The organism is Streptomyces sp. NPDC002602 (genome assembly GCF_042889445.1).
In the GTDB taxonomy this organism is placed as follows: Bacteria; Actinomycetota; Actinomycetes; order Streptomycetales; family Streptomycetaceae; genus Streptomyces.
The window spans coordinates 112,302-208,679 of the sequence record NZ_JBIAQX010000015.1 but is presented as its reverse complement, the minus strand read 5'-3'; the positions used below and the strand labels follow the sequence as shown (position 1 = coordinate 208,679).

The 96,378-nt window shown below is 71.7% G+C and carries 94 protein-coding genes, 1 tRNA gene and 3 pseudogenes (1 of these 98 cut by a window edge); 50 read left to right on the top strand and 48 right to left on the bottom strand.

Translation table 11 applies throughout. The annotated features are described in order from the left end of the window. Positions 1-165: 165 nt before the first annotated feature. Complete coding sequence (locus ACFYW3_RS30715) at positions 166-735, top strand: GNAT family N-acetyltransferase (RefSeq protein WP_389387968.1); 570 nt, start codon at positions 166-168, stop codon at positions 733-735. On the opposite strand, the gene ACFYW3_RS30710 is transcribed toward ACFYW3_RS30715, so the two are convergent. The 6 genes from ACFYW3_RS30710 to ACFYW3_RS30685 form a co-directional block, all read right to left on the bottom strand. After that, positions 732-2,264 carry a type VI secretion protein gene (locus ACFYW3_RS30710; protein WP_389387967.1) on the bottom strand — a complete coding sequence of 511 codons (1,533 nt, stop codon included), beginning with the start codon at positions 2,262-2,264 and terminating at the stop codon, positions 732-734. The genes ACFYW3_RS30715 and ACFYW3_RS30710 overlap by 4 nt on opposite strands. Before the next feature lie 2 nt (positions 2,265-2,266). Then, positions 2,267-3,682, bottom strand: coding sequence for an ATP-binding protein (locus tag ACFYW3_RS30705; protein WP_351753410.1), 1,416 nt, complete (start codon positions 3,680-3,682; stop codon positions 2,267-2,269). Positions 3,683-3,701: 19 nt separating this feature from the next. Then, positions 3,702-5,264 carry an SCO6880 family protein gene (locus ACFYW3_RS30700; RefSeq protein WP_389387966.1) on the bottom strand — a complete coding sequence of 521 codons (1,563 nt, stop codon included), beginning with the start codon at positions 5,262-5,264 and terminating at the stop codon, positions 3,702-3,704. Beyond that, positions 5,261-6,565, bottom strand: a complete 1,305-nt coding sequence (locus tag ACFYW3_RS30695; RefSeq protein ID WP_389387965.1) for a hypothetical protein — start codon at positions 6,563-6,565, stop codon at positions 5,261-5,263. Before ACFYW3_RS30695 ends, ACFYW3_RS30700 begins: the two co-directional genes overlap by 4 nt. Then, positions 6,555-7,385, bottom strand: coding sequence for a hypothetical protein (locus tag ACFYW3_RS30690; protein ID WP_389387964.1), 831 nt, complete (start codon positions 7,383-7,385; stop codon positions 6,555-6,557). Before ACFYW3_RS30690 ends, ACFYW3_RS30695 begins: the two co-directional genes overlap by 11 nt. Before the next feature lie 102 nt (positions 7,386-7,487). Beyond that, positions 7,488-7,796, bottom strand: coding sequence for a hypothetical protein (locus ACFYW3_RS30685; RefSeq protein ID WP_053676383.1), 309 nt, complete (start codon positions 7,794-7,796; stop codon positions 7,488-7,490). Positions 7,797-8,177: 381 nt separating this feature from the next. On the opposite strand from ACFYW3_RS30685, the gene ACFYW3_RS30680 reads away from it, so the two are divergent. Together ACFYW3_RS30680 and ACFYW3_RS30675 are read left to right on the top strand one after the other, a co-directional pair. After that, on the top strand, positions 8,178-8,798 hold the full coding sequence (locus ACFYW3_RS30680; RefSeq protein ID WP_389387963.1) for a hypothetical protein: 621 nt from the start codon (positions 8,178-8,180) through the stop codon (positions 8,796-8,798). A gap of 117 nt (positions 8,799-8,915) precedes the next feature. Further along, a complete protein-coding gene (locus tag ACFYW3_RS30675; protein WP_389387962.1) occupies positions 8,916-9,755 on the top strand; it encodes an alpha/beta fold hydrolase in 840 nt (279 codons plus the stop codon). 269 nt (positions 9,756-10,024) lie between these two features. Here ACFYW3_RS30675 and ACFYW3_RS30670 read toward each other — a convergent pair whose 3' ends face one another. Beyond that, on the bottom strand, positions 10,025-10,846 hold the full coding sequence (locus tag ACFYW3_RS30670) for a pentapeptide repeat-containing protein (RefSeq protein ID WP_389387961.1): 822 nt from the start codon (positions 10,844-10,846) through the stop codon (positions 10,025-10,027). A gap of 4 nt (positions 10,847-10,850) precedes the next feature. After that, positions 10,851-11,381: a GNAT family N-acetyltransferase gene (locus tag ACFYW3_RS30665; protein WP_389387960.1), complete on the bottom strand. Its 531-nt coding sequence runs from the start codon at positions 11,379-11,381 to the stop codon at positions 10,851-10,853. Positions 11,382-11,555: 174 nt separating this feature from the next. Between ACFYW3_RS30665 and ACFYW3_RS30660 the strand changes: the two genes are divergently transcribed. From ACFYW3_RS30660 to ACFYW3_RS30645, 4 genes are all read left to right on the top strand, one after another. Next, the gene (locus ACFYW3_RS30660) at positions 11,556-12,347 is read left to right on the top strand and encodes a thioesterase family protein (RefSeq protein WP_351753428.1); all 792 of its coding nucleotides are present in this window, start codon (positions 11,556-11,558) and stop codon (positions 12,345-12,347) included. Positions 12,348-12,397: 50 nt separating this feature from the next. Next, the gene (locus tag ACFYW3_RS30655; protein WP_389387959.1) at positions 12,398-14,137 is read left to right on the top strand and encodes a protein kinase; all 1,740 of its coding nucleotides are present in this window, start codon (positions 12,398-12,400) and stop codon (positions 14,135-14,137) included. A 76-nt stretch (positions 14,138-14,213) separates the two neighbouring features. Next, positions 14,214-15,224 (top strand): bifunctional lytic transglycosylase/C40 family peptidase, encoded by a 1,011-nt coding sequence (locus tag ACFYW3_RS30650; protein ID WP_351753576.1) that lies wholly within the window; start codon positions 14,214-14,216, stop codon positions 15,222-15,224. Between the two features lie 197 nt (positions 15,225-15,421). Further along, complete coding sequence (locus tag ACFYW3_RS30645; protein ID WP_351753433.1) at positions 15,422-16,132, top strand: phosphatase PAP2 family protein; 711 nt, start codon at positions 15,422-15,424, stop codon at positions 16,130-16,132. 147 nt (positions 16,133-16,279) lie between these two features. Here the strand turns inward: ACFYW3_RS30645 and ACFYW3_RS30640 are convergent, their stop codons facing one another. Together ACFYW3_RS30640 and ACFYW3_RS30635 are read right to left on the bottom strand one after the other, a co-directional pair. Then, positions 16,280-16,513 carry a hypothetical protein gene (locus tag ACFYW3_RS30640; RefSeq protein ID WP_351753436.1) on the bottom strand — a complete coding sequence of 78 codons (234 nt, stop codon included), beginning with the start codon at positions 16,511-16,513 and terminating at the stop codon, positions 16,280-16,282. Between the two features lie 119 nt (positions 16,514-16,632). Continuing rightward, complete coding sequence (locus tag ACFYW3_RS30635; RefSeq protein ID WP_267802991.1) at positions 16,633-16,779, bottom strand: hypothetical protein; 147 nt, start codon at positions 16,777-16,779, stop codon at positions 16,633-16,635. A 228-nt stretch (positions 16,780-17,007) separates the two neighbouring features. Here ACFYW3_RS30635 and ACFYW3_RS30630 point away from each other — a divergent pair, with 228 nt between their 5' ends. Together ACFYW3_RS30630 and ACFYW3_RS30625 are read left to right on the top strand one after the other, a co-directional pair. Continuing rightward, the gene (locus ACFYW3_RS30630) at positions 17,008-17,841 is read left to right on the top strand and encodes a hypothetical protein (protein ID WP_389387958.1); all 834 of its coding nucleotides are present in this window, start codon (positions 17,008-17,010) and stop codon (positions 17,839-17,841) included. Between the two features lie 146 nt (positions 17,842-17,987). Continuing rightward, positions 17,988-18,143: a hypothetical protein gene (locus ACFYW3_RS30625; protein ID WP_199826421.1), complete on the top strand. Its 156-nt coding sequence runs from the start codon at positions 17,988-17,990 to the stop codon at positions 18,141-18,143. 88 nt (positions 18,144-18,231) lie between these two features. Here the strand turns inward: ACFYW3_RS30625 and ACFYW3_RS30620 are convergent, their stop codons facing one another. Then, entirely contained in the window at positions 18,232-18,579 is a 348-nt protein-coding gene (locus tag ACFYW3_RS30620; RefSeq protein ID WP_351386378.1) for a metal-sensitive transcriptional regulator, read from the bottom strand. Positions 18,580-18,774: 195 nt separating this feature from the next. On the opposite strand from ACFYW3_RS30620, the gene ACFYW3_RS30615 reads away from it, so the two are divergent. Both ACFYW3_RS30615 and ACFYW3_RS30610 read left to right on the top strand, forming a co-directional pair. After that, positions 18,775-19,395 carry a DUF47 domain-containing protein gene (locus tag ACFYW3_RS30615; protein WP_053675393.1) on the top strand — a complete coding sequence of 207 codons (621 nt, stop codon included), beginning with the start codon at positions 18,775-18,777 and terminating at the stop codon, positions 19,393-19,395. Between the two features lie 5 nt (positions 19,396-19,400). Continuing rightward, positions 19,401-20,402 (top strand): inorganic phosphate transporter, encoded by a 1,002-nt coding sequence (locus ACFYW3_RS30610; RefSeq protein WP_351386381.1) that lies wholly within the window; start codon positions 19,401-19,403, stop codon positions 20,400-20,402. A 163-nt stretch (positions 20,403-20,565) separates the two neighbouring features. Here the strand turns inward: ACFYW3_RS30610 and pstB are convergent, their stop codons facing one another. The 7 genes from pstB to mshD all read right to left on the bottom strand — a co-directional run bounded on the left by pstB (position 20,566) and on the right by mshD (position 29,751). Then, entirely contained in the window at positions 20,566-21,342 is a 777-nt protein-coding gene (gene pstB, locus ACFYW3_RS30605) for a phosphate ABC transporter ATP-binding protein PstB (protein ID WP_266575201.1), read from the bottom strand. A gap of 29 nt (positions 21,343-21,371) precedes the next feature. Continuing rightward, the gene (gene pstA / locus ACFYW3_RS30600; protein WP_351753442.1) at positions 21,372-22,454 is read right to left on the bottom strand and encodes a phosphate ABC transporter permease PstA; all 1,083 of its coding nucleotides are present in this window, start codon (positions 22,452-22,454) and stop codon (positions 21,372-21,374) included. Further along, positions 22,454-23,443 (bottom strand): phosphate ABC transporter permease subunit PstC, encoded by a 990-nt coding sequence (pstC, locus tag ACFYW3_RS30595; protein ID WP_351753445.1) that lies wholly within the window; start codon positions 23,441-23,443, stop codon positions 22,454-22,456. Before pstC ends, pstA begins: the two co-directional genes overlap by 1 nt. Positions 23,444-23,566: 123 nt before the next feature. Further along, positions 23,567-24,706 carry a phosphate ABC transporter substrate-binding protein PstS gene (gene pstS, locus ACFYW3_RS30590; protein WP_351753447.1) on the bottom strand — a complete coding sequence of 380 codons (1,140 nt, stop codon included), beginning with the start codon at positions 24,704-24,706 and terminating at the stop codon, positions 23,567-23,569. Between the two features lie 712 nt (positions 24,707-25,418). After that, positions 25,419-26,363 (bottom strand): CHAD domain-containing protein, encoded by a 945-nt coding sequence (locus ACFYW3_RS30585; protein WP_351753449.1) that lies wholly within the window; start codon positions 26,361-26,363, stop codon positions 25,419-25,421. Next, on the bottom strand, positions 26,344-28,593 hold the full coding sequence (locus tag ACFYW3_RS30580) for an RNA degradosome polyphosphate kinase (protein WP_053680766.1): 2,250 nt from the start codon (positions 28,591-28,593) through the stop codon (positions 26,344-26,346). Before ACFYW3_RS30580 ends, ACFYW3_RS30585 begins: the two co-directional genes overlap by 20 nt. Positions 28,594-28,821: 228 nt before the next feature. Further along, on the bottom strand, positions 28,822-29,751 hold the full coding sequence (gene mshD, locus ACFYW3_RS30575) for a mycothiol synthase (protein WP_053680768.1): 930 nt from the start codon (positions 29,749-29,751) through the stop codon (positions 28,822-28,824). A 118-nt stretch (positions 29,752-29,869) separates the two neighbouring features. On the opposite strand from mshD, the gene ACFYW3_RS30570 reads away from it, so the two are divergent. Continuing rightward, the gene (locus ACFYW3_RS30570; RefSeq protein ID WP_351753452.1) at positions 29,870-31,687 is read left to right on the top strand and encodes a bifunctional metallophosphatase/5'-nucleotidase; all 1,818 of its coding nucleotides are present in this window, start codon (positions 29,870-29,872) and stop codon (positions 31,685-31,687) included. 103 nt (positions 31,688-31,790) lie between these two features. Here the strand turns inward: ACFYW3_RS30570 and ACFYW3_RS30565 are convergent, their stop codons facing one another. Next, positions 31,791-32,573 (bottom strand): alpha/beta hydrolase, encoded by a 783-nt coding sequence (locus ACFYW3_RS30565; RefSeq protein WP_351753455.1) that lies wholly within the window; start codon positions 32,571-32,573, stop codon positions 31,791-31,793. Between the two features lie 164 nt (positions 32,574-32,737). On the opposite strand from ACFYW3_RS30565, the gene ACFYW3_RS30560 reads away from it, so the two are divergent. Both ACFYW3_RS30560 and ACFYW3_RS30555 read left to right on the top strand, forming a co-directional pair. Further along, positions 32,738-33,307, top strand: coding sequence for a helix-turn-helix domain-containing protein (locus ACFYW3_RS30560; protein WP_351753457.1), 570 nt, complete (start codon positions 32,738-32,740; stop codon positions 33,305-33,307). A gap of 77 nt (positions 33,308-33,384) precedes the next feature. Continuing rightward, positions 33,385-34,263, top strand: a complete 879-nt coding sequence (locus ACFYW3_RS30555; RefSeq protein WP_389387957.1) for a phosphatidylinositol-specific phospholipase C — start codon at positions 33,385-33,387, stop codon at positions 34,261-34,263. Here ACFYW3_RS30555 and ACFYW3_RS30550 read toward each other — a convergent pair. The 5 genes from ACFYW3_RS30550 to ACFYW3_RS30530 form a co-directional block, all read right to left on the bottom strand. After that, on the bottom strand, positions 34,243-35,715 hold the full coding sequence (locus ACFYW3_RS30550) for a sensor histidine kinase (protein WP_389387956.1): 1,473 nt from the start codon (positions 35,713-35,715) through the stop codon (positions 34,243-34,245). The genes ACFYW3_RS30555 and ACFYW3_RS30550 overlap by 21 nt on opposite strands. Next, positions 35,712-36,458 (bottom strand): response regulator transcription factor, encoded by a 747-nt coding sequence (locus ACFYW3_RS30545; RefSeq protein WP_351753465.1) that lies wholly within the window; start codon positions 36,456-36,458, stop codon positions 35,712-35,714. The genes ACFYW3_RS30550 and ACFYW3_RS30545 overlap by 4 nt, the downstream gene beginning before the upstream one ends. A gap of 50 nt (positions 36,459-36,508) precedes the next feature. Next, positions 36,509-37,723: a S1C family serine protease gene (locus tag ACFYW3_RS30540; RefSeq protein WP_389387955.1), complete on the bottom strand. Its 1,215-nt coding sequence runs from the start codon at positions 37,721-37,723 to the stop codon at positions 36,509-36,511. 137 nt (positions 37,724-37,860) lie between these two features. Then, complete coding sequence (locus ACFYW3_RS30535; RefSeq protein ID WP_267801251.1) at positions 37,861-38,883, bottom strand: LacI family DNA-binding transcriptional regulator; 1,023 nt, start codon at positions 38,881-38,883, stop codon at positions 37,861-37,863. Between the two features lie 24 nt (positions 38,884-38,907). Further along, complete coding sequence (locus ACFYW3_RS30530) at positions 38,908-39,711, bottom strand: winged-helix domain-containing protein (RefSeq protein ID WP_389387954.1); 804 nt, start codon at positions 39,709-39,711, stop codon at positions 38,908-38,910. 469 nt (positions 39,712-40,180) lie between these two features. Here ACFYW3_RS30530 and ACFYW3_RS30525 point away from each other — a divergent pair, with 469 nt between their 5' ends. From ACFYW3_RS30525 to ACFYW3_RS30480, 10 genes are all read left to right on the top strand, one after another. After that, the gene (locus ACFYW3_RS30525) at positions 40,181-40,435 is read left to right on the top strand and encodes a MoaD/ThiS family protein (RefSeq protein WP_351753473.1); all 255 of its coding nucleotides are present in this window, start codon (positions 40,181-40,183) and stop codon (positions 40,433-40,435) included. Positions 40,436-40,445: 10 nt separating this feature from the next. Beyond that, entirely contained in the window at positions 40,446-42,113 is a 1,668-nt protein-coding gene (locus tag ACFYW3_RS30520; protein ID WP_389387953.1) for a hypothetical protein, read from the top strand. Between the two features lie 80 nt (positions 42,114-42,193). Further along, on the top strand, positions 42,194-42,910 hold the full coding sequence (locus tag ACFYW3_RS30515; RefSeq protein WP_351753479.1) for a DUF2993 domain-containing protein: 717 nt from the start codon (positions 42,194-42,196) through the stop codon (positions 42,908-42,910). A 155-nt stretch (positions 42,911-43,065) separates the two neighbouring features. Beyond that, positions 43,066-43,152, top strand: a complete 87-nt coding sequence (locus tag ACFYW3_RS30510) for an Ms5788A family Cys-rich leader peptide (protein ID WP_389387974.1) — start codon at positions 43,066-43,068, stop codon at positions 43,150-43,152. Between the two features lie 190 nt (positions 43,153-43,342). Next, positions 43,343-44,188 carry a sulfurtransferase gene (locus ACFYW3_RS30505; protein ID WP_351753482.1) on the top strand — a complete coding sequence of 282 codons (846 nt, stop codon included), beginning with the start codon at positions 43,343-43,345 and terminating at the stop codon, positions 44,186-44,188. Between the two features lie 82 nt (positions 44,189-44,270). Continuing rightward, the gene (locus ACFYW3_RS30500; protein ID WP_053680793.1) at positions 44,271-44,561 is read left to right on the top strand and encodes a DUF1416 domain-containing protein; all 291 of its coding nucleotides are present in this window, start codon (positions 44,271-44,273) and stop codon (positions 44,559-44,561) included. A gap of 125 nt (positions 44,562-44,686) precedes the next feature. Next, entirely contained in the window at positions 44,687-44,950 is a 264-nt protein-coding gene (locus tag ACFYW3_RS30495; protein ID WP_267801255.1) for a DUF3099 domain-containing protein, read from the top strand. 322 nt (positions 44,951-45,272) lie between these two features. Further along, complete coding sequence (locus tag ACFYW3_RS30490) at positions 45,273-45,845, top strand: FABP family protein (RefSeq protein WP_351381517.1); 573 nt, start codon at positions 45,273-45,275, stop codon at positions 45,843-45,845. Positions 45,846-45,924: 79 nt separating this feature from the next. After that, positions 45,925-46,392, top strand: coding sequence for a transcriptional repressor (locus ACFYW3_RS30485; RefSeq protein ID WP_351753486.1), 468 nt, complete (start codon positions 45,925-45,927; stop codon positions 46,390-46,392). A 55-nt stretch (positions 46,393-46,447) separates the two neighbouring features. Next, entirely contained in the window at positions 46,448-47,416 is a 969-nt protein-coding gene (locus ACFYW3_RS30480) for a YgfZ/GcvT domain-containing protein (protein ID WP_389387952.1), read from the top strand. A gap of 58 nt (positions 47,417-47,474) precedes the next feature. Here the strand turns inward: ACFYW3_RS30480 and dtd are convergent, their stop codons facing one another. Continuing rightward, a complete protein-coding gene (dtd, locus tag ACFYW3_RS30475) occupies positions 47,475-47,900 on the bottom strand; it encodes a D-aminoacyl-tRNA deacylase (RefSeq protein WP_053680800.1) in 426 nt (141 codons plus the stop codon). Between the two features lie 132 nt (positions 47,901-48,032). On the opposite strand from dtd, the gene ACFYW3_RS30470 reads away from it, so the two are divergent. From ACFYW3_RS30470 to ACFYW3_RS30440, 7 genes are all read left to right on the top strand, one after another. Next, positions 48,033-48,653, top strand: a complete 621-nt coding sequence (locus tag ACFYW3_RS30470) for an AmfC protein (RefSeq protein ID WP_351753490.1) — start codon at positions 48,033-48,035, stop codon at positions 48,651-48,653. 132 nt (positions 48,654-48,785) lie between these two features. Then, positions 48,786-50,030: a GNAT family N-acetyltransferase gene (locus tag ACFYW3_RS30465; RefSeq protein WP_389387951.1), complete on the top strand. Its 1,245-nt coding sequence runs from the start codon at positions 48,786-48,788 to the stop codon at positions 50,028-50,030. Between the two features lie 147 nt (positions 50,031-50,177). Beyond that, positions 50,178-50,969, top strand: a complete 792-nt coding sequence (locus ACFYW3_RS30460; protein ID WP_389387950.1) for a putative protein N(5)-glutamine methyltransferase — start codon at positions 50,178-50,180, stop codon at positions 50,967-50,969. Between the two features lie 66 nt (positions 50,970-51,035). Then, a complete protein-coding gene (sigJ, locus tag ACFYW3_RS30455) occupies positions 51,036-51,920 on the top strand; it encodes an RNA polymerase sigma factor SigJ (RefSeq protein WP_389387949.1) in 885 nt (294 codons plus the stop codon). Between the two features lie 123 nt (positions 51,921-52,043). After that, entirely contained in the window at positions 52,044-52,460 is a 417-nt protein-coding gene (locus ACFYW3_RS30450; RefSeq protein ID WP_351753500.1) for a helix-turn-helix transcriptional regulator, read from the top strand. Positions 52,461-52,477: 17 nt separating this feature from the next. Further along, positions 52,478-53,092 carry a hypothetical protein gene (locus tag ACFYW3_RS30445; protein ID WP_389387948.1) on the top strand — a complete coding sequence of 205 codons (615 nt, stop codon included), beginning with the start codon at positions 52,478-52,480 and terminating at the stop codon, positions 53,090-53,092. Positions 53,093-53,233: 141 nt separating this feature from the next. Next, on the top strand, positions 53,234-53,572 hold the full coding sequence (locus ACFYW3_RS30440; RefSeq protein ID WP_351753505.1) for a DUF2516 family protein: 339 nt from the start codon (positions 53,234-53,236) through the stop codon (positions 53,570-53,572). Between the two features lie 76 nt (positions 53,573-53,648). Here ACFYW3_RS30440 and ACFYW3_RS30435 read toward each other — a convergent pair whose 3' ends face one another. The 3 genes from ACFYW3_RS30435 to ACFYW3_RS30425 all read right to left on the bottom strand — a co-directional run bounded on the left by ACFYW3_RS30435 (position 53,649) and on the right by ACFYW3_RS30425 (position 57,548). After that, positions 53,649-54,938: a PP2C family protein-serine/threonine phosphatase gene (locus tag ACFYW3_RS30435; RefSeq protein ID WP_389387947.1), complete on the bottom strand. Its 1,290-nt coding sequence runs from the start codon at positions 54,936-54,938 to the stop codon at positions 53,649-53,651. A 485-nt stretch (positions 54,939-55,423) separates the two neighbouring features. Next, positions 55,424-56,524, bottom strand: a complete 1,101-nt coding sequence (locus ACFYW3_RS30430; protein ID WP_351753510.1) for an NlpC/P60 family protein — start codon at positions 56,522-56,524, stop codon at positions 55,424-55,426. Between the two features lie 211 nt (positions 56,525-56,735). Then, entirely contained in the window at positions 56,736-57,548 is an 813-nt protein-coding gene (locus ACFYW3_RS30425; RefSeq protein WP_351753513.1) for a class I SAM-dependent methyltransferase, read from the bottom strand. Between the two features lie 209 nt (positions 57,549-57,757). Between ACFYW3_RS30425 and mshA the strand changes: the two genes are divergently transcribed. Both mshA and ACFYW3_RS30415 read left to right on the top strand, forming a co-directional pair. Further along, positions 57,758-59,140, top strand: a complete 1,383-nt coding sequence (mshA, locus tag ACFYW3_RS30420; protein ID WP_266948911.1) for a D-inositol-3-phosphate glycosyltransferase — start codon at positions 57,758-57,760, stop codon at positions 59,138-59,140. Next, positions 59,133-59,624, top strand: coding sequence for a YbjN domain-containing protein (locus ACFYW3_RS30415; RefSeq protein ID WP_389387946.1), 492 nt, complete (start codon positions 59,133-59,135; stop codon positions 59,622-59,624). The genes mshA and ACFYW3_RS30415 overlap by 8 nt, the downstream gene beginning before the upstream one ends. 106 nt (positions 59,625-59,730) lie before the next feature. On the opposite strand, the gene ACFYW3_RS30410 is transcribed toward ACFYW3_RS30415, so the two are convergent. Then, on the bottom strand, positions 59,731-61,071 hold the full coding sequence (locus ACFYW3_RS30410) for an MFS transporter (protein WP_351753518.1): 1,341 nt from the start codon (positions 61,069-61,071) through the stop codon (positions 59,731-59,733). 252 nt (positions 61,072-61,323) lie between these two features. Here ACFYW3_RS30410 and ACFYW3_RS30405 point away from each other — a divergent pair, with 252 nt between their 5' ends. Then, positions 61,324-62,082 carry a phosphoglyceromutase gene (locus ACFYW3_RS30405; RefSeq protein ID WP_351753521.1) on the top strand — a complete coding sequence of 253 codons (759 nt, stop codon included), beginning with the start codon at positions 61,324-61,326 and terminating at the stop codon, positions 62,080-62,082. A gap of 681 nt (positions 62,083-62,763) precedes the next feature. On the opposite strand, the pseudogene ACFYW3_RS30400 reads toward ACFYW3_RS30405, so the two are convergent. The 5 genes and pseudogenes from ACFYW3_RS30400 to phoU all read right to left on the bottom strand — a co-directional run. Beyond that, positions 62,764-63,481 (bottom strand): annotated as a pseudogene (locus ACFYW3_RS30400) (tyrosine-type recombinase/integrase); the annotation flags it as partial. Positions 63,482-63,660: 179 nt separating this feature from the next. After that, a complete protein-coding gene (locus tag ACFYW3_RS30395) occupies positions 63,661-63,858 on the bottom strand; it encodes a hypothetical protein (protein WP_389387945.1) in 198 nt (65 codons plus the stop codon). A gap of 80 nt (positions 63,859-63,938) precedes the next feature. Beyond that, positions 63,939-64,232: a hypothetical protein gene (locus tag ACFYW3_RS30390; protein WP_389387944.1), complete on the bottom strand. Its 294-nt coding sequence runs from the start codon at positions 64,230-64,232 to the stop codon at positions 63,939-63,941. A 142-nt stretch (positions 64,233-64,374) separates the two neighbouring features. Beyond that, positions 64,375-64,524 carry a hypothetical protein gene (locus tag ACFYW3_RS30385; protein ID WP_199826583.1) on the bottom strand — a complete coding sequence of 50 codons (150 nt, stop codon included), beginning with the start codon at positions 64,522-64,524 and terminating at the stop codon, positions 64,375-64,377. 247 nt (positions 64,525-64,771) lie between these two features. Beyond that, positions 64,772-65,449: a phosphate signaling complex protein PhoU gene (phoU, locus tag ACFYW3_RS30380; protein WP_053680829.1), complete on the bottom strand. Its 678-nt coding sequence runs from the start codon at positions 65,447-65,449 to the stop codon at positions 64,772-64,774. Between the two features lie 239 nt (positions 65,450-65,688). Here phoU and ACFYW3_RS30375 point away from each other — a divergent pair, with 239 nt between their 5' ends. Both ACFYW3_RS30375 and ACFYW3_RS30370 read left to right on the top strand, forming a co-directional pair. Then, on the top strand, positions 65,689-66,927 hold the full coding sequence (locus ACFYW3_RS30375) for a cell wall metabolism sensor histidine kinase WalK (RefSeq protein ID WP_053680830.1): 1,239 nt from the start codon (positions 65,689-65,691) through the stop codon (positions 66,925-66,927). Beyond that, the gene (locus ACFYW3_RS30370) at positions 66,924-67,604 is read left to right on the top strand and encodes a response regulator transcription factor (RefSeq protein WP_030009598.1); all 681 of its coding nucleotides are present in this window, start codon (positions 66,924-66,926) and stop codon (positions 67,602-67,604) included. Before ACFYW3_RS30375 ends, ACFYW3_RS30370 begins: the two co-directional genes overlap by 4 nt. Before the next feature lie 133 nt (positions 67,605-67,737). Here the strand turns inward: ACFYW3_RS30370 and ACFYW3_RS30365 are convergent, their stop codons facing one another. After that, entirely contained in the window at positions 67,738-68,415 is a 678-nt protein-coding gene (locus ACFYW3_RS30365) for a DUF461 domain-containing protein (RefSeq protein WP_389387943.1), read from the bottom strand. A gap of 614 nt (positions 68,416-69,029) precedes the next feature. Between ACFYW3_RS30365 and ACFYW3_RS30360 the strand changes: the two genes are divergently transcribed. From ACFYW3_RS30360 to ACFYW3_RS30335, 6 genes are all read left to right on the top strand, one after another. After that, entirely contained in the window at positions 69,030-69,512 is a 483-nt protein-coding gene (locus tag ACFYW3_RS30360) for a CarD family transcriptional regulator (protein ID WP_003953493.1), read from the top strand. 375 nt (positions 69,513-69,887) lie between these two features. Continuing rightward, positions 69,888-70,634 carry a 2-C-methyl-D-erythritol 4-phosphate cytidylyltransferase gene (ispD, locus tag ACFYW3_RS30355; RefSeq protein ID WP_351753532.1) on the top strand — a complete coding sequence of 249 codons (747 nt, stop codon included), beginning with the start codon at positions 69,888-69,890 and terminating at the stop codon, positions 70,632-70,634. Continuing rightward, complete coding sequence (ispF, locus tag ACFYW3_RS30350) at positions 70,624-71,136, top strand: 2-C-methyl-D-erythritol 2,4-cyclodiphosphate synthase (protein WP_329443523.1); 513 nt, start codon at positions 70,624-70,626, stop codon at positions 71,134-71,136. Before ispD ends, ispF begins: the two co-directional genes overlap by 11 nt. A 91-nt stretch (positions 71,137-71,227) precedes the next feature. Beyond that, positions 71,228-72,628 carry a cysteine--tRNA ligase gene (gene cysS / locus ACFYW3_RS30345; RefSeq protein ID WP_351753534.1) on the top strand — a complete coding sequence of 467 codons (1,401 nt, stop codon included), beginning with the start codon at positions 71,228-71,230 and terminating at the stop codon, positions 72,626-72,628. A 109-nt stretch (positions 72,629-72,737) separates the two neighbouring features. Next, complete coding sequence (gene rlmB, locus ACFYW3_RS30340) at positions 72,738-73,709, top strand: 23S rRNA (guanosine(2251)-2'-O)-methyltransferase RlmB (RefSeq protein ID WP_351753537.1); 972 nt, start codon at positions 72,738-72,740, stop codon at positions 73,707-73,709. Between the two features lie 493 nt (positions 73,710-74,202). Beyond that, positions 74,203-75,780, top strand: coding sequence for a DoxX family membrane protein (locus ACFYW3_RS30335; RefSeq protein ID WP_389387942.1), 1,578 nt, complete (start codon positions 74,203-74,205; stop codon positions 75,778-75,780). A gap of 134 nt (positions 75,781-75,914) precedes the next feature. Here ACFYW3_RS30335 and ACFYW3_RS30330 read toward each other — a convergent pair whose 3' ends face one another. The 4 genes from ACFYW3_RS30330 to ACFYW3_RS30315 form a co-directional block, all read right to left on the bottom strand. Continuing rightward, positions 75,915-76,685 (bottom strand): NDP-sugar synthase, encoded by a 771-nt coding sequence (locus tag ACFYW3_RS30330; protein WP_389387941.1) that lies wholly within the window; start codon positions 76,683-76,685, stop codon positions 75,915-75,917. A 52-nt stretch (positions 76,686-76,737) separates the two neighbouring features. Next, positions 76,738-77,151 (bottom strand): hypothetical protein, encoded by a 414-nt coding sequence (locus tag ACFYW3_RS30325; RefSeq protein ID WP_351381448.1) that lies wholly within the window; start codon positions 77,149-77,151, stop codon positions 76,738-76,740. A gap of 292 nt (positions 77,152-77,443) precedes the next feature. Further along, positions 77,444-78,532: a sn-glycerol-3-phosphate ABC transporter ATP-binding protein UgpC gene (locus tag ACFYW3_RS30320; RefSeq protein WP_351753545.1), complete on the bottom strand. Its 1,089-nt coding sequence runs from the start codon at positions 78,530-78,532 to the stop codon at positions 77,444-77,446. Between the two features lie 346 nt (positions 78,533-78,878). Next, entirely contained in the window at positions 78,879-80,276 is a 1,398-nt protein-coding gene (locus tag ACFYW3_RS30315) for an RNA-guided endonuclease InsQ/TnpB family protein (RefSeq protein WP_389387940.1), read from the bottom strand. Between the two features lie 161 nt (positions 80,277-80,437). Between ACFYW3_RS30315 and ACFYW3_RS30310 the strand changes: the two genes are divergently transcribed. Next, positions 80,438-80,513, top strand: a tRNA-Thr gene (locus tag ACFYW3_RS30310). Between the two features lie 94 nt (positions 80,514-80,607). On the opposite strand, the gene ACFYW3_RS30305 is transcribed toward ACFYW3_RS30310, so the two are convergent. Further along, the gene (locus ACFYW3_RS30305) at positions 80,608-81,996 is read right to left on the bottom strand and encodes an NAD(P)/FAD-dependent oxidoreductase (RefSeq protein WP_389387939.1); all 1,389 of its coding nucleotides are present in this window, start codon (positions 81,994-81,996) and stop codon (positions 80,608-80,610) included. Positions 81,997-82,132: 136 nt separating this feature from the next. Then, the gene (locus ACFYW3_RS30300; RefSeq protein WP_389387938.1) at positions 82,133-82,855 is read right to left on the bottom strand and encodes a methyltransferase domain-containing protein; all 723 of its coding nucleotides are present in this window, start codon (positions 82,853-82,855) and stop codon (positions 82,133-82,135) included. Between the two features lie 116 nt (positions 82,856-82,971). On the opposite strand from ACFYW3_RS30300, the gene ACFYW3_RS30295 reads away from it, so the two are divergent. Continuing rightward, positions 82,972-83,868: an aminoglycoside phosphotransferase family protein gene (locus ACFYW3_RS30295; RefSeq protein WP_389387937.1), complete on the top strand. Its 897-nt coding sequence runs from the start codon at positions 82,972-82,974 to the stop codon at positions 83,866-83,868. 89 nt (positions 83,869-83,957) lie between these two features. Here the strand turns inward: ACFYW3_RS30295 and ACFYW3_RS30290 are convergent, their stop codons facing one another. Further along, positions 83,958-84,950, bottom strand: a complete 993-nt coding sequence (locus ACFYW3_RS30290; protein ID WP_351753581.1) for a zinc-binding dehydrogenase — start codon at positions 84,948-84,950, stop codon at positions 83,958-83,960. Between the two features lie 258 nt (positions 84,951-85,208). Between ACFYW3_RS30290 and ACFYW3_RS30285 the strand changes: the two genes are divergently transcribed. Then, entirely contained in the window at positions 85,209-85,883 is a 675-nt protein-coding gene (locus ACFYW3_RS30285; protein WP_389387936.1) for a pentapeptide repeat-containing protein, read from the top strand. A 117-nt stretch (positions 85,884-86,000) separates the two neighbouring features. On the opposite strand, the gene ACFYW3_RS30280 is transcribed toward ACFYW3_RS30285, so the two are convergent. From ACFYW3_RS30280 to ACFYW3_RS30270, 3 genes are all read right to left on the bottom strand, one after another. Further along, complete coding sequence (locus ACFYW3_RS30280; RefSeq protein ID WP_053678538.1) at positions 86,001-86,504, bottom strand: hypothetical protein; 504 nt, start codon at positions 86,502-86,504, stop codon at positions 86,001-86,003. Between the two features lie 749 nt (positions 86,505-87,253). Further along, positions 87,254-87,874: a response regulator transcription factor gene (locus ACFYW3_RS30275; protein WP_053681157.1), complete on the bottom strand. Its 621-nt coding sequence runs from the start codon at positions 87,872-87,874 to the stop codon at positions 87,254-87,256. After that, a complete protein-coding gene (locus tag ACFYW3_RS30270) occupies positions 87,871-89,058 on the bottom strand; it encodes a sensor histidine kinase (RefSeq protein ID WP_389387973.1) in 1,188 nt (395 codons plus the stop codon). Before ACFYW3_RS30270 ends, ACFYW3_RS30275 begins: the two co-directional genes overlap by 4 nt. A 318-nt stretch (positions 89,059-89,376) precedes the next feature. Between ACFYW3_RS30270 and ACFYW3_RS30265 the strand changes: the two genes are divergently transcribed. Then, the gene (locus ACFYW3_RS30265; RefSeq protein WP_351753559.1) at positions 89,377-89,937 is read left to right on the top strand and encodes a heme-binding protein; all 561 of its coding nucleotides are present in this window, start codon (positions 89,377-89,379) and stop codon (positions 89,935-89,937) included. A gap of 92 nt (positions 89,938-90,029) precedes the next feature. After that, positions 90,030-91,450, top strand: a pseudogene (locus tag ACFYW3_RS30260) (M1 family metallopeptidase). Positions 91,451-91,690: 240 nt separating this feature from the next. Here the strand turns inward: ACFYW3_RS30260 and ACFYW3_RS30255 are convergent. Beyond that, positions 91,691-91,780, bottom strand: a pseudogene (locus ACFYW3_RS30255) (GNAT family N-acetyltransferase); the annotation flags it as partial. A 384-nt stretch (positions 91,781-92,164) separates the two neighbouring features. Further along, the gene (locus ACFYW3_RS30250) at positions 92,165-92,740 is read right to left on the bottom strand and encodes a TerD family protein (protein ID WP_053681146.1); all 576 of its coding nucleotides are present in this window, start codon (positions 92,738-92,740) and stop codon (positions 92,165-92,167) included. Positions 92,741-92,894: 154 nt separating this feature from the next. Between ACFYW3_RS30250 and arfB the strand changes: the two genes are divergently transcribed. Beyond that, positions 92,895-93,320, top strand: a complete 426-nt coding sequence (arfB, locus tag ACFYW3_RS30245) for an alternative ribosome rescue aminoacyl-tRNA hydrolase ArfB (protein WP_351753568.1) — start codon at positions 92,895-92,897, stop codon at positions 93,318-93,320. Positions 93,321-93,445: 125 nt separating this feature from the next. Here the strand turns inward: arfB and ACFYW3_RS30240 are convergent, their stop codons facing one another. Further along, the gene (locus tag ACFYW3_RS30240; protein WP_351381420.1) at positions 93,446-94,015 is read right to left on the bottom strand and encodes a flavin reductase family protein; all 570 of its coding nucleotides are present in this window, start codon (positions 94,013-94,015) and stop codon (positions 93,446-93,448) included. Positions 94,016-94,329: 314 nt separating this feature from the next. Here ACFYW3_RS30240 and cdgB point away from each other — a divergent pair, with 314 nt between their 5' ends. Further along, positions 94,330-96,039, top strand: a complete 1,710-nt coding sequence (cdgB, locus tag ACFYW3_RS30235) for a diguanylate cyclase CdgB (protein WP_389387935.1) — start codon at positions 94,330-94,332, stop codon at positions 96,037-96,039. A 68-nt stretch (positions 96,040-96,107) separates the two neighbouring features. After that, positions 96,108-96,378, top strand: partial view of a CBM35 domain-containing protein gene (locus tag ACFYW3_RS30230; protein ID WP_389387934.1) — the start only. Its footprint extends 800 nt past the window's final position; only the first 271 of its 1,071 coding nucleotides appear in the window; it begins with the start codon at positions 96,108-96,110; its stop codon lies off the right edge, out of view.

Sequence of the window (96,378 nt, the reverse complement as noted above, 5' to 3'; positions counted from 1 at the left end):
CCCTGTGGGAGAGTAGGACGCCGCCGAACAATCATTGTGGGAAAGCCCCGCACCCTCTGGGTGCGGGGCTTTTCTGCGTTCCAGACCCTTTTCAGTGGCCTTTTCGGCCCCGGTCCTTCGAATTTCGGGTGCACGGCGCAACGACGTCGTGCTTTGATCCGCACCATGAATCAGCATGCGGTACGACCGGTGGCTGCCGGCGAGTGGGAGAAGGCCAAGGAGCTGCGGCTCAGTGCGTTGCGGGATCCGGCCGCTCCGGTGGCCTTCCTGGAGAACATCGTGGAGGCCGAGGCCCAGCCCGATGAGTTCTGGCAGGGACGGACCGCGGGGGCTTCGAGCGGGCGGGCGGCCCGCCAGTTCGTCGCCGAGGCTCCCGGCGGGGCCTGGGACGGGTCAGTGACCGTGCGGGTCGAGGAAGGCGGCACCATCGACTTCTTCGGTGAGGTCGTGGAGAAGTCCCAGGGGCACCTGGTGGGGGTGTTCGTACGGCCCGAACAGCGGGGGACCGGACTGACCGAGGCGCTGTTCGCGGCCGCGCTGGAATGGGCCTGGTCGCTGGACGGGCCGGCGCTGGGGCGGGTACGTCTCTTCGTTCACGAGGACAACGCGCGGGCCGAGGCCTTCTACCGGCGGTTCGGATTCGTGGCGAGCGGCCGAATCGTGGTCGGCACACCCTCGGACGCGGAAGCCCGGGAGCTGGAGTACGTAATGGAACGCCCCGAGGCAGGTCGCTAGAAAGCGGAGACGGCCTGCGGCCAGCGGGAACGGGCCTGTTCGCGGCTGCGACAGAGCGCGAGCAGCGGCAGGGCGTCGTCCTGGAGGAGCTCCGGGAGCTGCGGGATGGGGGCGACGGCCGCCACGTCCTCCAGGACCAGCGTCAGTGGTGGGTCGAGCCGACCGTGGGATGACCGTGCGGCCATGCGACGGCCGTGCTCGACCACGCTGGAGGCGAGTGCGGTCAGCAAGGGCATTGCACCCGGGTGGCTGCGAGGGTCCTCCAGGGACTCGCCCACCAGATAGAGGGTGCCCCCTTCGGTCAGGAACGAAGCCAGCGTGAGGGAATCCGTTCGGTTCGGGTTGCAGGCCTCGCGGATGTGGATCGAACTCAGGCAGGACAGGGCCCGGGCGGTGAGGTGCTGGGCCAGTTCGCGGCGCTCGGGGTACGCGGTGAGGGCGCTTTCGAGTTCGCCGGCCGCGCCGGGGGCCGCCTGCGGGTGCGTACGGAGGATGCGGACGGGGTCCTGGGCGTTGGTGCCCTGGGCCCAGCGGTGCAACTGCTTGAACGGGCGGTTGTCGAGGGCCGCGGCCTGGAGCCAACTGCGCAGGAGCGTTTCCGCCGTGTCGGCGACCGCGGCGTCCATGCGGGCCTGGGGGCGTACGGGCGCCAAGAGGGCCACGGACCGGGCGGCGGCGAGGTCGCGGTCCGCGCAGCCCTCCGCGGGGTTCCAGTGCATGCGGGCCGGGGTGTCGCAGAGGTGCGAAGGGTCGTACAGGAGGACCGGGCCGAGTTTGGCGCGGGCGTCCTTGGTCTCCGACCAGAGCGCGGGGGCGGACGTGACGACGAGGACCGCGCCTTCCGCCGCCGCGATGTGGCGGGCGGCGGTGGCATGGCGTTCCGCGGGGGCGGCGTAACCGAGGCGGGCCGGAGCCTGCGCGGACGTCGGTACGGGGGCCGGGGCGGGCGCTGGTGCGGGGATCTGTGTCGGGGCGTGGCCGAACCCGTGGCGGTGGACCTCGTCGACCGGCGCGGGACGGTCCGCCGTGCGGAGGGTGCCCTGGGGGGTGGTTCCGGTGCTCGCGGCCTCGAACGCGGCCGGAGGCCGGGCGGTTGGCGGGGCCGGTTGGCTGGGGATCGGCCGGGGCGGCGGCTCCTCGTCGAGCCGACCGGGGTGTTTGAGGAAGGCGCGGCGGGCCTTGGTGCGGGCGATGACGCCCATCGTGAAGATGGTCAGGACCAGCAGGATCAGGAGCTGGCCGATGAACAGGCCCCAGAACAGGCCCCAGCCGGAGAGGGCCGTCGGGTCGGTCTCGGGCCAGGCTCCGGGGAGGTCGTGGGGTTCCGTTATCAGGGCGCGGACCGCGTCCGGGGTGCGGGTGAACGTGACGGTGTCCGGCCAGGTGCCCTTGGCGAAGAGTGCCGAGAGGCCGGTGGCCGACCAGACGAGGACGGCGACGCCGAGCAGGAACGCCAGAAGGCCGACGAGGGCCCCGTCGGGGATGCCCCCGGCCCGCGCGGGGGGATCCGTACGTCTGGGGTCGGACATGGTCAGGCCACCGTGGTCGTGGAGCCGGGGCCGTTGTGGTGGCGTTCGATGAGCAGGGCTCGCTCCTCCGCCTCCAGTTCGGCGGCCAGCAGATCGTCGGGGAGTCGGTGTTGCGCCGAGGATTCGGTCATGGCGCGGTCGGTGTAGACGAGCGGGCGTTCGGCCTCGGTGATCAGGTGTTTGACGACCTGGACGTTGCCGTTGACGTCCCAGACCGCGATGCCCGGGGTGAGGGTGGGGATGATCTCCACGGCCCAGCGGGGCAGGCCGAGTACCCGGCCCGTGGCGCGGGCCTCGTCGGCTTTCTGGGCGTAGATCGTTCTGGTGGAGGCCATCTTGAGGATGGCCGCGGCTTCGCGGGCGGCGGCGCCGTCGACGACGTCGGAGAGGTGGTGGACGACGGCGACGAAGGACAGGCCGAGGCGCCGGCCGAACTTCAACAGGCGCTGGAACAGTTGGGCGACGAAGGGGCTGTTGATGATGTGCCAGGCTTCCTCGACGAGGAAGATGCGCTTCTTGCGGTCCGGGCGGATCCAGGTGTGTTCCAGCCAGACGCCGACGATCGCCATGAGGATCGGCATCGCGATGGAGTTGCGGTCGATGTGGGACAGGTCGAAGACGATCAGTGGCGCGTCGAGGTCGATGCCGACGGTGGTGGGGCCGTCGAACATGCCGCGGAGGTCGCCGTCGACGAGACGGTCGATGACCAGGGCGACATCGAGTCCCCAGGCGCGGACATCGTCTATGTCGACGTTCATGGCCTGGGCGGACTCGGGCTCGGGGTGGCGCAGTTGTTCCACGATGTCGGTGAGGACGGGCTGGCGGTCGCGGATCGTGTCGACGACGTAGGCGTGCGCGACCTTGAGGGCGAAGCCGGAGCGTTCGTCGAGGCCGTGGCCCATGGCGACTTCGATGATGGTCCGGAGCAGCGCGAGCTGACCGGTCGTGGTGATCGCCGGGTCGAGGGGGTTGAGGCGGATCCCGTCGTCGTTCGCGGCGATGGGATCCAGGCGGATGGGGGTTATTCCCAACTGTTGGGCGATGAGGTTCCACTCGCCGACGCCGTCCTCGCCTTGGGCGTCGAGGACGACGACCTGGCGGTCCTTGAAGCGGAGTTGCCGCAGGACGTACGTCTTCTCCAGAGCGGACTTCCCGTTGCCGGACTCGCCGAGGACCAGCCAGTGGGGGGCGGGGAGCTGCTGTCCGTACAGCTGGAAGGGGTCGTAGATGTACCCCTTGCCGCTGTAGACCTCGCGGCCGATGATGACGCCGGAGTCGCCGAGGCCGGGGGCGGCGGTCGGCAGGTAGACGGCCTGGGCCTGTCCGGTGGAGGTGCGGACGGGCAGGCGGGTGGTCTCCACCTTGCCGAACAGGAAGCTGGTGAAGGCGTCCGTCAGAGCGGACATGGGATCTCGCATGGGCGGCACTTCCCTCCGGCTAGCGTCGGATGCCGGTGGCGAACGGCAGGGTGTTGACGAAGGCGCGGTGGTGCTCGCGGTCGCACCACTCCAGCTTCAGGTAGGACTTGCCCGCCGAGGCGCGGATGGTGCGCTTGTCGCGGGCGAGGGCCTCGGGCGAACGCGAGGACACCGTGATGTACCCGACGAGGTTGACTCCCGCCGCACCACTGGCGAGATCTTCACCCCTCTGGTCGAGCCGGCCGTGGGCGGCGATGTCGCGCGGGTCGACCGTGCGGTTCATCTTCGCGGCGCGGCTGGCGTCGGCCTCGTCGTTGGTCTTCTCCGTCAGCATGCGTTCGATGGCGACCTCGGTGGGTTCGAGGTCCATGGTGACGGCGACGGTGCGGATGACGTCCGGGGTGTGGACGAGGAGCGGGGCGAGGAAGTTGACGCCGACGGGGGTCATCGGCCACTCCTTCACCCAGGCGGTGGCGTGGCACCAGGGGGCGCGGGTGGAGGACTCGCGGGTCTTGGCCTGGAGGTAGGTGGGTTCGACCGCGTCGAGTTCGGCGGGCCAGGCGTTGCGTTTCGTCATGGCCTGGATGTGGTCGATGGGGTGGTCCGGGTCGTACATGGAGTGCACGAGGGAGGACAGTCGGCCCTGGCCGAGCGGTTGGCGTACGCGGATGTCGGCCTCGGCGAGGCGGGCGCAGATGTCGGTGAGCTCGCGGGCCATGACGATGGCGAGGCCGGCGTCGCGGTCGAGCTTGCGGCCCTTGTGGGGGGTCGAGGCGCGGGCGATGGTGTGGGCCTCGGCTGCGAGTTCGCGCGAGTAGTGCATGCAGGCGACGAGGTAGGCGCGGTGCTGCTCGGAGGAGGTGGACACCATCGACTGGAGCTGGTCGTAGGACTCGCGGAGCCAGCCGGGGGCGGTGGTGTCCCCGCGTTGGGCGACGTCCTTGGCGTGGGCGTCGGGGTCGGCGGGGAGGGTGCGGGCGAGCATCTGGAGGCGGGTGACGAAGCCGTCGCCGTTCGCCACGTGCTTGAGGAGGGTGCCGAAGCGGTCGACTAGGGCTTCCTGGTCCTCGCTGTCGCGCAGGCCGACGCCGGGGCCCTCGATCTCGATGGCGGCGGTCACGGTTCTGCGGTCGGCGTGCAGGAGGACGGCGATCTCGTCGGGGCCGAAGGGCGCGGCGAGCCAGCTGATGCGGCCGATGCCGGGGGGCGGGCCGACCTCGACCTCACGGCCGTCGGAGCCGCGCATGCCGGCTTCCATGGTGCCGGAGCGGTAGATGGTGCCGCGGCGCAGGGTGCGCTTGTAGCTGCGCCTGATCTCGAACCAGCGGTAGAAGGTGCGGCCCTTGTACGGGACGTACACGGCGGCGAGGGCGAGCATGGGGAAGCCGGCGAGGCTCACGATGCGCAGGGTGAGGTCGGGGACGAGTAGTCCGCTCATCATGCCGAGGAACGCGCCGGCGATGATCAGGGCGATCTCGCCGGTTTCGCGGTTCTTGCCGACGATCGCGTTCGGCCGGGCGCGGCCGATGAGATACGTGCGACGGGGCGCGATCGGGTGTAGCTGGTGGGACTGGGTCGTCAACGCCCGTCACCTCCTGTGTTCCTCGTGCTCGAGCCGGTGCGGGGCGGGGGTGTGGCGGAGGGGACAGATCCGCCGCCGGACCCGCCGCCGGAGCCTCGGCTGCTGTGCGCGGCCATGCCTCCGGAGATCTGGTTGGCGTCGCCGCCGCCTCCGCCACTCGCGCGGTGGGCGCCGCCGCCGCGGCTGCTGTGGGTTTTGATGCCCTGGGAGACGAGGGAGGCAGGGGAGCTGATGACGGCTGCGGCCTGGGCGCCGTCGGTGGCTTTGCTGCGGTTGGAACGGGCGGAGGCGATCTCGTCGCCGAAGCCGGGGACGAAGCGGTAGATCATCGCGGAGGCGAAGATCGCCAGGAGGATGATCGCGAGTCCGGAGACGACGGCGGAGAAGGCGTTGGGGCCCTTCTCGCCCGCGAGGGCGCCGGCGAGGCCGAGGACGATCACGATGACCGGCTTCACGAGGATGACGGCGATCATGATGCCGGCCCAGCGGCGGACGTGGCCCCACATGTTGCGGTCGACGAGTCCGGCGTAGACGACCGTGCCGAGGAGGGCGCCGACGTAGAGCAGGGCGGCGCGGATGACGAGCTCCAGCCACAGGATCCCGGCGGCCAGGACGGTCACGAGGGCGACGACGATCAGCATGATCGGGCCGCCGCCGATGTCGTCGCCCTTCTTGAGGGCCTCGGAGAACGAGCCGAAGAAGACGTCGGTCTGACCGCCGGTGGCGGCGGCGATGACCTCGGTGACGCCGTCGGTCGCGGAGACGACGGTGTAGAGGATCAGGGGGGTGAAGGCGGAGGCGAGGACGGTCAGCCAGAGGAAGCCGATGGCCTCGGACATGGCGGTGGTGAGGGGGACGCCGCGGATGGCGCGCTTGGCGACGGCGAGGAGCCACAGGACGAGGGTGAGGATGGTGCTCGCGGCGAAGACGACGGCGTACTGCTGGAGGAAGGCGGGGTTGGTGAAGTCGACGGTGGCCGTGGACTTGATCGCCTCGCTGAGCTTGCCGACGATCCAGGCGGCGGCGTCGGCGCAGCCGCGGGCCAGGGAGGCCAGGGGGTTCAGGGCGTCGGTGGGGTTGGCGTTGAGGCCGGTACCGGCGTTGCTCCCGGTGGCCGCCCCCTCGCCCTTCTCGCAGTAGTCCTTGGCCGAGCCGAACAGGAGGCGGCAGTCCTCCTTGCCCCCCTGGCCGGACGGCGTCGGGGTCGGCGTGGGCGCGGCGTAGGCGCGGGAAGCCAGGGATACGACGGCCAGGTGGACGGCGGCAACGACGACCACTCGGAGCCGGTTGCTAGCGGGCATAGGTGAACCCTCCGAACTCCTTGGTTGCCTTGCTGATGTCATCGGATGAGGAGGCGGCCATGTCGCCCGGGACCGGAGCGGGCCCATCCTGCTGGGATTCGCTGACGACTCTCCAGCTCTCCCCCACCCAGCTCAGTTCGAAGGTCCAGGTCTCCCATGTCGTGCGGACCGGATCGGTGGACTTGGGGCCGGACATGCCGACCAGGCCCGTGTACCAGACCGCGATCTTCGCGGAGGTCGGGCTGTAGCTCTCGACTCTGGTGCCGACCGGGATGGTGCGGGTGACGAAGGTGCTGCCCGGCGGCGGGTCGCCGTTCGCATCCAGACCGAGCCGCGCGAACAACTCTGGTGTATAGGCCTTGTCCTGTGGGCCCTTGAGCCGGGCTCCTGCCTCCGGGGTGTAGATACCGTCAACAAGGGCGTGTCGGCTGTCCTTCTTGAGCATCCCGTCGGAGCCCAGGGCCACCGCGTAGTTCGCGGCCGCCGATTGGGCGCCCTGTTCGTCATGGGCGAAGCCCTTGGGGATGCCGTTGGACTTGCCGGTGACCGGTTGGGTGCCGGTGGGGCTGGTGGCGGCGTCGGTCGGGGGTTTGTCCGACGCGGTGTTCGTGGGGGAGTCCGGGGACTGGTTCGCGAACGCGATGGCGGCGATCAGGAGGACCACCACGCCGACCGCGGTGATGAGGCCGCGGGAGGGGCGGGGGGTGCGGCGGGGGTTGCCGTAGGGGTCGGAGGGGGAGTCCGGGAGGCGGGTGCGGGTCTGGCCCGTGCCGCCCACTTCGCCGTGGCCGCCGCCGCCGTAGTGGTCGTCATTGCTCATTCCGTGTCCGTCCCCTCCGCCTCGTACGACGGTAGCGCTCGTTCCCGCGTGGATGCGGTGTGGTGATTCGCCATCAGGTACGACGGCCGGCGGGCGGCACGGCTAGACGGCCATTCCGTAGACGATCGTGAAGAGGGTGCCCAGGGATCCGATGATGAAGACGCCCGTGAGGCCGGCCACGATCAGGCCCTTGCCCTGTTCCGCGCTGAAGGTGTCGCGCAGTGCGGTCGCTCCGATGCGCTGCTTGGCGGCGCCCCAGATGGCGATGCCGAGGCAGAGGAGGATCGCGATGGCCATGACCACTTCGATCATGACCTTCGCTTCGTTGCCGAGACTGCCGAACGGCCCCCAGTTCGGGGCGATTCCGCCGATGATGGTGGTGATGTCGCCCTTTTCGGCTGCCAGGATCATGTAACTCACCGCCCCTGTATGGGTAGTTCCGGTAGCCCGTGCCCGACGGCATGGGTCACGCACTATCTTCCCTGATGAAACCGCCGCCGTCGCCGACTTGGCGGCTCTCTTTACCCGGGCCCGCGGTCTGTGCCTCGCCGGAACGCTCTGACCAGGTCACTCTGTGTATCACGGGGGTTGACGTCGGGCAATGATTGTCGTCTCGCCGTGCCGGCGGGAGGTCTCCGGGTCGGGTGAGGGGCGGCCGTTCGGCTCAATGGGGCGGCGTGTCGTTGGGCCGTACCGCTGACACATGTCCGACATTCCGTCAGTCGTTCCATGTGCGCGCCGGGTTGCGCGGGATGCTCCACCCCGTTCGGTTGGACGACGCAAGGAGCAGGGATGGGTTCCGCAGTGAAGTCGGGTCGGCGCGTGTGGCTGGCCGGCGGTGTCGCAGTGCCGCTGGTGTTCGCGCTGTCGGGGGTTTCGGCTCCGGCGATGGCCGCCGCGCACGGGTCGACCGCCGTGGTGGGGGCGCCCACGGCCGGTGAGGGTTGCTCGAAGTTGAAGGCCAGGGTGCTGAAGTCCGCCGCGTCCGGGCCGTCGGGCGGTTGTACGGGGCCTCGGGGGCCGAAGGGGCCCAAGGGTGACCGCGGGCCGAAGGGTGATCGGGGTCCCAAGGGTGATCGGGGTCCGGCTCAGCCCTGTGTGGGTGTCGACACGGCCCAGGGGCGGTTCGGCCTGGAGTTCAGCGCCGTGGTGAGCCGGGGCAAGGCGTTCCTGGGGCACCGGACGACGAGCACGGTCCTGGAGAACGGGCCGTACGTCTGGAAGGACCTCTCCACCGGCGCGAACCCGGGCTTCCCGCGCAACGCGTGCGGCGTGTCCCTGAACATCCTGGAAGTGACCGCGCAGGTCAAGGTGCTGACCACCGACGGGAACGTGTTCGAGAACTCCTGCACCTATGTGGCGACCGGTGTGCTCACCTGCCCGAGCGGTTGGACGCCGCTCATCAGGCCCTGATTCGGGGACGTCCGTCGTCGGTGCCGCGGTGCGGGGCACGAGCCGGATCGCGGCTCCGGCGCGGGTGGTGTGGTGGAGGCCGGCCTCGTTGTCAGTGGGGTGCGTCAGGCTGGTGACATGACGACTCCCTGGACTCTCGCGGACCTTGAGGCGGCCATCCGCGCGGGATGGTCGGCCGAGACCTGTTCGCCCGACGACGTGGAGCGGGCGCCCTGGACGGCCGGGAATCCGGCCTGGGGTCACTGTGACATCACGGCTCTGGTCGTCCAGGATCTGGTGGGCGGGGAGCTGATGGTGGGGGAGGTCTGGTCGGGCGGGCGGCAACAGGGTTTCCACTGTTGGAACGTGTTGCCCGGGGGGATGAGCGTCGATCTGACGCGGGAGCAGTTCCGTCTCGGGCAGACGGTCACGCGGGGGCGGCCGATGGGGAAGCGGCCGAGCGGGCGGTTGCCGAGGCGCTGGGAGGAGTACCGGCTGCTGCGGCGGCGGGTGATCGACAGACTGGGCCCGCTGCCGGGGGTGGTGCGGCTGGCGGACGGGCGCGGGCTCGCGTACACGGATTTCGGGGGCGCGGGGGCGCCGCTGCTGGTGTTGTACGGGGACCCTCGGGGCGGGGGGTCGCAGGACGGGTGGTCCTTCGAGTCGCCGGCGCGGGACGCGGGGCCGGGGTGGCATGTCATCGCGCTCGATCTGGCGGGGTACGGGGCGGCGGATGTGGTCGAGGGGGTGCCGTGCGACGGGTACGTGAGGGACGCGGCCGGCGTGTTGGAGGGGCTGGGGTTGGGGCCGGCGGTGGTGTGGGGGCGGGGCTCGGGCGAGGACGTCGCGTACGGGCTCGCGGCGCGTCGGCCGGACCTGGTGCGGGCGGTGGTGGAGTTGCCGAGGGGGCATCGGGCGCGGGCGGAGGACCCGGAGGGGTTCGGCGCGGCCGTGCGGGAGTTCCTGGCGGGGGTGTGAGCACGGGGGCGTGAGCACGGAGGTGTGAGCACGGGGGCGGGGGTGTGGCGGTGGGATCGGGCCGGGTGTGACTCCCACGTGCTCCCGTGCGCCCCTGCGGCCCCGGGCGTGTCCCGGATCGGGCGCCGGAAGGGCTCCGGCCTACCGGCAGGGCTCCGGCGGGTCTCCGTGTGTGCCGGGCGGGGCTCGGGGCCGGGGAGTCCCGGCGTGCGGGTCAGGCCCAGTGTGCCGGGCGGGGCACCGGAGCCCTTACACCCCCGGCGTGTGGGTCAGGCCCAGTGGGAGGGGCGGGTGAGCGTAGGGGGGATGCGGGTGGCGGGGGAGCCGTGGGCCGCGTTCAGTTGGGGCTGGGTGAGGAAGAGGGCCTCGCGGAGGTCGGCGTCGCGCAGGTTGGTGTCGCGGAGGTCCGCGCCGATCAGGTCGGCCTTGCGGAGGTCGGCTCCGGACAGGTCGGCGGCGATCAGGTACGCGCCGCGGAAGGTGGCGCCTCGCAGGTCCGCGCTGCGGAGGCGGGCGCCCATGAGGTCGGCGCCTCGGTGGTTCTTCCTGCGGGCGGGGGAGGTGGCGCGGACGAGTTCGCTGGTCTTCAGGAGAAGGGTGTTGATCTCCTGGCGGAGGGCGCCGACGTCGAAGGGGATCAGGGTGGCGGCGTCCGCCCCGGTGGCAGCCGTGGTCGTGGCGAGTGCCTGCCGCAGGTCGGCGTGGATCGGTGCGGCCGCCGGCAGGGTGAGGGCCTCGGTGAGGTAGGCGAGCAGCTCGTGGAGTTGCCGCATCACGGGGAAGACGTCGAACATCTGGCGTGCCGTGCCCGGGTGCTCGCGCCAGTCCCGGCCGCCGAAGGTGACCTGGGATACCTGTTGGCCCGCGCCGAAGCAGTCGAAGACGGTGCACCCCGGGAAGCCCTTGTCGCGCAGCCGGGTGTGGATGCCGCAGCGGAAGTCCTCCCTGAGGTTCTTGCAGGGGGTTCCGGCGGCCTTGTTCACCGCGAAGTCGGTGGACTTGGCGAAGGGCAGGGCGACGCAGCAGAGGGCGAAGCAGTTCGCGCAGTCGGCGCGCAGGGCGGGGGTGGGGGGCGCAGGCGTGGTGGACACCCTTTCATTGTGACCGGTGGGGGGAGTCCAGCCTCATCTGGAGGGCGGTCCACCAGACGCCGTCCACCCGCTCGACGTCCTTGAGGACCTCCACGGTGCGGAAGCCGAGCTTCTCGTAGAGGCGGACGGCCGGGGTGTTGTGCGCGAACACGCCCAGGTCGAGGCTGTGCAGCCGCAGGTCGGTGAAGGCGCGGGACAGGGTTTCGGTGAGCAGGCTCTCGCCGAGGCCCCGGCCGCGGGCCCGCGGGGCGATCAGGACGCGGCCGAGGCGGGCGCGGTCGGGGGCGTCGTCGTGGCGGCGCAGGGAGACGTGGCCGACGGGCTCGGCGGCCTCGGGGCCGTGGGACGGTACGGCGGTCCAGGTGTGGCGGCCGGGTTCGACGGCGTAGGCGGCGAGCTGGGTCTGGTCCAGGGGCCAGGTGAAGGAGGGGCCGGCCCAGGTGGTGAGGTCGGCCGCGGTGGTGATCCAGTCGAGCAGGGGTGCCGCGTCGGTGGTGGGGTGGAAGGGGCGCAGGGCGAGAGCGGTGGTGGCCATGGGGCAAGTATGCGTATTTCGGGCGGTCTTGACCGAAGTCGGGGGTGGGGTCGGTGTCGCGTCCGAGGGGCGGTTGGCCTGCGCGTCGCATGCCCGTCACGTGCCCGTCGTGTGCGCGGCGGGGCCGGCGAGGGGGCTGGTGTGCGGGGTTACCTGTCGGTAGCGTGCGGGGGCATGAGCGCTGCTGAGGCCTTCTTCGAGCGGGTCGACACGGGACGTTTCCTGGCCACCGAGTACACGCGCGGGCCGTGGGACCCGGGCTCGCAGCACGCCGGCCCGCCGGCGGCGCTGCTCGGGCGGGCCGTCGAGGAGCGGGCGGGCGGCCGCACGGACCTGCGGATCGCCCGGATCACGTACGAGATCCTGCGCCCGGTGCCGATCGGCCCGCTGGAGATCACCACGACCGTGCTGCGGTCCGGCCGCAGTACCGAGTTGGTCGAGGCGACTCTCGCGCCGGCGGGGGCCGCGCCGGTGATGCTCGCGCGGGCGTTGCGGATCAGGGTGGCGGAGGAGGCCGTGCCGGCGGTGGTGCCGGGGCCGCAGGTGCCTCCCCCGGGCGAGGTGGGGCAGACGCCGTTCTTCCCCGTGCCGTGGGAGATCGGGTATCACACGGCGATGGAGACCCGGTTCACCGAAGGCGCCTTCGTGGAGTCGGGGCCCGGGACGTGCTGGATGCGGATGAGGGTGCCGTTGATCGCAGGGGAGGAGACGGCTCCGTTGGACCGGGTGTTGATCGCTGCCGACTCCGGCAACGGCATCAGTTCCGTCATGGACTTCGAGCGGTTCGTCTTCGTCAACGGCGATCTCACCGTCCACCTGCACCGCCATCCGGTGGGCGAATGGGTCTGCGTGGAGGCGCGGACCAGCGTGGACGGCGCCGGGATCGGGCTCGCTGACTCCCGGCTGCACGATGAGAAGGGGCCGATCGGGCGGGGCGCGCAGAGCCTCTTCGTCGCCCCGCGGTAGCCGTCAACCCCCTTGCCGCGCAAGGCAGTACGTATGGCAGGCTCAGCCGGATGGAGCCGCTCACAGAGGCCGACCCCGAACGGATCGGTCTGCACGTGCTGGTGGCCCGGCTGGGGGCCGGGGGGATGGGGCGGGTGTACCTGGGGCGTTCGCCCGGGGGCCGGCTGGTGGCCGTCAAGGTGGTGCGGGAGGAGATCGTCGGGCATCCCGAGGCGCTGGCCAGGTTTCGCCGCGAGGTGGAGACCGTACGGGCCGTGCGGTCGGCATACACCGCGAATCTGATTGACGCCTCGCTGGAGGCGGCGCCGTACTGGTTGGCGACCGAGTACGTGGCGGGTCCGACGCTCGCCGACGCCGTGCGCGGGCGTGGCGCGCTGCCGCCGGAGACCTGTCGGGGGCTCGGGGCGGCGCTGGCGGAGGGCCTGGCGAGCGTGCACACGTACGGGGTCACGCACCGGGACCTGAAGCCGCAGAACGTGATCCTGGCGGCGCAGGGGCCCCAGCTGATCGACTTCGGGATCGCCCACGGCGTGGGATCGACCCCGTTGACCGAGACGGGGCACACGCCGGGCACGCCGGGGTTCACTGCGCCCGAGGTGCTGGTGGGCGGGGTCGCGGGGGCGGCGGCGGACGTGTTCGCCCTGGGTGCGACGCTGGCGTACGCGGCCACCGGGAGACCGCCGTTCGGGGGCGGGGCGGCGGCGAGCGTGGGCTTCCGGTCGGTGTACGAGGGGATCGATCTGGCCGGGGTCGAGCCGGGGTTGGCGGCGCTGATCGAGGACTGCGTGGCCAAGGACCCGGCGGACCGGCCGGAACCGGCGGAGCTGATCCGGCGCTGCGGGGTGCGGGGCGCGCTGGTGGAGGACCCGGTGTACGCGGAGCTGGCGGCGCCGCCGGGGCGCGCGACCGGCGCGAAGGTTGTGGCGGATGTGGCGGATGCGGCGCCCGGGGCCGGATCCCCGACTCGGCCGCCCGGGGCCGGATCCCCGACCCGGCGCCTGGACGACACCACCCCGCCCGCCGGGGCCACGGACCGGACCGCCGCCACGCCACGGACCGGCGCCGACGCCGGGGTCGCCCTGCCGCCCGCCGGGGTCGCCACGCCGTACGAGGGTTCCGTGCCCCGATCCGGCCGACGGGGCCGGGTCCGGGCGGCCGCGGGGGGCGTCCTGCTCGCGGCGGTGTCGGTGCTGCTCTGGCAGTTCCCGTTCGGGGAGGGTCGGGGCGGGAGTGGCGCCCGGACGTCCGGGCGCGAGACCCCGGCCGCTCCCGCGTCCGGCTCCCCGGCCTCGGGCCCGGTGAAGCCCGGCAAGGGGGGCGGTTGGGCCGGTGAGGACTTCCGGTGGAAGCTGTCCACCGATGCGGAGATGGCCCGCTACGGGGCGGGCGACTGTGACGAGCACGCGGAACTCCGGCCGCCGGGCCGGGGCATGGAGACCTCGACGGTCTCCTCCAACACCAACGGGGTCCCGGGCGACACGGCCAGGGTGAAGTTCCGTCCGCAGCGCGGCGCCGAGCCGGGTACACGCCCCCCGCCCTATCCCGTGGTGATCGCGGTGAAACCACCGCACGCGCCCAAGAAGGGGCAGACGGGTTTCCTGAGCGCCCCCGTGGACCTGTACGCCGGCTGGGACTCCGGCGATTACGGCGAGTTGACCTATCCGGACGACTTTCCGGGGGCTGTGCCCCTGAGCGCCGACAAGGGGGACTGGACGGTGGTGTTCTACCGCGTCGAGGATGGGGCCAAGCGGTATACGCCCATCGCGTGCAACGGCTTCCGAGTGGGCTAGCGGAAACGGCGACACGGGCCGAATTCGCTCGAAAGTGGTGGCAATGGGGGAGTGTTGACGGGTGCGCAGATTCTGGATGGCAGGCGGGATCGGGATCGGGCTGGCCCTGAGCTTCCTCGTGTTGCTCGTCGTGGGGACGTACTCGGCGGCGGCCGGCCTGGCGGGAGCGGGCGCCGGCGGCCGTGCGCTGGGGCTCGCGAAGGGGGCGGTGCCCGGCAAGTACCAGGCGCTGGTGCAGAAATGGGGCACGCTCTGCCCGGCGATCAGCCCGGCGTTGCTCGCGGCCCAGTTGTACTCGGAGAGCGGCTGGAACCCGAGTGCCGTCAGTCCGGCGGACGCGCGGGGGATCGCGCAGTTCATCCCGGGCACCTGGGCGGGCCACGGGGTCGACGGCGACGGTGACGGGGACCGGGACATCTGGGATCCCAACGACGCCATTCCGTCGGCCGCTTCGTACGACTGCGAGTTGGCCAAGGACGTGGTGCGGGTGCCCGGTGACGCGACGGGCAACATGCTCGCCGCCTACAACGCGGGGGCGTACGCGGTCATCAAGTACCAGGGGGTGCCTCCGTACAAGGAGACCCAGGGGTACGTAAAGACGATTACCACCCTGGCGAAGAGCTTCGAGCGTCCCGTCGGGAGGGTGGCTCCGTCCCAGCAGGCCGCGGGGGCCATCTACTTCGCGCAGAAGCAACTGGGCACCCCCTACTTGTGGGGCGGCAACGGGACGCCCGACCAGAACGGGCGGTTCGACTGCTCGGGGTTGACGAAGGCGGCGTACGAGACGGTGGGCATCGAGCTCCCGCGCGTCGCCAACGACCAGTACAACGCCGGTCCCCATCCTTCGCGCGATGAACTCCTCCCCGGTGACCTGGTCTTCTTCTCCGATGACCTGACGAACTCCCGGGACATTCGACATGTCGGGCTGTACGTCGGCGGCGGCTACATGATCAACGCTCCGTTCACCGGCGCGGTGATCCGCTTCGACAAGATCGACACCCCGGACTACTTCGGTGCGACGCGGGTGACCAAGGACGGTGCGGAGGCTCTTCCAGAGCGTGCCGCGGCTGCCGGGACGGCCTCGTGACGCTCTGTTAAGTCAAGGCCCTGAGCTGCGACGATGAGTCACTCTTGGGTAACGTTGGAGTGATCATTCGGTGGAGAGTGGAACGGCCCGGCCAGAACGGGCGTTCCATGGGCACGAGGGCTGATCGACCGGGGGTTGAAGGGGCGCGCATCGCGCGCGCCCGCAGAGGACCTAGGCAAGCAAGGGGCCGCATCGCCATGGCTGGACTCGCGACCGGTGGGCCGAATGTGGACGTCAGCCTGCTGTACGAGATCAACGGCCTGGCCCGGCACGCGCCGGACGGCATCGACCGGGCGGTGGGCCTCGTCGGCGAGTACGGACTTCCGCTCGCGATGGTGCTGCTGGTCCTGTGGTGTTGGCGCGGCGCGCGCAGACAGGACGAGGCGGCGGCCGTCGACTCCTTCGTCGCGTTGGTGTGGGCGCCGTTGGCGGCCGGCATCGCGCTGCTGCTGAACGTGCCGCTGCGGGAGTTCGTCGGGCGGCCGAGGCCGTTCCTCCAGCACGAGGGGCTGGAGGTGTTGGGCTCCGGTTCGGGACCGGCCGCGCGGCTCGGGGGCGCGGAGTTCTCGTTCGTGAGCGACCACGCCACCCTGGCGATGGCGATGGCGGTGGGGCTCTTCATCGCCCACCGCAGGATCGGCTACGTCGGGATCGGGGTGGCGCTCCTCGAAGGCCTCTGCCGGGTGTACACCGGCGTCCACTACCCGACCGACGTCATCGGGGGGTTCGCGCTCGGCACCGCGGTCGTACTGCTGCTCGCGCCGGCCGCGGCGGCGCTGCTGACGCCGGTGGTGCGAGCCGTGGTCCGTTGGCCGCGGGCGCGATGGCTGGTCCGGGCCGGGGAAGGGGTCGTGGCCCGGCCCGTGGAACTGGCGCCGAGGACGCACGAGAGCGACCTCGCGGCGTAACGCGTCCAGCTCGGGAGCCCGTACGGGTTCCGCCGACCGCCCACCCTCAGACGTGGCCGTCCCACAGGGCGAGGAGCACGGCCGCCAGCAGACAGAGCACGGACGCGCCGAAGCAGAGCCGGACCGCCTTCGGGCGGGGGCGCGGGCTCACGGATCGCCGCTCTCGGCGCCCCGGTCCTCCTCCGCCTCGTCCCTGCGGTAGCGCGAGCGCAGCCACAGGCCCGTGGCCACGGCCGCCGCCGTGGTGACCCCGACGGCCAACGCCACGTCGGCCGGCCCGTCCGCCGACCCCACCGGCCGGGCCCAGGCCGCGGCCGGGGAGAGGGTGCTGAGCAGCAGGGCCCAGAGGAGGGCCGCGAGGCGGGGTGCGGGTCCTGGCATGAGTCCAGGGCATCCGGTCGCGGACCGCTCGGCCAGCCGGGCCGTCCGAACGGGCGACACGCCCGGTCGCAGGGTGCGCGTGTCGGCTCGCCCGTCGGGTGGCGGGTGCCGGTGTCGGTCTACCCCGCCGTGTGGCGGGTGGCGTCCTTGCGGGCCAGGTCCCGGGAGCGGCGGGCCGGTCCGGTCCAGCCGCAGGTGCAGACGGCCAGGCAGAACGAGCCGCGTTCGGTCGTGTCGGTGGTGTGGCCGGTCGGGGGCTGTCGCACGGGCTCCTCGGGGTGACGAGGCTGCGGCACTGCGGCGAGCGGGGTGATCGGAGTCGCTTGGGTGTGCGGGTCCACTCCTCCACGGTACCGGGCGCGGTCGACCCGCGGCACCGGGCCGGCGTCCCCGCGGCACCGGGCCGGCCCGTGACGGGAAACCCCGGACCTCGTTAAGCGGAGCGGGTGGGGGCCTCGGGCAAACAGCTGTCACGCGTTGGGGGTTGGCAGGCGATGGTGGTGCACCAACACATGCGCAGACGAGGACGTGCCGGTGAGGCGGCGCTCGCCGTCGCGGTGGCCGTGACCGTGGCCGCGACGAGCGGATGCGGAACCTCCGCCGGCGGTGACGACCGGCCCCCCGAGGACCCGGCCGCGGCGGTGCGCGGCGCCGCCGATGTGCTGGACGCGACCGGCAGCGCGCGGGCCCGTACGGCGATGGAGATGGCCACCGGCGGGACCAGGGTCACGATCCGGGGCGAGGGCGGTGTCGACTTCAAGAGCCGGATGGGCCAGCTCCTGGTGATGCTCCCGGCCGACGCGGCGGGCAAGGCCGAACACCGGCCCATCACCGAACTCCTCGTCCCGGGCGCCCTCTACATGAAGAACCGGGGCGCGGGTGTCCCCGACGACAAGTGGGTCCGCGTCGACACGACGACCCTCGCCGACGGGAACCTCGTCACGGGCGGGGCCACCGACCCGCTCGCCGCGGTCGAGCTGCTGCGGGGCGCGCGGGACGTGACGTACGTGGGGAAGACCGAGGTGGCGGGGGCCAAGGTGCGGCACTACCGGGGGACCACGGACATCGGGCGGGCCGCGCGGAGCGCCTCGCCGGGGGTCAGGGGGGCGCTGGAAGCGGCGGCGAAGGGGTTCGGCACGGACACCGTGCCGTTCGACGCCTACCTGGACGAGGAAGGCCGGCTGCGGAAGGTCCGGCACCGTTTCAGCTACGTCAACAATGGCGTGATCGATGTCTCCTCGACGACGCTGCTCTACGGGTTCGGTACTCCGGTGACCGTCGTACTGCCCGCAAGCCGGGACATTTTCGCCGGGAAGATCGCCGGATAGTCGGATCTCGTGGTCCAGACCACGCGAGCGGGCCATGGCCCGGTATCCGGAAATGGTCCATCCGTGTCATGCGCGCGGCGGCGTGCGCTCCCTACGCTGGTAAGCCGAGCGCCGACGGGCGATGGCGGCAGAGAGAGGTGGCGCGCGTGACTCCCGCAGGCGGTACGACGGTGCAGGACCACGTGGCGCTCGCCGAGATCGAACTGTGCGGCGAGCTGATCATCGCGGCCTCGGCGGCGGCCGAGGAGCGGCTGAGCCAGGATCGGATCGACGAGGTTCTGCTGGGCATCGGATACCCGTGACGAACCGGCCCGCAAACCCGCGGCGGTCACCGATCGTCGGGGGTGGACGGCGCGGGGGCCGGGTCGCCGCGGCCCCCGGGGTCCGGGATCAGGTGCGCAGCAGGCGGGCGATGGCCTTCGTGGCTTCCTCGACCTTGGCGTCGATCTCCGCGCCGCCCTTGACGGCGGCGTCCGCGACGCAGTGCCGCAGGTGCTCCTCCAGCAGTTGGAGCGCGAAGGACTGGAGGGCCTTCGTGCTCGCCGAGACCTGCGTGAGTATGTCGATGCAGTAGACGTCCTCGTCGACGAGGCGCTGTAGACCGCGGATCTGGCCCTCGATCCGGCGCAGTCGCTTGAGGTGCTCGTCCTTCTGGTGGTGATAGCCGTGCACCGCCGCGACCGGGACCGCGTCGGCGCCGGCTTCCGGTCCGGAGCCCTCCGCCTCGATGGTCGTCATGCGTCCTCCCGTGGTCCGGAACGAGGGATGTATACCCCTCATGGGTATAGGATACCGGGCCCCGACCGTACGGGCGGGGGCCCGTGGTGGCCCACTCTGCCTGATGGAGCACACTGGGGAACGGCCGGTTAGCCGTGGCCGGGGGATGCGCCTAGCATCAGCCTGACCGAACCCAATGCACCCCGAGGACCTCACGTGCGATTTCGTCTGACCCCCAGGGAGACGAGCTTCTACGACATGTTCGCCGCATCCGCGGACAACATCGTCACGGGCTCGAAGCTCCTGATGGAACTGCTCGGAGCGGACTCCTCCGCCCGAGCCGAGATCGCGGAGCGGATGCGGGCAGCGGAGCACGCGGGGGATGACGCCACCCACGCGATCTTCCACCAGCTGAACTCCTCCTTCATCACGCCGTTCGACCGCGAGGACATCTACAACCTGGCCTCCTGCCTCGACGACATCATGGACTTCATGGAGGAGGCGGTCGACCTGGTGGTCCTCTACAACGTGGAGGAACTCCCCAAGGGCGTCGAACAGCAGATCGAGGTACTGGCCAGGGCGGCCGAACTGACCGCCGAGGCCATGCCGCACCTGCGCACCATGGACAACCTGACCGAGTACTGGATCGAGGTCAACCGCCTGGAGAACCAGGCCGACCAGATCCACCGCAAGCTGCTCGCGCAACTCTTCAACGGCAAGTACGACGCCATGGAGGTGCTGAAGCTCAAGCAGATCGTCGACGTCCTCGAAGAGGCCGCCGACGCGTTCGAGCACGTCGCGAACACGGTGGAGACCATCGCGGTCAAGGAGTCCTGAACCTCGTGGACACCTTTGCTCTGATCGTGACCATCGGTGTCGCGCTCGGCTTCACCTATACCAACGGTTTCCACGACTCGGCGAACGCCATCGCGACCTCGGTCTCGACGCGCGCGCTGACGCCGCGTGCCGCGCTCGCGATGGCCGCGGTGATGAACCTCGCCGGTGCCTTCCTGGGCAGCGGCGTGGCCAAGACGGTCAGCGAGGGGCTGATCGAGACGCCCCACGGCACCCGGGGGATGTGGATCCTCTTCTCGGCGCTGGTCGGCGCGATCGTCTGGAACCTGATCACCTGGTACTTCGGACTGCCCTCGTCGTCCTCGCACGCGCTGTTCGGCGGCATGGTCGGCGCGGCGCTGGCCGGTGGCACGGAGGTCATCTGGACCGGCGTGGTCGACAAGGTCGTCATCCCGATGTTCGTCTCGCCGGTGGTGGGTCTGGTCATCGGTTACCTGGTGATGGTCGCCATCCTGTGGATGTTCCGCCGCGCCAACCCGCACAAGGCCAAGCGCGGTTTCCGCATAGCCCAGACCGTCTCCGCGGCGGGCATGGCCCTCGGCCACGGTCTTCAGGACGCCCAGAAGACCATGGGCATCGTGATGATGGCCCTGGTCATCGCCGATGTGCAGGGAGCGGGCGACGCCATCCCGGTCTGGGTCAAGCTCGTGTGTGCCGTGATGCTGTCGCTCGGTACGTACGCGGGTGGCTGGCGCATCATGCGCACCCTCGGCCGCAAGATCATCGAGCTGGACCCGCCGCAGGGCTTCGCGGCCGAGACCACCGGCGCCTCGATCATGTTCGGCTCGGCGTACCTCTTCCACGCGCCGATCTCCACCACCCACGTGATCACCTCGGCGATCATGGGCGTGGGCGCCACGAAGCGGGTGAACGCGGTCCGCTGGGGCGTCGCCAAGAACATCATCCTCGGCTGGTTCATCACCATGCCGGCGGCCGCGCTCGTCGCCGCGGTGAGCTTCTGGATCGTGAACCTGGCCTTCGTGAACTAGCCGTCGGAAAGCGTGGTGGTCGTCACGACGACCGCGCACCGGGCACGACACGAAAGCGGGCCGGCTCCCCCCACCCAGGGGGAGCCGGCCCTTTTCCTTTCGCCTCACGGTGGCACCGCCATGCAGCACCGCGGGACGTTTCGGTACATCCGGGGGTCGGGGCTCAGCCGAAGCGACCCGAGATGTAGTCCTCGGTCGCCTGGACGGACGGGTTGGAGAAGATCCGGTCCGTGTCGTCGATCTCGACGAGCTTGCCGGGCTGGCCGACGGCGGCGAGGTTGAAGAACGCGGTGCGGTCCGAGACGCGGGCCGCCTGCTGCATGTTGTGCGTCACGATGACGATCGTGAAGCGCTCCTTGAGCTCCCCGATCAGGTCCTCGATCGCGAGGGTGGAGATCGGGTCGAGCGCGGAGCAGGGCTCGTCCATCAGCAGGACCTGGGGCTCGACCGCGATGGCGCGGGCGATGCACAGGCGCTGCTGCTGGCCGCCGGAGAGACCGGAGCCGGGCTTGTTCAGGCGGTCCTTGACCTCGTTCCAGAGGTTGGCGCCCTGGAGGGACTTCTCGACTATGTCCGTCAGCTCGGACTTCTTGAACGAGCCGTTCAGGCGCAGGCCCGCCGCCACGTTGTCGAAGATCGACATGGTGGGGAAGGGGTTCGGGCGCTGGAAGACCATGCCGACCGTGCGGCGGACCGCGACCGGGTCCACGCCGGCGCCGTACAGGTTCTCGTCGTCCAGGAGGACCTTGCCCTCGACGCGGCCGCCGGGGGTGACCTCGTGCATGCGGTTGAGGGTGCGCAGGAAGGTGGACTTGCCGCAGCCGGAGGGGCCGATGAAGGCCGTCACGGAGCGGGGTTCCACGGTCATCGAGATGTCGTCGATGGCCTTGTGGGTGCCGTAGAAGGCGGAGAGGCCGCTGACGTCGATTCGCTTGGCCATGAGGGGTCACATCGCTTTCATGAGTCGCGTCAGCGACCGGTCTTCGGGGCCTTCCAGCGGGCGATGCCGCGGGCCACCAGATTGAGGATCATGACGAAGGCGATCAGGACGAGCGCCGCCGCCCATGCCCGGTCGTAGGAGGCTTCACTGCCGACCTTGTACTGCTCCCAGATGTAGAGGGGGAGCGAGGACTGGGCGCCTTCGAAGGGGTTGCCGTTGATGAGCTGCGAGCCGAAGACCAGCAGCATGATCGGCGCGGTCTCGCCGGCGATGCGGGCGACGGCCAGCATCACACCGGTGGAGATGCCGCCGATCGCGGTGGGGAGCACGACCTTGAGGATCATGCGCCACTTCGGCACGCCGAGGGCCAGGGCGGCCTCGCGCAGCTCGTTCGGTACGAGCTTGAGCATCTCCTCGGTGGAGCGGACCACCACGGGCATCATCAGGATCGACAGGGCCATCGCGCCGGCGAAGCCGGAGGGACCGAAGCCCAGCATCAGGTTCCAGGTCGTCAGGATGAACAGGCCCGCGACGATGGAGGGGATGCCGGTCATCACGTCGACGAAGAAGGTGACCGACCGGGCGAGCGGGCCCCGGCCGTACTCGACGAGGTAGACGGCGGTCAGCAGGCCGATGGGCGCGGCGATCGCGGTGGCCAGGGCGACCTGTTCGATGGTGCCGAGCAGGGCGTGGTAGACGCCGCCGCCGGGCTCGAAGCTGGTCACGCCGTTCATGGAGTGGCCGAGGAAGTCCCCGCTGAGGACCTTCATGCCGCGGCTGATCGTGGTCCACAGCAGCGAGAGCAGCGGGATGACCGCGAGGACGAAGCAGACCCAGACGACGGAGGTCGCGACCCGGTCCTTGGCCTGGCGGCGGTTCTCGATCACCGAGCTGGCGACGTACGTGACGGTGACGAAGAGCAGCGCGGCGAGCAGACCCCACTGGATCTTGCTGTCGAGGCCGAAGGCGAGGCCGATGCCGCTGCCGAGGAGGATCGAGAGGACGGCGATGCCGGCCGGTGCCCAGCGGGGCAGGCCACCGCGGGTCAGGGTGGCGGGGGCGACGGACTTGCGGGCCCGGGTGGGCCGCTGGTCCTGGAGGGTGTGGCTCATCAGGCGTTCGCCCCCGAGAAGTCCTTGCGGCGGGCGATGATCAGCCGGGCCGCGCCGTTGACCAGCAGGGTCAGGAGGAAGAGGACCAGGCCGGAGGCGATCAGCGCGTCGCGGCCGAACTCGTTGGCCTCGTCGAACTTCGCGGCGATGTTCTGCGCGAAGGTGCCGCCACCCGGGTCGAGGATGTGGCCGGAGATCAGGAAGCTCGGGGAGAGGACGGTCGCGACGGCCATGGTCTCGCCGAGGGCGCGGCCGAGGCCGAGCATCGAGGCGGAGATGACACCGGAGCGGCCGAAGGGCAGCACCGACATGCGGATGACCTCCCAGCGGGTCGCGCCGAGGGCCAGGGCGGCCTCCTCGTTCATGCGCGGGACCTGGAGGAAGACCTCGCGGCTGACGCTGGTCACGATCGGCAGGATCATGATCGCGAGCAGGATGCCGACGGTGAACAGCGAGCGGGCGACGCCGGGCTGGCTCTTGTCGAAGATGTACGTCCAGCCCAGGTACTCGTCGAGCCAGAGGTTCAGTCCGCCGAGCTGCGGGACGAGGAAGAGGGCGCCCCAGATGCCGTAGATGATCGACGGTACGGCGGCCAGCAGGTCGACCACGTACGCGAGGGGCGTGGCCAGCTTGCGCGGCGCGTAGTGCGAGATGAAGAGGGCGATGCCGACGGCGATCGGAACCGCGATGACCATCGCGATGATCGAGCTGACGACGGTGCCGAAGAGCAGGACGGCTATGCCGAAGACGGGGGGCGTGGCCGACGCGTTCCAGTCGAAGGTGGTGAAGAAGTTTCCTTCGTTCTTCGACAGGGCGATGGTCGCGCGGTAGGTGAGGAAGGCGGCGATCGACGCCATGATCACCAGGAGGGCGATGCCGGAGCCCTTGGAGAGCCCGGCGAAGATCTTGTCACCGGCGCGGCCGGTGGACCTCTCGCTCCTGGAGACAGGCGGAGCCGTGTCTGTCTGGGTGGGTGTGGTGGAAGCCATGGTCTTTCCGGTCTGTGTGGGGGGCATGCCCCCTGGCGGCGGTGCACCGGATTCCCCCGGGTGGAGGGGGAGGGTTCTCGGTGGCCGGATCGGACGGGACCCGGCCACCGAGAGGGTCTGGAATCAGCCGAGCTTGCCGATGGTCTCGCGGACCTTGGCGTTGATCTCGGCGGGGATCGGGGCGTAGCCGTTCTCGCCGAGGACCTTCTGGCCCGCGTCCGAGGCGGTGTAGTTCAGGAAGGACTTCACGGTCGGGAGCGTCTCGGCCTTGTTGCCCTTGTCGCAGACGACCTCGTAGGTCACCAGGACGATCGGGTACGCGCCCTCGGCCTTGGTGGTGTAGTCGAGCTTCAGCGCCAGGTCGGAACCGGTGCCGGCGATCTTGGCGGCGGCGATGGCCTTGGAGGCGTTCTCGCCGGTGGCCTTGACCGGGGTGCCGGCGCCCGTGTTCAGGTCGACGGTCTTGATGTTCTGCGACGCGGCGTAGGAGAGCTCGAAGTAACCGATCGAGCCGTCGACGGCCTTGACCTGCGAGGCGACACCGGAGGAACCGGAGGCGCCGAGGCCGCCGGGGGCCGGCCACTTCTTCGCGGGGTCGTGCGGCCAGGCGTCACCGGCGGTGGCCTTGAGGTACTTGCCCAGGTTCTCGGTGGTGCCCGAGTCCTCGGAGCGGTGGAAGTGCTGGATCGCGGTGCCGGGAAGCGTGACGCCGGGGTTCAGCTTCTTGATCGCCTCGTCGTCCCACTTCTTGATCTTGTCGTTGAAGATGTTGGCGATCGTGGCGGCGTCCAGGTTCAGCTTGTCCACGCCCGCGACGTTGAAGCCGATCGCGATCGGGCCGCCGACCATGGGCAGGTTGATGCCCTGGCCGCCGGTGCAGATCTTCTTCGACTCCTCGACCTGCTCGGGCTTCAGCGCGGAGTCCGAGCCGGCGAAGCCGACGGTGCCCTGGTTGAAGGCCACGATGCCCTCACCGGAGGAGGAGGACTTGTAGTTGACCTCGACGCCGGAGCAGGCGGCCATGTAGTTCTTCACCCACACGTCCACGGCGTTCTTCTGCGCGGACGAGCCGGAGGCGAGCAGCTTGCCCTTGGCGCCCTCGCACTTGACGTCGCCGGGCGCGGGGGCCGAGGCCTTGCTGCTCGCCGAGGAGTCGTTCTTGGTGTTGTCGTCCGAGCCGCACGCCGTGAGGACCAGGGCGCCGGACACGACAAGCGCCCCGAGGGCGGAGGCACGAAGCATGCTCTTGCGCTGAAGCTTCACTTTCGGGTGTTCCTTCCAGAAGCCGCCGGCCGCTTTCTGTATCGGGGCGGCGTGCGAAGAGGACTACGGGTTGGCGGGGTGTGGGCAGTGGGCTTTTCGGCCCGGCTCGCACCTTGCGGTACTGAAATTAGGCAGAACAGGTGAAGCGGTCGACGGCCCTCGGTGAACGGACGGTGAACCGTGGCGGGCGGGCCGGTGCGGATGGGGGGGTTTGTACCTGGGCGTAACGGGGCGTTATCCGCACGTTATGCCGCCGTGACCTTTGCCTGGCCGGCGGGGGTGGGGTGGGGAGGGGGCGTGTCTGAAAATCGGCGGTGCCGGGCCTTCGCCGGGGGCCTGCCGGGGGCCTGCCCGGGGGGTTCGTGCGCAAACCCGCGGGGGCGGGGTGGGGGGTGCGGGTGCGGGTGCGGTGCGCCGTGCGCCGTGCGGGGTGCGTGGTGGGTGGTGCTGGTGCGTGGGTCGGTGCGGCGCCGTTGCGGGGGCGCTGCCCCCGGGCCCCCGCGCCTCAAACGCCGGCGGGGCTGGATTGGGCGGGGTGGGGCTGGATGGGGTCGGGGTGGGCCCGGCCCCGCGCCTCAAACGCCGGCGAGGCTGGAATGGGCGGGGGTGGGCCCGGCCCCGCGCCTCAAACGCCGGCGGGGCTGGATTGGGTGCGCGCCTCAAGCGCCGGCGAGGCTGGAATGGGCGAGGCTGGAACGCCTCCGGGGCTTGGTCAGGGGAGGGCCGGGGTGGGGTGCCAGAGGGTGTGGAAGGTGTGGCGGGCCGCCTCGACCGCGTGGCGTTGGTCGGCGTGCAGGACGCCGAGGGCGTACGCGGTGGCCGGGGCGATGCGGGGGGTGCGGGCGGCGGTCGCGGAGGCGGCGGCGGCTTCGGAGGCGTCGCGGTGGTGGTCCAGGGCCTCGCCGGCGGCGGCGAGCCGGGTCACGTCGTCGCCGAGGGTTTCCCGGGCGTACCGGTGGACCCGCAGGAGGCGGCGTACCTCGTGCCAGGCACCGTCCTCGTGCGCGGAGTACGGGGTGCCGCCCTCGGGGGCGGGGAGCGCGTCCACGGCGCAGACCAGTCGGGTTTCGGCCACCTCGGCCAGCGGGACCAGGACGTCGTCGACCCGGCCGCGGGCCGCGACGGGGTCCAGCGGGACCTCGGAGGCGAGGACGGCCACCGCGTCGGCCACCGCGTGGAACCGGGACGAGCCGAGGGCGGACAGGGTCGCCGAGTGGGCGCGGGTCCGGGCCAGGGTGAGCTGCCGTTCCAGCAGCGCGCCCGCCCGGGCGGAGCCCACGGTGAGCGCGCCGGCGGTGCCCCGGGGCGCGGGCACCTCGGGGGTTCCGGAGAGCCGGTGCAGGGCGTCCATGAGCCGCGACAGGCGGACGGCGTACGCGTGCTCGTCGGCGAGGGTGGAGGACAGCCAGACGAGTTCCGTGCGCAGCGAGTCGGCCCAGGCCGACTCGGTCACCACCCGGAAGGTGCCCAGGGAGCCGGCGATCCGGCGCGCGGCCCCCCGCAGGCCGCGCGCCGCGGCGGTTCCCTCGGCGGTGTCGGCCGCCCCTGCCGCGCTGTCGCCGTGCAGGCGCAGCGCGCGCAGGAACGCGGTGGCCTGGGACCGCAGGTACGTGCCGAGCACGTCGCCTGCCAGGGGGTCATGGTTTGGCTGAGCCACGCCGGCGCCTCCGGGCGTCTATGAGCATCTCCTGTACGTGCCGCAGCGGCTGGCCCTCGGAGTCGGTGGCGTGCCGGGTCCACTCGCCGTCCGGCCCCAGGTGCCAGGAGGCGGTGTCGTCGGACATGCCGATTTCGAGGAGTCGGTCCAGTGACGTGCGGTGGGCCGGGTCGGCGACCCTGACCAGTGCCTCGATGCGACGGTCGAGGTTGCGGTGCATCATGTCGGCGCTGCCGATCCACACCTCGGGTTCGCCGCCGTTGCCGAAGGCGAAGACCCGGGAGTGTTCGAGGAAGCGGCCGAGGATCGAGCGGACGCGGATGTTCTCCGACAGCCCGGGGACGCCGGGGCGCACGGCGCAGATGCCGCGGACCCAGATGTCGACCGGGACGCCCGCGCGGGCGGCCCGGTAGAGGGAGTCGATGAGGGCCTCGTCGACGATCGAGTTCATCTTCAGTCGGACGTACGCGGGCCGGCCGGCCCGGTGGTGGTCGGCTTCCTTGTCGATGCGGGAGACGAGGCCGTCGCGCAGCGACTTGGGGGCGGTCAGCAGTCGGCGGTAGGTCTCGCGGCGCGAGTAGCCGGACAGCCGGTTGAACAGGTCGGAGAGGTCGGCGCCGACCTGCGGGTCGGTGGTGAGCAGGCCGAGGTCCTCGTAGAGGCGGGCCGTCTTGGGGTGGTAGTTGCCGGTTCCGACGTGGGAGTAGCGGCGCAGTTGGTCGCCTTCCTGGCGGACGACGAGCGACAGCTTGCAGTGGGTCTTGAGGCCGACGAGGCCGTAGACGACGTGGCAGCCGGACTCCTCCAGCTTGCGCGCCCACTTGATGTTGGCCTGTTCGTCGAAGCGGGCCTTGATCTCGACGAGTACGAGGACCTGCTTGCCGGATTCGGCGGCGTCGATCAGGGCGTCGACGATGGGGGAGTCGCCGGAGGTCCGGTACAGGGTCTGCTTGATCGCGAGGACGTCCGGGTCGGCGGCGGCCTGCTCCAGGAAGGCCTGCACGGAGGTGGAGAAGGAGTCGTACGGGTGGTGCAGCAGCACGTCCCGTTCGCGGAGCGCGGCGAAGATGTCGGGCGCGGACGCGGACTCCACCTCGGCGAGGTCGCGGTGGGTGCCGGCGATGAACTTGGGGTACTTCAGCTCGGGCCGGTCCAGGGAGGAGATCCCGAAGAGGGCGGTCAGGTCGAGGGGGCCCGGCAGCGGGTAGACCTCGGCGGCGCTGACCTTGAGTTCCTGTACGAGGAGGTCGAGGACGCCGGGGTCGATGGACTCCTCGACCTCCAGGCGGACGGGCGGGCCGAAGCGGCGCCGCATGAGTTCCTTCTCCAGGGCCTGGAGGAGGTTCTCCGCGTCGTCCTCCTCGACTTCGAGGTCCTCGTTGCGGGTGACGCGGAACATGTGGTGCGCGAGCACCTCCATGCCGGGGAAGAGCTCCTCCAGGTGCGCGGCGATGACGTCCTCCAGCGGGACGTAGCGCTGGGGGGAGGCCTCCAGGAAGCGGGAGAGCAGCGGCGGGACCTTGACCCGGGCGAAGTGGCGGTGGCCGCTGACCGGGTTGCGCACGACGACGGCCAGGTTCAGGGACAGGCCGGAGATGTACGGGAAGGGGTGTGCGGGGTCCACGGCCAGTGGGGTGAGCACGGGGAAGATCTGGTTGCGGAACAGGGTGAAGAGGCGCGCCTGCTCCTTCTCGGTGAGGTCGGGCCACCGGATGAGGTGGATGCCCTCCTCGGCGAGCTGCGGGGCGATGTCCTGCTGGTAGCAGGCGGCGTGCCGGGCCATGAGCTCGCGCGAGCGGGTCCAGATCAGGTCCAGTACCTCGCGGGGCTGGAGGCCGGAGGCGGAGCGGGTGGCGACGCCGGTCGCGATGCGGCGCTTGAGGCCGGCGACGCGGACCATGAAGAACTCGTCGAGGTTGCTCGCGAAGATCGCCAGGAAGTTGGCGCGCTCCAGCAGCGGGGTGGCGGGGTCCTCCGCGAGTTCCAGCACCCGTTCGTTGAAGGCGAGCCAGCTGCGTTCGCGGTCGAGGAACCGCCCGGGGGGCAGCTCGCCGCCCTCCTTGTCGTCGTAGGTGTCCGGATCGGCGTCGAGGTCCGGATCGAGATCGACGTGGCCGACGTTCGGGCGGTGCGCGGCTATGGAACCGAGCTGCGACTTCGCCGTGGCGGGCGTGTGAGACGGGTGCTGGGCGGGGACCTCGGTGGGGCCGACGCTGGGCTTGTGGCTCATGACTCCATTCTTCCGCGCACGCGGCAGGACAGGCGCGTCGGAAGTGTCGGCCGTCAGGCGGAGTCGGGGCTGCATGGTCGGATGCTGGCAAGCGCTTCTTAATGCCCGGTTAATGGCGAATGGCTTCCAGGGTCCGCCTGGCGCACGGGAGGACGCCGGGGTGACGGATTGCTCCGTTCGGGCTCCCGCGCGGCGCGGGGGCCCGAACGGACCCGTCGGGCCGGCGCCTCAGCTTTCGGTGCGGTACATCAGGTCCACCTCGTGGGTGGTGAAGCCGAGGCCCTCGTACACGGCGAGGGCGGCCGGGTTGTCGGCGTCCACGTAGAGCATCGCGGTGGGCAGGCCGGCCGCCGCGAGGTGGCGCAGGCCGATCGCGGTGAGGGCCTTGCCGAGGCCGCCGCCCTGCGCGCCGGGGCGGACGCCGACGACGTAGACCTCGCCGAGCCGCTCCTCGGCGTGGATCTTCGTCCAGTGGAAGCCGATCAGTTCGCCGTCGCGCTCCGCGAGGAAGAAGCCCTTGGCGTCGAACCACGGCTGCGCGATCCGGTCGGCCAGGTCCCGTTCGGTGAGGGAGCCCTGCTCGGGGTGGTGGGCGAAGGCGGCCGCGTTCGCCGCGATCCAGGCCGCGTCGTCGGCGCCGGGGACGAAGGTGCGTACGGTGACCCCGGCCGGCAGGGCGGGTTCGGGCAGCGGCGGTGCCTCCGGGCCGAGCGGGCGGCGCAGCTGGCGCAGTTCGCGGAACAGGGTCAGGCCGAGGACCTGCGCGAGGTGGCGGGCGGCGGACTTGCCGCCGTGGGCCCAGACGCGGATGCGCTTGCCCGAGGCGGCGAGCAGGGCGGTGCCGAGGGCCCGGCCGTGGCCGCGGCCGCGCAGGGAGGGGTGGACGACGAGTTCCGCGGCGGGGGCCTCCACCGGGTCGGTGTCCTCCAGTTGCCCGTACGCGGTGAGGCGTCCGTCGGCGGTGAGCAGGAAGTGCCGGATGCCCTCGCGGGGTCCGCCGCGGAGCTGGATGCGGCCCTGTTCGGACACGGCGGTGGTGCCGTCGGTGCGGGCGGCGTCCGTGATCAGGGTCAGTACGGCGTCGGCCTGTTCCTCCGTCAGCTCGTCGAGGGTCTCAATCTGCCGTCCCGGCTCCAGGGCCGCTGCTGCGTCAGTCATGACCCCACCGTACGACCGCAACCAGCCCGTAACCCATTAGACCCTGTCGTGCTACGCGCGTTGACAATAGGCTGCGGCGGACCTCCCAAGTTGTCTCGCTGTCCGCAAAGGGGACTAAATGTCAGCGAAACCACAACGGCACCGCCGAGCCCGCCGGTTGACCCTCGCCGCTCTCGCCGCCACGGCCGGCGCCGGAGCGATGGTCGCCGCCGCCCTTCCGGCCGGAGCCGCGAGTGGTGGCGGTGCGGCCAAGAGCCGGACCGTCGACGTTCAGATGCTTTCGTTCAATGACTTCCACGGCACGCTGGAGCCCCCGCAGGGTTCCTCCGGCACCGTGACCGAACGCCAGGCGGACGGCACCACCAAGGCCATACCCGCGGGCGGCGTCGAGTACCTGGCGACGAGCCTGCGCGAAGCCCGCAAGGGCCACGAGTACTCCGTCACCGCCGCGGCCGGTGACATGATCGGCGGCAGCCCGATGCTGTCGGGGCTCTTCCACGACGAGCCGACCATCGAGGCGATGAACAAGCTCGGCCTCAACGTGTCCAGCGTCGGCAACCACGAGTTCGACGAGGGCAAGACCGAGCTGCGCCGCATGGCGTACGGCGGTTGCCACCCGACCGAGGGCTGTTTCGAGTACGGCAAGACGTTCACCGGAGCGGAGTTCCAGTACCTCGCCGCGAACGTGACGGACGTGAAGACCAAGCGTCCGTTGATGTCGCCCACCTTCGTCTGGAAGAAGGGGGACGTGAAGATCGGTTTCATCGGCGTCACCCTGGAGGGCACTCCGGACGTCGTCACCGCCGAGGGCGTCAAGGGCCTCAAGTTCGGTGACGAGGTCGAGACGATCAACAAGTACGCCGCGGAGCTGAACAAGCAGGGCGTGAAGTCGATCGTCGCGCTCATCCACGAGGGCGGTCTGCCCGCCAACGGCGCGTACAACTACGACTGCGACACCCCCGGCGCGGGCGCCGGCATCTCGGGCGCGATCGTGGACATCGCCAAGAACGTCGACCCCAAGGTCGACGCGCTGGTGACGGGCCACACGCACCAGGCGTACGCGTGCAACATCCCCGACCCGGCGGGCAACCCGCGCACGGTCACCTCGGCCGCCTCCATCGGCCGGCTGTTCACGGACACCACCCTGACGTACGACCGGCAGACCAAGGACATCGTCCGTACGCCGGTCACCTCGCCCAAGCCGGTCAACAAGGTCGTGGGCCGCGAGCAGCCCAAGGCCGCGGACATGAGCGACCTGATCCGGCGCTGGAACGCGCTGGCGGCCCCGATCGCGAACCGCCCCCAGGGCTTCATCTCGGCGGACATCCCGGGCCGCGGCTCGGAGGCGTACGAGAAGCCGCTCGGCGACCTGATCGCCGACGCGCAGTTGGAGGCCCTGGCCCCGGCCGACAAGGGTGGTGCGCAGTTGGCCATCATGAACCCGGGCGGCATCCGTTCGGACCTCGCCTTCAAGGCCTCCGGGGCCGAGGGCGACGGTGTGGTGACGTACGGCGAGTCCTTCACGGTCCAGCCGTTCACCAACATGATGAACATCGTGGACCTGACCGGCGCGCAACTGATCACCGCGCTCCAGCAGCAGGTCAGCGGTACGGTCAACGGCCCGAACCCGAAGATCCTCCAGGTCTCGAAGGGCTTCACGTACACCCTGGACCTGACGAAGGCGGGCGCGGACCGCATCGTCGTGGACTCGGTGAAGCTGAACGGCGCGGCCATCGACCCCGCCAAGACCTACCGGGTCGCGATGAACGAGTTCCTCGCGGGCGGCGGTGACGGTTTCACCGTCCTGAAGGAGCACAAGAACAAGCTGGTGGGCGCGTCCGACCTGGACTGCTTCAACGCCTACCTGACGAACAACTCCTCGCAGGAGTCCCCGATCGCCCCGCCGGCGGCGAACCGGATCACGATCGTCAAGTAACACCGGGCGACACTCGCGCACAGCGCGCCCGAAGGGGCGACGGGCCCGGCGGCCCGTCGCCCCTTCGGCGTTCCCGGCGGTCCCCGGCGCCGCCGGGAAGGGTTCAGAGCCGGTCGAGGAACGCCCCGACGGCCTCGTGGAAGCCCCGCGGGTCGGTGAACGGCACGAAGTGGTCCCCGTCGAGCGGGGCGTACGAGGTTCCCGGCCGTCGGGTGACCATCGCGTCGGCCGTGTCCTGCGGAAGCGACTGGCTGTGGACGCCGTGGACCAGCAGCGCCGGGCAGTTGCTCCCGAGCCAGGCGTCCCAGTGGTCGCCGCGGCACGCCTCGGCGGAGTCGAGCATGTCCTGCGGGTGGAACGGCAGCCGCAGGCCTCCGTCGGGGAGCGGCCTCAGCGCCTGCTCGACGAAGGGGGAGCCCGCGGGCCCGGCCGCGGCGAGGAGTTCCTCGCGGGTGGCGGCGGTGTAGCGCATGTCCCGCAGGAAGCCGAAGAGGGCTCCGGCCGTGTCGGGGTGGATCTCCACGGTGGCGTCCACGTTGACGAGGGCCGCGACCCGGGCGGGGTGGGCGGCGGCCAGGTGGTAGGCGTTGAACCCGCCGAGGGAGTAGCCGAGGACGACGACGGGGACGTCGAGGCCGAGGTGGTCGAGGAGGGCCACGGCGTCGGCGATGTAGCCCTCGCGCCGGTAGTCGGGCGCACGGTCGGAGTCGCCGTGGCCGCGCTGGTCGGGGGCGATCACCCGCCAGGCGTCCCCGAGGGCCTCGGCGAGACCGGCGAAGGCGAGGCCCTCGGACATGCCGCCGTGGAGGGCGAGCAGCGGGCGGCCCGGGCCGCCGAAGTCCAGGTAGGACAGGGTGCGGTCGTCGATCTTCAGCTCGTGGCGCATGGCGTGGCTCTCCCCGGGTGTGATGGGTCGGCTCGATCGAGGGGTCGGCTCGATCGGTGTTCCGGTTCAAGGCTGCCAGTGGTTGGGCAAGTGCGCAATACGTTCGTCTAGTGCATGTGCCTGAGGCGAGCGCCCAAGAACCGGCGCGCGGATACGATCCCCGCATGGGAAATCGCGAGGACCTGTTGGCCGGAGCGCGCCGCTGCCTGGAGGAGAAGGGCTATCTGCGCACGACCGTGCGCGACATCGCCTCGGCGTCGAAGGTGAGCATGGCCGCGATCGGCTACCACTTCGGGTCGCGCGAGGCGCTCCTGAACCGCGCGCTGTTCGACGCCATGGACGAGTGGGCCGCGGCGGCCGGCCGGCTCGCCGGCGAGGGGGACACCGCCGAGGAGCGGTACGCCGACACCTGGGACCGCAAGATCCGGGACTTCGGCGACATGCGCTGGCTGTGGATCGCCAACGTCGAGGCCTTCGTCCACGCACAGTCCTCGCCCGAGGTCCTCGCGATCCTCGCCGAGGGCCAACGCCGCTCCCGGCGCATGGTCGCCGCCCAACTCCGCGGGGTCCCCGAGGAGGAGGTCGCCGAAGCGGACGTACGGGCCCTCGGGTCGGTGCACATCGCGCTGCTCAGCGGCGTGATGGTGCAGTGCCTGACCGACCCGGAGGCGGCCCCGGACGGCCACGAACTCGCCCAAGGTCTGCGCGCCATGGCGGAGTTGCTCGAAAGGTGACCGCTACCGATGGGTAGCAATGCCCGGTCCCGCATGCCATGATCCCGTCCCACCACAGGGTCGGCGAAGGGGCGGGCATGGGAAGCGGAATGGACCGGCGGAGGTTCCTGATCGGGGCGATGGCGGCGGGAGCCGCCCTCGGGACGGGCGCGGCGGGCCAGGCCTCGGCGGCCACGCTCGGCACACAGGACTGGATGGCCGGCCTCGCCGACTCCACCCCCCTCCAGCGCATGACCATCCCCGGCACCCACGACTCCGGCGCCCGCAAGGGCGGCCTCTACGTCGCCTGTCAGAACACCTCGATCGCGCAGCAACTCGACGCGGGCATCCGCTTCCTCGACGTCCGATGTCGGGTCACGGGCGGCTCCTTCGCCATCCACCACGCGGCGTTCTTCCAGGACCTGATGTTCGGGGACGTCCTCGTCGACTGTTGGAACTTCCTCGCCGCGCACCCCTCCGAGACCGTGCTGATGCGCGTCAAGCAGGAGTACTCCGAGGACAGCGACGCCACCTTCCGCGCCGTCTTCGACGACTACCTCGACAACCGGGGCTGGCGCCCGCTCTTCCGGATCGCCGACACCCTGCCCTCGTCCCTGGGACAGGCCCGCGGCAAGGTGGTGCTGCTCGCCGACAACGGTGGACTGTCCGGCCTGCGCTACGGCGACGGGAACGTCTTCGACATCCAGGACGACTACAACACCGAGCCCTTCGCCAAGCGGGGCCGGATCGAGAATCACTTCCGCAAGGCCGTGCAGCAGCCCGGGAAGCTGTTCGTGAACTACGCCAGCACCGCCGCCTACATGCCGCCCCGCTGGAACTCCGACCGGCTCAACCCGCAGGTCCACGGCTTCGTGGACGGCGGGGAGATGGCCGGCCGGACCGGGCTCGGCATCGTCCCCATGGACTTCCCCAACACCCGCTCCGGACTCGTCACCTCACTGATCCGGCACAACTGACCCGCCGCCCGCCGGCGGTGACGCCGGCGGGCCCGCGGCCGGCGGCGGGGTCGGCGCACCCGGGATGCGGAGCACCGCCTCCGTGCCCGGGCCGCCGTCCCGGGCCGCCCGCAGCTCGGCGCTGCCGCCCGCGCGGTTCACCGTACGGGCCACGATCGACAGGCCCAGCCCGCTGCCGGGCAGGGCGCGGGCCGACGGGGAACGCCAGAACCGCTCGAAGACGTGCGGCAGGTCCTGGTCCGGGATGCCCGGCCCGTGGTCCCGTACGGTCAGCTCCCCGGCGCGCAGCGCCACCTCGACCCGCCCGCCGGGCGGGCTGAACTTCACCGCGTTGTCCAGGACGTTGACCACCGCACGCTCCAGCGCCGCCGCCTCGCCCCGTACGTACCAGGGCTCCAGCGACGAGCCGAACGTCAGCTCCGGACCGCGCAGCCGGGCCCGCGACAGCGCCGCCCCCGCGATCTCGTGCAGGGCCACCACCCCGAGCGGGCCCGGGGAGGCCGCGTCCGGGCGGGACAGCTCCTGGAGGTCCCCGATCAGCGACGCCAACTCCGTCATCTGCGCCTTCACCGACGCCAGCAGCTCCCGGCGGTCCTCCGGCGGAATCGCCCGCCCGGTCTCCTCGCTGCGCGCCAGCAACTCGATGTTCGTCCGCAGCGAGGTCAGCGGGGTGCGCAGCTCGTGACCGGCGTCCGCGATCAGTTGGGCCTGCCGGTCCCGGGAGGAGGCCAGCGCGGCGGTCATCGAGTTGAAGGACCGCGACAGCCGGGCGATCTCGTCCTCGCCCTCGTCGGGGATCCGCACCGTGAGGTCCTCGGTACGGGCGATGTGCTCGACGGCGCCGGTGAGTTCGTCGACCGGCCGCAGACCCGTACGGGCCACCCACAGGCCGGCCGCGCCCGCGCCCACGACACCGATGCCGGACACCAGGAGCAGCACCCAGGCCAACGTGGAGAGCGGCGTGTCCATGTCCGCGAGCGGCTTGGCCACCGAGATCGCGGCGTCCTGCGTACCGGCCCTGGAGGTCAGCTCCACGAACTGCGTGTAGACGCGCACCGGGGTGCCGTCCGTGGTCACACCGTCGTACAGGACCGTGTCGCGCAGCCTCTTGGCGACCTGGAGGTCGTAGTCGCTGACCGGGAGGGTGTTCTTGCCGTCCACCAGGCAGCGGCCGCCGGACGGCAGCACGATCTGCACCTGCGCACTCAGGTTGTTCACGAAGGGGCCGGGCAGCGCCCGCTCCTGGCAGCCGAGCGCGTTCAGGGTCTGGCTCGCCTGGGCGCGGGCGTTGGTGGAGCGCAGCGAACTGTTCAGCTGGTCGTCCAACTGCGTGCGGACCATGAACCAGCTGACGCAGGCCACCGCCGCGACGGCGACCGCCACCGCCACGGCGACCAGCAGTGCGAGCCGCGACCGCAGCGGCAGCGCCCGGAATCTGGCGACCGGGTTCACTCGGGCCCTCCGTGGTCCCCGGCACCGGCGGCGCGCAGCACGTAGCCCACGCCGCGCACGGTGTGGACCAGGCGCGGCTCCCCGCCGGCCTCGGTCTTGCGGCGCAGGTACATCACGTACACGTCCAGGGAGTTGGAGCTGGGCTCGAAGTCGAAGCCCCAGACGGTCTTCAGGATCTGCTCGCGGGTCAGCACCTGACGGGGGTGGGCCAGGAACATCTCCAGCAGCGTGAACTCGGTGCGGGTCAGCTCCACCTGCCGCCCGGCCCGGGTGACCTCGCGGGTCGCGAGGTCCATCCGCAGGTCGCCGAAGGTCAGCGCGTCCTCGGGCTCCGGCCCGTCGGCCGCGGGCGCCGCGTACGAGCTGCGTCGCAGCAGCGCCCGGACCCGCGCGAACAGCTCGTCCAGCTCGAACGGCTTCACCAGGTAGTCGTCGGCGCCCGCGTCGAGGCCGGTGACGCGGTCGCCGACGGTGTCGCGGGCGGTCAGCATCAGGATCGGGGTGGTGCTGCCGGAGGCGCGCAGCCGCCGGGCCGCGGTCAAGCCGTCCATCCGGGGCATCTGGATGTCCAGCACGATCAGGTCGGGGGCGTACGAGGCCGCCTGGTCGAGGGCGTCCAGGCCGTCGACCGCGGTCCGCGCGCCGTATCCCTCGAAGGCGAGGGAGCGGCGCAGGGCCTCGCGGACGGCCGGCTCGTCGTCGACGACGAGGATGCGCTGCTGGTCGCCTTCGGCGGCGTTCATGTGGTTCCCCCGGGGGTGGTGGTCGGTCCTACCAGGCTCGCACGGGCCGCCTAGAAGGAGGTCCCGAAGCCGTTGGCGGCGCCGCCCGAGTCGCTGCCGCCGGAGTCGGCGCCGTCGTTGCCGGCGCTGCCGCTGCCGCCGCCGCGCAGGGAGTCGAGGTCGGCCTTGATGGTGTTGACCGGGATGGCGAAGCCGAGGCCGACGCTGCCGGCGCTGCTGCTGTCACTGGAGGGGGAGTAGATCGCGGAGGGCATTCCGACGATCTCGCCGTTCATGTTGACGAGGGCGCCGCCGGAGTTGCCGGGGTTGAGCGAGGCGTCCGTCTGGATGGCCTTGTAGGAGGTGGTGTTCTGGCCGGTGTTCCCGTTGAACTGCTGTCCCTCGTACGAGAACGGCCATCCGCCGCCCTGCCGGCCCTGCGGGGCCTGCTGCTCGGACTTGGGCACGTTCACGTCGCGGTTCAGGGCGGAGACGATGCCGCTGGTGACGGTTCCGGTCAGCCGGTCCGGGGAGCCGATGGCCACGACCTCGTCGCCCACCTTGAGCCCGTCGGAGTTGCCGAGCTTGGCCGCCTTGAGGCCACTGGCGCCCTGGAGCTTGATCAGGGCGAGGTCCTTGTCCGGGTCGGTGCCGACGGTCTTGGCGGTGTACTTCTTGCCGTCGCTCATCGTCACCTGGATCGCGGAAGCCCCCTCGACCACGTGGTTGTTGGTGACGATCTCCCCGTCGGCGGTCAGGACGATGCCGGAGCCGGTGCCCTGGCCGGACGAGGTGCGGGTGTCGATGCGCACGACGGACGGGCTGACCTGCTCGGCCACGCCGGAGACGGTGCCGTTGCTGGACCGGGAGACGTTGGTGCCGTTGATGCCGGAGCCTCCGGTGGTCTGCCCGCCGAGGTACTGCTGCACCGCCGCGGCGGTGCCACCGCCCACGACGGCGGCGGCCAGCGCGACGGCGGCGAGCAGGGCCACGGGCCGCTTGGCGCGGGCCGGCCCGGCGTGGGCCGGCCCCTCCGGGGCGGGCGCGGGGTGGTCCCAGGCGCCTGCGGCGGGCACCGTCTCGCCCTGGATGACGGGCGGCCGGTGCGCCTCGTGCCAACCGGGCGCCGGCGCGGCGGGCGGGTACGGGGGCGGTGGCGGGTAGGCGCCCGCCGCGGCCTCCTGGGCGAGCCGGTCACGTCCGCGCTGCCAGTCCTCGCCGAACGGCTCGGGCTGGGGGCGGTTCTCCTGGGGGTACTCGCCTTCGCGGCGGAAGCTCTCGGTCATGTCTATGACTGTGTCCGGGGATCATGAGAGCTTCCTGAGTCCCGGCTGAGAAGCCCGACAGAACCGTGTATGCCCGATATAAGGACAGGGGCCGGGACCGGGCTCGGGGATCCCCGAGCCCGCCCGAGAGCGACGTCCTAGCGGCAGCCGCAGGACCGTCGGATCACCAGCGCCGACGGGAACTGCTTGAGCCGCTCCCGGCGCGAGCCCGCCACCCGCAGGGCGTCGTCCAGGACGAGGTCCACCGCCGCGCGGGCCATGGCCGTGCGGTCGGAGGCGATGGTGGTCAGCGGCGGGTCCGTCAGCGCCGCTTCCTTGACGTCGTCGAAGCCGGCCACGGCCAGCTCGCCCGGTACGTCGATGCGCAGTTCCCGCGCCGCCCGCAGCACACCGATGGCCTGGTCGTCGGTGGCACAGAAGATCGCGGGGGGCCGGTCCGGCCCCGACAGGACCTCCAGGGCGACCGTGTACGCGTCGTAGCGGTTGTACGGGGCCTCGAAGAGCCGCCCCTCCACCGAACGCCCGGCCTCCAGCATGGCCCGCCGCCAGCCCTCGACGTGGTCCGCGACCGGGTCGCCGACCGACGGGGTGTTCTCGACGCCGCCGATGCAGGCCACGTACGGGTGCCCGTGCTCCAACAGGTGCCGGGTGGCGAGCTGCGCGCCGCCGATGTCGTCGGTGATCACCGCGACGTCGTCGATGGCCTCGGGACGCTCGTGCAGCAGCACGATCCGCGCGTCCCACGCCTCGATCTCCGAGGCGGCGCGCTCGCTCATGCCCTGGCTGACCAGGATCAGCCCGGAGACCCGCATGCCGAGGAAGGCGCGCAGATAGTGGACCTCGCGCTCGTCGCGGTAGTCGGAGTTGCCGACCAGGACCATCTTCCCGCGCTCGGCGGCGGCCTGTTCGACCGCGTGCGCCATCTCCGCGAAGAACGGCTGCCGCGCGTCCGGGACGATCATGCCTATGAGGTCGGTGCGCCGGGACGCCATCGCCTGCGCGACCCGGTCGGGCCGGTAGCCCAGCTCCTTGATCGCGGCGAGTACACGCTCGCGCGTGGCCGGGGCAACCGGCCTGGGTCCGTTGTTGATGACATAGCTCACGACGGCGGTAGAGGTACCCGCAAGTCGCGCCACGTCATCCCGCGTCACCTTGGCCACGCGCGGCAGTCTACGCGGGGTGACCTACCTCTGGGCAGGCCGTCCCGCAGACTCGATCGGCACCGGGGTTTCCTCCGGACGGGGGAGGGCCGCGGCCGCCTTCGCGGCCGCCTTCGCGGCCGCCTGGGCCGCCGCTTCCGCCGCCGCCCGCTCCACCTTCTCGGGGGTGACGAAGCGGTAGCCGACGTTGCGCACGGTCCCGATCAGCGACTCGTGCTCGGGGCCGAGTTTGGCGCGCAGTCGACGCACGTGGACGTCGACCGTCCGGGTGCCGCCGAAGTAGTCGTAGCCCCAGACCTCCTGGAGCAACTGGGCGCGGGTGAAGACCCGTCCCGGGTGCTGGGCGAGGTACTTGAGCAGCTCGAACTCCTTGAAGGTCAGGTCCAGGACCCGACCCTTCAGCTTCGCCGAGTAGGTGGCCTCGTCGACCGACAGGTCGCCGTTGCGGATCTCCATCGGGGAGTCGTCGGAGCCCATCTGCTGCCGGCCGGTGGCGAGCCGCAGGCGCGCCTCCACCTCGGCGGGCCCGGCGGTGTCGAGGAGGACGTCGTCGATGCCCCAGTCGGCCGTGACGGCGGCCAGACCGCCCTCCGTGACGACGAGGACGAGCGGACAGCCGGGGCCCGTCGAGCGCAGCAACTGGCACAGAGACCGCACCTGCGGGAGGTCGCGGCGCCCGTCGATGAGGATGACATCGGCTCCGGGGGTGTCCACGAGGGCCGGTCCCTCGGCGGGCGCCACCCGTACGTTGTGCAGCAGCAGGCCGAGGGCGGGCAGCACCTCGGTCGACGGCTGCAGGGCGTTGGTCAGCAGCAGGAGAGAGCTCATGCCCGACCACCTGCCCGGGTCGGGCGTTTGTGCACGTGCGTGTGCACGGATCGCTGGTCCATCACGTCGGTTCCTCCTCGGTCCCGTCGAGGACTTTCGCGGCACTGCTTCGTACGACTTGCCTCGCGTTCCCGGTCCCCGCGCCCTGGGGTCCGGGGTGACGCACTGTTCTCGGTCCGTTCAACGCGCTGAAAGCACAAAAGGACCCGGGGGCTACGTTGCCCGGATCCTCTACGCCGCCAGAATAGCCCACCCGCCCTTTCGGGGCAGAGGCTCCGACGAACCCCTTCTGTGGTTCCTGCCACGCCCGCCACCAGGGTATGCCCCGGTTTCGTCTGATCGGCGGGCTCTGGCCGTCCCACCCGGGCGCACTCGGGCGCACTCGGGGCGCGCGGAGGCACGCGGGGGTGGGTGGTCGGAGGGTTCATCATGGATGCCGACGAACAGAGAGCCGACGAGGGGAGCAGCTGTGGCAACCGGAACCATCCGCTACTGGGCGGCGGCCAAGGCCGCCGCCGGGACGGCGGAGGAGCCGTACGCGGCGCGGACGCTGGGCGAGGCGCTCGACGGCGTGCGCGAGCGCCACCCGGGAGAACTGACCCGGGTCCTGCTGCGCTGCTCCTTCCTCGTGAACGAAGAACCTGTGGGCAAGCGCCCGCACGATGCCGTCCTGCTCACGGAAGGCGGCACCGTCGAGGTGCTTCCGCCGTTCGCGGGCGGGTGAGCGGGAGCCCATGAGTACCCCTGAAGAGCAACAGCGCAGGCAGCAGCAAGAGCAGGAGCAGGAGCAGCAACAGCACGATCCGTACGATCCGTACGGGACGCAGACCTGGCAGGCCGACACCTGGGACACCGGCTACCAGCCGATGCAGCCGCAGCTCGGCGGGGTCCCGGGCCAGAGCGGGCAGCAGCCGGCGCAGCCGGTGGCGCCCGAGGGCTGGTTCCGCGAGGAGGCGCAGGCGGCGCCCGCGCAGGAGTGGGCCGAGACGGCGTACCCGCCGCCGTACCAGGAGCCGTACCAGGGCTCCCGGCAGCCGCAGCAGCTCCAGCAGCCGCCGCAGCAGCCGGCGCAGCCGTCCCAGGGGCACCAGTTCCAGCCCCAGCAGCAGCCCCAGCAGCAGCAGCAGCAGGCGCAGCAGCCGCAGCAGGCGTCGTACGGGCAGCCCGTGGCGCCGGAGGCCTGGTTCCGCGAGGAGGTGCAGGCGGCGCCCGCGCAGGAGTGGGCCGAGACGGCGTACCTGCCGCCGTACCAGGAGCCCCAGCAGCCCCAGCAGTCGCAGGGGCAGCAGTTCCAGCCCCAGCAGCAGTTCCAGCCCCAGCCCCAGCAGCAGCCCCAACCGCAGCAGCCGCAGCAGGCGTCGTACGGACAGCCCGCGGCGCCCGAGGGCTGGTTCCGCGAGGAGGCTCCGGCCGCCCCGGCCCCAGCCCCCGCCCCGGTCCCCGCCGCCCCGCCCGCCTCGGCCGGCTGGGCCGAGGAGACGGCGTACCTGCCGCCGCAGCCCGCGGAGCCGGCCGTGGAGGCCAGCGCCTACCTGCCGCCGGTGACGGCCGCCCCGGAGCCCTCGCAGGGTGCGCCTGACGCCGACGCCGACCCCGGTGCGCGGGCCGAGTACTCCCCGCCGACGCTCGGGGGCAACACGCTCCGTGCCGTCGACCCCGCGCAGGCCCGCGCCGAGGGCCGGTCGCCGATCATCGACCCCGGTCCGCAGTCGGCGATACTGACCGCCGCCCTCGGACTGCTGCTGGCCGCGGCCGCCGCGTTCGGCGACCTCGCGCTGCTCGTGCCGCTGATCGCCCTCCAGGGCCTCACCGCGGCCGGCTGGTTCCGCCTCAACGGCATGTGGCCCGCCCGTCAGGGCATCGCCCTCGCCTTCCTCGGCGCCGTGGTCGCGGACGCCGCCGTGCTCGCCGTGGACGAGGTGAACGGGCCCGGCGCGATCATCGGCACCCTCGGTGCCTGGGTGCTGCTCACGCTGGTGCTCCAGCTCCGCAGCCACGCGGACCCCGACGAGCGGATGTACGGACTCATGGCCTCGGTGGCGTCCGCCGCCCTCGCCATCGTCTGCGCCGGGTACCTGGCCTCCGGCTCCGACGCCGTCAGCGTGGGCGGGGTCGCCGTCGCGGTCGCCGTCTTCGCCCGGGCCCTGCCGCTGCCGGCGCCGGCGTCCGTGGCGGTCTCGCTGGCCGCCGCGGCGGGTGCGGGCATCGCGGTCGGCACGATGACGGGCATCGGGACGGGCGGGGCGCTGCTCGGTCTGGCCGCCGGGGTGTGCGCCCTGGTGGGTCTGCGGGTGGCCGCGTACGACTACCCGTCGAAGTTCGTCCACATGACGGCCGGTGTCGCGTTGCCGCTGGCGGCGGCGGCCCCCGCCGTCTACCTGATGGGCCGGGTGGTGGGCTGACGTCGGCCGCACGTTCGACCCCTCCCCTCGCAAGCGTGGTCAACTAGGGCGCACGTACTGATCTATTGGGGGAGGGGCACGTGCGTTTTCTGCGGGCCATCGTCATCATCGGAGTGATCCTGGGGGCCCTGTTCGTGGGCGCCGACCGCTGGGCGGTCGATTACGCCGAGAACCAACTGGCCGACAAGATCCGGTCCCGGCAGGGGTTGTCGGGTGACGTGGAGGTGGACATCCACGGCTTCCCGTTCCTGACCCAGGCGTTGGACCACCGGCTGGAGCAGGTGGACCTGGTGCTCACGGGCGTGGACGCCTCCGCCGAAGGCCGCAAGGCACGGCTGACGCGGATCGAAGCCGCCTTCCACGACGTGAAGTTGAACAGTGACTACACCGGGGGCACGGCCGGCAGGGCCGAGGGCAAGGCCCTGGTCTCCTATGCGGACCTGACCGCGGCCTCGGAGACCGGGGTGACCGTCTCCTACGGCGGGCAGCCGGGCAAGGTCAAGGTCAGCGCGACGGTGGACTTCCTCGGCAGGAACTTCACCCGCAGCGTGATCTCGACCGTCACGCTGGAGGACGCGAAGGACTCCCCTGGCGGCAAGATCGTCCGGGTACGCGCCGAGGAGGTCCCGGGCGAGGGGATCCCGGGGATCGAGAAGGTCGTCCGGAAGAAGACCGACTTCGACCGCCGGCTCGACGCCGGCCTGCCGGCCGGACTCCGGCTCTCCACCCTGACGTCGGACGAGGCGGGCGTGCATCTGGCGCTGACCGGCACGAACGTGTCGCTGGCCGGATCGTGAGACGGTGCGGTCCGCCCCTTAGGAGGGCGGGTCGCGCGAAGAGCCCCGGAGGCCGCCCGAGCGGCCTGCCGGGGCTTTCTCGTCCATCATTCGGACGATCCTGTCTCGACATGTGACACGCCGGTGACAGGGCGGCCGATTCGTCCCTACGATCCATGACTATGAAGCATCAGGCGGACCTCACGAAGCGGCGGGCAGTAGACCTGTGTCGCGTCGCCGCGATGCTCTGTCGATCCATGTGACGTGTGAGCGCTTCCGCTCCACCGGCCGGACGACCGGCCCTCCCCGCGTGACCGCACCCCGCCTTCCGCTCGCCCGCCGCCTCCCCGCCCGGGTACCGCGAAGCCGATCCGTCCGCGGCGCGCACCCGCAGCACCACCCCGCAGCAGCACCAGCACCACCCCGCCGCACACTGCCCCGGAGGAGAACACCATGAGCCGCAGCGACGTCCTCGTAGACGCCGACTGGGTCGAGGCCCACCTGAACGACGCCGACGTCGTCATCGTCGAGGTGGACGAGGACACGTCCGCCTACGACAAGAACCACATCACCAACGCCGTCCGGATCGACTGGAAGAGCGACCTCCAGGACCCGGTCCGCCGTGACTTCGTGGACCAGGAGGGCTTCGAGAAGCTCCTCTCCGCCAAGGGCATCTCCAACGACGACACCGTCGTCCTCTACGGCGGCAACAACAACTGGTTCGCGTCCTACGCCTACTGGTACTTCAAGCTCTACGGCCACCAGGACGTCAAGCTCCTCGACGGCGGCCGCAAGAAGTGGGAGCTCGACTCCCGCGACCTGGTCGACGGCAAGGACGTCCCGAACCGCCCGGCCACCGACTACAAGGCCAAGGCCCAGGACACGTCCATCCGTGCCTTCCGTGACGACGTCGTCGCCGCGATCGGCTCCCTGAACCTGGTCGACGTCCGCTCGCCCGACGAGTTCTCCGGCAAGCTGCTCGCGCCCGCGCACCTCCCGCAGGAGCAGTCGCAGCGCCCCGGCCACGTGCCGAGCGCCCGCAACATCCCGTGGTCGAAGAACGCCAACGACGACGGCACCTTCAAGTCCGACGACGAGCTGACCGCCCTCTACGAGGCCGAGCAGGTCGATCTGGCGAAGGACACCATCGCCTACTGCCGCATCGGTGAGCGCTCCGCGCTCACGTGGTTCGTGCTGCACGAGCTCCTCGGCCAGGAGAACGTCAAGAACTACGACGGTTCGTGGACCGAGTACGGCTCGCTCGTCGGCGTGCCGATCGAGCTCGGCGCCGCCAAGTAACCCGAGCAGCCCCTGCCGGGCACGCGGGGCCGCGCGCCCGCAGCCAGTACGCAGTACGACCCCTCCAGGACAGGACAGAGACATGTGTGGAGCAAAGACCGGCGGGCCCGACCTCGCCACCCTCAAGCCCGGTGAGACCGCCATCCAGGGCCAGGTGACCAAGGACGGCGAGCCCGTCGTCGGTTACGTGCGGCTGCTGGACTCGACCGGCGAGTTCACCGCGGAGGTCCCGACCTCCGCGACCGGCCAGTTCCGCTTCTACGCGGCCACCGGTTCCTGGACGCTGCGGGCACTCGTCCCGGGCGGCCAGGCGGACCGTGCCGTCGTCGTCGCGGACGCCGGCGGCGTGACGGACGTGGCCATCGCCGTCTGATCGCTCCACACGAGAACGGCCGGAGGGCCGCACCCCAGGGGGTTGGACGCCACTGGAACGGGGTGCGGCCCTTCGTGCCGTCCCGGCCCGTGCGCGAGGGCCCGCCCCGGACCTACGCTGGAGGCATGTACGCCCGGCGACGCCGCGCCTACTTCCTCATGATGGGCGGCTGCCTTTTCCTCTTCGTCTCGGCCTGGTCCTTCGTACGGCTCTTCTCCGTGCCGGCCGCCGTGGCGATGTGCGTCGTCGCCATGGTCATCCCGCCGGTCGCCGCGATGATGGCGAACCGGCGCGGCCCGGACGACCGCTGGTGGGACGACCCCTCGGGCGACAAGAAGTCGGACGAGTGGTGGGACGAACTCGACGGGAAGCACCGCCGCGACGAATGACGCGCCCCGGCGGGCAGGGCCCGGCCGCCGGGCCCGCCACCGGTACGGCCCACCTCGCAGAGTGCGCCGGGCCCCGGGCCAGTAGGCTGGGGGACCGGCCCCGTACCTCCGGGGACTCCGTCCCGGGGGGACCCCCCGAACGCAACCTCCGAGGAGCACCTCCCGTGCTTGAGACTTTCTTCTCCGCCCTGCTGGTCCTGGTCTGCGTCGGCGTGCTCGCCTTCACCGCCCTGGCCGTGAAGAAGCTGTACCAGGGCCAGCGCTGACCCCCTGATCGGCAGTCGTCCCTCCCGGATCCCTCCCACAGATCGCCTGAGCACACATGATCCAGATCCCGTCCGACCTGAACCCGGGCCTCGTCCCGCTCGCCTTCCTCCTCGGCAACTGGGAGGGTGCGGGAGTCTTCGACTTCCCCGGCGAGGAGAAGTGCAACTTCGGCCAGGAAGTCGTCTTCAGCCACGACGGCCGGGACTTCCTGGAGTACACCTCCCACACCTGGGTGCTCGACTCCGAGGGCAACAAGGTGCGGCCGCTCGAATCCGAGTCCGGCTACTGGCGCATCGACAAGGACCGCAAGGTCGAGATCGTCATGGTCCGCGACCAGGGCGTCGTCGAGGTCTGGTACGGCGACCTCGCCGACCAGAAGCCGCAGATCGACGTCGTCACCGACGCGGTGGCCCGCACGGCGGCCTCCGGCCCGTACAGCGGCGGCAAGCGGCTGTACGGCTACGTCAAGAGCGACCTGATGTGGGTCGGCGAGAAGGCCACGCCCGACGTCGAGCTGCGCCCCTACATGTCGGCCCAGCTCAAGAAGGTCGTCACCCCGGAGGAGATCGCCGACATGGCGCGCAACCTGCCGGACATGCCGGACGACGGCATCGCGTTCTTCCGCTGATCGGCCGTTTTCCACAGCCTGTGCGAGAAGGGGACCCCGGGACCGCCCGCGGTCCCTTTCGCGCGCTTACACTGGCCGGGTGGTGAGCACCGAGGACACCGGGACCGCCGACGGCGGACTCGACTGGAAGAGCGACCTGCGGCAGCGCGGATACCGGCTGACCCCGCAGCGCCAACTCGTGCTCGAAGCGGTCGACGCGCTGGAGCACGCGACCCCCGACGAGATCCTCGTCGAGGTCCGCAAGACGGCCTCCGGGGTCAACATCTCCACCGTCTACCGCACGCTGGAGCTCCTGGAGGAGCTCAAACTGGTCTCGCACGCCCACCTCGGACACGGCGCCCCCACCTACCACCTCGCCGACCGGCACCACCACATCCACCTGGTGTGCCGCGACTGCGCCGAGGTGATCGAGGCCGATCTGGACGTGGCCGCCGAGTTCACCGCGAAGCTCCGCTCCACCTTCGGCTTCGAGACCGACATGAAGCACTTCGCGATCTTCGGGCTCTGCGCGAAGGACGCCGCCAAGCACCGCGCCGCCGAGGCGTAGCACCGCCGCGGGACACCCCGTGGGATCGTCGGGTCCGGGGTCGTACGCTGGTGACATGACCAGCAGCCCCTTGCTCCATCTCCCCGGCGCCGTACCGGCCGAAGGCCGCGACGAGGGCGTCGCCGCCCACTACGGAGAGCTGTACGGCGAACAACGTGCCCTCGCGGACGGCCGGGGCTTCGTCGACCTCTCCCACCGCGGGGTCGTCACCGTCAACGGCGCGGACCGGCTGAGCTGGCTGCACCTGCTGCTCACCCAACACGTGACCGACCTGCCGCCCGGACAGGCCACCGAGGCGCTGATCCTCTCCGCCAACGGGCACATCGAGCACGCCCTGTACCTCGTCGACGACGGCGAGACGGTCTGGGTGCACGTCGAGCCCGACACCCAGGAGGCGCTCATCGCCTACCTGGAGTCCATGAAGTTCTTCTACCGCGTCGAAGTCGCCGACCGCACGGCCGAGTTCGCCGTCGTCCACCTGCCGGCCGGCTCGATCGCCGAGGTGGCCAAGGAACTCGCCGTCCGCGAGACCGCGTACGGCCGGGACGTCTTCGTGCCCCGCGAGGACCTGGAGTCGTTCGCCGCCGCGCACGGCCCCGCCGCGGGCCTCCTGGCGTACGAGGCCCTGCGCGTGGAGTCGCACCGGCCGCGCCTGGGCCTGGAGACCGACCACCGCACCATCCCCCACGAGCTGGGCTGGATCGGCACCGCCGTCCACCTCCAGAAGGGCTGCTACCGGGGGCAGGAGACCGTCGCCCGTGTCCACAACCTGGGGAAGCCCCCGCGCCGGCTGGTGTTCCTGCACCTGGACGGCTCCGAGGTGCTGCTCCCGGCGCACGGCACGCCCGTACGGCTCGCCGCCGACGGCGAGGAGGGCCGGCAACTGGGCTTCGTGACCACCGCCGTCCGCCACCACGAACTGGGGCCGATCGCGTTGGCGCTGGTCAAGCGGAACGTCCCGCCGGACGCGCCGCTGCTCGTCGGGAAGACGGCCGCCGCGCAGGAGGTCGTCGTCGCGCCGTGACGGGCCCGGGTGTCGTCGCGCCGTGACGGGCCCGCGCGGGGCACCGTCACGGCGCGCCCTACACGTCGATGACGATGGTGAACGGGCCGTGGTTGGTCAGCGAGACGCGCATGTCCGCCCCGAACCGGCCCGTCTCCACCGTCGCGCCCAGCGCCCGCAGCCGCGCCACGACCTCGTCGACCAGCGGCTCGGCCACCGGTCCGGGCGCCGCCGCGTTCCAGGTGGGGCGGCGGCCCTTGCGGGCGTCTCCGTAGAGCGTGAACTGGGAGATCACCAGCAGCGGGGCGTTCACGTCGCTGCAGGACTTCTCCGCCTCCAGGATCCGCACCGACCACAGCTTGCGGGCCAGCAGCTCCGCCTTCTCCGGGGTGTCGTCGTGGGTGACCCCCACCAGGACGCACAGTCCCTCGCCGACGATCTCCCCGACGGTTTCGCCGGCCACCACGACGCTCGCGCCGTCCACCCTCTGCACCACTGCTCGCATACCACCTGTGTATCAGGCGTGCACCCGTCCGGGGCCGATCGGGTGCAGTGGGACTGCATCCACACCACGGACAGTGGCACGATGCACGCAGGCGGTGCCTCCGGCACCGGTCGAGGGGACGGACACGTTCACATGAATCTTTCTGGTACCTCCGTACCTGCGCCCGCTTCGGCGACGACGGCCACGACCGCCGACGTCGCGGCGGCGGCGCTGAGACCTCCCGCGCAGCGCACCGGCGAGTCGCAGGGGCCGACCACCCCCGCCACCGCCCTCGGGCTGCCCGAACTGCGTGCCCTGCGCCGGGACGCGCAACGCGACGAGGCCGATTTCAGCTACGTACGCAGACTCCTGCACGGCCGCATCGACATCCTGCGCGCCGAACTCGCCCGCCGCTGCGACCCCGAGGCGGCCCGGCGCGCGAACCCCGAGACGCCGGTGGTGGACCGGCTCTCGGAGATCCTCGCCGACGCCCCGTCCAGCCGCAGCGCCTCGGCCCGGCACGTCACGCTCGCCGCCCCGCACAGCGAGGCGTTCCGGCTGCTGGAGGCGGAGATGCTCTGCGACGTTGAGCTGTCGGACCTGGGCGCCCGCACGGACGACGAACTGCACGAGGCGATGGGCCGCTTGGTGCGCTACGAGCAGCAGGTCTCCCGGCGCCGGCAACAGTTGCAGCGCACCGCCGACGAGGCCGGCGCGGAGATCACCCGCCGGTACCGGGAGGGCGAGGCACAGGTGGACGACCTGCTGGCGTAGTGCCGTGGCCGGCAAACCCTTCCGGCCACGGCACCAGCCGCGGGGGCGCCGGGGCCGGCGGTGAGCGGGCCCCTTCGGGGCGGCGGAAATTCAGGCGACGGGCCCGCGGCGCGGCGGTTAGCGTGGCCGGCCATGAGCACCGACGTCCGGCCGATCGCCGCCTCCGAACTCCCCGACTGGCTCCGAGCCCTGAACACCGGCTTCCTCACCACCGCCCCGGTCACCGACTCCGACGTCGCCCAACGGGCCGAGTACGGCGATCTGGCCCGCACCCGGGGCGCCTTCGACTCCGAGACCGGCCGCTGCGTCGCCACCTTCCGGTCCTTCTCGCAGGAGCTGACCGTTCCCGGCGGGGCCGTCGTCGTCGCCGACGCCGTCTCCAACGTCACCGTGTCGCCCACGCACCGCCGCCGGGGCCTGCTGACACGGATGATGCGCGCCGACCTGACGGCCGCGAAGGATCGCGGCGACGTGTTGTCCACGCTGATCGCCGCCGAGTACCCGATCTACGGCCGGTACGGCTACGGGCCGGCCGCCTCGATCGCCGAGTGGGAGATCGAGGTGGCCCGCACCGGCCTGGACCCGCGCCGGTCCGGGCCCGGGGACGGCGGGCGGATCGACCTGGTGGACGCGGCCGAGGCCCGGCGGATCGGCGTCGCCCTCCACGAGCGGCTGCGCGCGCACGCGCACGGCACCGTGAACCGCGACGACCGCTGGTGGAACCTGGCGTCCGGCACGGAGCAGATGTCCCACCGCCCCTACAAGGAGTCGTTCCACGCCGTCTACCGCACGGCCGACGGCGAACCCGCCGGGATCGCCGTCTACCGGGCCGACGACCACTGGAGCGACGCGAAGCTCCCGCAGAACACCGTGCGGGTCAAGGACCTGATCGCGGTCACCGTCGACGCGCAGCGGGCCCTGTGGCACTTCCTGTGCTCCATCGACTGGGTGCAGAAGGTCCGCACCGGCTATCGGGCCCCCGACGACCTCGTCCCGCTGCTGCTGCCCGATCCGCGGGCCGCACGCCTGGTGACCGCCGCCGACTTCCTGTGGGTGCGGGTGCTCGACGTCGTACGGGCGCTGGGCGCGCGGACGTACGCCGTGCCGGGGGTCCTCGTCCTGGAGGTGACCGACGCGGCGAGCCTGGCCGACGGGCGCTACCGGCTGGACACGGGCACCGGGGGCTGCGCCCGTACGGAGGAGCCCGCCGACCTGCGTCTCGACGTGTCCGCGTTGGGGTCCCTGTACCTCGGCGACGAGTCGGCGGTCCGGTTGGCCGCGCTGGGGCAGGTCACGGAGGTGCGGCCGGGGGCGTTGGCGCTCGCCGACGCGGCCTTCCGCACGGCTCGCCGGCCGTGGTGCCCGGACGTGTTCTGACCGGCCCGTTCCCGTACCCCGTCACATGCGGGGCGGGCGCGGAGTCATTGTGGGTGAGGGGCACGAACGGACCGTGCGCGGCGGCCGTATCGTCGCCATCGACATCCTGGCGGATCCGGCACGGCTGGAGACGCTGGACGTCACCGGATGGGAAACCGAGGACTGAGGTACGTGGCAACACTCGTGGAACGCCTGCGCGCGGCCGGCTGTGTCTTCGCGGAGGAGGAGGCGGACCTGCTGACGGCCGCCGCGCGGGACGAAGGACACCTGGCGGGCATGCTGGCCCGCCGGGTCGCCGGCGAGCCCCTGGAGCTGGTGGTGGGCTGGGCCGGCTTCTGCGGCCTGCGCATGGAGGTGGGCGAGGGGGTGTTCGTACCGCGCCGGCGCAGCGAGTTCCTCGCCCGGGAGGCCGTGGCGCTGGCCCGGCCCGGCGCGGTGGTCGTCGACCTGTGCTGCGGCGTGGGCGCGCTGGGCGCGGCGGTGGCCTCGCAGGTCCCGGGCGTCGAACTGCACGCGTCGGACATCGACGAGGTGGCCGTCGGCTACGCCCGCCGGAACGTGGCCCCGTACGGCGGGACCGTCCACCGGGGCGACCTGTACGCGGCGCTGCCCGAGGGCCTGGCGGGGCGGGTGGACGTCCTGGTGGTCAACGCCCCCTACGTGCCCACGCGGGAGATCGGCTTCCTGCCGCCGGAGGCCCGCGAGCACGAACCGCTGACCACCCTGGACGGCGGCGCCGACGGTCTGGACGTCCACCGCCGGGTCGCGGCCGGGGCGCTGCGCTGGCTGGCACCGGGCGGACACCTGCTGATCGAGACGAGCGCCCGGCAGTCCCCGGTGACGGCGTCGGCCCTGGCGGCGGGCGGCCTCACCGTACGGGCCGTCGGCTCGCGGGAGCTGTATGCGAACGTGGTGATCGGCGCCCGACCGGGAGCCTGAACGGCCCACCGTTCCGGGGGAGTCGACGGAGGGGCGGGCCGGGACCGACGGGGGAGGGGACGCGCGGTGGACCACGGGGCATGGCGGGCGGATCGGTTCGAGGAGCACAGGCCGAGGCTGACAGCGGTGGCCTACCGGATGCTCGGCTCGCTCAGCGAGGCCGATGACGCGGTCCAAGAGGCCTGGTTGCGCCTGGACCGCACCGACGCCGACGCCATCGAGAACATGGCGGCCTGGCTGACCACGGTCGTCGGCCGGGTGTGCCTGAACATGCTGCGTTCCCGGGCGACCCGCCGCGAGGACCCCTTGGAGTCCCGGACCCCCGACCCGATCGTCAGCGGCGAGGACGGTCTCCACCCGGAACAGCAGGCCCTGTTGGCGGACTCCCTGGGCCTGGCGCTGCTGGTCGTCCTCGAATCGCTGGCGCCGGCCGAGCGGCTCGCGTTCGTCCTGCACGACATGTTCGCCGTGCCCTTCGACGAGATCGCCCCGATGATCGAGAAGACCCCGGCCGCGACCCGGCAGCTCGCGAGCCGGGCCCGCCGCCGGGTGCGCGGCAGGGCGCCCGCCCCCGATCCGGACCTCGGGCTCCAGCGCCAGGTGGTCAGCGCGTTCTTCGCCGCGGCGCGGGACGGCGACTTCGAGGCGCTCGTCTCGGTGCTCGACCCCGACGTGGTCCTGCGCTCCGACGGCGGCGTGACGCGCGCCCGCCACACGCTTGTGTTCAACGGCGCCCGCACGGTGGCCTCGCAGGCGATCACCTTCGGTTCCCTGTCGCCGTTCGCCCGCCCCGCGCTGATCAACGGGACCGCCGGCGTCATGGTCGTGATGGACGGCCGCCGCCTGTCGATGATGGCCTTCACGGTCGTCGGCGCCAGGATCGTCGCCATCGACGTCCTGGTCGACCCGGAACGCCTGAAGGAGCTCGACCTGAGCGCCCTCGACCTCTGAGTCACGGGCCCCCGGCCGGGGCACGCGCGCGGGAGTGCCCCGGCCGGGTGTCGTCCCTCACGGAGTGGGAGCTATTGCAAGCGTCTGCTTGCAATAGTTAGCAAGGTGCGGCAGGATCGGGGCATGGCATCGCTCAACGTCGGGAACCTCGGCGAATACCTCCGTGAGCAACGGCGACAGGCCCAGCTTTCGCTGCGGCAACTGGCCGACGCCGCAGGGGTGTCGAACCCGTACCTGAGCCAGATCGAGCGCGGGCTGCGCAAGCCGAGCGCGGACATCCTCCAGCAACTGGCCAAGGCGCTGCGGATCTCCGCGGAGACGCTGTACGTGCAGGCCGGAATCCTGGACGAGCGGGATCGGGACGAGGTCGAGACGCGGGCCGTCATACTCGCCGACCCGTCCCTCAACGAGCGGCAGAAGCAGGTGCTGCTCCAGATCTACGACTCGTTCCGCAAGGAGAACGCGCCGGCCGCGGCAGCCGCCGACGCCGCCGCGGCGGTCGATGCCGACGACGAGCCGCCCCAAACGAACCGACTGTGATCCGGGAGGACCAGCACATGGCCATCGCCGATGACCTGAAGAAGACCCTCACCGACCCGACCCCGCTCTACTTCGCCGCCGGCACCGCCGACCTCGCGGTGCAGCAGGCCAAGAAGGTGCCCGGGTTCATCGAGCAGCTGCGCGCCGACGCCCCCGCACGCATCGAGGCCGTGAAGAACACGGACCCGAAGGTCGTCCAGGAGCGGGCCAAGGGGGCGCAGGAGACGGTCACCGCCAAGGTCGCCGAGGTCTTCGGGTCGATCGACCCGAAGAAGCTGGGCGAGACCGCCCAGGACCTGGCCCTGCGCGGCGTGGGCGTGGCCGCCGAGTACGCGGTGCGCGCCAAGGAGACCTACGACAAGGTCGCCGAGCACGGCGAGCAGGCCGTACGGGCCTGGCGCGGCGAGCTGACCGACGAGATCGTCGACATCGCCGAGGTCGTGGAGCCGGCGGCGCCCGCGAAGCCGGAGCCGGCCGCGGAGCCGGTAGCCGCCGACGCCTCCGCCGACGCCGACGCCTCCGCCGACGCCGACGCCTCCGCCTCCGCCGAGGAGAAGCCGTCCGCCCGGAAGACCACGGCGCGCAAGAGCACGGCGAAGAAGACGGTCGCCGCGACCGGCGACAAGAGCTGACACGACCGGCGACAGAGCAGATCGGACGGGCGACGGACCGGGCACCGGGAAGGTGTCCGGTCCGTTGTCATGGGTGAGGGCCGCTTCCCCCGGTAGCGTGGGGGCGAAGGGCATCCGACGCGGAAGAAGGTGGTCGAGGCGATGTTGATGAACGGTTTCGACAACGGGGTCGTCCCGTTGCTCGGGTACGCCATGCTGGCGCTCGCCGTCGTGGCCTTCGTGTTGGCGCTGATGGCGCGCGACGATGCCTACCGGGCGGCCGACAAGAAGACCAAGACCTTCTGGCTGGTCATCCTCGGCATCACGATCCTCGTGGACTTCTTCCTCGGGATGCTGTTCCTGCAGATCGCCGGCCTGGTGGCCTCCATCGTCTTCATGGTCGACGTCCGACCCGCCCTGAAGCAGGTCTCGGGCGGCGGTCGGCGCAGCGGCGGCAGCAGCAGCGACGGTCCGTACGGTCCGTACAACGGCGGCCGATAGACACTCCCCACCGGGGGCGACCCCGGTGAGGGGCCCGGCGCCGCGCGCCGGGCCCGGCTCTCCGCGCGGGAGAGGCTCAGCCCTCCGCGCGGGAGAGCAGGACCACGGCGACGTCGTCGGTCAGCTCGCCGCCGTTGAGGCGCCGGGCCTCGGTGACGGAAGCCTCCAAGAGGCTCTCACCGCTCAGCCCCTGATCCAGGTGCCGGTTGATCATCTCGACCATTCCGTCCTGTCCGAGCCTTTCCTTGCCCTCGCCGATCTTCCCCTCGATGAGGCCGTCGGTGTAGAGCATGAGGCTCCAGGTCCCGCCCAGCTCCACCTGGCGGCGGGGCCAGCGGGCCTTGGGGAGCAGCCCGAGCGCCGGCCCGCTGTTCTCGTACGGGAGGAGCCGCGCGGCCCGACCCGGCCTGGAGATCAACGGCGCCGGGTGACCGGCCAGGCAGAGGCCGGCGCGCCGGCCGTCCGGGGCGATGTCCACGGTGCACAGCGTCGCGAAGATCTCCTCGCAGGGGCGCTCCACCTCCAGCACCTCCTGGAGGGTGGCCAGCAGATCGTCCCCGCACAGTCCCGCGAGGGTCAGCGCGCGCCAGGCGATGCGCAGCTCGACACCGAGGGCGGCCTCGTCGGGGCCGTGGCCGCAGACGTCGCCGATCATCGCGTGCACGGTGCCGTCCGGGGTGCGGACCGTGTCGTAGAAGTCCCCGCCGAGCAGGGCCCGGCTGCGGCCGGGCCGGTAGCGGGCGGCGAAGCGGAGGTCGGAACCCTCCAGAAGGGGGTTCGGGAGCAGTCCGCGCTCCAGGCGGGCGTTCTCCTGGGCCCGGAGTTTCGATTCCGCGAGCTTGTACTGGGCTATGTCGGCCCGCTTTCTCTCCACGGCGTAGCGGATGGCCCGGCTCAGCAGCCGGCCGTCGAGCTCGTCGCGGAAGAGGTAGTCCTGGGCGCCCACCCGTACCGCCTCGGCGGCGTGCTCCGCGTCCGCCTCGGCGGTCAGCACCAGTACGGCGTGACGCGGGGCGAGCCGCAGGACCTCGCGGAGCGTGGCGAACCGGTCGTCCGCGGCACCGGGCCCCGGGTTCGCGAGCGACAGGTCCAGCAGGATGCAGTGCACGTCGGGAGTGAGCAGCCGGGTGGCCTCGGTGAGGTTGCGGGCGGTGCGCAGCCGTATGCGATGGCCGTCGGCGCCGAGCATCTCGGGCACGGTGAGGCCGCCCGCGGGATCGTCCTCGATGACCAGGAGGGTCAGGGACGTCTGCGCGGGTACGGGGACGGGGATGGTGGTCGGGACGTGCTCGACGGCGGTGGCCAACAGGGCCTGGCCGCCCTCCGTGGCGAGGTTCTCCCTCTGCCGCGGTATGGGTAGGGGCATCGTCTCCGGTTCCTTCCCTCCCCCCGAGGGTGCGCTCATGCGCTCGACCCTAGCGGGCCGGAACGGGGGAGCGGAATGGCGGTTCGGTGGAGGTCCCGGGTAGGGCCTCCGTCATATGCCGTTATCGCGGGGGAAATGCGGGCTGATGGGATGACCAAGCTCACGGTGTGGAGGACAGGGCCCCGCCTGCCGAGATGCCCCGATGTGGGCTTCACCACGCACCCCGGACCAAAGGGGGCTGTACGGAGAGCCCCCGGCCCGTCTCGACCAGGCCCGCCCCGCCCCGACCCAGCCCACCGGACGGCACCCACCGGAGGGCACCGGGCCGCACGCGCCCGGCCAGGCACCGGGGCCGCCCGGGACCCGCACCGGTCCGGCAAGGCCCGTGGCGGCTCGGGCCCGGGCTCCGCCAGGGCCCGGGAACCCACGGCCCCGCAGGACCACCGTCCCAGCACCCCCACGACCCGCGCCCCGCGGCCCCGCGGCTACGCGTCCGGGCGGACGACCGCCTTGATCGGCATCGAGCCGGCGCCCGCCATCGTCACGTCGCGGCCGGGGCGCGGCGCGTGGACCATGGCCCCGTCCCCGACGTACATCCCGACATGGCTCGCGTCGTCGAAGTAGATGATCAGATCGCCCGGCCGCATGTCCTTCACCGCGACCTTCCGCAGCCGCAACTGCTCCTGCGAGGTGCGCGGGATGGCCTTCCCCGCGGCCAGCCAGGCCTGTGAGGTCAGGCCCGAGCAGTCGAACGACCCCGGACCCGTGGCGCCCCACACGTACGGCTTGCCTATCTGGGCGGTGGCGAACTGCACCGCCCTCTTGCCCGCGTCCGTCGCCTTGCCGTTGACGTCCTTCATCGCGCCGGACGACAGCCACTGCGTCTGAGCCTTGTACTGGGCTTCCTGTTCCAGTTGGAGCAGCCGGGCCTTCTCCTCGGCCTCCAGCTTGCTCTCCAGGTCCTGCGCGGCCTTGATCTTCTCCTCGATCCGCTTCTTGGACTTCTCCCGCTCGACCCGGTTCGTCTCCAGCTTCTGCCAGACCGCGCTCGCGTCCTTCGCGTACCGCTGGAGGTCGTGCTGGGTGCGGTCGAGCTCGGTCAGCAGGTCCGTGGTGGCCTTCTCGCCCTGCCGCAGCCGGTTCTTGGAGTCCAGGAACTGGCTCGGGCTGTCGCTCAGCACCAGCCGCGCGCCCGCCGGCAGCCCGCCCGAGCGGTACTGGGCCCGGGCGGCGGCGCCTGCCCGGTCCTTCAGCCCGGTGATCCGCTCCCGGCCGGCCACGATCAACTGCGCGATCTGGACGATCCGCTCCGACTGGACCTTCGTCTCGCTCTCCGCGAGGTTGTACGCGTCCGTGGCGCTTCCCGCCTGGCGGTACAGATCCTCTATCTCCTTGCGGATCTGCTCCAGGGACTTCGCCCCCGGTTCGGGCGTGGGCGCCGCCGGCGCTCCGGGCACGGAGGGAGCCGCGGGAGCCGCGTGCGCCGTCCCCGAGAGTCCGAGGCCCGGGGCCGTCACCATCGCCATCGCGCACAGCAGTGTGAGAGCGGATGCGCCCCGTCGGTGCGCTCGCTTCACGGTCCCCATGGTCCCCCCAGGTGCCCCGCGTCAGACCGATGTCATCCCACACCGAAACTGACTATTCATCAGTAACTTGGCACTGCCTTCGGGATGGTGCCACGAGTCCGTGAATTCCGACACCCTTGCGGATGTCCCCCCGACGATCACCAGCCACGTCACGCCCGCCCCTGACGACTCAACGGGTCGCTCCGGACACGGGTTCCCCGACACGCGAGGTTCACCCCGTCGGGCGCAATGCCTCCCAGCGCACCGTCAGTTCCCCCTGCCTCCACCGCACCGGCCCGTCCGCCAGCGGCCAAGTCCCGGCCAGCGCACGGGCCGTGCGGATCCAGCGCTGCCGCGCCCCGTACGAGGCGTACGGGGCCGCCGCCGCCCACGCCCGGTCGAAGTCGCGCAGGAACGCGTGCACCGGCTCACCCGGGACGTTCCGGTGGATCAACGCCTTCGGCAGCCGCTCGGCCAGGTCCGACGGTCGCTCCAGCGACCCCAGCCGGGTCGCGAACGTCACCGTGCGCGGCCCCTGCGGACCGAGCGCGACCCACACGTGCCGGCGCCCGATCTCGTCGCAGGTCCCCTCGACGAGCAGCCCGCCGGGGGCCAGCCGGGCGCACAGCAGCCGCCACACCTCCTCGACCCGCTCCTCGTCGTACTGGCGCAACACGTTCGCGGCGCGGATCAGCATCGGTGCCACGCCGCCGTCCAAGGGGACCTCGAAGCCCCCGTGCCGGAAGTCGAGGCCCTCCCGCTCGTACGGCTTGGCACCCGCCACCCGGGCCGGCTCGATTTCGATGCCGACCACCCGCACGGCGGGGGCCGCCGCGCGCAGCCGCGCCAGCAGTTCCACCGCCGTCCACGGCGCCGCCCCGTAACCGAGGTCGACAGCGACGGGAGCCGTCGCCCGCCGCAGCGCCGCCCCGTGCGTCGCCGCGATCCAGCGGTCCATGCGACGCAGACGATTCGGGTTCGTGGTCCCGCGCGTCACGGTGCCCACGGGGCGTCTCGGGGGCGGCGGGGTGCTGCGGGAGGCCATGCGCCGAGCGTATGCGGAGCGCACGCCCAACATAAAAATCCGGCAAACGACCGAGGAAAACGGTGCCCGCCGGAATGCGGGGCACGGCCGTACGGGTTGCACTTCTGGAAGAGCGCCGCCCGCGCTCCGTTCGCCATGCCGTCCGCGCGGCACCCGGTGTACGCGTCGTACGAGTCGCCCGAGTCGTCCGAGCGAGAGGAACTGCTCCCTTGAGCCAGTACGTGTCCCGCCTCGGCGGCAGCATCAGCGGTCGGATAGCCGCCGCCCGCAGCACCCGTCACGACCCGCCGCGCCTGCGCCTCCCGGCCGTCGGCCACCACCGCAAGCCGCGCCGCGTCGCCATGCTCAGCGTGCACACCTCACCGCTGCACCAGCCGGGGACCGGCGACGCCGGCGGGATGAACGTGTACATCGTCGAGCTCGCCAAGCGCCTCGCCGCGATCAACATCGAGGTCGAGATCTTCACCCGGGCCACCACCGGAGGGCTTCCACCGGCGGTCGAGCTGGCCCCCGGCGTCCTCGTACGACACGTGGACGCGGGCCCGTACGAGGGCCTCGCCAAGGAGGAGCTGCCGGCGCAGTTGTGCGCCTTCACCCACGGCGTGATGCAGGCCTGGGCCGGGCACCGCCCCGGCTACTACGACCTCGTCCACTCCCACTACTGGCTCTCCGGCCACGTGGGGTGGCTCGCCGCCGAACGCTGGGGCGTGCCCCTCGTCCACGCCATGCACACCATGGCCAAGGTCAAGAACGCCGCGCTGGCCGAGGGCGACACGCCCGAACCGGCCGCCCGCGTCATCGGTGAGACCCAGATCGTCTCCGCCGCCGACCGGCTGATCGCGAACACCGCCGAGGAGGCGGACGAACTCGTACGGCACTACGAGGCCGACCCCGGGAAGGTGGCCGTCGTCCACCCCGGCGTGAACCTCGACCGGTTCACCGTCGGCGACGGCCGCGCCGCCGCCCGCGCCCGCCTCGGGCTGCCCCAGGACGCCGTCATCCCCCTCTTCGCGGGCCGCATCCAACCCCTCAAGGCCCCCGACGTCCTGCTGCGGGCCGTCGCGGAGCTGGTGGACCGGGACCCGACGCTGCGCGGGCGGCTCTTCGTCCCCGTCGTCGGCGGGCCGAGCGGCAGCGGACTCGCCAAGCCGGAGGGGCTGCAGAAGCTCGCGGCGAAACTCGGCATCGCGGACCTCGTGCACTTCCAGCCGCCGGTCGCGCAGGACCGGCTCGCGGACTGGTTCCGCGCGGCCTCCGTCCTGGTCATGCCCTCGTACAACGAATCCTTCGGGCTCGTCGCCCTGGAGGCCCAGGCCACGGGCACGCCCGTCCTGGCCGCCGAGGTCGGCGGCCTGCCGGTGGCCGTCAACGACGGGGTCACGGGCATCCTCGTGCCCGGCCACGACCCGGTGGACTACGCCCGCGAGCTGCGGCGTTTCGTGGACGACCCGGGGCTCACGGACCGGATGGGCGGCGAGGCGGCCCGGCACGCGCAGTTCTTCGGCTGGGACACCGCGGCGGCGGGCACGGCCGACGTCTACACCGCGGCCATGCATGATCATCGCCGTCGCGTACGCTCCCACCATGGCTGAAACCGCCGCGATCATCGAAGCCACTCTGAACGGCGCCGAGCTGAGCTGGGAGAACCCGGACCCGGGCACGTACGTCGTCCAGCTCCCCGGCACCCGCAAGCTCTCCACGACCTGCTCGCTGCGGGTCGGCAAGCACTCCCTGTCGGTCAACGCCTTCGTCATCAGGCACCCCGACGAGAACGAGGCGGGCGTCCACCGCTGGCTGCTGGAACGCAACCTCAAGCTGTACGGGATGGCCTACGCCGTCGACCGCCTCGGCGACGTGTACCTGACGGCCCGACTCCCGCTGACCGTGGTCACCCCGGACGACCTGGACCGACTCCTGGGCACCGTCCTGGAGGCGGCGGACGGCGCCTTCAACACCCTGCTGGAACTCGGCTTCGCGAGCGCCATCCGCCGCGAGTACGAGTGGCGGGTCTCCCGCGGCGAACCGACCTACAACCTCGACGCCTTCAAGCACCTGACCCGCCCGGCAAGCACCTGACCCGCCCGGCAAGCACCTGACCCGCCCGGCACGCGCCTGACCCGCCCGGAGCGACGCTCCCGTCGGGTGCGCGCGAGTCCGCGCGGCACCGGCGCGGCGGGCCGCGTCAGAGTTCGGCCGGGGTCGCGGCCGGAGTCCGCTCCGGCGTAGGCGCCTGGACCACCGCGGCGGGCTGGGCCGCCGGCACCTGGGCCGGGACCGGAGCCTCGACCACCGCGACCGCCGGCGCCGCCGACTCGCCCACCTCGGGCAGGTTGCGCATCAGCAGCCAGTAGCCCAGCGCCGCCACCGTGCCCAGACCGGCGGTGCCGGCCCACAGCCAGGAAGCGCCGAACCGGTCGATCGTGAACCCCGCCATCAGGGGCGCCACCAGCGAGGCCACGGCCCAGGACATCGTGTACATGCCCTGGTAGCGGCCCCGGCCGTGCAGCGGGGACAGCCGGGCGACCAGCCCCATCTGGGTCGGCGAGTTCACGATCTCGGCCAGCGTCCACACGCACACGGCCAGCCCCAGGCTCCACACGGCGCCGCCGAAGGCCGTCAGCGCGAACCCGTACCCGGCCAGCAGCGCCGACAGGACCAACAGCATCCGCGGGTCCCGGTGCTCGATGAATCGGGTGACAGGGATCTGGAGCAGCACGATCAGCACCCCGTTCACGGCGATGACGAGTCCGTAGTCACCCGTGGAGAATCCGGCCTCGCCCATGGCCAGCGGCAGTCCGAACGAGCCCTGCATGAAGATCAGCGAGATCAGGAACGACAGCCCGACCACACCCATGTACCGGCCGTCCCGCAGCACCGTCCCCATCCCGATCTCCGGCTCGGCCGCCGCCTTCTCCGCGGCGCTCTTCTCCGGCCGGGACTCGGGCAGCTTCACGAACACCAGCACCGCGCACACCAGGGTCAGCGCGGCCTCGCCCAGGAACCCGGCGAGGTAGCTGTACTCGGCGATGAACCCCGCCACCGTCGCGGACACGGCGAACCCCAGGTTGATCGCCCAGTAGTTCAGCGCGAAGGCCCGGACCCGGTCCTCCGGCCGCACGATGTCCGCCATCATCGCCTGCACCGCCGGGCGCGAGGCGTTCGAGGTCATGCCGACCAGCAGGGCCACCGCGGCGATCGCCGCCGGGTGTTCCATGAAGCCCAGCAGCGCCACCGAGAACGCCGTGGACGCCTGCGCCGCCACCAGCGTCGGCCGCCGCCCCAACCGGTCGGTCATCACCCCCGCGACCAGCGAGGACACCACACCACCCAGCCCGTGCAGGGCCACCACCAGACCGGCGAACGAGCCCGAGTATCCCCGCTCCAGGGTCAGGTACAACGTCATGAACGTCGCGACGAAAGCCCCGAGCCGGTTGACGAGGGTGCTCGTCCACAGCCACCAGAACGCGCGCGGAAGACCCCCCACGCTTTCCCGGGCAATCCGTGTCAAACGATCTGTGAACATACGGATTCCCCCAGGAGATGGACCAGATGTAAGCGTCTCTACGTAAGCGTCTCTACGGCTTTCCGCAGGCTACGAACGCCCGAGGTGCCCCGCCAGTCAATTGACGCCGAGCGTCAAACGAGCCCCTCCCGCGGCCCGAACGAGAGGGTCCCGAGACCCGTGCGGGCGGGCCGGCGCGGCCCGTACGAAAGGCCCCCGACGCCCCTGGACACCGCGCGCGAGCGCCCCGGGGCGTCCATTAGGCTCGTACGCATGGCCGACGCACCGTACAAGCTGATCCTCCTCCGCCACGGCGAGAGCGAGTGGAACGCGAAGAACCTGTTCACCGGCTGGGTGGACGTCAACCTCAACGAGAAGGGCGAGAAGGAGGCGGTCCGCGGCGGTGAGCTGCTCAAGGACGCCGGCCTGCTCCCCGACGTCGTGCACACCTCGCTCCAGAAGCGCGCGATCCGCACCGCGCAGATGGCGCTCGAGGCAGCCGACCGCCACTGGATCCCCGTCCACCGCTCCTGGCGCCTGAACGAGCGCCACTACGGCGCCCTCCAGGGCAAGGACAAGGCCCAGACCCTCGCCGAGTTCGGCGAGGAGCAGTTCATGCTGTGGCGCCGCTCGTACGACACCCCGCCGCCGGCCCTCGAAGACGGCACGGAGTACTCGCAGTCCGAGGACCCGCGCTACGCGACCATCCCGCCGGAGCTGCGCCCGAAGACCGAGTGCCTCAAGGACGTCGTCGTCCGCATGCTGCCGTACTGGTACGACGGCATCGTCCCGGACCTGCTCGCCGGCCGCACCGTCCTGGTCGCCGCGCACGGCAACTCGCTGCGCGCCCTGGTCAAGCACCTGGACGGCGTTTCCGACGCCGACATCGCGGGCCTCAACATCCCGACCGGCATCCCGCTCGCCTACGAGCTGGACGCCGAGTTCAAGCCCCTCAAGCCGGGCGGCACCTACCTCGACCCGGCCGCCGCGGCGGCCGCCATCGAGGCCGTCAAGAACCAGGGCAAGAAGTAACCCCACACACGGAACAGCCCCCCACCTGCCGTTTCCCGGCGGGTGGGGGGCTTCTCGTTGTGCCGGGGCCGTCTATGGGCCGTCTGTCAGATCCTTCGGCGCTGCGGCCTCAACGTGGAGATCCGTGCGCGACAGATGATCGGGCCAGCACACATCGCGGCAATCTCGGGTGGCACGCTCGCCCAGACTGCCAGTGCAGCGCCTCCGATGCCGATCAAGATGGACTGAGATTCGCGCAGGCGTACGTCGATCGCTAAGCCCCACTGTGAGACCATGGGTACCTTCCAGTGCAGTCAGTTCAGGTCATGGCGGACATGCTTCTGGGAAATGAGGCCGCCTCCTGCATGAGGCGGCCTTTCCTTTTCGGGGACTCTAGAGGAAATTCTGCCTCATTCGCAACCTTCCCAGGCGGAAGGGCGTGACGGCTATTTGCTGCATTCTAGTTATGCCGGAGCCGTCGAGCTCGCAGCTCCTCGACCCCTCGACCCCTCGACCCCTCGACCCCTCGACCCCTCGACCCTTGGAGTCTTGGGGTCTTGGGGTCTTGGGGTGTCGATCCTTGTGGCACTCAGAGGCGCATCTCCCCGTAATGCATTTCGTTGAAATGCCTGCCCGTGTAATGCATTGCAATGAAATGCATTATCGAGGAGGTGGGGGTTCGGGTCGCTCCGTCGGTAGAGGCTACTGCGAGGGTGGGCGGCGGTAGGTGTTTGTTATGGCTTGACGTGTTCGTTCCTGGCTATTCGGCATCAGATGCGCGTAGACGCGCAGCGTGAGGCCTGCGTCCGAGTGGCCCAGGTACTCGGCGAGCGCCTTCACGTTCTCCCCTGCGTCCAGCAGCACCGACGCGTAGAAGTGCCGCAACGCATGCATCCCGTGCTCCCGGGCGGCGGCATAGCTCCCCTGCCCCTCCTCCCGCTCCGCGATGACGCCCGCGGCGGCGAGGGCCGGCTTCCACTGGTCGGCGTTGAACATGCCCCGCCACACGTGGCCGCCCATCGGCGCGGTGAACAGGAGCCGCTTTGTCGCCGGCGGCCCACCCGCCACACCCCACGGCAGGGTGATCGCGACAGGCGGGCACCGCTTCATGTGCGCCCGCAGCGCATCGGCCACCGGACCCGGCAACGGCACGTCCCGGAGCTTGCCGCCCTTCGGGGGAGCGAAGACGGGCTTGCTCCGGCTCAGCTTGAGCTGCTGGACCACGTGCACCGTGTCCGCGGCGAAGTCGATCGCGTCCACGTCGATGCCCAGGATCTCGCCCTGCCGCAGCCCACACCCGGCACCCAGGTCCACTGGCGCGCGATACCGCTCCGGCATCCGCCTGCACCGCGAAGACCCGCTCGGCGGTCCACGGGATCACCCTTCTGGCCTCAACCGTCGGTGCCTTCACCGACCGCGCATGGCGTCGAGGTCCTCTCTTCGGCCGGGTGCCTGGTGATGAAGAGGGCGTCAGCTCTGTCCCCGGAGTAGATCCCCCTTCCACGGCCCACGGACGGCGCGGCGCCGGCGATGTCCCGGCGCCCCGGGCTGGGCCGCGGAGATCGGGCGAGCAGCCGAAGCGGTGGGCACGGAGCCCGTTCAGTGGTCGTCGAGCGCCTCGGCGAACGCATCGGGCTGTTCGCGCCGGAGGACTTCCCAGCGGTCGTGGTAGGCCAGGACGGCCTCCTGGAGGGAGCGTCCGAGGTGTTCGTGGATGGTCTTGATCGCGGAGATGGTGCGGCCCGCGAGGATCTCACTGTCGGCGACGGTCAGGGGCGCCGCGGTGTTCTCGTCCATGCGGCAAGGTCGCATGCGGAGTGGGTGGAGCGCCGCTGATTTTCGGGCCTAAGGGGCCTACGGGGCCCGCCGCGCCCCCGTCACGGCCTGTCGCGGGCCGAGGCGGAGCGGCGGCGCAGGGAGAAGCGGGACACGTCGGCCGCGCATTGGATCGTGAGGCCGACGAAGACCAGTGGGAGCACCGTCCACTCCAGGCCGAACATCAGCAGCGAGCTGCCGGCCCAGAACATCGGACGGGTCATCCGGATCGCCGTGTCCACCGGGTCGGGGGCGGGCCCTTCGCGCACGAACCGGATCACCGAGGCGACCGTGACCACACCGGCGAACACACCGAACAGTGCGAAGGCCCACCAGAAGCGCGCGAAGAAGTCCACGGGTCGAACCTAGGTCACACGGGGATCCCGTACGTGTTATCCAGGTGAACTCAGCTCTCTTTCAAGGGAGTTCGCGCGCACGAAGGGCCCCGGCCGACGGGGTCGGACGGGGCCCTCGCGTACGTGGATCCGGCGGGCGGGGTCAGCCGCCGCACTGGCAGGGGGCGCCGGACTGGCAGCCGCAGCCGCAGCCGGAGCCGCATCCGCAGGCCGCGAGCAACGGGAGACGGAGCGGCTCCCGGGGTTGCGGCTGCTCGTGTTCCGGGGTGATGGGGACGGGGGAATCGGACATGGATCCTCCTCGCAGGCGGCGTGCGCACAGGTCGTCGTCGTACGGCGTGGTGCCTTCGTGCCTTCGTGCCTTCGCCTCATTCATGCCCAGCCGCACCGGCGCGTCAACGGCGCATTGGGGCTCGCCCCGACCCGCCGGCGCCCGCCCCGGACGCGAACGCCACCCACCCCGCCCTACGCCCGCCCCGACCCCGTCCGACGCGTCCGGCGCATCACACGCGTCCGACGCATCACACACGTCACACGCGTCAGATGCCCTCCACCTGCGTGGGCTGCTGCAGCTCGTCCGCGTGCTCACCCGTCACCAGGTACACGACGCGCTTCGCGACCGACACCGCGTGGTCCGCGAACCGCTCGTAGTACCGGCCCAGCAGCGTCACGTCGACGGCCGTCTCGATGCCGTGCTTCCAGCGGTCGTCCATCAGGTGCTGGAACAGCGTGCGGTGCAGCTGGTCCATCTCGTCGTCGTCCTGCTCCAACTGGAGGGCCAGGTCGACGTCCTTCGTGATGATGACCTCGGCCGCCTTCGCCATCAGGCGCTGCGCCAACTGACCCATCTCCAGGATGGTCGCGTGCAGGTCACGCGGCACCGCCGTGTCCGGGAACCGCAGCCGCGCCAGCTTCGCCACGTGCTGCGCCAGGTCGCCGGAGCGCTCCAGGTCGGCGCTCATCCGCAGCGAGGTCACGACGATGCGCAGGTCGGTGGCGACCGGCTGTTGCCGGGCCAGCAGGGCGATGGCACGCGCCTCCAGGTCGTGCTGGAGATCGTCGACCTTCTGGTCCCCGGCGATGACGCTCTCGGCCAGCTTCAGGTCGGCGTCGAGCATGGAGGTCGTGGCCCGCCCGATCGCGGAACCGACGAGCCGGGCCATCTCGACCAGGCTTTCTCCGATCGAGTCCAGTTCCTCGTGGTACGCGTCGCGCATGGTGGTCCCTCTCTCGACTGCTCGCCCGCTGATGTCGCGGACTCTTACTACTACTACTACTACTGCCCTATCGCTGCGTGGCTTCTTGCCTCACGTTGCCACGGTGGGCCTCGAACGCGTCCGACTCCGGCACCGCAAGTGAATCAACCCCGTCGCCAGGGTGAACTCTGGGCGACGAGTGTTCGAGCTGCCACCCGAACGGCTGTGGAAGTGTCGTTGCACCTGCTTAACCTGGGTGCATGGACGTGAACGCGGCGGTCGCCGCAGCTGCAGCGATCGCCGGTCTTTGCACCGGTGTGATCGCGATGCTGGCGTTCCGCTGGAGCGAGCGCGACCAGGCCCGCCCCACCCGGAGCTCCATGCGCCCCGACATCAACGCGGTGCTCCCGCCCGGCGTGGACACCGTGCTGTCCGTGCTCCGCTCCTCCGCCGTCGTCCTCGACGAGGGCGACGCGGTGGTCAAGGCCAGCTCGGCGGCGTACGCGCTGGGGCTGGTCCGCGGCGGCAAGCTCGCCGTGGAACCCATGCTCCACATGGCGCGCGACACCCGCCGGGACGGCGAGATACGACAGATCGAACTGGACCTGCCCCGCCGCGGCACCGGCCGCGGCGAGGCCCTCGCGGTCTCCGCCCGCGTGGCACCGCTTGGCTCCCGCCTGGTGCTGCTGCTCGTCGAGGACCTCACCGAGGCCCGCCGCATCGAGGCGGTGCGCCGCGACTTCGTCGCGAACGTGTCGCACGAGCTGAAGACCCCCGTCGGGGCGATCTCCCTCCTCTCGGAGGCGGTCATGGACGCCTGCGACGACCCCGAGGCGGTCAGCCGCTTCGCGGGCCGCATGCAGATCGAGTCCACCCGCCTGATCAACCTCGTACAGGAGCTCATCGACCTCTCCCGGGTGCAGAACGACGAGGCCCTGGAGGACGCCGAGCCCGTGCGGGTGGACACCCTGGTGGCCGAGGCCATCGACCGCTGTCGCCACACGGCCACTTCCAAGCAGATCACCATGGCCGCCGGCGGCACCGCCGAACTGCGGGTGTGGGGGCATCGGGGGCAGCTGGCGGCGGCCCTCGGAAACCTGGTGGAGAACGCCGTCAACTACAGCCCGGCCCGGACCCGCGTCGGCATCGCCGCGCGCCGGGTCACCGCGCCGGGAGGAGACTTGATCGAGATAGCCGTGACCGACCAGGGCATCGGCATCCCGGAGAAGGACCGCGAGCGTGTCTTCGAGCGCTTCTACCGTGTGGACCCGGCCCGCTCCCGCGCCACGGGAGGAACCGGACTGGGCCTCGCGATCGTGAAGCACGTGGCGGCATCGCACGGCGGGGAGGTGTCGGTGTGGAGCTCCGAGGGCCAGGGCTCCACGTTCACCCTGCGCCTGCCCGAAGCGGCCGCGCAGGCCCCTGCGACGGCCCCCGCACCCGCCCGACCCCTGCTTGAAACAGAAACAGCCATCCCTGCCCCGGAGGTCCTTCCGTGACCCGAGTGCTCGTCGTCGAGGATGAGGAATCCTTCAGCGACGCCCTGTCCTACATGCTCCGCAAGGAGGGCTTCGAGGTCGCGATCGCCGCGACCGGGCCCGACGGGCTCGACGAGTTCGAGCGCAACGGCGCCGACCTCGTGCTCCTCGACCTGATGCTCCCCGGCCTGCCCGGCACCGAGGTCTGCCGGCAACTGCGCGGCCGTTCCAACGTTCCCGTGATCATGGTGACGGCCAAGGACAGCGAGATCGACAAGGTCGTCGGGCTGGAGATAGGAGCCGACGACTACGTCACCAAGCCCTTCTCCTCGCGGGAGCTGGTCGCCCGCATCCGCGCGGTGCTGCGGCGCCGCGGCGAGCCGGAGGAGGTCACCCCGGCGGCCCTGGAGGCCGGTCCGGTACGGATGGACGTGGACCGGCACGTGGTCACCGTCTCGGGTGGCAAGGTGGACCTCCCGCTCAAGGAGTTCGACCTGCTGGAGATGCTGCTGCGCAACGCGGGCCGCGTACTGACCCGCATGCAGCTCATCGACCGGGTCTGGGGCGCCGACTACGTGGGCGACACCAAGACCCTCGACGTCCACGTCAAGCGCCTGCGCGCCAAGATCGAGCCGGACCCGGGCGCCCCGCGCTACCTGGTCACCGTGCGCGGCCTGGGCTACAAGTTCGAGCCGTAGACCGGCGCCGCCGATCCGACCCGACCCGGTCCGACCCGTGTCGGATCGGACCGCACAACCGAGAACGGGAAGGGCCCCCGACCGCCGGAGCGGTCGGGGGCCCTTCCCGTACGTACGTCGTGACGGCCGGGGCTCAGTGCCCGGCGCTCTGCGACGGGGAACCCGAGGGCTTGCCCGAGGCCGCGCCCGACGGGGTGCCCGCCGCCGACCCGGAGGGGCCGCCGGACGGGGTGCCCGAGGGGGACCCGGAGGCGGAACCGGACGGGGAGGCCGACGGGCTCGGCGCGGCGACCGGGGCCACGGTCGGGCCGTAGCCCGCGTACATGCCCGCGGCCGGGACCACGAAGGCGTCCAGCGCCACGTCGCCGGTGCTGCTGAGCTGGAAGGTGACCTTCTGGACGTTGCCGTCCTCGACGGCCTCGCGGCCGCCCACGACCACGGCGGAGGCGTTGCCCGTGCCGCCCAGGACGATGGAGCCGCCGGCAGGCACGGTGATCTTGCCCGCGCCCTCGGCGTTCTTCAGGACGACCTTGCTCTTGCCACCCGCGAGGGTGATGCCGTCAAGGGTCTGCGCCTGGGTGCCGGTGTTGAAGACCGTCGCCGAGACGGCCGCCGGGCCCTTCTTGTCCTGCTCGCTCTGGGTGATCACCAGGGCGTTCTGGATCTTGATGTCGCCCTTGGTGATGGCGGCGTTGTCCGGCTTGATCTCGAGGGTCTGGGCGTTGTTGCCCGCTCCGCATGCGGCGAGCGCAGCGATCGAGAAGACGACGGCGGTAGCGGCGAGGGCGCCGCGTCGAAGGCTGCGGCTCACGGCGGCGGCAACTCCTTGGACGTTCGGACGGAGGGTGGACGCCCCCAGCCAGTGCGCTGGGAGGTTCCCCCTGGGGCGGCTGAGGTAAAGCCGTCCTAAGGGTGTGTCAGCGCGCTTAGGTTACCGAGCCGCCGCCCCGCCCCCGCACCCGACCCTCCGCAGTGCGCCGGCCGCCCTGCGCCGGTTCCGCGATCACCCCGCGATCTTCGGGGGATCCGTCCGTGATCTCGCATTCCCCATATCGTGCGCGGGCCGTTCGGTGATCAATTCCGGGATTCCCTCGAACACCCCTCGATGATCAATTCGGGGATTGGGCCGGAACCGCTCCGTACGTCCGCCCGCCAGTCGAACGGAGTAGTCGGGTTTTCGGTTGCGGAAACGGGCAAAACGGGATGTACATCACACTGGACGGGGTGCCTGTCAGGTGTAACGTGGCCGTTTCTCCTGGTCCGCACAGCGCCTCCGACCTGCGATTACCCCCTTCCGGAAGCCCTCCGCAGCACGTTCGCCTCGCTGTTGTCAAGCCCCGAGATGGGCCCTGACCTGCGAAAACGCCATTCATAACAGTCCGTTCTCGTGTTACCCTGGATAGCCACGGAAGGGGTACCTGTCACATGACGTTCAAGGTTGGCGACACCGTGGTCTATCCCCATCACGGGGCCGCGCTGATCGAGGCCATTGAGACTCGTCAGATCAAAGGCGTGGACAAGACCTACTTGGTGCTCAAGGTCGCCCAGGGCGACCTGACGGTTCGTGTGCCTGCGGACAATGCGGAGTTCGTCGGCGTTCGCGACGTAGTCGGCCAGGACGGGCTGGACCGGGTCTTCGAGGTGCTTCGCGCACCGTATGCCGAAGAGCCGACGAACTGGTCCCGGCGCTACAAGGCAAATCTGGAGAAGCTCGCTTCTGGCGATGTCATCAAGGTCGCCGAAGTCGTGCGTGACCTGTGGCGTCGTGAGCGTGAGCGCGGGCTTTCCGCGGGTGAGAAGCGCATGCTCGCCAAGGCGCGCCAGATCCTGGTGAGTGAACTCGCGCTCGCCGAGAACACCAACGAGGACAAGGCCGAGGCTCTCCTCGACGAGGTTCTCGCGTCCTGACGCGAACACCGGTCGCACACAACCGGTCGTACACAGTCGTGCCGCGGTGCCCGATGACAAGGAAACTTGTCGCCGGGCGCTGCGGCATGTCTGTACCCATGCCTGTGCGTACTGCCTGCGCTGCTTGTTCTGCCTGCGCTGCTTGTTTCACGGAACTTCCGCGGAACGCGCTCCGCGATGCCCACCCTGCTGCTTTTCACCCTGCTGGTTTTCACACTGTGGTGCAAGCCTCACCGAGGTGCGGATCCCACTGGCGTGCCGGGTCCGGGCAGCCGGCTCGACCGGTCGTCACGGAAGGGGCGAGGGCGTCGCACCCGGCACCCTTGAGGCCATACCCATGTCGGCCGAAGTCACAAACCTGGCTCGGAGCTACTGATGTCTGACGAAACGCGTACCCCCCGCACCGCCGCCGTGATCCCGGCGGCCGGGCGCGGGCTGCGCCTGGGTCCCGGCGCCCCCAAGGCGCTGCGGACCCTCGGTGGGATCCCCATGCTGATCCACGCCGTCCGCGCGATGGCCCGCTCCCGCGCGGTCTCCCTCGTGGTGGTCGTCGCCCCGCCCGACGGCGCACCCGAGGTGCGCCGCCTGCTCGACGAGCACGCCCTGCCCGAGCGGACCGAGATCCTCGTGGTGCCCGGCGGGGAGACCCGTCAGGAGTCCGTGCGCGCCGGGCTCGACGCGCTGCCGGCCGACGTCACCGCCGTGCTGATCCACGACGCGGCCCGGCCGCTGGTTCCCGTGGACACCGTCGACTCCGTCGTGGAGGCCGTCCGTCGGGGCGCCCCCGCCGTGGTGCCGGCGCTGCCGTTGGCCGACACCGTCAAGGAGGTCGAGCCCGGCGGGCCCGGCGAGCCCGAACCGGTGGTCGCCACGCCCGAACGGGCCCGACTGCGCGCCGTGCAGACCCCGCAGGGCTTCGACCTCGCCACTCTCGTACGGGCCCACGAGCGGGTCGCCGTACGGGGCGAGGGCGCGACCGACGACGCCGGCATGGTCGAACAACTGGGCGTCACCGTCGTGGTGGTGCCCGGCCACGAAGAGGCCTTCAAGGTCACCCGTCCGCTCGACCTGGTCCTCGCCGAGGCCGTACTCGCCCGCAGGAGGGCCACCGATGCCTACTAGTCCCCTGATCCCGATCCCGCAGGTCGGCATCGGCACCGACGTGCACGCCTTCGAGACCGGCCGCGAACTGTGGTGCGCGGGCCTGCTGTGGGAGGGGGAGGACGGCCTCGCCGGTCACTCCGACGGCGACGTCGCCGCCCACGCGGCCTGTGACGCCCTCTTCTCGGCCGCCGGCGTCGGCGACCTCGGCGCGCACTTCGGCACCTCCCGCCCCGAGTGGTCCGGCGCCGCCGGGGTCACCCTGCTGGCGGAGGCCGCCCGGATCGTCCGGGCCGAGGGCTTCGAGATCGGCAACATCGCGATCCAGGTGATCGGCGTCCGCCCGAAGATCGGCAGGCGGCGCGAAGAGGCACAGAAGGCGCTCGCCGCCGCCGCGGGCGCCCCTGTCGCCGTGTCCGGGACCACGACCGACGGCCTGGGTCTGACCGGCCGGGCCGAGGGTCTCGCCGCCATCGCCACGGCCCTCGTCTACCGGACGAACAGCGGGAAATCGCCCGAGTGAGAACGTTCGCGCCGGGTCTCGCGCCACAAACGTCACCCCGCGTCCCCAAAGGGTCGCGGGGCACTGCTACGCGCGCACTACCCTGGATGCCGTGACTATTCGCCTGTACGACACCAGCGCCCGGCAGATCCGTGACTTCACCCCCCTCACGCCGGGCTGTGTCTCGATCTACCTCTGCGGCGCCACGGTGCAGGCCGCCCCGCACATCGGGCACGTCCGTTCGTACCTGAACTTCGACATCATGCGCCGCTGGTTCGCCTACCGCGGCCTCGACGTCACCTTCATCCGCAACGTCACCGACATCGACGACAAGATCATCGCGAAGGCCGAGACACAGGGCCGTCCCTGGTGGTCGATCGGCTACGAGAACGAGCGCGCCTTCAACGACGGCTACGACGCGCTGGGCTGCCTCCCGCCCACGTACGAGCCCCGCGCCACCGGTCACGTGCCGGAGATGATCGAGATGATGCGCACGCTCATCGAGCGCGGTCACGCCTACGAGGCGGACGGCAACGTCTACTTCGACGTGCGTTCCTTCCCCGGCTACCTGGAACTCTCCAACCAGAACATCGACGACCTGCGCCAGCCCTCCGAGAAGGGCATCACGGGCAAGCGGGACCCCCGCGACTTCGCGATGTGGAAGGCCACCAAGCCCGGCGAGCCGGACTGGGAGACCCCCTGGGGCCGCGGTCGTCCCGGCTGGCACCTCGAATGCTCCGCCATGGCGCACAAGTACCTCGGCAGTGCCTTCGACATCCACGGCGGCGGGCTCGACCTGATCTTCCCGCACCACGAGAACGAGATCGCCCAGGCCAAGGCCTTCGGCGACGAGTTCGCGAAGTACTGGGTGCACAACGCCTGGGTCACCATGTCCGGCGAGAAGATGTCCAAGTCCCTCGGGAACTCGGTCCTCGTCTCCGAGATGCTCAAGCAGTGGCGCCCGATCGTCCTGCGCTACTACCTCGGCACCCCCCACTACCGCTCGATGATCGAGTACAGCGAGGAGTCGCTGCGCGAGGCGGAGTCGGCCTTCGCGCGCATCGAGGGTTTCTACCAGCGTGTCATCGAGAAGGCCGGCGGCCCCGTGGAGCCCGCCGCGGAGGTGCCGCTCGCCTTCGCCGAGGTCATGGACGACGACCTCGGCGTCCCGCAGGCGCTCGCCATCGTCCACACCGCGGTCCGCCAGGGCAACAGCGCCCTGGCCGCCGACGACAAGGACGCGGCGATCGCGCGCCTGTCCGAGGTGCGGGCCATGCTGGGCATCCTCGGCCTGGACCCGCTCGACCCGCACTGGGCCGGCGAGACCGACCGGGGCGAGGACCTGCACGGCGCCGTGGACACGCTCGTACGCCTCGTCCTGGAACAGCGCGAGTCCGCCCGCGGCCGCAAGGACTGGGCGACCGCCGACACCATCCGCGACCAGCTCCAGCAATCCGGCCTGGTCATCGAGGACAGCCCCACGGGACCCCGTTGGACGCTCGGCCCCCGCTGAGCCCACCGGAGCAGTACCACCGGAGCAGTCCGACTGTGCCGCCCGGCCCCCCGGGCGGCACACTCTTCATACGTACACACCGCAGCACCAACGAAAACAGGTAGAAGTCATGGCCGGGAACAGCCAGCGCAGGAACCGCCGCACGTCCAACAAGAAGGGCGCGACGGTCGGCAGCGGTGGCCAGCGGCGCAGGGGCCTGGAGGGCAAGGGCCCCACGCCCAAGGCCGAGGACCGCAAGAAGCACAAGGCGAACCGCATCAGCAACGCGATGGCCCGGCAGGCGGCCAAGCGCCGCCCGGCCCCGCGCCGCGGCGGTCCCAAGGGCACCAGCGAGATGGTCGTCGGCCGCAACTCGGTCTTCGAGGCGCTGCGTGACGGTGTTCCGGCCACGACCCTGTACGTCCAGCAGTTCATCGAGAACGACGAGCGCGTCCGCGAGGCCCTCCAGCTCGCGGCCGAGCGCGGCAACATCAACCTGATGGAAGCCCCGCGCCCCGAGCTCGACCGGATGACCAACGGGCTCAACCACCAGGGCATGGTGCTCCAGGTCCCGCCGTACGAGTACGCGCACCCGGAGGACCTCACCGCCGCCGCCTACGACAACGGCGAGGACCCGCTGATCGTCGCCCTCGACGGCGTCACGGACCCGCGCAACCTCGGCGCGATCGTCCGCTCCGTCTCCGCCTTCGGCGGCCACGGCGTGGTCATCCCCGAGCGCCGCGCCGCCGGCATGACCGCCGGTGCCTGGAAGACCTCGGCCGGCACGGCCGCCCGTACCCCGGTCTCCCGCGTCACCAACCTGACGCGCGCCCTCCAGGACTACAAGAAGGCCGGCATCACCATCGTCGGCCTCGCCGCCGAGGGCACCCACACGGTGAACGACCTGGAGGCGCTCGCCGGTCCCGTCGTCATCGTCGTCGGTTCCGAGGGCAAGGGCCTGGGCCGTCTGGTCGGCGAGAACTGCGACTACCTCGTCCGGATCCCGATGCCCGGCGGCGCCGAGTCCCTCAACGCGGGTGTCGCCGCGGGCGTCGTCCTGTACGAGGCCGCACGCCGCCGTGCCGAGGCTCCCCGCCTCTGAACCGCGCTTGATCGCCGGCTTCGCTCCGTACCCCGGTTCGTACTCCGGTCCGTCGGAAGGACGCCCCCCAGGGGTGGCTTCCGGCGGACCGGCGTACGGGTCACCGGTGTGGGGTCAGTTCCCCAGGCCCGCCAGACGGGCGCGCAGCAGGGCCGCCATCGTGAAGGCGTCGGTGATCCGGCCGTCCGCGACCATCGCCTCCGCCTCGGCGAACGGCACCGTCAGCGCACTGCGGATGCCTTCCCCGCCGTCAGGCCTTCCGCCCCCGCGGAGGGCTCTTCCGGTTCACCTGACTGTTCCTGTTCGGACGTGCGAATGGACATGTGCGGCTCCCCCCAGATGACCGACTGACACAACTCCCTTGATTCTCCCACCAGATGGGGTCGCGCCGCCGAACATTGGTTCCATCTCGCCACATCCGATGGGATCTTGACGGGTCTCGGACAGATCCCTGACGTCAAGGCAGTGTCCTAAGCGTTGATCACTCGGTTAGATGAGTGTGGACACCAGAACGTCAGGGTTCGACGACCAGCCCGCGCTGAGCATGGTCAAGGTGCCGTGCGACCCCGCACAGGTCATCGTCAACCACGCCAGCTTCCGCGTGCGGCTCGCACCGAGCCCGAGCGCGCGTTCCAAGCCCGCGAACGCCCCCGGCCGCGCCCCCGTCCTCGGCGTCGCGGCCGCGGCCGCCGTCGCCGGGGCCACCCGCCGCCGGGCCCCCGTCGTCTGGAGCGGCAAGGCCGCCCCCGGCGACCCCGCGGCCATGGGGGGACTCCTCCAGGCCGTACGGGAGGCCGGGCGCGGCTCCGACTACGACGGCGGCGCCACCCAGACCATCCCGCGCGTCGACCTCGCGCAGGACCTCGCCGACAACACCCTCGCCACGCCGACCGTCATCGGCCAGCGCAGCTACGGAGACCCGGACGAGACGCGTCGGTTGGCCGCCGTACGAGACCTGTCGTACGACCCGCGCGACGGCGACGGGCCGGGCGGTGGAACCGGGGCGGACTCCCGCCGGGCCTCCGTCGACTCCCGTGCCCAGGCCCAGTACTACCCCGGCCGCCGGATGAACCTGGGCGTCGTGCTGCTCCCGCTGCGCGTCTTCCTCGGTTTCATCTCCATCTACGCCGGCATGGGCAAGCTGTGCGACCCCGTCTACTTCGACGGCGGCGAACGCGGCTCCATGGTGACCTGGCTGCACACCCTCCAGCCGTGGGCACTCGCCGAACCGCTGCGCGACTTCGCGCTCGCCCACCCGGTCGGCGCCGGCCTCAGCGTGGCCTTCCTCCAGGTCATCGTCGGTGTGCTGACGGTCTTCGGCCTGTGGCAGCGGTTCGCCGCCTGCTTCGGGGCGCTGCTGTCGGCCGCCCTGCTGATGACGGTCGGCTGGAAGACCGTCCCCGCCTACGACGCGCCCGACATCATCTACCTGGCCGCCTGGAGCCCGCTGATCATCGCCGGTGCCCCCGTCTACTCCCTCGACGGACGCCTCGCCGGCGAGGCCTGGCGCACCCTCGGCCCGCGCAGCGAGGTCTGGCGGCTGCGCCGGCGCGTCCTGCGGCGCGGCGCGGTCATGGCCGCCGTCGTCTGCGGACTCACCCTGCTCATCGGCTCGCTGCTCGGCGGCGCCGTCCGTTCCACCGCCGTGGTCACCGTCCCCGGGCCGGGCCGCGCCCCCAGCAACTACCTGCCGGGGACCCCGCTGCCGCAGACCCCGACCAAGCAGCAGCCGTCGCCCCGACAGTCCACCCCGAAGCAGCCCGCGAAGAAGGCCTCGCCGTCGGCCGGGGCCTCCGCCCCGACCAGCAAGTCGAGCCGCGGCAGCACCGGTTCCCCGGCACGCGAGACCGCCGGTGCCGGAGCGCAGTCACCCTCCGCGACCCGCGGCGCCGGCAGCCAGAGCAGCCCGCGCAGCAGTGCCCCGCGCCAGTCCAGCCCGCAGAAGGCACCGTCCTCGTCCTCCGGGAACGGCAGCGCGGGCAGTGCGACGGGCGGCAACGGAAGCGGTGGCGGCAGCGGAGGCGCCCCGGCCAGGAAGCCCGGTCTGGTGGGCGGCCTGATCGGCGGCTGACCCGACGGAACGGCGGAACGCGAAAGGGCCCGGCGCGCGAGGAGCGTGCCGGGCCCTCTCGCGCGCCGGTTCGGTGGCGGGTTCCGTGGTGCGAACGATCGGGCGGGAGAGCGCCCGGGCGAGAGGGGAAACGCTCAGGTGCCGCTCTGCGCGGCCAACTCCCTCGCGGCCTCGGTGAGGTCCTTGGCGGTGTCGATGGCCCGCCAGTAGGCGCCCTGGGGCAGCGGAAAGCCCGCCAGGCGACGTTCCCGGGCCAGCCGAGGGAAGGTGGTCCGCTCGTGATCCCCCAACTCGGGCAGGAGTTCGGTGAATTCGGGACCGAAGACGTACACGCCCGCGTTGACCGGATAAGGCGACGGCGGGGCCTCGATGAAGTCCAGCACCTGCCCGAACTCGTTCGTCTCCACCACCCCCCACGGGATCCGCGGACGGGCCAACGCGAGCGTCGCGGTCGCACCGCGCTCCGTGTGGAAGGCCGCCATCTCCCGCAGCGAGAACCGGGTCCAGATGTCGCCGTTGGTCGCGTACCAGGGCTCGTCGGGGTACGGGAGCCGGCGCGCCGCGTACTTCAGGCCGCCGCCACGCCCCAACGGCTCCTCCTCGACCACCGTGGTCACCCGCAGCGGCAGGCGCGCCCGGGCCAGCCAGTCCTGGAGGACCTGCGCGAGATGCCCGCAGGACACCACCGCGTCGGTGACCCCTTCCGCGGCCAGCCAGGCGAGTTGGTGCCCGATGATCGGGATGCCCGTGCCCGGGATCTCGACCATCGGCTTCGGCCGGTCGTCCGTGTACGGGCGCAGCCGCGAACCCTGGCCGCCCGCCAGGATCACTGCCTGGGTCGGGTGGGCCGGGAACGCGGCCGCGTCATGGGTGGATTGGGGTGCTGCGGAGGGAACGTCGGTCATGGCGGTCAGAGTAGGGAGGCCCCGACTCCGGCGGAGGGCGACGCGGCGTGCGTCAGCCCATGGAGGCGACGCCGGTCGCGTACGAGGTGTCGCACACGGGCCGGGCGAACGACTGGGCCTTCGTGGGCCCGTACGCGTCCACCGCGGCGCGCCCGAGCGCCCGCGCGATGCCCACGCAGTGCGCGGCGAGGGATGGACGCCGGTCCACCTCCTGCTGGAGGTGCGTCAGGACGGCCCCGGGCTGTGCGCCGTCCTGCAGCTCGGTGAGCAGCTTGTCGCGCAGCACGTCCTGTGCGGCGCGCGGCTTCGCGGGGACGGACACACCCTCGGCGGACGCGGTCAGGACCTGGGACGAGGACGTGTCCGCCCAGGGGACCATGGTGACCGCGAGGGTGCCGGACAGGACCAGGACGACGGGCAGGACCAGGGCGAGGGAACGGCCGATACGGCGGGCAGAGTGGGTCACGAGGGCGAGAGTAGCGCTCGGTGAGGATTTGGCGACATTTAGTCACTCGGTCGGGGGATGGTTCGACGTGGTTTTTCGAATAGGGGGTTGACGAGTAGGGCTGAATGGCCCGGTCTGCCGGGGTTCCCGCGGGGGTTGGCGGGGTATTGGGCGCCGGGGCCGGCGCGGGTTCGGCCGCCGTTCTCGCGGACCGCGCCGGCGCCGCGCGCAACTCGCGCCGAAGGGGCGCCCCTTGGCGGAGCGCCCCTTCGACGTGTCACCCGTTCACGGCTCATCCGCCGCCGTGTGGACGTCAGTCGGAGAGGCGGGCGCCCGAGGACGTCGAGAACACGTGGATCTCGCCGCCGCGCGGCACCACGTGCAGGGTCGAGCCCTTCTCCGGGACCTGCCGGCCGTTCACGCGGACCACGATGTCCTGCTTGCCCTCGGCCTCGGAGGTCGAGCCGTAGACGTAGCCGTCGGCGCCGAGCTCCTCGACCACGTTCACGGTGATGGTCAGGCCGCCCGTGTCGCCGATGTCGAAGTGCTCGGGGCGGACGCCCACCGTGACGGTGCGGTCGCCCGCGTCGGCGGCGGCGGACAGCGCCTCGCGCGACACCGGGACGACGCTGTCGCCGAACTTCACGCCGCCGTCGGTGATCGGGACCTCGACCAGGTTCATGGCGGGCGAGCCGATGAAGCCGGCGACGAAGAGGTTCGCGGGACGGTCGTACATGTTGCGCGGGGTGTCCACCTGCTGGAGCAGGCCGTCCTTGAGGACCGCGACGCGGTCGCCCATCGTCATGGCCTCGACCTGGTCGTGGGTGACGTAGACGGTGGTGATGCCGAGGTCGCGCTGGAGGGCGGCGATCTGCGTACGGGTGGACACGCGGAGCTTGGCGTCGAGGTTCGACAGCGGCTCGTCCATCAGGAACACCTGCGGCTTGCGGACGATCGCCCGACCCATCGCGACGCGCTGGCGCTGGCCGCCGGAGAGGGCCTTCGGCTTGCGGTCGAGGTACTGGGTGAGGTCCAGCATCTTCGCCGCGTCCTCCACCTTGCGGCGGATGGTCGCCTTGTCCTCGCCGGCGATCTTGAGCGCGAAGCCCATGTTGTCGGCGACGGACATGTGCGGGTAGAGCGCGTAGTTCTGGAACACCATCGCGATGTCCCGGTCCTTGGGCGGCAGGTGCGTGACGTCGCGGTCACCGATGCGGATGGAACCGCCGTTGACGTCCTCCAGGCCGGCGAGCATGCGCAGCGAGGTGGACTTGCCGCAGCCGGAGGGGCCGACGAGGACGAGGAACTCGCCGTCCTGGATCTCCAGCTGGAGCTGGTCCACGGCGGGCTTGTCGCCGCCGGGGTACAGCCGGGTCGCCTTGTCGAAAGTGACAGAAGCCATGGTGATGAATCCCTTCTACCGGCAGGAACGTGCCGGACGATCCGAGTGGAAGGTCTAGTCCAGTAATCGGACTCCGCCCGACGCTACCCCGGCCGCGCCCGTTCTGTCAGCACCCGGAGGGCGGCGACTTGGGTGCCCGCAGGGCCGGCCGGCCAGAGCAACGCATTTTTGACCTCGGGGCAGAGGGGTTTCCTCTTGTTCCCCTTGTCGCCCTCGCGAGCGACGTTTCCTGCTTCACGGTCCGCTGCCGGCCGGCCGGCCCCTGGGGGACACACCGGAGGGACTGACGCGAACTCCACAGGCGAGAAGACCGACGGCCCGTCGGCCCGTATGCCCGGTCACAGCACTAGGTGGTGGGACACCGAGGAAGTTCCGAGGCTCGGATGACGGCGGGCACCGCCTGGTCCGGTGCCAAGGCCATGGCCACCTGCCGGTACAACCGCAGTCCTTCGTCACGCAGGTTCACGGCGGCGTTGACGTCGCGGTCGTGAGTGGCCCCACACGCGGCGCAGCTCCACGACCGGACGGACAGGTCGAGCCGCTCGCCCTTGGTTCGGCAGGCGGAGCAGCGACGTGTCGACGGGAAGAACCGGTCCACGATCACCAGGGTGCGGCCGTACCAGGCGCACTTGTAGCGGAGCAGGCGCAGGAACTCGCCCCACGCGGCATCGAGGATCGACCGGTTGAGCCCGGCCTTGCCCCGGCGCGTGGCTCCGGAGGAAGCTCGGGTCAGCTGTGCGACGGCCAGATCTTCCACGACGAGCACTTGGTTCTCGCGCACGAGGCGGGTGGTGAGCTGGTCGAGCCCGTCCTGCCGGGCGTCGCTGAGGGAGGCGTGGAGCTTGGCGATCCGCTCCCGGGCCTTGCCTCTGTTGCGCGATCCCTTCTGCTTGCGGTGCAGATCCTTCTGGAGTCGGCGCAGCTTCTTCGCATGCTTCTTCAACAGCCCGGGGTGCGCCGCCGTGCTGCCGTCGTCCAGGGTCACCAGGGCGGCCAGGCCGAGATCCAGACCGACGGCCCGAGGGGTGGTCGTGCCGGGAGTGAAGGCGGCGGGCAGGGGCTCGATGTGTTCTTCCACGAGGGCGTGGAGGAAGTAGCGGCCGGCCCGGTCGCGGATCACCGTCAGTTTGATCGGCGTCACACCGGACGGCATGGGACGGGACCAGCGCACGTCCAGCGGTTCGTTGTGCTTGGCCAGGGTGACCTGTCCCGTGCCCGGTCGCTCGGGATCCTCGTGCAGGCGAAAGCCGGTACGGACGTAGGTCGCCGAGTCTCGCGATCGATGCCTGCGCTTGGGCCGGGGATGCCTCGCGGTCCCCCTGAAGAAGCGGGTGAAGGCGGAGTCGAGGTGACGCAGCGACTGCTGGAGCACGGTCGACGAAACGTCTTGGAGCCAGGCCGTCTCCTCCGCTCGCCGCCATCCCGTCAGGGCGCGGGAGGTCTCGGCGAAGCCCACGGACACGTGGTGATCACGCCAGGCGTTCGTGCGCAGGGCGAGACCTTCGTTGTAGACCCACCGACAGGCTCCGAACGTCTGAACCAGCTGTCGGGCCTGTGATTCCGTCGGATGGAAGCGATAGCGGTACACGCGTTGTCGTGTTCCCGGTTCCTTGACCCGGCCGGCCACCGGCTTGGCCGCGCGCCCTCGATGCTTGCGCTGGTCGGGGATGCCCAGGACCTCTCGCTTGACCCGTCCGGCCTCGTCGCCGACGACGCGCGTTCCTTGATCCGCGGCTGCTGCCACGATCTTCCCCCCAGCCCTACGGTCCGATGGTCGGATGTGAACTCCCGTACGGAGAACGAACGTGGGGGCGAGGGGTTACGAGGCCCGGAAAGTTCTTCGCGAGGCGGTCTGGCGGCTGTGTAGAGTGAAGGCGATTCTGCGTGCCGCGCAGCGTCGCATGTGCCGCCTTAGCTCAGTTGGTAGAGCAGTTCACTTGTAATGATCAGGTCATCGGTTCGATTCCGATAGGCGGCTCCACCCCAGGTCGGACACGTGCCGACCCGGAGAGTTCAACGGGTACGAAGGCCCCGGATCCTTGTGGTCCGGGGCCTTCGGCGTGTGTCGGTGGGGGTCAGTGGCGGCCCGACACGCGGTTCGCGAGGCGGGCCAGGGCGGTGGTGTTCGGGGTGCCGGTGGCGCTCTCGCGGCGGTCCGCCCGGCGGTAGGCGGCGTACAGGGCGTGGACGCCGAGCCAGCGGAAGGGCTCCGGCTCCCAGCGGCGGACGCGGTGGTCGACCCAGGGGAGGGTGGTCAGTTCCGTGGCGTCGCCCAGGACGAGGTCGCGCAGGGTGCGGGCGGCGAGGTGGGAGGTGGCCACGCCGGAGCCGACGTAGCCGCCGGCCCAGCCGAGGCCCGTGAGGCGGTCCAGGGTGACGCCGGCGCACCAGTCGCGGGGGACGCCGAGTACCCCGGACCACGCGTGGGTGATCTCCGTACCGGCCAGCTGCGGGAAGAAGGAGGTCAGGAGGGTGGTGAGGGCGGTGACGGTGGCGGGGTCGGTGCTGCCCGTGTTCTCGGCGCCGGCCGCGCGCGAGGCGAAGCGGTACGGGGCGCCGCGCCCGCCGATCGCGATGCGGTCGTCGGCGGTGCGCTGGGCGTACATGTAGGCGTGCGCCATGTCGCCCAGCACCTCCCGGCCGGACCAGGCGAGGGAGTCCCAGACCTCGGGAGGCAGCGGGGCCGTCGCGATCATCGAGGAGTTCATCGGGAGCCAGGACCGCTTCTGGCCCTTGAGGGCGGCCGTGAAGCCCTCCGTGCAACGCAGTACGTACGGGGCGCGGACGGTGCCGTGGAGGGTGACCGCCCGGCCGGGGGCGATGTCGGTGACGGGGGTGGACTCGTGGATGACGACGCCCAGCCGTTCGCAGGCGGCGGCCAGGCCCAGGACGAGCTTCAGGGGGTGGACGCGGGCGCCGTGCGGGGACCAACTGGAGCCCATGGCGTCGGCGATGTCGACGCGGGCCCGGGTGTCGGTGGCGTCGTACAGCTCGCGGTCGCTCTCGCCGAAGGCGAGCTCGGCGGCGTGGAAGGCCTTGAGGCGGGTCAGTTGGGCGGGGGTGCGGGCGACTTCGAGGACGCCGCCGTGGTGGATGTCGGCGTCGATGCCCTCCTTGGCAGCGGTGCGGATGACCTCCGAGACGGTGTCGTTCATGGCTCGCTGGAGGCTACGCGCGGCGTCGTGGCCGTGGAGTTCGGCGTAGCGGTCGCGGCCGGCGACGCCGTTGTAGAGCCAGCCGCCGTTGCGGCCGGAGGCCCCGTAGCCGCAGGTCTTCTGCTCCAGGACGGTGACGCGGAGGTCGGGTGCGGAGGTCTTGAGGTGGTAGGCGGTCCACAGGCCGGTGTAGCCGCCGCCGACGATGACGACGTCGGCCGTGGCGTCGCCGGTGAGGGGGGTGCGGGGCGGCCGGGGGGCGCCGGCGTCCGTCGCGTGCCAGAAGGAGATTCCGCCGTTGATCGTCATGGGGGAGTTGCTACACCTCGTCGCGAAGGGGTGTCCAGGGACGCGGTGCCGGGTCCCGGGGCGGGATCCGCGGCCTTCTGGCTGATGCGGCGGGTGCGCGGGGGGACGTACGCGCGCCGTCGTCCGGGGGTGGGTCTCAGGGGCGGCGGCCGGCCACGAACCAGCGGGCGGGCAGCATCACGGGGGCGCCGTCGGCGCCGGTCTCGCTCATCGCCAGGGCCGTCTCGCCCTCGTCGAGGACGTGCAGGCCGGCGCCGCGCAGCAGCCCGGCGATCTCGCCCTCGGCGACCTCGCCGGGGCGCAGGTCGTGTTCCTTGACGCGGCGCAGTTTGAGGGAGGGCCCGCCGGTCCGTTCGGCGTGGGCCTGGAGGACGGCTTTGGCCTCGCCGGTCGGCTCCAGGACCAGCGCCCGGCCGCGGTCCCCGACGAGGGCGGCGACGGAGGCGGCGACCGCCGGCCGGTCCTCGGGGTCGCTCTGGTGCAGGACGGCCCGCATGTAGACGTGGGTGTCGCCGAGCCGGTCGTGGAGGGCGTGGGCCTGGGCCTCTTCGGCCAGGTTCAGTTGCTCGTACGCGGCGGTGCCCGCGGGGTCGGCGCGGCGGGCGTGCGCGACGGCCGCCGCGCTGAGGTCGACGCCGACGACGACGGCGAACCGGCCGGCGAGGTGGCGGGTCTGGGTGCCGTTCCCGCAGCCGAGGTCCGCGAGGGGCAGGGCGGGGTCGGCGTGGGGGGTGAGCAGGGCGATGTCCCGTTCGGCGGTCAGGGAGGCGTCCGCGTCCCAGAACGGTTCGCCCGGTTCGCCGTTGCTCTGCTCCCAGAAGCCGTCCCAGGCCTTGCGGTAGCGGTCGGACACGGTCATGTGTGGTTCTCCCTCGGTGCTCCGGCCTACCGGTGTCGACGGGGTGCGTACCCCGGGTGGCGGCGGGTCATCCGGGGTCCGGCGCGGCACAGGTGTGCGGACGTAGGGTCGGGAGGATGGTGGAGATTCCGACCGGATTGGTCGAGGCCCAGATCAGGTACAACGGCGACGCGGGGCGGGATTTCATCGCCGCGTTGCCGGCGCGGGCGGCGGAGTTCCTGGAGCGGTGGGCGCTGACGCGGACGGGCCCGGGGATGCACGGGGTGACGGCGCTGGTGCTTCCGGTGGAGCGGGCCGACGGGACGCCGGCCGCGCTGAAGTTGCAGGTGCTGGACGAGGAGAGCGCGGGGGAGCCCCTCGCGCTGCGGGCGTGGGGCGGGGACGGCAGCGTACGGCTGCTGGACCACGACGCGTCGACGGGCACGATGCTGCTGGAACGGCTGGACGCGGACCGGCACCTGTCGGTGCTCGCCGCCCGGGACGTGCGGCAGGCGGTACGGGTGATCGCGGAACTCTTGGCGCGGTTGACGTCCGTGCCGGCGCCGGCGGGGCTGCGCGGGCTGGGCGATGTGGCGGGCGCGATGTTGGCGGACCTTCCGGGCGCGCTCGGGCGGGTGGACGAGCGGGGGCGCGGGGTGCTGCGCGCCTGCGCGGCGGCGGTGGCGGAGGTGGTGGGGGAGCCGGGGGACCGGCTGCTCCACTGGGACCTGCACTACGACAACGTGCTCGCGGGCGGGCGGGAGCCGTGGTTGGCGATCGACCCGAAGCCGCTGTCCGGCGATCCGGGCTTCGACCTGATGCCGGCGATCGGCGACCACTTCGCGGCGGACGACGTGTGGTGGCGCTTCGACCTGATGACGGAGGTGATGGGCCTGGACCGGGATCGGGCCCGTGCCTGGACGTTGGGGCGGGTGTTGCAGAACTGCCTGTGGGACGTGGAGGACGGGGAACCCTTGCAGGAGGAGCAGTTGGTGACCGCCGAACTGCTGTTGGCCGGCCGCCGGGCGGGGTGACGGCTGCCGGGCGGGACGTCGGTCGCCGGGCGGGACGATGGCCGCCGGGCGGGACGATGGCCGCCTGGCGGGCAGACGGTCGGCGCGGCTCAGGGGACGAGGACGACCTTGCCCGTGGTGTCGCGGGACACGAGGGCGTCGTGGGCGGCGGCCGCCCGGGCCAGGGGGTAGCGCTGGATCGCGGGCCGCAGCCGGCCGGCCGCGGCCTCCGCGAGGGCCCGGGTCTCCAGGGCGCGGATCGGGTCGGGGGCGCCGACGCGCCGCATCATCTCCGGGCCGAGGACGACCTCGCTGGTGACGCGGCGGGCCGTGAGGGCGGCGCGCTCGGCGTCGGTGAGGGTGAGTTCGCCGCCCGACCAGCCGAAGACGAGCCGGCGGCCGCCGGGTGCGAGCAGGTCGAGGGCGGCCCGCGCGACGGCCCCGCCGACGGAGTCGAAGACGACGTCCACTCCGCCGGGGTGGTGGGCGCGTACGGCCTCCGCCCAGCCGGGGTCGTTGTAGTCGAGGGCGAGGTCGGCGCCGTTGGCGTGGGCCAGGCCCGTCTTGACGGGACCGCCGGCGAGGGCGACGACGGTGGCGCCCGCGTTCTTCGCGTATTGCACGAGCAGCGTGCCGATGCCGCCGGCGGCGGCCGTGACGACCACGACGGAGCCCGGTCCGAGGTCGGCGAACCCGAGGATCCCCAGGGTGGTGCGGCCGGTCCCGATCATGGCGACGGCCCGGGCGGCGTCGAGGCCCGGCGGTACGGGGTGCAGCCGGTCGGCGGCGGCCACCGCGTACTCGGCGTACCCGCCGGGGGCGAACCCGAGGTGGACGACGACCTCGCGCCCGAGCCAGGCGGGATCGGTGCCGGGCCCCAGGGCGTCGACGGTGCCGGCGACCTCCCGGCCGGGGACGGTCGGAAGCTCGGGGAGGGTGGGGGCGGGCCCCTGGACGCCCTCGCGGAGCGCGGTGTCGAGGAGGTGGACTCCGGCGGCGGCGACGGCGATCCGGACCTGCCCGGGGGCGGGGACGGGGACGGGCACGCGCTCATGGGTGAGGTTCTCGGCGGGACCGAAGGCGTGCAGGCGAACGGCGTTCATGGTGTCGGGGGTGGCGGTCGCGCCCGGGCCGGTGTTCGTGTCAGGGGTGGTGTTCGTGTCGGGGGTGGTGTTCGTGCCGGGGGTCGTGTTCATGGGGTCAGCCTCGGACCTCGACCGGGGTTGAGGTCAAGGGTTGCCGGGGGTTGCCGAGGTCCCCGGCCTCCGGGGGTCCTCGTGGGCCTCCGGGGTCTCAGGCGGTCTCCGGGGGTCTCCGGGGGTCTTCGGGGCTTTGTCGGTGCCGTGGGTCACGATGGGGCGATGGTGCGAAACGAGCGGGCCCGGACGGTGAAGGCGGCGCGACGGCCGGAGATGCGGCTGCCGGAGCTCGTGGCGTGGCCGGGCGGCGAACTGGAGCCGGACGGGGACTACGACGGGCTGGAGTTCGCGGACCTCGACCTGGTCGGGCAGGAGGGGATCGGGGCGCGGTTCATGGACTGCGCGCTGCGGCGGTGCGCGTTGGACGAGACGGGGCTGACGAAGGCCCGTTTCCTGGACTCGGTACTGGAGGGGGTGCGGGGGGTGGGCACGGACCTGTCGGGAGCCTCGCTGCGGGACGTGGAACTGGTGGAGGCCCGGCTGGGCGGGATCCAACTGCACGGCGCCGTGCTGGAACGGGTCGTCGTACGGGGCGGCAAGATCGACTACCTGAACCTGCGCGGGGCCCGGCTCAAGGACGTGGTGTTCGAGGGGTGCGTGCTGGTCGAGCCGGACTTCGGGGGCGCGGTGCTGGAGCGCGTGGAGTTCCGGGACTGCACCCTGCGCGGGGCGGACTTCAGCGGGGCGCGGATGACGGACGTGGACCTGCGGGAGGCGACCGAGTTGGGCATCGCACGCGGGGTGGAGGCGCTGTCGGGGGCGGTGATCAGCCCCTCGCAGTTGTTCGACCTGGCTCCGGCACTGGCGGCGCAGCTCGGGCTGCGGGTGGTGCCGTAGGCGTGGGTGGGGTGCGGGTGGTGTGCGGGGGCGCCGGGGGGCGGGCGCCGGGCTGGGGTGCGTCGGTGCGCGGGTGAGGTCGCTGGGTTGCGCGGGGACGTGGGTGGGGCTGCCGGGTTACGCGGGGACGCGGGGGAAGCGGGACTGGAGCGTCCAGATGACCGGGTTGTCGCCGAGCCCGTCGTGCATGTCGACGAGGTCCGCGATCACGTCGTGCAGGAAGTCCCGGGCCTCGCGGCGCAGCAGGCGGTGCGTGAAGGTCAGCGGGTCCTCCTCGGCCGGCATCCAGTCGGCCTCGATGTCCACCCAGCCGAAGCGGCGCTCGAACAGCATCCGGTCGCTGGACTCGGTGAAGTCGAGTTCGGCGTACTGCCGGTTGGCGGAACGGCTACCGCGCGGGTCCTGGTCGAGCTGCTCGACGATGTCGCAGAGCGCCCAGGCGAAGTCCAGTACCGGAACCCATCCCCAGGCCGTGGACACTTCCCGGTCCGCGTGGGTGTCGGCGAGGTAGACGTCCCCGCAGAACAGGTCGTGGCGCAGCGTGTGGACGTCCGCCGAGCGGTAGTCGGTCTGCGGGGGGTCGGGGAAGCGCCGGGAGAGGGAGTAGCCGATGTCGAGCACGTACCCGATGGTGTCACGGGCGCGCCCCTCCCGGAGCCGGGGGGCCGTGCCCTGGCCTCGATAGCCGGCGGGGGGCCCGGGGGTCTCTTGGCCCGGCCCGGGCGGGGCGGGCGGGGCGGGGCGGGCCCCGAGCCCCGGGCCTCGATAGCAGGCGGGGCCGGGGTCGCCGGAGGTCCGCGCCACCGTTGCGCGAAGCGGCCCCGGCTGCGCCGTGCTTTCGGGGCTCCGCCCCGGACCCCGCGCCTCAATCGCCGGCGAGGCTGGGTGTGCGGGGCCGGACTGGATGTGCGGGGCAGGATCGGAAGGCTGGTTCCGGGCTCCGCGCCTCAATCGCCGGCGAGGTTGGATGTGCGGGGCCGGACTGGATGTGCGGGCCCGGACCGGATGTGGCGGCCCGGACCGGATGTGCGGGCCTGGACTGGATGTGCGGGCCCGGACTGGATGTGCGGGGCAGGATCGGAAGGGTGGTTCCGGGCTCCGCGCCTCAATCGCCGGCGAGGCTGGATGTGCCGGGCCCAGGACCGGATGTGCGGGCCCGGACTGGATGTGCGGGGCAGGATCGGAAGGCTGGTTCCGGGCCCCGTGCTTCAATCGCCGGCGGGGCTGGATGTGCGGGGCCCAGGACCGGATGTGCGGGCCCGGACCGGATGTGGCGGCCCGGACCGGAGGGGCTCCCCGACCCCCGGCCCCGCCGGCGTGTGAGGCGCCCGGTGCGGCCGGGGCCGGGGGCAGTTGACCGCGACCGGCTCTCACGGCAGCAGGCGCTGTTCCTTGGCCACCGACACCGCACCCGCGCGCGTGTCCACGCCGAGCTTGTCGTAGATGCGGCCCAGGTGGGTCTTGACCGTGGCTTCGCTGATGAACAGGGCCCGGGCGATGTCCCGGTTGCCGAGGCCGCGGGCCAGTTGGCCCAGGATGTCCAGTTCACGGTCCGTCAGGGTGGGACGGGTGCCCCGCATGTGGGCCATCACCCGGCTGGCCACCGGTGCGGAGAGCGTGGTGCGGCCGGCCGCCGCGGAGTGGATCGCGGCGAAGAGTTCCTCGGGGCGTTCCGCCTTGAGGAGGTAACCGGTGGCGCCCGCCCCGATGGCCCGGGTGATGTCGGCGTCCGTGTCGTACGTGGTCAGTACCAGCACGTGCGGCGGGTCGGTGAGTGCCGTGATGCGGCGGGTGGCCTCGACGCCGTCGATGCCCTCGCCGAGCTGGAGGTCCATCAGGACCACGTCCGGGCGGAGTTTGGCGGCCAGCGCGACGGCTTCCTCGCCGCTGCCGGCTTCGCCGAGCACCTCGATGTCGGGCTCGCTGCCCAGCAGGGCGAGCAGGCCGGCGCGCACCACCACGTGGTCGTCGCAGAGCAGGATCGTGGTCATCCGGTGGGCTCCAGGGGGATCGAGGCGGAGAGGACCGTGCCCTCGCCCGGGGTGGATTCGACGGTCAGGTCGCCGCCGAGCTGGCTGACGCGGGCGCGTATGGCCGGGAGTCCGTGGCCGCGATTGCCGGGGACGGGCCCGACGGGGACAGGTCCGACGGGGACGGGTCCGCCAGGTAGGGGCCCGCCGGGGACGGGTCCGCCGGGCTGCGGGGATGGTGCGAAGCCGTGGCCGTCGTCCGCGATGTCCAGGACCACCTGGTCGCCCAGGAAGCTCAGGGTGAGGGCGGCGGTTCGGGCGCCGGAGTGTTCGCGGACGTTGGCCAGCGCGCCTTGGGCGATCCGCAGGAGGGCGGATTCGGCCCGGTCCGGGAGGGGTGTCGGGGTGCCTTCAAGGTGGAAGCGGACCTCGATGTCGGGGCCCGCGTCGAGGGCGCGCAGGGCGTCGGCGAGGCCGGCGCCGCCCGCGAGTTCCGGCGGGGCCAGGTCGTGGACCAGCCGGCGGGCCTCGGCGAGGCCCCGCGCGGCGATGTCGGTGGCGGTACGGACGTGCGCGCGGGCGGTGCCGGGGTCGCTGTCCCAGGTGCGGTCGGCGGCCTGGAGCAGCATCTGCTGGCTCGACAGGTGCTGGGCCAGGGTGTCGTGGATCTCCATCGACAGTCGCTGGCGTTCCGCGAGGGTGCCCTCGCGGCGCTCGGTGGCGGCGAGTTCCCGGCGGGTCCGGATCAGGTCGTCGATCAGGGCGCGCTGGGCCTCGGCCTGCCGTTCGGTGTGGACGAAGACGGCCGTGGCGAGGGCGGCGACCGCGGGCGGGGCGAGCAGCAGGTTCGGGTCGAAGTCCTGGGACAGCTTCAGCTGGGCGGCCACCACGAACACGGTGAGCAGGGCCACGAGCACGACGGCCGCGCGGGGCGGCAGGGTGCGCAGGCCCGTGTAGAAGAGCGGTACGGCGCACCAGGCGAAGCTCGGCGCGAGGACGACGAGGACCACCCAGGTGGCCACCACCAGGCCGAGCCACAGGAGCCTGCGCAGGGTGGGCGCGGCGCCGAGGGCGGGGCCCAGGACGTACAGCAGGGCGAGGGCGATGCTGAGCGCGATGATCCACGGGGTGCGGGGTTCGCCGGGGTGCCGGAGCAGGAAGCGGGCCACGGAGGCGCCGAGGAGCAGGAAGAACGCCGTGTGCATGACGGTGGCCAGGGCGCGGGTGTCGGGTTTCCGCGGCGGTGCGGGGCTCACGGGGTGCTCCTGGGGTGGGGGTGGTGCGTACGTCCATCCTGACGCGTCGGCGAGGCCTTCGACCGGAGCCGCCGGCGCGCGTGCCGATCGCGGGCGCGCTCTGACCAGCCAATCCGCCCCCGTACCCGGCGCGCATCGACCGATCGGTCGACCCCCGGGTCAACCGGTGCGCCGGCCGTCGCGAGCCGGTACGGCGACGGGCGGGCGGGGTTGCCGGGCCGAGGCTTGGAGCAGCAGGAAACGAGTCCGACGCATCCAGGAGCAGACATGAACACCCGCACCCGCGTTCTCACCGGTACCGCTCTCGCCGTCGCGCTCGGCGCCGGGACCTTCGGCGCCGTCAGCGCGAGCGCCGCGCAGAGCGAGTCCGCCCCGGCGACCGCCGTCCAGGCCGCTTCCGCGAAGAAGGACGGAGACAAGAACTTCACCACCTCGACCCACCTCACCGTCGACGCCGCCTCCCGGGCCGCCCAGGCCGCGCTCAAGGCCGCCGAGAAGGAGGGCCAGAAGGTGACGGTCGCGGTCGTGGACCGCAACGGCAACACCCTGGTCACCCTGCGCGGCGACGGCGCCGGCCCGCAGTCCTACGAGTCGGCGCAGCGCAAGGCCTACACGGCCGTGTCCTGGAACGCCCCGACCTCCGTGCTGGCCGGCCGCCTCGCCCAGACCCCGAACCTGAAGGACATCCCCGGCACCCTCTTCCTCGGTGGCGGCACCCCGGTCCAGGCCAAGGGCGCCCCGGTCGCCGGCATCGGCGTGGCCGGCGCCCCGAGCGGCGACCTGGACGAGAAGTTCGCCAAGGCCGGCGCGGACTCCCTCGCCAACTGACCCCCTCCGGCCCCGGCCCCGATGCCATACGCCACCCGGTCCCGGCCCCGGCGCCGTCGCCCCCCGCCGGGTGCCCGCTTAGGATCGAACGCGTGGATCAACGCGCGTTCTCCCGCCTCGCCGCCCCCGCCCTCGCCGCGCTGCTCGCCCTCACCGCGGGCTGTACGGGCGACACCGTGCAGGGGCGGCCGGGTGCGTCCGGGGTCCGCGACCCGTACTTCCCCAAGGCCGGCAACGGCGGCTACCAGGTGGACCACTACGACCTCGACCTGGCCTACGACCCGGCCGACAAGCAGCTCCACGGCACGGCCGTGATCACGGCCCGCGCGGAGCAGGGGCTCAGCTCCTTCAACCTCGATTTCGCGGGCCTGCGGGTGGAGGACGTCACCGTTCAGGGCGCGGCGGCCCGTTTCAACCGGTCGGGGACCGAGCTGACGGTGCGCCCGCCCGAGGACCTGAGGAAGGGCGAGGTCTTCCGTACCGAGATCGACTACACGGGTACGCCGAAGCCCGTGACCGATCCGGACGGCTCCGAGGAGGGCTGGATCACCACCGCGGACGGGTCGGTCGCGGTGGGGGAGCCGGTCGGTTCGATGGGCTGGTTCCCCGGCAACCACCACCCGAGCGACAAGGCGACCTACGACATCAGGCTGACCGTGCCGAACGGCTACGAGGCCGTGTCCAACGGCGAGCTCCGCTCCCGCACCGCGGTCGGCGCCGGACGGACCGAGTTCGCCTGGCACAACGCGGAGCCGATGGCGAGCTACCTGGCGACCGCCGCCATCGGGAAGTTCAAGGTGACCACCTGACCACCGGCCGCACCCCCTCCGGCATCGGCGTCTACAACGCCGTGTCCCCGGACGAGGCGTCGGACAGCGCGCCCGCGCTCGCCCGGATCCCCGAGGTCGTGGAGTGGGGCAGCGGCAAGTTCGGGCCGTACCCCTTCAAGACGGTGGGGACGATCGTGGTGCCGGACGGGACCCTCACCTACGCCCTGGAGACGCAGACCAAACCCGTCTACTCGGGCGCTCCCGACGAGGTGCTGATCGTGCACGAGCTCGCCCACCAGTGGTTCGGCGACTCGGTGTCGCCGAAGTCCTGGAAGGACATGTGGCTCAACGAGGGCTTCGCCACCTACGCCGAGTGGATGTGGGCCGAGGAGCACGGCGGGCTCAGCGCGGAGAAACGGTTCGACGCGTTCCTCGCCGGCGACACGAAGGTCGATCCGGACGCCGGCTCCGACTGGGGCGCCTTCCCGCCGGCCGACCCGCCGGGCCCGGAGGACATCTCCGAGGCGCCCGTGTACGCGCGCGGCGCGATGGTGCTGCACCGGATCCGCCAGGAGGTCGGGGACGAGAAGTTCGCCGCGCTGCTGCGCGGTTGGGCCGCGGAGCACCGGCACGGCAACGCGAGCACGGCCGACTTCACCGCCTACGCGGAGAAGAAGACGGGCCACGACCTGACGGAGGTCTGGGACGTGTGGCTGTACGGCGAGGACCGCCCCGAAGCCTGACCCGGCCCGAGGCCTGACCGGCCCGGAGCCTGACCGGCCCGGAGCCTGACCGGCCCGAGGCTGACCAGCGGCCCGAGGCTGATCAGCGCGCCGCCCGTTCGTGGCGGCGGGTCAGAGGGCCTTGCGCAGGACGGTGCAGGGGCGCCCGAGTTCCCGGTCGGCGGCCCGGCGCAGGGGCACGTACCCCTGGGCGCGCCAGAAGGCGAGGGCGCCCGGGTTGTCGTCGAGCACGGCGATCCGCAGGCCCGTGCGCCCCGCGGTACGGAAGCGGTCCGCGACGAGGCCGGCGAGGGTGCTGCCGTGTCCCGAGCGGTGCGCGGTCGCGTCGATGAGGAGCAGGCCGATCCAGGGGGTCCGGGTCGGTGGAGTCCGGGTCGCCCGGGGAGGGCCCGTCCCGGTGCGCGAGCGTGGCGGCCAGTCCGACGAGACGGCCGGCGGACCGGGCCATCAGCACCTCGGCGCCCTCGTGGGCGAGTTCACCGGCGAGGGCCTCGGCGACCTGTTCCACCGTGATGCGGGCCGGGTCGGGGAAGTCGCCGCTGAGCTCGAAGAACGCGCGGTTGGTCGCGTAGAGCGTGGCGATCTCGGTGAGGACCGGGCCGGGGAGGGCGCCGTCGACGGGAACGAGCGGATGCAGGATCACCGGTCGAACGGTAGCGAAGCCCCCTCCCCGGACGGGGGGAGGAGGCTTCGCCGGCGGCGTGGCCGCGGAGATCAGACGTTGACGCCGAAGTCCTGGGCGATGCCGGTCAGGCCGGAGGCGTACCCCTGGCCGACCGCGCGGAACTTCCACTCGGCGCCGCTGCGGTAGAGCTCACCGAAGACCATGGCGGTCTCGGTCGCCGCGTCCTCGGAGAGGTCGTAGCGGGCGATCTCGGCGCCGCCGGCCTGGTTCACGACGCGGATGTACGCGTTGCGGACCTGGCCGAAGTTCTGGCTGCGGGCCTCGGCGTCGTAGATGGAGACGGGGAAGACGATCTTGTCGACATCGGCCGGCAGACCGGCGAGGTTGACGTTGATGGCCTCGTCGTCGCCCGAACCCTCACCGGTGCGGTTGTCGCCGGTGTGGACGATGGTCTGGTCCGGGGTGGACTTGTTGTTGAAGAAAACGAAGTGACCGTCGGAGACGACCTTGCCCGTCGGGTTGACGGCGATGGCGGAGGCGTCCAGGTCGAAGTCGACACCGGTCGTCGTACGGACGTCCCAGCCGAGGCCGACCGTGACGGCACTGAGGCCGGGGGCCTCCTTGGTGAGCGAGACGTTGCCGCCCTTGGACAGGCTTACTGCCATTTTGACTGGTGTCCCTTCGTCGTCACATGACCGCGAGATGTGGCCAAGTTACCGCTGCCCTTCATAACGCGGGGAGGGGGTCCGTAGGTTCCTGGGCCGCTCCGCCGGCGAAAAATGGGTGACGGGGCCGCGCGGGGGCGGGATCATTGGGGACATGCCTGGTCCCTATGTCATTCGTGGTTCGGTCGTGTTGCCCGAGGGGGAGCTCGGCTGGCGGTTCTCGCGTTCCTCCGGGCCGGGTGGTCAGCACGTCAACACCTCGGACTCGCGGGTGGAGCTGCTGTTCGACGTGGCGGCGACCAAGGCGCTGCCGGACGTGTGGAAGGAACGCGCGCTGGAGCGGCTCGCCTCGCGGCTGGTGGACGGGGTGGTGACGGTACGGGCGTCCGAGCACCGCTCGCAGTTCCGGAACCGGGAGATGGCGCTCGTGCGCATGGCCGCGCTGCTGGCGGAGGCGACGGCGCCGCCGCCGAGGGCCCGGCGGGCCACGAAGATCCCCCGGGGCATCAACGAGCGGCGGCTGCGGGAGAAGAAGGCCCGGGGCGAGACGAAGCGCGGACGGACCGCGCGGGACTGGTAGCGGCCGACGGGGCTCCGCAACGGCCCGCCGGACCCCGCGCCCCGGCCCGCCGGACCCCGCGCCCCGGACCCCGCGCCCCGGACCCCGCGCCCGGGACCGCGACCCCGAGAGGCCGGATTCGCGCCTCAGCCCGCCAGGTGGCGGTAGCGGCCGCGGAAGTAGGTCAGCGGCGGCGCGTCCGGGGTCGGCAGGGTGGTCGTGAGGACACGGGCGAGGACCAGGGTGTGGTCACCGGCCTCGACGCGTGACTCGGTACGGCACTCCAGGGTGGCCAGGGCGCCGGTGAGCAGCAGGGCCCCGGAGACGGCGCCGCGGACCTGCGGCAGGCCCTCGAACAGCAGGCGATCGCTGATCCGGCCCTTCATCGCGAACCTGCCCGCCACCTGGAGCTGGCCGTCCGCCAGGATCGAGGCCCCCCACAGCGGCTGCTCGGCCAGCAGGTCGTCCATGCGGGAGCCCTCGCGCAGGCTCACCAGGACCATCGGGGGGTCCAGGGAGACGGACATGAAGGCGGTCGCCGTCATGCCGACGTCCTCGCCGCGCGGGCCGTCCGCCGTCAGGGCGGGTTCGTGTGCGGTGATCAGGCACACGCCCGCCGTGAGCCGGGACATGGCCGCGCGGAACTCGTCGTTGCTCACCCCCTCAGGATGCGGGGTCGGGAACGGGGCGGGAGGTACGGGAGTCGTGTTCGGCACGCCGGGAACGCTAGCCTCACCGTCTCGCCTCACACATCGGGCGCAGGTCCGAGCCGCGCCCCCGTCCCTTGGCCTAGGCCATCACTTGTCGTTTGCCCTCGGAAATGTGGGGGAGCGCTCCCAGCGGACACGCGGTCCGAGGACTGCCGGAAAGGCCCCGTTATTCATCTCATGTGACTTGAGTCACAGAGGGCAAGATTTGTTGACCCTGTGTACCTGCCGCACAGCTCACTGTGATTCAGTGGACGGGACACCGCAACGAAACGCCGATGACAAACCTGGAGTTGCTGTCGAGGTCTCGGGGAGAGCGAACAATGGAGACCGAGTCGGAGCCGTACGTCCGTCTTGCGACCCTGCGGCAGCTGCATCGGGTGGTGGCCGAGCTCAATACGGCCCGGAGCCTCGCGGACACCCTGCAGACCGTCGTGGACGGCATCGTCGTGGGCCTCGGCTACGAACTCGCCTGTGTCAACCTCGTACGCCCTGACGGGGATCTCGTCGTCGCCGCCTTCGCGGGCGACCCCGCCGCCGAGGCGCTGATCACGGGTCGCGTCGGTTCCCGCCCCGCCTGGGACCGCAGGCTGACGATGGGCGAGAACTGGGACGGGCTCCGCTTCATCCCGCACACCGAGGGCTGGGTCCTGATGGAGGACGACGTCCCCCAGTGGCACACCGACGGCCCCGATCCGCGCTTCGAGGACGAGTGGCACCCCGAGGACCGGCTCTACGCCCCCATGTACGCGTCCGGCGGGGAACTTCTGGGTGTCATTTCGGTGGACAGACCGCGCAACGGGCGCCGCCCGGGCGCGTGGGGGCGCGAGGCGCTCCAGATGTACGCCTTCCAGGCGGCGATTGCGATCAGCAACGCACGCCTGCGCGCGAACATGCAAAGGGCCCTCGTTCGGCTCGAAAGGGAGCAGCAGGCGCTCCGCGCCAGTGAGGAGTCGTTCCGCCAGGCCTTCGAGTACGCCCCCAGCGGCATGGCCATCGCCGAGATGGGCGGCGACCAGCACGGTCGGCTGCTGCGCACCAACGACGCGCTGTGCCGGCTGCTGGGCCGGCCGGCTTCCGTACTGCGCCGGTACTCCTTCTCCGACCTCGTGCACCCCGAGGACATCGGCACCCTGCTGCGGACCTCCGCCGAGGGCGGCCGGGCCGAGCTGCGGCTGGGCCGGCGCGACGGCACGTACGTGTGGGTGTCGCTGCGCAATTCCGTGGTGGCCGACGCCGCCGACGGGCCCCGCTTCCTGCTCACGCACGTCGAGGACATCGAGGAGCGCAAACGGCACGAGCTCCAGCTCGCGCACCGGGCCAGCCACGATTCGCTGACCGGCCTGCCGAACAGTGCCGAGCTGCGTTCCCGCCTGGGGGCGCGGCTCTGTCGCAGGCCCCAGTCCGTGCGCGCCACGGCCGTGGAGGCGCTGGACGCGGCCTTCGAGGGGCGGCCCGCGGCGGGTGGTGCCGTCGAGCACGGCTTTCAACCCGACGGCCCGCACGGATTCGCGGCGTCCGACCCGTTCGAGTTCCCGGGCGCCGCGGTGGGCGGGGCCGCGGGCGCCGGTGAGGCGGGTCCGTACGACCACCACGTGCACGCGGTCGCGCCCGATCCGGAGATCGACGACGGAACGAAGGGCCTGGCCGTCCTCTTCTGTGACCTCGACGGATTCAAGTCGATCAATGACCGGTTCGGGCACCACACGGGTGACGCGGTCCTGATCGAGGTCGCCCGGCGGCTGACGACGGGCGTCAGGGACGGTGACACCGTCGCTCGGCTGGGTGGTGACGAGTTCGTCGTCCTCGCGGACGGGCTGGGCGCGGCCGACGCCGCCGACCTGGCCGTCCGGCTGCGGAACGCGATCATCCCGCCGATCAGGGTGGACGGCCGGGCGGTCCGCGTCGGAGCGAGTTTCGGCATCGGCTGGGCCGGCTGCGGGATGTCCGCGGACGAGGTGCTGCGCTCCGCCGACCAGCGGATGTACATCGAGAAGAGGTCCCGTTCCAAGGCGCACCGCCGGGCCGGCTGAGCCGATCGGCCGCCCGTGGGCGCACGTGTTCGGGGTAGGCTCCCGTGGGTCGAAAGGAGTGACCTGCGATGACGACGCCCGCGAACAACGGCCCGAACAGTGGGGCGAACAAGCCCGAGGACGACGATCCGTTCGGCTACCTCTACGCGGACGGCCAGGCCGCCGGAGCCACCCCGCCCACGTCGGGCGGTGGGTACGGCTACCCCGGCCCGACGGGCGGGGGCCAGGCCGGAGCGCAGCCCGGTGTCCCCCGGACCTCGTACAACCAGGTGCGTACGGTCGGCGATCGGTCGTCCCGCGGCCAGCGCGGTGCCGTCCCCTACCAGCAGCAGGCCCCGC

Coding starts and splice junctions, on each gene's coding strand:
- ACFYW3_RS30620 (WP_351386378.1), bottom strand. CDS start 18,579: ATGACGACCATCGAGGCGGAGGGCTCCGGACCGGAAGCCGGCGCCGAC.
- rlmB (WP_351753537.1), top strand. CDS start 72,738: ATGGCCGGGAACAGCCAGCGCAGGAACCGCCGCACGTCCAACAAGAAG.
- ACFYW3_RS30445 (WP_389387948.1), top strand. CDS start 52,478: ATGGCCATCGCCGATGACCTGAAGAAGACCCTCACCGACCCGACCCCG.
- cdgB (WP_389387935.1), top strand. CDS start 94,330: ATGGAGACCGAGTCGGAGCCGTACGTCCGTCTTGCGACCCTGCGGCAG.
- ACFYW3_RS30285 (WP_389387936.1), top strand. CDS start 85,209: ATGGTGCGAAACGAGCGGGCCCGGACGGTGAAGGCGGCGCGACGGCCG.
- ACFYW3_RS30305 (WP_389387939.1), bottom strand. CDS start 81,996: ATGACGATCAACGGCGGAATCTCCTTCTGGCACGCGACGGACGCCGGC.
- ACFYW3_RS30560 (WP_351753457.1), top strand. CDS start 32,738: ATGGGAAATCGCGAGGACCTGTTGGCCGGAGCGCGCCGCTGCCTGGAG.
- ACFYW3_RS30640 (WP_351753436.1), bottom strand. CDS start 16,513: ATGCCAGGACCCGCACCCCGCCTCGCGGCCCTCCTCTGGGCCCTGCTG.
- ACFYW3_RS30580 (WP_053680766.1), bottom strand. CDS start 28,593: ATGAGCCACAAGCCCAGCGTCGGCCCCACCGAGGTCCCCGCCCAGCAC.
- ACFYW3_RS30630 (WP_389387958.1), top strand. CDS start 17,008: ATGGTGGTGCACCAACACATGCGCAGACGAGGACGTGCCGGTGAGGCG.
- ACFYW3_RS30295 (WP_389387937.1), top strand. CDS start 82,972: ATGGTGGAGATTCCGACCGGATTGGTCGAGGCCCAGATCAGGTACAAC.
- ACFYW3_RS30320 (WP_351753545.1), bottom strand. CDS start 78,532: ATGGCTTCTGTCACTTTCGACAAGGCGACCCGGCTGTACCCCGGCGGC.
- ACFYW3_RS30250 (WP_053681146.1), bottom strand. CDS start 92,740: ATGGCAGTAAGCCTGTCCAAGGGCGGCAACGTCTCGCTCACCAAGGAG.
- ACFYW3_RS30415 (WP_389387946.1), top strand. CDS start 59,133: ATGGCTGAAACCGCCGCGATCATCGAAGCCACTCTGAACGGCGCCGAG.
- ACFYW3_RS30540 (WP_389387955.1), bottom strand. CDS start 37,723: ATGACCGAGAGCTTCCGCCGCGAAGGCGAGTACCCCCAGGAGAACCGC.
- ACFYW3_RS30480 (WP_389387952.1), top strand. CDS start 46,448: ATGACCAGCAGCCCCTTGCTCCATCTCCCCGGCGCCGTACCGGCCGAA.
- ACFYW3_RS30685 (WP_053676383.1), bottom strand. CDS start 7,796: ATGATCCTGGCAGCCGAAAAGGGCGACATCACCACCATCATCGGCGGA.
- ACFYW3_RS30405 (WP_351753521.1), top strand. CDS start 61,324: ATGGCCGACGCACCGTACAAGCTGATCCTCCTCCGCCACGGCGAGAGC.
- ACFYW3_RS30665 (WP_389387960.1), bottom strand. CDS start 11,381: ATGGCCACCACCGCTCTCGCCCTGCGCCCCTTCCACCCCACCACCGAC.
- ACFYW3_RS30330 (WP_389387941.1), bottom strand. CDS start 76,685: ATGACCGACGTTCCCTCCGCAGCACCCCAATCCACCCATGACGCGGCC.
- ACFYW3_RS30715 (WP_389387968.1), top strand. CDS start 166: ATGAATCAGCATGCGGTACGACCGGTGGCTGCCGGCGAGTGGGAGAAG.
- ACFYW3_RS30435 (WP_389387947.1), bottom strand. CDS start 54,938: ATGCCCCTACCCATACCGCGGCAGAGGGAGAACCTCGCCACGGAGGGC.
- ACFYW3_RS30545 (WP_351753465.1), bottom strand. CDS start 36,458: ATGAACGCCGCCGAAGGCGACCAGCAGCGCATCCTCGTCGTCGACGAC.
- ACFYW3_RS30695 (WP_389387965.1), bottom strand. CDS start 6,565: ATGCCCGCTAGCAACCGGCTCCGAGTGGTCGTCGTTGCCGCCGTCCAC.
- dtd (WP_053680800.1), bottom strand. CDS start 47,900: ATGCGAGCAGTGGTGCAGAGGGTGGACGGCGCGAGCGTCGTGGTGGCC.
- ACFYW3_RS30645 (WP_351753433.1), top strand. CDS start 15,422: ATGGCTGGACTCGCGACCGGTGGGCCGAATGTGGACGTCAGCCTGCTG.
- ispD (WP_351753532.1), top strand. CDS start 69,888: ATGTCTGACGAAACGCGTACCCCCCGCACCGCCGCCGTGATCCCGGCG.
- phoU (WP_053680829.1), bottom strand. CDS start 65,449: ATGCGCGACGCGTACCACGAGGAACTGGACTCGATCGGAGAAAGCCTG.
- ACFYW3_RS30555 (WP_389387957.1), top strand. CDS start 33,385: ATGGGAAGCGGAATGGACCGGCGGAGGTTCCTGATCGGGGCGATGGCG.
- ACFYW3_RS30425 (WP_351753513.1), bottom strand. CDS start 57,548: ATGGCCTCCCGCAGCACCCCGCCGCCCCCGAGACGCCCCGTGGGCACC.
- ACFYW3_RS30275 (WP_053681157.1), bottom strand. CDS start 87,874: ATGACCACGATCCTGCTCTGCGACGACCACGTGGTGGTGCGCGCCGGC.
- ACFYW3_RS30270 (WP_389387973.1), bottom strand. CDS start 89,058: ATGCACACGGCGTTCTTCCTGCTCCTCGGCGCCTCCGTGGCCCGCTTC.
- ACFYW3_RS30290 (WP_351753581.1), bottom strand. CDS start 84,950: ATGAACGCCGTTCGCCTGCACGCCTTCGGTCCCGCCGAGAACCTCACC.
- ACFYW3_RS30385 (WP_199826583.1), bottom strand. CDS start 64,524: ATGTCCGATTCCCCCGTCCCCATCACCCCGGAACACGAGCAGCCGCAA.
- pstC (WP_351753445.1), bottom strand. CDS start 23,443: ATGGCTTCCACCACACCCACCCAGACAGACACGGCTCCGCCTGTCTCC.
- ACFYW3_RS30500 (WP_053680793.1), top strand. CDS start 44,271: ATGTGTGGAGCAAAGACCGGCGGGCCCGACCTCGCCACCCTCAAGCCC.
- ACFYW3_RS30450 (WP_351753500.1), top strand. CDS start 52,044: ATGGCATCGCTCAACGTCGGGAACCTCGGCGAATACCTCCGTGAGCAA.
- ACFYW3_RS30530 (WP_389387954.1), bottom strand. CDS start 39,711: ATGAGCTCTCTCCTGCTGCTGACCAACGCCCTGCAGCCGTCGACCGAG.
- ACFYW3_RS30650 (WP_351753576.1), top strand. CDS start 14,214: ATGGCAGGCGGGATCGGGATCGGGCTGGCCCTGAGCTTCCTCGTGTTG.
- ACFYW3_RS30690 (WP_389387964.1), bottom strand. CDS start 7,385: ATGAGCAATGACGACCACTACGGCGGCGGCGGCCACGGCGAAGTGGGC.
- ACFYW3_RS30335 (WP_389387942.1), top strand. CDS start 74,203: ATGAGTGTGGACACCAGAACGTCAGGGTTCGACGACCAGCCCGCGCTG.
- ACFYW3_RS30565 (WP_351753455.1), bottom strand. CDS start 32,573: ATGCGCCACGAGCTGAAGATCGACGACCGCACCCTGTCCTACCTGGAC.
- pstB (WP_266575201.1), bottom strand. CDS start 21,342: ATGGCCAAGCGAATCGACGTCAGCGGCCTCTCCGCCTTCTACGGCACC.
- ACFYW3_RS30655 (WP_389387959.1), top strand. CDS start 12,398: ATGGAGCCGCTCACAGAGGCCGACCCCGAACGGATCGGTCTGCACGTG.
- ACFYW3_RS30570 (WP_351753452.1), top strand. CDS start 29,870: ATGTCAGCGAAACCACAACGGCACCGCCGAGCCCGCCGGTTGACCCTC.
- arfB (WP_351753568.1), top strand. CDS start 92,895: ATGCCTGGTCCCTATGTCATTCGTGGTTCGGTCGTGTTGCCCGAGGGG.
- ACFYW3_RS30495 (WP_267801255.1), top strand. CDS start 44,687: ATGTACGCCCGGCGACGCCGCGCCTACTTCCTCATGATGGGCGGCTGC.
- ACFYW3_RS30375 (WP_053680830.1), top strand. CDS start 65,689: ATGGACGTGAACGCGGCGGTCGCCGCAGCTGCAGCGATCGCCGGTCTT.
- ACFYW3_RS30490 (WP_351381517.1), top strand. CDS start 45,273: ATGATCCAGATCCCGTCCGACCTGAACCCGGGCCTCGTCCCGCTCGCC.
- ACFYW3_RS30360 (WP_003953493.1), top strand. CDS start 69,030: ATGACGTTCAAGGTTGGCGACACCGTGGTCTATCCCCATCACGGGGCC.
- ACFYW3_RS30440 (WP_351753505.1), top strand. CDS start 53,234: ATGTTGATGAACGGTTTCGACAACGGGGTCGTCCCGTTGCTCGGGTAC.
- ACFYW3_RS30265 (WP_351753559.1), top strand. CDS start 89,377: ATGAACACCCGCACCCGCGTTCTCACCGGTACCGCTCTCGCCGTCGCG.
- pstA (WP_351753442.1), bottom strand. CDS start 22,454: ATGAGCCACACCCTCCAGGACCAGCGGCCCACCCGGGCCCGCAAGTCC.
- ACFYW3_RS30430 (WP_351753510.1), bottom strand. CDS start 56,524: ATGGGGACCGTGAAGCGAGCGCACCGACGGGGCGCATCCGCTCTCACA.
- ACFYW3_RS30300 (WP_389387938.1), bottom strand. CDS start 82,855: ATGACCGTGTCCGACCGCTACCGCAAGGCCTGGGACGGCTTCTGGGAG.
- ACFYW3_RS30395 (WP_389387945.1), bottom strand. CDS start 63,858: ATGGACGAGAACACCGCGGCGCCCCTGACCGTCGCCGACAGTGAGATC.
- ACFYW3_RS30465 (WP_389387951.1), top strand. CDS start 48,786: ATGAGCACCGACGTCCGGCCGATCGCCGCCTCCGAACTCCCCGACTGG.
- ACFYW3_RS30710 (WP_389387967.1), bottom strand. CDS start 2,264: ATGTCCGACCCCAGACGTACGGATCCCCCCGCGCGGGCCGGGGGCATC.
- ACFYW3_RS30680 (WP_389387963.1), top strand. CDS start 8,178: ATGGGTTCCGCAGTGAAGTCGGGTCGGCGCGTGTGGCTGGCCGGCGGT.
- ACFYW3_RS30705 (WP_351753410.1), bottom strand. CDS start 3,682: ATGCGAGATCCCATGTCCGCTCTGACGGACGCCTTCACCAGCTTCCTG.
- ACFYW3_RS30470 (WP_351753490.1), top strand. CDS start 48,033: ATGAATCTTTCTGGTACCTCCGTACCTGCGCCCGCTTCGGCGACGACG.
- ACFYW3_RS30660 (WP_351753428.1), top strand. CDS start 11,556: ATGAGCGCTGCTGAGGCCTTCTTCGAGCGGGTCGACACGGGACGTTTC.
- ispF (WP_329443523.1), top strand. CDS start 70,624: ATGCCTACTAGTCCCCTGATCCCGATCCCGCAGGTCGGCATCGGCACC.
- ACFYW3_RS30675 (WP_389387962.1), top strand. CDS start 8,916: ATGACGACTCCCTGGACTCTCGCGGACCTTGAGGCGGCCATCCGCGCG.
- ACFYW3_RS30505 (WP_351753482.1), top strand. CDS start 43,343: ATGAGCCGCAGCGACGTCCTCGTAGACGCCGACTGGGTCGAGGCCCAC.
- mshD (WP_053680768.1), bottom strand. CDS start 29,751: ATGACTGACGCAGCAGCGGCCCTGGAGCCGGGACGGCAGATTGAGACC.
- ACFYW3_RS30510 (WP_389387974.1), top strand. CDS start 43,066: ATGACTATGAAGCATCAGGCGGACCTCACGAAGCGGCGGGCAGTAGAC.
- ACFYW3_RS30410 (WP_351753518.1), bottom strand. CDS start 61,071: ATGTTCACAGATCGTTTGACACGGATTGCCCGGGAAAGCGTGGGGGGT.
- ACFYW3_RS30520 (WP_389387953.1), top strand. CDS start 40,446: ATGAGTACCCCTGAAGAGCAACAGCGCAGGCAGCAGCAAGAGCAGGAG.
- ACFYW3_RS30460 (WP_389387950.1), top strand. CDS start 50,178: ATGGGAAACCGAGGACTGAGGTACGTGGCAACACTCGTGGAACGCCTG.